Source organism: Streptomyces sp. SudanB52_2052 (genome assembly GCF_964272415.1).
Taxonomy (GTDB): domain Bacteria; phylum Actinomycetota; class Actinomycetes; order Streptomycetales; family Streptomycetaceae; genus Streptomyces; species Streptomyces olindensis.
The window spans coordinates 1-113504 of record NZ_OZ186796.1; the positions used below are offsets into that span (position 1 = coordinate 1).

Genomic DNA, 113504 nt, shown 5'->3' on the forward strand with positions numbered 1-113504 from the left:
CCGACCGCCATCGGCCCGCGCCGTGACTCGCTGGCTCCTGACCCACCCGGACGCCCTGGCCGAGAGCGATCGGATCCAGCTCAAGCCGTGCTGGCCAACTGCCCCGAGCTGGGCGTCCTCGCCAAGCACGTGCGGGCCTTCGCCCACATGGTCACCGACCTTCGAGGCGACCAATCGCCAGAGTGGATCGAATCAGCCAGAGCCTCTGCCGACTTGCCCAGTCTCAGCCGGTTCGCTCACCACCTCGAACGCGACCTTGACGCTGGTCGTCGCAGGGCTCTCCCAACCGTGGAACTCCGGCGTCGTGGAAGGTCATGTCACCGGATCAAGATGCTCAAGCGCCAGATGTTCGGCCGCGCAGGATTCGAGCTCCTCCGCAAGCGCGTCCTGCTGACGTGACCGAGGGCCATCAGAGCTCGTCTGCAGAGAGTCTGCCCTAGCCCGCGCTCGGCACATAGGGGTGCTGCCGTGAGCAGCGAAAACATGCACGCAGGCCGATTCCTTGGGAGTTCCGGGAGCTGGGGCATGGCCGCACCGACGGGCCCTCGCTGAGGGACTGCACGCAAAGAGAGGGTACGGCCTATGAAACGGATCTCGTTCGCTACTTGCGTGCTGGCTCGGTGCTGGCCGCGACCACCTCACGGGTCCATGACGTCCTCAGCGCCACGAACGAGCTGATCGGCGGCCTGCACCTCCTTACTGACGGTGAGTGGTTCTGGTACACGGATCTGGCGTACTACGTCGAGCACTACCACGTGCCCCTGGATGCACAATTCGTTGATCACGCACGCGGACGCGGGTGGACACCACCTCAGCTGAGCGACGCCGACCTCGCCCGGATTGCCGACACTTCTTCCCGGACGACGGCACTGCACCCGTCGTTGTTGACGGTGGGCAGTAGGAGGGTCGAGGACGCCCAGTACCGGGGCCGCTCGACCCTTCGGCCCCATGAGGTGTGTTCTCAGCCGAACGACTCTCGGCCGACTGCGACCGCCGTCACAGCAAAGGCAACCGTCACGCTGCGTACGCGACCACACCCGGGTTCTGGTCCGCCGCCAGCGGCTGTTCAGCAGGTCCGTTGATAAGGGATGCCACGGACGAGGTGTGCGCCATTCGTCTTGGGTCAGGCCTGCCCCGGCGCGGTCGCATGCCAGGGTGGCTGCCCGGCCTGTGGTGATGTCGTATGTCTGCAGCAGTACGTGTTCGCCTGCCCCGGAGAGGGTCTTGTTGTCAGGGCTGAAGGCGAGGTCCAGGAGGGCTGTTCCTGGGGTAGGGAGGGCGGAGCCAATGGGGCGGCTGGAGTCGGTGTCCCATAGCCGAAGGGTGCCGTCATGGCCCGCAGCGGCCAGGGTGCGCCCGTCCGGGGAGAACACCAACGCCGACACGTGCCGGGGCTTGCCCTCACGCTCTGGAGACGCGGGAAGGATGCCGAGGGGCTTCTCGGCGTCACCATCCCACACGGTGACCTGACCGGATTCCTCGCCTGCTGCGAGGTACTTGCCGTCCGGGCTGAATGCCAGTGCGGTCGTCATGCCCGTAGGTGAGTGCTCGGCGTGTGATCCGGCCGGACCGCAGGTCGAGGAACTGGCCGTGGTTAGTCGCCAGGATGCGTCCGCCGGGTTTCACCGCCAGGGTTTCACCTCCGATGCCTCGGATGTCACGGGCCATGTTCCCGCTGCGCAGGTTCCAGAACTCAAGCCGCTCGGCCTCTGGTATGCGGGAGACCATCAGCGACGTCCCATTCGGGTGGAAGACAATGCCGTTGACGGCGTTTGCGGGAGAGGGGTTTTCGGGCCGGTACGCGCTACCGTCAGTGACTTGGTGATGCGGTGGGCGGAGACGTCCCACAGGGACAGCTTCTCCGGCGGAAGGGACTCTCTCGGGTGACTGACGCCGTAGGCGAGATAGCGTCCGTCGGGACGGAAGGCCATGTGCACTGAGCAGCGCTCCGCACTGTGCCGACCTTCGGGAAAGTCGGGCAGGCTGCCGACGGCGGGCTGGCCAGGTGACGGCCGTTGCGGCTGTCGAGCAACTGAATCTGCGCCCGGCCGGTGTCGGTGTCCTGGTGGGCGATGGCGAGTGTGCGGCCGTCCGGGCTGAAGGAGCCCGATGCGGCGGGTCGGCTGTGCCAGCGGAAGTCGACGATGCCATCGAGGGAGAGGGAGCGAACCACAGTCTGGGAGCTTCCCGCGAAGTAGCGGATGCGACGTTCTTCCACGTCCAGTCTGAGGTCACTGATCGTTTCCTCGGGGAGCGGATACCGGAAGACGGGTGTCGCGGGCGCGCCGGTGCGCCACAGCAGAATCTCGTCGAGGTCTGCGGCGGCCAGGAATCTGCCGTCCGGGCTGAATTCGAGATCTTCCAGTCCCTCGTGCTCAAGTTTCGGCAGTTCGCGCCCGGAAGCGATGTCCCATCTGCGGAGTCCTGATGGGCCGCGCTGGATCAGGTGCCGACTGTCGGGGGTGAACTGGAAGTCCTCCTTGGAGCAGTTGGCGGCTGTCGCCTTGGGGGCCCATGCGGTGGGTACCTTGCGTCGCCTGGGGATGTCCCAGATCTGCAGACGGGTGCCGGGCAAGCACAGGGCCAGCAGCCGGTCGTCCGCGCTCACCTGAGCATCGGGGAGCGGGTAACTGTTCACTCGCGCTGCTGGTGGAGCCGCCGAAAGTCCCATTCCGGGACGTGGAACCGTTCCCCGGGGCGGAGTCTGGGCAGGACACTGTCCATGCGACGCTCCAGCAGCACACGTCGGGGTCCGCATGTCCCGGAGCTGGAGTACTGCCTGGGGTCCCTGGGTGCGGTACAGGACAAGCGAACGGCCGCTCGGACTGATCTCGGCTCCGTCGTCGGCCGGCAGGCGCCGCCCATCCACACGGCCCGCCCGCATGTCCCAGATCCTCACCCTGCCGTCGTCGTCACCAGAGTGAGTCTCCGCAGGTCGGGGTTCATCACACCGGCGTGGCCAAGGCTGTCGCCCAGCCCGGGTAACGATGCGATCCGCCGGTGGCCACGCACGTCCCACACCACGGCTCGCTTCGCTCCCACGCTGAGCAGAGTGCGGCCATCTCCGCTGAGGTAGCGCACGACGGTCGGATCGGTATCTGGGTCGGTGAAGACGTCCTGCATCCTTCTGAACCGCGGCGCTCATCAGCGCCGAGCGGCTCTCGGGGAGATCGGCCAGAGCCCAGGAAGCAATGCTCAGCCGCATGGCGGTGACCGGGTCCGTCGCCCGCAGGCTCTCGGCCAGGGCCGCAATCCTGCGGGCCTCGGCATGCAACCGTTCCCGTTTCTCGGACTCGCTCTGCTGCCATGCGATCACGCCCGCTACACAGGCGAGCGCCATCATGAGGGACAAACCCACTCGCAACCGGCGCAAGCGGCGTGTGGTGCGGTAGCAGAACGTTGATCCTCTTCGCGTGCGGTGATGCTGGTAGTGAGGAAATCCCGTTCTGGGCCGGTCAGGTCGTCGAGGTGCCCGGGGCTGCTGAAATGTTCCTGGGCAGTAGCGAGTCGGCTTCCCCGGTAGAGGGCCCCGGGGTCGCGGCCCAGTTCCTCCCAGGCACGGGCGGCCTCAGTCAGTTTGCGGTGGGCTCGCAGGAGTTCGCGGTCCTGTTCTATCCAGCCGCGCAGCCGGGGCCAGGCGCTGAGCAACGTTTCGTGGGCGAGGTCGACAGTGTCGCCGTCGAGCGTCAGCAGCCGCGCCCCGGGTCAGCGCCTCCACCACCTCGGCGGTCTCCTGCCTGTCGGGGACCCCGAGTTCCTCCCGGTCGACAGGTCGTCGGGTGTCGGGCGTGCCATCGCCGGGGGCGACCAGGCGCAGCAGCAGACGGCGGGCCGCATCAACCTGGGCTGCGGTGAACCGGCCGTAGACGTCCCTCGGCGGTCTTGGCGACCGAGCCCCCCAAGCCTCCGGCCGCCTCGTAACCAGTCAAGGTCATGGTTCTGCGCGGCGGCGGCGGCGCCAGGTCTCCAACAGCACGTGCGAGAGCAACGGCAGTCCACCGGGCGCGTCCGCGACCTCGTCGACGAGGCGGTCGGTCAGAGCGCGTTCCACAGTCATGCCTTCGGCTGCGGCTGGTTTGACGATGGCCTGGCGCAATTCCACTGGACTCATGGGGCCAACCAGCAAGTTGGTGTCGCGTAATACCTCCGCCAGGCAGGGTGTTCGGCGCAGCGACCGTAGAAGTCGGCGCGCACCGCCAGGACAACGCGCAGCCGGCTGTCTGCGTGTCGGGCGGTCAAGAGCAGGTCGATGAAGGCGGCGCGTTCAGCCGGATCGTGGCAGAGGGTGAAGACTTCCTCGAACTGATCAACGATCACGAACACGTCCGCTTGACTGCCCGGGTCGGTATCAAACACATGGACGTGGGTGCGCGCCGGGCGATGACCAGGGGCCAGGATCCGGATTGCGGCAGGGCGCAGTGCGACGTCCTGGATGTGCTGGAGGGCGGGGATGAGTCCGGCGCGTAGCAGGGAGGACTTGCCGCTGCCGGAGGCCCCGAACACTGCAGCAAACCGCTGCTTGCGCAGCAGGTTGAGCAGGTCGGCAATGAGCTTGTCGCGGCCGAAGAACCGCTGCTGTCGCCGGGCTCAAACCGTGCCAACCCCCGATACGGCGGCGTGCCTCCCCCCTCCTCTTCCCTCGAACTTGAGGCAGCGGCCTCGTCCACCGCCTGCTTCCAACGCGCCTCCCAATCCGCTACGTCACCCCCGCACGCCTGCACATAGGCCAGCACCACCGGCAATGTCGGCAACTGCTCACCTGCGGCTGCCTGGGACAGCGTCGTCACCGCATACCCCGCCCGCTGGGCCAGCACCCGGTAGGTCAATCCGCCCGCCTCGGCACGCAGCTTGCGCAACTCGAACGCGAACCGCTGCACCGGACCCGCCCCCGGATCCACCGGCACCTCACGACGTCCCGCCACGCCGACCCCCTCAGCCGCCCCGTATAGCCCGGTGGCAAACCTACGTATCCCTCATTTCCTCGCAAAGATCGCGTCCGGCCATTGTTTGGCTGCCGGAACTCCCCTTCCGAACAATGCGCCAGCCGCTGAACTCGACTCGTCCCCAGGGTCGCCCCACGACGGGCGTGGCCGTGATTGATCGCCACGCGCATCAGGCACAGCCCTCCCCCTGGAGGCCGCGGCGCGGACGGCTGTCCGTCCGCAGAGAAGCATGCAAACAGCCCACGAAAGGAAGAACACATGCGGTCTGCCATATCTGCTGCCGGCGACAAGCTGGTTGCACTCCTCGCGCCCCGTGCGACGGCTGCCGCCGCCTGCCGGACCGACTCCAGCTGGTGCGACAACGGGTGCCCGTTCTGGTGGTGGCGGCGCGCCTACCACGTCGTGTGCGACAACGGCGACAGCTACATCCGCTACAGCGCCTGCGGCTCCGGCAACTGCTGACCGACCGGGCCAGGGTGTTCCGCCCCCCTCGGGGGCGGAACACCCTGGCCCACCACTAAGGAACCGCCACGGTGGACCACCACGTCTTCATCGCCTCCCGGGTTCTCATCGGGATGGTTTTCGCCGCCTCTCTGACCATGAAACTTCTGCGCAAGAACGGATGGCACCGTTTCACGGCCTCAGTGCGCGGGCTGGCTCCGCATCTTCCGGCGCGGACGACCGCGGTCGCAGTGTGCGCCGCGGAGGCATCTGTCGCATTACTGATCGTTCCGGCGGGAACTGCGGTGTACGGGCTGGCCGGGGCCGTGCTGTTGCTGCTCTGTTTCACTGTGGCCCTGGTGGTGGCACTCCGGCGCCGCAAGCGAGTCTCCTGCGGGTGCTTCGGCAAGTCCGCCACTCCAGTAAGCGGATTCACCGTCGCACGGAATTCCCTGCTGACCGCAGGCGCGCTGGCCGGAATCATCACTCGCCCCGACCCGACGGGCGCCGCCACACCATGGCCCGGCACTCTCACCGCCATCGCGGTAGGCGCGGTGGCTGCCGCTCTCGCCTACCTCACGGACGAACTCGCCGACCTCTTCCAAACCCGGACCTAGCGGAAAGAGAGACCATGTCCTACGTCATCACCTTCCTCGCCCTGCTCGGCGTGCTCTCCTTGTTCAACCTCGTGCTGTCACTCGGACTCGTCCGCCGGCTCCGTGAGGACACCGCCCAGACGACTGCACAGTCCACCGGTCCGCAGGTAATGCACGCCGCCGGCACGCGCGTCGGTGCCTTCCGGACGGTCGCCACCGACGGAGCGATTCTCTCCGACGGCCTGCTCCGCGGGGCCCCCACCCTGGTCGGCGCATTCGTCCAGGGCTGTCCTGAGTGCGAGGAGCGGCTACCGCTGTTCGTCGAGTACGCCGCCGCGTTCAAGAGCGGCCCCAAACACGTCGTCGCAGTACTCGTGGGAGACCCCGAGGAGCTCCGCGACAAGATCACATTGCTGGAACCGGTGGCGCGCGTCGTACTCGAGGGCAGGGACGGCGCGGTCGGCTCAGCATTCGGAGTCCGCGGCTATCCCGCCTTCGGCGTCCTCGACGACGACGCCGTGAACAGGCGACTGGTGATGCGTAGAGTCCTGCATGCCCTGCGGCTGAGCTGGCAGGCGAGCCACCCGCTGACCACTCTGGCCGTCACCCTGACACTGATCTTTGCGGGTGTCCCCCTCGTGACCGCGTGGCTCACCAAGGTCTTCCTCGACGTCCTGGTCAGTGGTGCCGTCGGCACGAGGCCGCTTCTGGGCCTCGGCCTCGCACTCGCGTTCATGGGGCTGCTGACCGCCCTGATCCCCCGCTGGATCCTGTTCGCCCACCGGGAAACCGAGCGTCGGGTCGGCCTACTGGCCCAGGACCGTCTCTTCGCCGTGACCGAGCGCTTCGTCGGCATGGCACGCTTCGAACAGCCCCAGTTCCTGGACCGGCTGCGGCTCGCACTCCAGGCCGGCAGCTCCGCGCCCGGAGCCGTGGTCTCGGGGAGCATGTCCGTCGTCGGCTCGGCCATGACCGCCCTGGGTTTCCTCGGTTCGATGCTCGTGCTCTCGGCTTGGATGCCCGTGCTGGTCCTGGCCTCGGGAGTCTCGACGCTGATGACCGAGGTATGGCTTGCCAGGCGTCGTGCGGACGTGTTCTGGCGTATCGGTCCCACTCAACGGCGTGAGATCTTCTATCGCGACCTGCTGACCGACGTGCAAGCGGCCAAGGAGATACGTCTGTTCGGAACGGGCGCCTTCCTTCGCACCCGCATGGCCGACGAACGCAGGGCCTCCAATCGCGAGCAGTCGGTCCTCGATCGCCACGAGCTCCTTCTGCAGACGGGGGCCAGCATGGTGACCGCCGTCATAACCGGCGTCGCCCTGTTGTGGTCGGCCTTCGCAGCGGCGTCCGGCCGGATCACCGCAGGCGACGTTGCCCTGCTGATCGCGGCGGTCACAAGTGTGCAGTCCGCGATGACGTCGATCGCCCGGGACGCCGCCCTCACACACCAGCAACTGCTGCTCTTCCAGCACTACCTCGACATCGTAACTGCCGAGCCGGACCTTCCGGTCCCGGCCGACCCCAGGCCAGTGCCTGGCCTGCGCAGGGGAATCGAATTTCGCGACGTCTGGTTCCGCTACTCCAACGACCATCCCTGGGTCCTGCGCGGTGTTCACCTGACCATCCCGGCTGGAGCGGCGGTCGGCGTGGTCGGTAGAAACGGTGCGGGGAAGAGCACGCTGATCAAGCTACTGTGCCGGATGTACGATCCCGATCGCGGGCAGATCCTATGGGACGGTGTCGATCTCCGCTCACTCGACCCGGTCGAGCTCCGGCAGCGGATCGGAGCAGTGTTCCAGGACTACATGCAATACGAGCTCAGCGCCGCAGAGAACATCGGCCTGGGCAACCTCTCCCTCCTGACCCGCCCCGAGGAGATCACCTCCGCAGCGCACAAGGCGGGCGCGCACGCCTTCGTGTCCGAGCTGCCGCGCGGCTACGAGACGCTCCTGTCCCGTAGCTTCTTCGACACGGACGAGGCCGAGGGGACGAGCAACCAGGGCGTAACACTGTCCGGCGGCCAATGGCAGCGGCTTTCGCTGGCTCGCGCCTATCTTCGCGGCGACTGTGATCTCCTGATCCTGGACGAGCCGAGCTCGGGACTCGACGCCGAGGCCGAACACGCAATCCACCGAGGTCTCCAGCATCATCGGGTCGGGCGCACAAGCCTGCTGATCTCACATCGCCTCGGCTCAGTCCGTGAGGCCGAGTTCCTGATAATCCTCGAGGACGGCCGGATCGTGGAGCAGGGCACGCATGCGGAATTGATGGAGCTCGGCGGGTGCTACGCGCGGCTGTTCTCCCTGCAGGCCATGGGCTACCAGGAACATACTGAGGAGGTTGTCTAGCGTGTGCTGGATCGCGGCAGCGACCCTGAGTCTCTTGGGTCTCCTGTGGCCTGTATGGCGCCTTCGGCGCGAGGTGGCTCGGGTGAAGGTCGTCGGCTGGAGTATGGAGCCGACTCTCGCCCCCGGCTCCGAGGTCATTGCTCGACGGGTTCCTCCCCACTCTCTCGCCATCGGAGACATCGTCGTGGTCCCCGCTCCCGACTCCGGACAGCTGATCATCAAGCGAATCGCGGCTATCGGCGGTACCCCCAGCCCTGCGGCCCTGGGTGCCGCGGGCACTGTCCCTGACGGCATGGTGGTCCTCCTGGGCGACAATCCAGGCATGAGCCATGACTCACGGCACTTCGGCAGCGTCCCTGCCGACCGGGTTGTAGGGCGGGTCGTACGGCAGCTCCGCTAACACTTGAGCGTCGCAGGCGGCAACATCGCCAACGCGTCTCGAGCGTTGGCCCGCGTCGCGAACGATCGCGCTCTCACGCTCTCCTACGGCGCCGCGGTAGCGCTGGACGACGGTGGTGCCGTCCGGCGTCCGCGTCGCCGTGTCCTGTACGGCGGGGCGGCGAACAGGCTCAGAGCCAGGGGTGACTTCTCCTTCGGGAGGGTCGTTGATCAGGCGGCCAGCCGGTGGCCGGCCGGGGTCGTGGACGGCATGTAGGTGTCGGGGCTGGGCTCGTAGCCCTTGTCGCAGGAGTCGCAGCAGCCCTGGGTGCGCAGCGGGAGGCAGAAGTAGTACCGGCGCTTGCACCGGGGGCAGGTGGACCTCGCGGCCATCGCCCGGTCCAGCGCCCATTCCTGCGCGAGCGTCGGCGTGCGCTTCGGCCGGGCGAGTTCCACGCTGTAGAGCCAGGCTCTAGTGGGATGGATGCACGCCTGGTCGGGCCGGTAGGAGCACGCCTTGCAGCGCAGCACCGCCACCGGACCGTGACCGCCGGGGCTCAGCCCCTTCTCCCGTAACTGCCGCCGGGTGACCAGGCCCTCGGGACAAGCGCGCCGGTCGTACTCCGGAAGCATCGCCTCGCGGCGGCGGCGCTTCTTCGGGGAACCGACGGAATTCGCTGGTCAACGGCGACGCGTGGTCTTCTGTGCCCGTGCGAGCTACCCCGCGGGTGCGGGGGACAACTGCAGCGCTTGCCGCTTGAACACCTCGATGTGGAGCCACCCCGGCGGGTGCGGGGACGACTCCCGGACCGACAAGGGGGCGCTCGTCCCTGGGGAGCTACCCCCGCGGGCCTCCTCGTACTTCATCACCTCCTGTCCCTCGCCCTCCCCCTAGCGGCGTCCGTAATTACTCACCCCGATCGGCCCCATGCGCGGTCCGTGCGGCCGGCCCCGCCGTGGTTACGACTCATCCGGAAGCAGGCCGAACAGGTCGGCGTGGTGCCTGTTCATGTGTTCCCTCAATTCCGCGGGAAGGCGGGATACCAGGGCCTCCACGGTCGGGCGGGCGTGCGCCCCTAACCGGTCGCGGTCCCGGTCGACCAGGTCACATAGCAGGGGCAGCAGGCGCCGACCCACCGTGGCGTCCGGCCCGGCGGTGTCGAGTCCAGCGGCGACGCGCGCGTACAACTGCCTAACCTCCTCGTCCGGTAATGCCGACCCGGTGTCCAGCCACAGCCGCAGCAGGTCGTGCACGACGGAGGTCGCGGGGCGGCCCCCGCCACCGTTGAAGGTGGTCACCAGCGGCCCCAGCGACTCCAGCAACGGCTGGGCCACCTGCAGCAGCACGCCCTCGGTCGTCCCGGCGGCGAGACGAGCTTTGTGCCACATGTCATCCCAGTAGGCGACGTACCAGGCCACGGGCCCTGCCTCGCGCGGCGTGACCTGGTACATCCAGTGGGCGTCGACGACTTCGGGGCGTGCGGTGTCGTCCTCCTGCCGCAGGCGGATGTGCAGGTCCCGGCCCGCGACGTCCCTGACGTGACTGATGTTCAGGGCCAGGGCGAAGTCCGCCCACTCCACTTCCGGTAGCGAGGCACGCCACAGCAGTGTGTGGGCGTGCCAGGCCTGACCGGGGTCGTCCTCGGCAGGGAACAGGGTTGCCGCCGTCGTCTCGCCGGTCAGCAGGACGACCAGCATGACGAGGTTCGCGCTGTAGATGCCGTGCCGCGAGGAGACTGGCATGCGGCGCGGGCTGTACGTCGGGTACGACCGCTTGTCCCCGCGCTCCTCCCGGCCCCGCTCCCAGTGCACCCGCACCACCAGGTCGGCGATCCGCTCCCGCTCCTCCGCCGAGAGCCGGGCGACGCACGCGCGGGCGAATTTCAGCATCTGCCGTGAGAACAGGGGCGCGAACGACACCAGGGCGTAGAGGAGGTCGTCGTCCAGGGGCTCCGCGCTCCGCAGCAGGGCGGGCCGATGGCCGAGGAACCGTACCAGTTGCTGGACCGCCAGGCGCACGGCGAGGTATTCGCCGAACGTGGCATGCAGGAACTCGTAGCTGGACAGCCGCTCGCCGTCCCGGATGGACTGGGCTCGCTGGACGAAGAAGAATCGGCCGAGTGCGGCCTCGGCCTGGTCCAGCGGCTTGCGGAAGCTGTCCGACCGCTCTTCGGACTGTCCGTAGATGGCTCCGAGATCGTCCTCCAGTTCCTTACTGGACACCCATTGGCGCCTGCGGTTGAGCATGGAGAAGGCCACGATCGACAGCCGCTGCAACTCGCTTTCGACGCGTTCGTCGACCTGGCTGTCCCATAGGGCGTCCCTGGCGCTCTTGCGCACCTCTCGCCGCGCGAAGGAGATCAGCAGAGCCTCATAGAGTTCGGCCTCGTCAAGGGGGCGGCCGTCCTCGCCCTGGAAGTCGTTTCCGGCGCCGTGGAAGAGGGCGAGCATGGTCAGCAGCAGGGGCTGTTCGGCCAGTCTGCGGTGCGGTGCTAGCAACTCCCAGCTCAGGGTGGACAGTCCACGGGCGAGGAGGCTGCGGGCATTGCGGTTGTTCCACTGCTGGATCCACACCCTGATCTGGTCCGGCTGGAAGGGTTCGAGCCGGAGGGCGACTGTGCCGGGCGGATGCTGGGCCCGGTCCGCGACCGCGGTCCGGCTGGTCACCAAGGCCAGTACGGGCCTACCCTGTTCGCGCTCCCTCTCCTGAAAGCGGGCGACGCGTGTGAGGAAGTCGCTCTGCCGCACTCCGGTGGTCTGCAGGAGTTCGTCGAAGCCGTCCAACAGGAGGACGGGGACCGCCGTACCGGCCGAACGGACCAGTTCCGGCCAGCCGACCCGCTCCCCCGTCGCGTCGCGCACGGCCTGCTCCAGTTGGTCTTGGAGGTTGAGCTCGGCCCGCACGTCGCGCAGCGCCACCCGGACGGGCAGGAAGCCCGTGGCGGGCAGCCGGGCCGCGAGGATCATGGTGAGGACGGACTTGCCCGCGCCCGGCTGCCCGAGCACCAGCAGCGGAACGTCCCAGAGCCCCGGTGAGGTGAGGGCGCCGGCCAGGTAGTCCGTCAGGTCGCTGCGCACCGCTACCCCGGCCCACCACTCCTCGTCGGCGGGGTTGTCGTGGTCGCCGACGGCGCGCACCTTGAAGTCGGGGTCCAGGTAGACCTCGTCCAGGGTGGGCATGCGCATGCCTTCGGGAGGTAAGTCGGCGGCGAGGATGCGGCGACTGAGCGCCGCCTGGTGGGCGCGTGCCAGTGCCCGGGCCGCGTGCTCCGGGGGGTGGCTCAAAGCAGCGGAGGACGCCAGGACCTGTTCCAGGTGCGAGAGCGCCCGGCGCAGCTCAGCCCTCGTCGCCTGGTGCTCCAGCTGACCGGTCCAGTAGAGGAACTCCGGGGCCTCCTGGACGAGTCGGCGGTACAGCTCCTCGTACCGTTCCACCGCACGGCGCGGCAGGGTCCGGTGCACGGTGTCCGTGGCCGCCTGCCTTTCACGGCTCGGCAGCCGGGCCCACAGGTCGAGTCCCTTCAGGAAGCGCGTGATACGGCCGCCCAAGGACTCGTACCACTGCCCGAGCGCGACGAGGGTGTCCTCGTAGGGGAGGTGCGGGGCCGGACAGGGTGCGTCGACCTGAGCCAGGGTCTGCGCCAGCCCCTCCGGTGCGGGCGGCTGGCCAGCCACGAGCCGCATCTGTTCCCGGCGAGTGAGGCGCACGTCGTCCCACGAGAAAGGGAGTTCAGTTTCCTGGAGCACTTCGAAGAACGCCAACACGACGATGACCGTGTGGGCCGCCTCCAGCAGTCGGGTGCGCGCCGCGCGCCCGTCGGCGCCGCGCAGGCGGTCCCCCAGGCTCCGGGCCGCCGCACGACCCAGCCCCAGGATGCGTCCGCGTTCGCCCAGCATGCCGAGCACCTCGCCGCTCAGGCCGCCCGTGGCCAGGTTCAGCGCGCCACCGACCGCCCGGTCCACGGTGGCCGTCGCGGGGGGATCCTGCCCGAGGAGCACCAGCGCGTCCCCGAACGAAAGCAACCTGCGCGACACCGCCACACCCCCCGTGATCACCCGCGCACCCAAGGTCAGCATCGTGTCACGGCGGCCCCGGCGGGGTCAGCGGATCCCCAACTTCCGTGCCCGGGCGCAGGATTCGGCGAAGGCGGCTCCGGGTGGGTTGAGCGCCCGGCTTTGCTCTCAGCCCTCTCGCGCGCCCCCGCCGCAACGCCCGTGACCAGTCCGGCTTGCTCTTCGACCACAGTTCCTTCAGCAGCCCGGCGTGCAGCTGGTCCCACGCCGGCCTCGTTCCACGCGGCCAGGCGCCGCCAGCAGGTCATGCCCGAGCCGAAGCCCAGCGGGCGAGGTGCCGCAGGCGTCGGTTCCCCGTCGACGCGGGGGTGCTCCGGGGTCCAGACGGCACTGTGACCGTTGCTGCCGTACGTCTCTGGCTCCGCTCCTGATTCGCCGGACAGGCCCTCGTGCTAGTGCACGTCCTGCCACGACGTATCCACGCCGTCGCGGCTCCACGGATGCTGCCACAGCCGGATCAGCTTCCACGGAGAGTCCTGGCGGGCGGCGGTATCGCCTACGTAGTTCATCAGCGCCCGCCAGCCCGCGAGGTCGGCCCGAAAGACGTCGTCTTGGGCACCCGCTTCACGATGGTTCGGCGCGCGGAACTCAGGCACCCCGTCGGCATTCACCGTCAAGGTGAACCAGGTGCTCCCCCTCTCCTCGGGGTGATGCCCCACGTTCCAGCGGTAGCCCACCGTGCGCCACGTGAGCTCGTAGCCCTCGCCGTAGTTGTAGCCGACCTGCTCCTGATACAACCGCGGAGCCACGCGCGCCTCGTGCCGGGTCAGGCTGAGGTGGTCGGGGGCGGGCAGGGGGCCGATCCGGGCGTCCCGCAGATCGGTCCGCCAGCGGTGCCACCGCCCGCGCTCTTCCGGTGCTGTGCCGTGGTATCGCCGGTACTCGCGCTCCCAGGCCCGAGTCTGGCGCGGGTATCCGAGACGGCGTCCCAGGCGCAGTTCGCCCGCCGCTTTCACCAGGAGTTCCCTGGAGTGCTGTTTGCGGTGCCCACCAGACCGCTCTACAGGTTCCTCCAGCGTCATGCACATGCACACTAAGGCACGTGGTAGTGCTCCACAATCCCGTGGATAGCCGCCGGGTCAGCGACACCACACACCGTCCGTAAGAGCACCCCGCCGCGGGTGCGACTGGCGCTTGCTCCAGTCCCAGGTGTAGCCGATCGCCTCCCACCGGTCGTCGGTGAACTTCTGCCCGCAGTCCTCGCACACCGGCCGCCGCGCCTCCCGCTCCGTGGCCTCCCGCACCTCACGGCGCCGCTGTTCTTGGGCGGCCTGGCGGCGGGCGAGGTAGGCGTCCCGGCGGCCGGGCGGACCCGGATTTTGTCACGGAAGGCAAGCCTCCATCTGGTCCCTCCATCTGGTCACCGCTCCGAACGAGGGTGAGGGTCGCCAGCGAACTGGCGGACCCTCATACAACGTCGAGCTACGTAACAGCGAGCGCCCTTTACGGGTGGCCGGGCGGCATGCCGCAGCAGGCCACCGTGTCGGCCTAGACCGGCGCCGGCAAGCGGCGCCACGGCGAGCACGCAGCCAACGCCACGAACACACCGCAGTGGCCACTCTGGGCCCCTCTCATACCACCATGATCGCGTCGTACTGGAGCTGCGGGGACGTCCTCGCCGCGTGACCAGCCACTGAGCCGAGCTGTGTCGTTTCTCCAATACGACCATTGCACTCACACGAGGGGCGCAACCGCGGTCTTGGGCTCGTGCGCCCCAGGTGGGCCTCTACCAACAGGTACTTGCGTACCGCTCTGCTGCGCGGCCTGCCCGCCGCGCTCCTCACCGCCCTGCCGCTGGCCACCGTCACCCCCGCCCATGGCGCGGAGACCGTACCGCTCGCCGAGGCCGTCGCGAGCCTGCCGCTGGCCACCGAGTCCCGCGACGGCTATACCCGCGAGGCGTTCAAGCACTGGAACGCCGGCGACGACCCGGCCGATGGCTGCACCACCCGTAACGAGGTCCTCATCGCCGAAGCCGTCGAAGCACCGGCCGTGGGACCGAGGTGCCGACTCACCGGCGGCAGCTGGTGGTCGTACTACGACCAGACCACGGTGACCTCCGCCTCCGGCCTGGACATCGACCACATGGTGCCCCTGGCCGAAGCCTGGGACAGCGGCGCCTCCGCCTGGACCGCGCAGCGCCGCGAGGCCTACGCCAACGATCAAGGCCAGGAGGCGTCGCTCGTCGCGGTCACCGCCCGCTCGAACCGGAGCAAGGCCGACCAGGACCCGGCCCAGTGGATGCCCCGGCCGGCGACGTCCACTGCCGGTACACAGCCGAATGGACCGCCACCAAACTCCGCTGGGACCTCACCGTCGACGACACCGAACACGCCGCCCTGAACGACCTCGCCGCCTCCTGCCCCGACCAGACCGTCACCTACACACCCGTGCCCTGACAGGCCCCGCCCTGCTCCGGCCGCTCAGTGCGATGGGCCCGTGTCTGCTCAGCGGTCATGCCGACGCCGACGTGGCGCGGTCGTTGAACCGTGCGAGCGCATATGCGGGCCCGAAGACGTCAGGGCTGATTCCCGGGGGTCTGGGGGCTGTTCGGTGGTGGCAGGGTGAGCGTCACTTCGCCGGCCGTGGTCTTGAGGGTGAGGGTGGTCTCCCCACGTCCGATGGCACGGTCGATCTTCTTGATCTCCGCCCAGGTGAAGCCGAGCCGGCGGTACTTGTTCCGCTGCTTCGGCCGCATGTGCTGGATGTCCTCTTTGGAGGCTGTGGTCATCCCCGGGTGCCACGGCCTGGCCGGACCGCTCGTCATCTTGGGCATGGCGCTCCTCTCTCGCCCACCCAGGCCGGCTGCGTGCTGTCCACGCAGTGGCCCGTGGGTTCCTGGTACCTCGAGACGCTATCTGCGGGCCCGCGCTGCTGCGGCTTCTGCTTCGGTATCGAGGCGGGTGGCCTCTTCCAGGCGGTCTGACGCGGCGGACGGTCTGGAAGCGACCGTGCCCGTGGCCTTGACCAGGGCGGGCAGGTAAGGCCTGCTGCCTGCCAGGACAGGCTCACCGGCACCCGCGCGTACTCGAAGGCGGCCGCGGCGATGTGGTGTCCGTATTGAGCGCTGAAGAGGCCAAAAGCGTGCGTCGCATCCAGCAGGGCCTGCTGATCTCCCAGGCGATCGTGGACTGAAGCAGCTCATCGACGCAACGGCGTCCGGCCGTCAGATCGGTGAGCAGACGGCGGCGGAACGCGGCCGCCCGCCGCTCTGTGATTCCCACCGGGCTGGCAGCAGCCCCCGCGGCGTAGCGGCGCTTGAGCTCCGCGTCCAGGACGTGCACCGCGTCCAAGTGAATACGCAGCCGGTCCAGGGTCTTGCGGCCTCGCGGCAGCGGGTCGGGACCGAGGGCCTGCCAGACCTCGTAGCGCGAGAGCATCAGGCCGGCCTCCCGGCTGCGTTCCTTGACCAGCCACGACACGGGCCATCCCGCGGCCGTTCGCCTGAGCATGGTGCGCCGTCGGCGCCGCTGCTCCCGGGTCTGCCGGCATGCCTCGCACTGCTGGCCGCTCGTGGTGACGCGCAGCTTGCCCGACCCGCACACCGGACACGGAAGCCGGGAGGCGACGACCTGGCTCATGACACCGTTGCGGTGCTTCGGAGCGATCCGTCCGCCGATCTGCCGTACCGCACCCCCCTTGCGCCGCCGCCCAGCTGCCATCCGGAACTTCTTCGAGCACGCCGGTACCTGATGGCGGAGTGCCTCGATCGCCTGCGCCCGGGTCACAGGCCTCGCCCTCTTGCCCGGGTCCCAGCACTCACCCGTGTGTACGGAGACGATGTTGTTGCGGTCCAGGCCGCGCTCGATCAGCCACTCGGGGGCCGGAGGGCGCCGTGCTGCGCCGACGCGCCGCTCCGCCTCGCGGCGTTCCTCCTCGGCGATCCACCTGCGGGTGCGGGCCAGGTCACGCTCCTGCACACGCTCCAGAAAGCGGAGCAGCGTGAGTCGCGACGACTCTGCACCGTTCACGTGTTCGATTCTAAGATCGTGGCGCCCCGCAGCGCACTGTGACGCTCAGTTAGTTGGCCATGCGCAGCGGTAGCTGGCGTCGCGAGGGGCTTGAGGCAGCAGACGCCTGGCAGTGAGGGGTTAGCCATCCACCCTGAAACGTTATAGGTACAGCACGTCGCGAAGTCGTCCGAGACTGCTGAAGCACGCTTTCTGTAGTGCGTGCGTGCTTTTGTCCGTGAAAGACCTCAGTTGGCAGTGAACAGTGCCTAGGTCAGCCTTTGTTTCTCACCAGCGGTAGTGGGGGTAGCTCATGCAGTTTGGAGCAAAGCTCGGGGTGGCCCTGGGTGCAGCCGCGCTGTGCCTGTCCGGCTTGTCGGCCTCGTCGGCAGCGGCAGCCGAACTCGGCGCTCAGGCATACGTATGCAACGTCACGGATACCGGGAACGCGCCTGGTGACAAGTACTACGCCGGGTACTACAGCGGCAACACCGTTCAGCCCTCGTCCTCGTCGGTCTCGGCCGCGGGCAAGGAAGCCCAGTGCCTGCTTGAGTACAAGGGGTACGACGTCGGAATCGTTGACGGCATCTTCGGAAGTAAGTCGCAGGCCGCCGCGAAGAAGTTCCAAACCAGGGTCAACGAGCTCTGCGGCAGGAAGGTTCTCGACGTCGATGGCCTAGTCGGGCCAAAGACCTGGCCGTACCTACGCGACGTGTACGTCTGCTGGACGGGGTGACGCTTCCCCACAGTGGCCCGCCTTCTTACACGAGAAGGCGGGTGGCGGCGTTTCCGACTCCGCCCGGGGGGAAGGGACCGGCCGCGCCTACTTCGTGACCTGAGTGGCCAAGTATCTCTGTAAACAGGCCAGCCGTCCTTGAGTACCCCCCGCCCACCAGCGCTCTTCTCGCCGTCTCTGGCCAACTATCGGTGCGAGTCACATCCACCCCACCCCCAGGAGCAGGTATGAGGAGTGAGGAGGCCGCCCGCAAGCTGGGCGTCGAAGCGACCTCCCTCTCCCCTGCCCCCGGCCGCGCCCCGGTTCGCCCAGACCTGGGCGCTGATGCAGCAGGAGCCGCCCTGCTCCGCCTGCGGCCGGCCGTCGCGCACCAGCAGCCTGATCCACGACCCGGACCACGGGAGCCGCTGGCTGGACCGGTGCCGGGAGTGCTTCCTCGCGACGCCGCCGTGACGGCCGGGGGGGGGAAGCCGGTGATGCACGGCTGGTGGGGCAAGAAGCCGACAGCCGTGCACCAGTACCGGTCGTGGATCGGCTCGTGGGGCAGCATCGCCGGCGCCCGGATCGTTCTGACCGAGCGCGCCGACGACGGCGAGCGGCTGATCGCGAGCTGGCCTGAGGACGCGTAGGTCAGCCGCCGGCCGCGAGGTCCGGGTGGCGTGCCGCCTTCTTCACGTCCGCCTCGACCTGGTGGCGTGGTGTGCCCTGTTCCGCGGCGTGTTCCGTGACCGCGGCCTGGACGTCGCCGGCGAGGTCGCGCCAGGCCCGCCAGGCGGTCGCCCACGAGGTCTGCTGCTCGTCATTCCAGGCGGTCTGGGTCGGGGGACCGTACTGGTGCTGGAGCTGCCCGACAGCGGTGTGTGCTTCATCGGCGGCGCGCTGCATCAGCACGAGATCTTCGAAGGTATGTGCCACGTGCAGAGATCGTAAGGTGCTGCCGGCGCGGGCACGGCCCGGTTCCACGCGGGGGGGTGTGCAGGCGTCGTGCCGGGCCCTACCCGGTCGGGTGAACAGGGCGGGATCGGGAAACCCCGGCGGCCGCTCACGCGTAATGCCGGGCATGACGCCGATCAACGAAGCGCACGTGGCAGAGCCGGGCCTGGCCGTGGTGGAGGTCGCGGCCGCCGATGACGAAACCGCCTTCGCCGTCCAGGAACTGCTGGCCGTGCGTGCGCGATCGCGCTGGCGGACCGTACGGCCCGAGAGCCAGGCGAGCCCGGCGTACGGCTGCGCTGCTTCCTGGACCCTGCGCCAGGAACCCAGCTCGTAGCCCTGCGGACGGCCACGCCCCGCTGACCAGCCGTGGTCGGCGCCATGGTCCGCTTGGGGCGGATCAACGCGATGACAGTCTCGTGAGCCCGGTACCGCCTCCTCGCCGCCCGCGGCAGCCGCGCGGACGGCGAGGAGTCTGGTCACTTCTTCCTGGCCTTGCTGCGGACACCGATGGTCCACATGCCGAGCGACGCCGCTCCAAGAGCTGCCACGATGAGCGGTATGGCCTTGTTCGACCCCTCTGCCCTGAGGCCTTGCAGCAGCGCGAGCACGGTGACGACCGCGACCACGGACAGAAAGATGCTCATCTTGACTTTGTTGCTCATGGTTTATCGCGCCCTTCCGTCACGGGTCAGCCGTAACTGATGAGGTCGGCGTTGTTGTAACCGAGGAAGCCTCCGACGGCGCAACTGCCCACGACCGCGGCCGCCGTGCCCCACGGGCCAGCCATGATGCCCGCAGTGGCGATGATGCCGGTTTCACCCGCGGCGCCGATCCCGGCAAGGCAACCCGTGGCAGTGCTGAAGATGCTCTCTCCCACATCGAGAGCGTCGGAGAGGCTGAAAAGTCCTGTGGGGTCGCTGTTGTTGATGGGGTCGCCGGCCGCGTAGAGGTAGGGGTTGGTTTCCTGCCCTGAGGGGTCGGGCTGGGTGAAGCGGCCGAGGGACGGGTCGTAATACCGGTGGCCCATCTTGTACAGGCCCGTGGGGTCGGTGTACGCACCCGCGTAGCGGTACGGCTGGGAGACGGCCTCGGTCGGCGTCGTGCGTGGCAGACCGGTGGGGCCGAAGGCGTACGTGTGCGTGCGCTTGCCCGCGTCGTCGACCAAGCCGAGGACGTTGCCCGTGGCGTCGGTGAGGTAGTAGTAGGACTTCCCCCCAGTCGTCATGGAGTTCAAGGTGCCCGCCGGTTCGCGGATGAATCCGGTGTCGATGCCATTGGTCGTCGTGGACGCCAGGCCCAGCGCGGTGTGGTGGAACCAGGTCGAACCCAGCTTGGTGCGCTCGGAGTTGTCCGTGCCCGCGTGGACCAGGTCGTAGCTCTTGCCGCCCGCGGTGATACCGGAGAGCTGGCTGTAGTCCGTCCAGGCTTCGTTCGTACGGGCGGTGGTGCTCGCACCCGCGGTTTCGTTGCCGAGCTTGTCGTAGGACCAGCCGGCGGTGGAGCCGTTCTTGCCGGTCAGCTCAGAAGCGTCGTCGTAGGTGTAGGTGGTTCCGCCGGGGCAGGCGCTCTTGGTGCCGTCCTGGCTGGTGAGGTTGCCGGCCTTGTCCCAGCAGTACAGCCATGACGCCTTGCGCGTGCCCGTCGAGTCGGCTTCCAGGGCGTAGCGCAGGCGGTCCTGGGAGTCGTAGTCGTAGGTGGTTTTGTACTTGGTGAGGTTGTCGGTGCGGGTGCGGATCTTGGTGGTGTCCTTGCCCGCGGTGTTCTTGTAGCTGTACGCCAGGTCGATCAGCGTCGTTGTCCCGAAGGTAGTTTTGATGGCCTCGGGGCGGCCGTTGTCGTCGATGCCGACGGCTTGGGTGGTGCCGCCGGGGTAGACGGTCTTGGTGCGCTTGTCGTTGTTGTCGTAGTCGAAGTCGGTCTTCTTGCCGTCCGGGGCGGTCAGGTAGTCCAGGCGGCCAGCCTTGTCCCAGGTGTAGTCCGTCTTCCCGGTCGGGTCAACGTAGTAGTCGACCTCGCCGCCCGGGGTGTAGGCCAGCGCCGTCTGGGCGCCGTTCTGCAGGGTGCGGACACGTTCGCGGTTGAGCTTGTCGTAGTCCCAGACCGTGGTGCCGGAGGCGTCCGTGCGGGACCTGACGTTGCCGTCGCCGTCGTAGGAGTAGGTGACCGTGGCGTTGGTCGAGGACACCTTCGTCACGCGGTCGCGGTTGTCGTATGTGTAGACGGTCTTGATGCCGCGTCCGTCGGTGACGGTCTCCACCCGGCCGAGCGCGTCGTAGGTGTAGGTCGTCGTGCCCAGCGGCGCCGGCGGGGTGACCGCCTTGAGATTGCCCTTGGCGTCGTACGCGAACGAGGTGACCTTGCCGTTGGCGTCCTCGGCGGTGCATCGCTGGCCCTCGAAGCCGCCGCACTTCGGGGTGGCCTCGTTGTAGGTGTACTCGCGGGTGCCGCCGGCCGTGCCCGAGGTGGTCACCGACATCGTGTTGCCGTTGGTGTCGTACTTGAAGGTGTCCTTGCGGCCGTCCGCGGTGGTGAAGTCGTTCGGCAGGTCGGTGCCGGCGACCGTCTGGTAGGCCGTCACGGAGGCCGTCGCACCGAGCGGGAGCCGCTGGGAGAGGGCGTTGTTGCGGCCGTCCCAGCCGTAGGTCGTGGTGTTGCCGCCCGTTCCGTCCGCTCCCGTGCCCATCGCGTCGATCGCGCTCTGCAGGAGGTGGTTGGTGTACTTGGCGTGGCGGGAGTGGTCCAGCGGGTCGGTGACCTTGGTGACCTCGCCGTCCGCGTTGTGCAGGTACTTGGTGGCATCCCCGTCGGGGTCGGTGACCGTGGTGGTGCCCGCGTCGGAGGGGGTTGCGGCCGTGTAGTCGTAGCGCCAGGTCGGACCGATGTGGCCGCCGCTCGTCACTTCGGTGGCCCGCTGCATCGACCTGACGCGGTTGTGGGCGTCGTAGGTGAACAGGGTGACGGTGCCCTCGGGTGTGGTCACCTTGGTCAGGCGGCGTGAGGAGTCGTACGCGTAGCCGGTGGCCTTGCCGTCGGTGTCGGTGACCTTCGCCAGGTTGCCCGCAGGGTCCAGGTCGAACACGGCCGTGCGGCCGGTGTGGTCCTTGGCCTGCCACTGGCTCGGATTCGTCTTCACCAGGTCGATCCAGCGGCCCGAGCGGGTCTCGGTCAGCTTGAAGCCCTTGTGCTCGCTGCCCTCGTCGTGCTGGTCGACGGTGATCGTGCCGTCGTTCTTGTCCGTGACCTTCGTCAGCGTGCCGTGCTCGTTGTAGGTGTCCTTCGTGCCCGACTTGCGGTCGGTCAGGGTGTAGGTGCCGTCCGCGTTCTTCTTCAGGTCTTTGGAGTAGCCCGTGGGTGTGGTGTAGCCGCCGGTGGACGTCTCCTTAAACCGCAGGGCGTCACCCGTGGCGTCGTAGACGACCACCTCCCCGTCGCCGACCTGGAGGTAGCGCTCGTAGGCCTGCCACCAGCGCTGCGACACCTTCCCCCAGGGCGCCTCCAGGGAGTTGTACGTCCGCGTCAGCTGCAGCGTCCGGCCGACACCGGCGATGTCGAAGTCGGTCGCGGCGAGCATCAGGTTGCCGTTGGAGACGTTCACCCGCGCCACCAGCGCATCGTTCAGGCGCGTGTCGATGATCCGGTGCCAGGGCACCTCGCCCTGCCCCTCGGGCACGAACGGGGTGGCCTCGGCAGCGGCCGCCGCGCGCTGGGCACCGGCCTTGCCACTCGTACGGGTCTGCTGTGCCGCGCGCCACGCGGCGACCTCCGCAGACGGCTTGGCCTCCGCCTGTGATTCCGGTGCCTTGACCGACCCGGCCGGCGTCACCGGAGTCTCCACCTTGGTCGGTTTCGTCCAGGGGCTCTCCGGAGCCGGTAACTCCGGCTTCGGTGTCGCCGCCAGCCCCGGTGCCGCCGAGAGCATCAGAGCGGCGGTCGTGATCGCGGAAAGGAGAGCGGTGCTGTGTGTTCTTCGGGCGCGCCAAAGAGACGTGCTTCTCGCACGTGTATGCATGAGCTTCCCCCACGGAAGTCAGACAGACAGTCAGAACCGGTGACCCATACGGTCACCTCGGCCACACAAGCTGCCAGAGGAAACGCACAAACGTGCGGGCCGTGCCCCCCAACATCCATCCCATACGAGCCGGAATCAGCCTCGCCGCTTGGACTGGTCGAATGCGGACACGGTGGAGCAACCCACCACCACCCGAAGAAGGAGTTGTCCATTCCGTTACCAATTTGGACGCACACACTGACCGAAACGCATCGACTGCATCCGAATCAGCGCATCCTGACTGGCTACCGATTACTTTTCGGTCAGCTTCAGACCTGACCGGTGTGGATGGAGAGAGCGCTTACCAGCCTTTGACGGCAAAACCACACCGGAACAACTTGTCTCAGAGACTGCAGGCAGCTGGCGGGGCTGCTAGGGGCACAACTGCACTCCATGCACACTTACCGCGTCCGGCACCTTCCGACGCCGTCCACGCCCTGTGAAGGACTCCCCCGCGATGAGCGAACCGGGCAGAACCCTGCCCTCCTGCCGCGCCCGCTTCGCCTGCGGCCGGCTCTGGCTTTAATCACGAGTCGTGGCTCTGGCTCAAGTTGTGTGGTGCGATCACTTGCTGTGATGACGGAGCCTCGAAGAATCGAACGTGAAGTTGCCCGAAAAGAGCGGGAGTTGATGCCCGCCGGGGTGAAGGTGCGGGGCCGTGAACGAGGTGCCGCCCTGCCTGCCGGAGATGCTGTTCGCGTCGCTTGCCGACGTTGTCCTGACGTCGGTCGATACGAGCGGTGAGTCGATACGCGTCGCGGCCCGCAGTGCGGCCGAAGGCGCCGCGTGTCCCGGATGCGGTTCCTGGTCGCGCCGCGTGCACGGCTCCTACCTGCGCTTTCCTGGTGACCTGCCGGTGGTCGGCAAACCCGTGGTGGTGGCGTTGCGGGTGCGGCGGTTCACCTGTGCGACTGCGGAGTGCCCGCGGCGGACGTTCGTGGAACAGGTGCCGGGGCTGACGCGCCGGCATGGCCGCTGGACCGAGCGGCTTCGGTCGCTGCTCGGCTCGCTCGGCCTGGCCCTTGCCGGGCGAGCGGCCGGGAGGCTGGCGGAACTGATCGGGGTTCGCGTCAGCCGCAGCACCGTGCTCCGGGTGGTCCAGGCGCTGCCCGAGCCCAGCCCGCCGCCTCCCACGGCGGTCGGCGTCGACGAGTTCGCCCTGCGCAAGGGCCGCGTCTACGGAACGGTGCTGGTGGACGTGGAGAGCCGTCGGCCGGTGGAGCTGCTGCCCGACCGGGAGCCGGAGACGCTCGCCGCCTGGCTCGCCCAGCACCCGCAGATCAAGGTCGTCTGCCGTGACCGCGCCCCGTTCTACGCCGAAGGCGCCGCACTCGGCGCCCCGCAGGCCCTCCAGGTGGCCGACCGCTGGCACCTGTGGCACAACCTCGGCCAGGCCGCCGAGCGGTGCGTCTCCCAGCACCGCACCTACCTGCGCGCGGCCCCGCCGACGGCGGAACCAGCGAAGGAGCCGCCGGCCCAGGAGACCCCTGCCTCGCCGTGGCCCACCGGCCACCGCTTCGCCGACCGCATCCGTGCCCGTCATTCCCAGGTCCACGCGCTCCTGGAAGCCGGTCACAGCCGCCGCTCCATCCAGCGTCAGCTCCGCATGACCTACCGCACCGTCAAACAACTCGCGGACGCGCTCGTGCCGGAGGAACTGTTCCGCGGCCAGTGGCAGAACCGGCCGACCAGGCTCGATGCGTTCAAGCCGTACCTCCACCAGCGGTGGGAGGAAGGCTGCACCAACGCCTGGAAACTGTGGGAGGAAATCACCGAGCACGGCTACCGCGGCGGCTACGGCGCCGTCCGCGACTACCTGCGCCTCCTGCGGACGACCCCACGGCCCCCGGACCTCAGGCCACCCTCGGTCAGGACGGTCTCCGGCTGGCTGCTCACCCACCCCGACGCCCTCCGGGAGGACGACCGGCTCCGCCTGAAGGCTGCGCTCGCCGATTGCCCCGAGCTGCAAGCCCTCACCGGGCACATCCGCGCCTTCGCCCGGATGCTCACGCAGCGCGAAGGCGAGCAGATCGCGGAGTGGATCGCGGCCGTCCGTGAGGACGACCTGCCCAGCCTCCACACCTTCGCCAGCGGCCTCGAACGCGACCTGGACGCGGTCACCGCCGGCCTCTCCACACCCTGGAACTCCGGCGTCGTCGAAGGCCATGTCAACCGGATCAAGATGCTCAAGCGGCAAATGTTCGGCCGCGCCGGCTTCACTCTCCTGCGGAAACGCGTTCTCCTCGCACGCTGAGTGTCTTGCTCCTGACCCCCGGCCTGGCCGAAGTGAACGGCAAGCGGTCAGCAAGAACCTGCCGGATGCACTGGCTCCCAGCCAAAACCACATGCTGCGGTAGTCCGGGCTCTGCCAGGCTGACGAGCCATGACTGCTCACGAACTGTTGCTCATTGGTGGTGGTGCGGGCGTCGGGAAGACGACTGTCGCATGGGAGGTGTCCGCAGTGTTGCAGGAGAACGGGACAGCGCACTGTCTGATCGAGGGGGACTACATGGACCAAATCCATCCCGCCCCCGAGGACGATCCTCACCGCACAGCGATCACCGAACGGAACATCGCCGCGGTCTGGTCGAACTACGCGGCTCTTGGTCAGCACCGGTTGATCTATACCAACACGGTGAGCGTCCTGGAGGGGCCCATGGTCAGCCGGGCCATGGGCGGCGGCGAAATCAAAGTCACCCGCATTCTGCTCACGGGAGAGGAAACTACCGTGCGACAGCGGCTCGCCCAACGGGAAATCGGATCCCAGCTACACGCTCACATCGAACGGAGCCTGCGGATGGCACGGCATCTGGACGAGGAGGCTCCAGTGGGCACCGTCCGTATCCCGACGGACAGCCGGTCGGTTCAGGACATCGCCATGCGAGTACTTCAGGCTGCCGATTGGTAGCGGCGGGGCAACGAACGGGCGTTGAGAGGTCGGGGTGTCTATTACCCAGCGTGTCCGCTCCACAGAAATTGAGCCAGAGCCCGAGATTGGACAGCAGTGGCTCAGCACTTCGGACAGCACTCTGGTGGGCTCTCGCTTCGAACAGCCAGCAGTCGCAGCCGTGGTGCTGGAGCGGCTTCCGAGGACACATCCAGTGGACTTCGGCCGAGGGAGGTCAGCGATCAACCGACCTGCGCCCCGGCCGGAGCAGCCCGGCGCGAGCGGCAGGCGGGCGGCGGTCCAGCGGAGCCCCAGGCTCAGTTCATGCTCGCGGTGGAAGGGCCGAGCCTTTCGATGACCTCGCGCATCTCCTCCTCGTCAGCCTCGTAGACGATCTCGCCCATACGCGGGGCTCGGGCGTGGAGCGTGTGGATGAGTGGTCCGTGGGGCGCTCCGAGGTGGACGGGGGAGGCCGACGGGCCGTGGACGGCGCGCTCGGTGCCGGGGCGGGCGGTCAGGTCGATGCGGCTGACGACGCCAGGCGTGACCCAGACGGCCGCCTGTTCCAGGCGGCCCAGAATCTGCAGGTGGAAGTGCCCGCACAGGATGAGCTGGACGTCGGTCCCGCGGATCGTCTCGGCCAGCTCTGCGCTGTTCTGCAGGCCGAGTGCCCGCTGCACGTCAACGTCCAGGGCGACCGGCGGGTGGTGGAAGGCCAGGAAGGTGCCCGACGGCGCCGGGGTGACCAGCAGTTCGCGAAGCCAGTTGAGTTGGCCGCCGTCGAGCCGGCCGTAGCCCTTCCCCGGAACGAGCGTGTCCAGCGTGATCAGTCGCCATCCGTCGACGGTGCTCGCCCCCGCCCGCTCACCTGCGGCTCCCTCATACTCCGCCTCGGGTTGGACGTGGCCGCTGCCGAGCACGTCGGCGAATGCGGTGCGCTCGTCGTGGTTGCCGGTCGTGTAGAAGACGTTCGCACCTCGTCGGCCGGCGTAGCCGGACAGGAGTTCACGCGCCCGCGCATACGCCTTGTGGGAACCGTCGTCCGCGACATCGCCAGTGACCACCACCGCGTCGAGGTCATTTAGGTGGCTCAGTTCGGTCAGCAGGCGGCGGAGTGCCGCAGTGCCGTCAGCCCTGTCAGCATCGGGGCCGCCGGACCGGTCGAGATGGGTGTCAGAGAGATGCAAGATCCGCATCGTCTGAAGTTAGTCCCCGGCACCCGCGCCGAAGCCGCTTCCGGCGAGAGTTGCCGATCTTCTCCGGTCGACCGAGGTACTGAGAGATCGCCCCGCCGGGCCGTGCTCCTGAGGAACATTTCGTGCGCCAACTGCTAAGAGGACTCGTCAGCAGCTTCAGGGGCGCGCCCTCTCCTGCTTGCGCTGCCAGCGTTGGACGCTCCGCCGCCGACGCCAGTCGGCATACCGGTCGAAGGGGTCATCGGCCGACATGAACAGCATCGTCAGCACCGCGCCGGGGAGCCACAGCAATGACATCCCCACCCACTCCCCCCACTTCGGGTCCTGGATGAAGACGGCCATCCCACATCCCAGCCCCAGTGTCCACGCTCCGAGGAACAGCCAGCCAAACGCCCGGAGGGCCGACCGTTCCCCGAAGCGGCCGTCGCCCAGTACACACCACAGCACCAGTCCTGCCCCAACCCAGGCCATCAGCAAGGCAACCAGCAGCAAGCCCGCGGATGAGGGCATGAGCGCATCCCGCACGCCACCCGTCGTGATGGCCACCACCTCGTCATGCCAGACCTCCAGAGCTGCACGGGATCCCGGCTGGGCGGTGTTGTACAGCTCTAAGGAGACCTTGAGCTTCTCGACATCTCCCGAGCCACGCTCGATATGCAGCCAGTAATCCGTGTCGGTACTCGCGTCGTGGCCACTGCCGGTGGTGAACGTGGTTGTCCCCTTGTCCGTCACACGGCCGGTCTCCCGCCCAATGCATCCGCTCTCCGGCACTCCCCGCGGGCACTCCTCAGCGTGCCGGAACTCCACCACCTCCCGGTACGGCTCCCTCGCCAGATGCACGCCCGTCCAGATAGCTGTCACGCCCAGTAACAATGCGAACCAGCGCACAATGATGCGTCCCATTCGGTCCCCCTACCCTGCAGCGGCCCCCGCGCGGCTTGGCGTTCCCATCGTGCGAGGTGCGGTGTCCAACGGGCAATCAGATTGCGCATAGAAGCTCTGGGTCCGCCCGCGGTGGCCCGCCCGCCGCGCACCAGGGCTGAGGTGTGGCTTGGGGCATGAACCGGATGTTGCTCAGCCACCTTGTCCTAAGCTGCTCGGAGATTGCTGAGCTCCGACAAGAGGGATGTGAGGGGACCGTGGTGGACGGGGGCATGCCGCGGCCGGATGACGTCAAGAACGCTGCGCAGTTGGTGGCGGTGATGCGTCAGTTACGTAAATGGGCGGATGTGAGTTATCGGGAGTTGGAGCGCCGGGCGGGGGCGGCGGGAAACGTGCTGCCGCGGGCCACGCTCTCGGGGGCGCTGAGCCGGCAGGAACTGCCCCGTGAGGAGTTGCTGGCCGCCTTTGTCCGGGCCTGCGGCGGTGACGAGACCACAGTTGCCGCCTGGGTGGACGTCCGCAAGCGCCTGGCTGTTGAGCGTGAGCAAGACACCCGTGATGTGGTCCCTGGTGCGGGAGAGCCGTCTGCCCATCAGGGCATGCAGGCAGACGCGGCCCCGCCCAGCGGCTTGGTGGAAGACACTACGGACGGTACTGCCCCCCACGATGAGCCTGCCGAGGCGGACCCTGCTGGGGCCGTAGGCGAAGCCCGCAAGCCTGTTGCCCCAACGCAGGCTCAGGAGATCCCTGCGTCGAGTTCGCCCGCCGTTCAGGCAGTGCCGGTCGCTGACCCCGCCCCGGATTCCCCGGCCACGGGCCTGGTGCCGGAGAGCTCCTCCGCCTCGCCACAGGCAACGGAGCCCGCACCGAAACGCCCGCGGGCTGGCCTGCGCGCGGTTCGGCGACCGGGCGTGGTCCTCGCGGCCGCCGCCGCGATCGTGGTCCTGACCGCGTCGGCCACCGGGATCCTGCGCCCGGACCACGACATAGCCGAGCCGCGGAACACGCGGACGACCGCGCCGGCAACCACCATCTCCCCGACAAGCACGCCAAGCCGTTCCCCAGGCGGTGCGTCCTCCAGCGCCGCTGACACCAAGCCCATCAACGACGCGCCTGCGCCCGAGCGAACGCGGGATACCACGCGGCCGACCCCGTCCACGAAGCCGACGGGCCGAAGGGAGCCGGAGCCGGAGCGCAGCACGTGGACAGCTCAGCCGCCTCCCCATGAGCCACCACCGAGCCCCTATGAGCCTGCGCCCTCGACGTATACGCCGCCTCCCGCTGGCGGTGGCGATCCCTTCCCTGAGGAGACCTGCTGGGACGCCACCGAAGACTGTGTGTGAGCTGGGCATCGGCCGGGCTTATGCGGTGATGTGGCGGTAGGCGACGACCTGTGAGGGCGGCGGCAAGGGTGCGATGGTGACGGTGCTGCCGGAGCGGGGTGCGTGGATGACCTTGCCGTTGCCGATGTAGAGCTGGACGTGGCCGCCGCCGTAACCGAGCACCAGGTCACCCGGGACAAGCCGGGCGCGGGTGGTCGCCTCTCCGGAGCGGATCTGCTGCCATGTGGTGCGAGGCAGGTCGACGCCGGCGTTCTTCCAGGCCCGCATCACCAGGCCGGAGCAGTCGAAGCCGTGCGGGCCGGTACCGCCCCAGATGTAGGGCTTGCCGAGTTGCGCGCGGGCGTACGCGACAGCCTTCACTGCCCGTCCGGAGGCCTCGGGCAAGCGGCGCTTGCCCGGGGCGGAGGGTTGGTCCGGCTCAGACCGGACAGGCGGGTGGGAACGGGCACGATCTCGGGATCGGTTGCCGTGCTCGGGGCGGGACGGATGCGCAAGGTGTCGCCTGCGTAGATGAGGGTCGAGGTGCCCAGCCCATTGAGCCGCTGAAGTTTCTTCACGGTGGTGCCGTGGCGTTCGGCCAGTGCCGAAAGGGTGTCGCCGGGGCCCAGAACGACCTTGGTCACCGTGGCGGGCTTTCGCGGGGTGACCGGAGCCCGCTTCGGCAGGGCATCTGGCGTCTCCTCCACGACGACAGGTGCCGGTGCCGGTGCCGCCGCGGGAGAGGACCCCTGCACGCCCAGGATCGCGCCCACCACAACGGAGACGATCCCCGTCACGCACACAGCGAGGACCACTTGGACATACCGCACTGCCCTGCGCATCGCTGCCCTCCTGCGCGTGGGACGAGCGTGCCGTCCACGGGTGCGGCCTGCAGTCTGCACCTTGTGACGGGTGGAAACCGTTCGCTTGTGCATCCTCATCACAACCTCCTGCGCCCTTGAGAGTTGGGCTTGGAGGAAGCCTTCTGCGGCGGTCATCCGTCCGACAAGATCTCCTGGCCTCCCGGACAGTCCGGGACCGTCCGAGCCGCTCACACAACAGCCCTCGGGACACCTAACAGCCCGTCTGAGCTGGGCGGACACTTCCGGACTGTCCCGGCCGCCCTACGCCTTGCCGGGGGCCGGCGATGCCCGCAACGCTGTTCCTCGACCGGCCAGCACCTCGCCGATGACGCCGCATCACATCGCGTCACGGCTATCGCAAAGCCCGCACCTTGTGGTTGCAGCCGGTTTTGCCGAAAGCAACGCGGGGACGCCGACGCGCATCCCCGGCAACCCCCCGCGGTTCCGCCCCTTGACCGATCCGAAGGAGCACTGTGACCAGCGCACGCATCCCGAAGAATCGCCGCACACTCGCGATCACCGCTGTGGCGGGTGTCCTGGCCGGTGCCGTGGCCGTCCTGAGCCCGGCACACGCCACCCAGGAAGCCGCCAGCTGCAAGCCGCAGCACGTCAAGGTCTTCCCCGGCGACGGACTGACCCATGTGCGCTACGGCGAGGTCGACTTCGAAGTCACCGTCTGCCCCAAGGAAGACGCGGCCGGCTGGGACACCAACGCCACCGCCGCCACAAACAACACCGGCACGTCGGCCGGTTACCTGCTCAAGTCAGCCAGCCTGAAGACCCTCGCCGCCGGCGAGAACAACAACAACCGCAACGCCACCTACATGGGCAGCTTCGTGCTCAAGGACTGCGTTCCGTACGTCGAGTGGCCCTGCACCCGTACGTACAAGGTCGAGGTCGGCTTCGCTCTCCTCGCCAACAAGAAGAGCGGCAAGGTCCGCGTCGTCTACGGCGGACCCGTCGAAAGCACGATGCCGCGCGGCCTGGCCCTGTACCGCACGCCGTGATCCATTCAACCGATCACCCGACATCACCCCGTCATGCCCCTCAACGGAGGAAGCCCGTGAGACTCAAGCGCCTGGCCACCGCCACCGCCGCCTGCGGCCTGATCGCCGGTGCAGCGATCACCGTCACGACCGTTCAAGGCTCCGCAGCACCCGCACAGCAGACGGCAGCCTGTGAGAACACCCGCGTGACCCTGTACCCGGGCAGCTGGACATCCCCCCGCTACGGGGAATGGAACATGGACGTCCTCGTCTGCCCGACCAAGAACCCCGCCAGCTGGAAAAAGGAATCCAGCATCGAACTCAACGCCACCGCAGACAATCTCGGCCTGACCGTCGCGGAAGACTCCAAGCTGCGGATCACCGAAACCGGCCAGAACAAGTGGAACCGGTTCGCCCGCTACGAAGCGACCTTCCAGTCGCAGACCTGCATCCCCAAGGTCGGCTGGCCCTGCCGCGCTCCCGGCACCTGGAAGACCAGCTTCACCATCACGGCTGACAAGAGGACCCACCAGGTGAAGGTCTACATGCACAAGCGGAGTACGCCCGCGCACACCTACATCCTGTGGCGCACCCCGTAGCCAAGCCCCCGCCCTCAGGATGAGGAGACCGCCAGCCGATACGGTTCTGGCTCCCGGCAAGTCCTGCCTCCCGAGAGCCAGAACCACCACCTCCGCTGATTGCGGTCTCTTGTCACCTCCGAGCGGGCGCTGCGCGCGTGGGCAGTACGCCGTTGCCGGCGCTCGCTGCTGCAAGAACAGCCCGTCAGGACAATTCTGACTCCCGACGAGGCGGAGGGACCGTGCGCAGCAGTTCCCACAGCGGCCGCGATCCTGCTGCCCACCGGTACTCGGCGCAGCAAACGGCGGCACGAAACGGCCCGACCCCGGCCGCTGCAATGCCGGGGTCGGGCCGTTGTCTCGTGGTGGCTACCCGATCCAGATGACGTCGAGGACGGACAGGTGCCGGGTGAGCCGGTGCACAATGAGTTCTCCGGCCGCAGGACAGGTGATCGGGCGTGTCAGCCCATCGACTCGCTTCCTGCGGCCGGAGATGTGTGCTCAGGCGGTGAATCGCAGCTCCCCTTCTCGGGTTCCTCGGGCTCGCGTTGAGTGAGGAGCAGGACGACGGCATCGACTGGAGCGACCACCGAATGGGAGGGCAGCCCAGGAACCCCGGGCCCAAGATTTAGAGCCGTCGCACCGGAGCTCCCCGAGGTGTTCTTCGGTTGGGGCGGCACGGCCGCCCCAACCGAAGGCGCGCATGATCGCGGTCAGGAGTAGTCGCCGCGTTCAGCCCGGTGCAGGATGTCGCGTTCCCGGCCGGTCTGGGTCTCGAGTGAGTCCTCGTGGTCGATGACGATGGTGTCGTCGACCGGCTGAGTTCGTACCTGGGCCCCGTAGGCGTCGGTCGCCTTCAGCAGAAGAGCGTCCTGGTGTGCGGCGGGCCAGCTCTGGATCAGGTACGACTCCACAGCTTCGTCCACCGTCGTCTGGTCGACGGCCCTGTCCCGGCCGCGCGCGTGGACGCGCAGCCGGTACGGGCCGGGGCCCTGAGAGGCCAGCGAGGGCAGATCCGCCGGATCGTCCATAAAGGACGTCACGAGCAGTTCCCCGGAGGGGGAGTTGCATGAGATCTCAGCGATCTCTTCCCAGCCTGAGTCAGGGTCGGGCCGCTGGGAGTGCGGCTCGACCGTGACGTGGACGTCTCCGGTGTGGATCCCGGTGGTCACCTCGATGGCTCCGCCATCGGCGGACACCAGGCCAGTGTGGCTTGCGTCCAGGTCGTCGGCCGCAGGCCCTTGCGGGTCCGTGATCTGGAAGAGGTGGTATTCCGCGTGCACCAGGGCGGTGCCTGTACGGGCGGGCTCGTTCACGGTGGCCTCGTCTGGTCTCATCTGGCTGGGTCTACCTGATCCATACCAGGAACCGGTCTCCTTCCAGTACGCGGCTGTAGGTGTAGAAGCCCTTGAGGGCCTTGCCTGCATCGGTGTTCTGCTTGGCGTTGACCATGCGGCGGCTGAACTTGCCGTTGCCGTACTTGGCGCCCTGCCAGGTGCTGGCGAAGGGGTACTCGTCGCAGGACTTGCCCGGCGGGCGCTCCAGGCTCGACGGGCACGCCTTGTCCCGGTTCTCCTGGCTCTTCTTGCGGTCGGTGAGCCGTGTCAGGAAGTTCGTCGTGCCGTACTTGCCCGGCAGCCCGGTGGCCTGGGCGTCCTTAATGTGCTTGGCGACCTCGGGCCACGGGCCGGTCTGGCTGTAGCTGAGCACTGGCACAGCGGCGAGGGTGACGCAGCCGACCTGGCGGGGAGCGCCGGGCAGCGCGTTGTCACAGCGGACGTCCACGGTGGACAGCTTCGTCGGCTCGGACGGCGCCACCCACTCCCGGTTGCTGAACGTCCAGGAGGCGACGCTCCGGCCCGTTCCCCGCTGCTTGGAGGCCCCGGTGTTGATGGTGGTGTCCATGAAGAACTGCCCGTAGGGCTCGGCACTCTTGGAGATCGTCTGGCCCGGGAAGCTCTTCTTCGCGACCTTGCACTTGCCGATGCAGGAAGCGCTCCCGGACGCCTTAGTGCCGTTCACCCCGCGCCCCCACCGGTTCGTCTCAAGCAGCCTTACCTGGTAGGCCCATGTCTTGGAGTCGCGGGCGGAGAAGGAGTAGCCGATGACGATATACTTGATACCGCCGATCTTGCGGCCCGTGCGCACGTCTTCGACGTTGACCTCAGCACGCCAGATGCCGCAGCCGCGCATGCGCTCGATGTACCACGTGTTGTCCACACCTGCGTCGATGCACCACTTGGGTTCCTTCCACGGCTTGGGCCTGGCTGCCGCGGCCGCGGTGTCGGACTCGTCGGCCGGTGCAACCGACGGGGCCGTGTCGTCCGCGGCGGTCTGCGGCGTGGCTTCTGATCCGGCCAACCCAGCTTCCGGTTCGGCCGCCAGGACGGCTGACTCAGCCGCAGAGGTGTCGGCAGGACCCTCAAGTTGCGACAGCACAGCCTGTTCGTCGGAGGTCAGCTCGACCGCCGGTTCCAGGGGCGACGCGCAGGCCGCGTACGGCGCGCCGGGAGTCCCGGCAACGTCCTTCACCCGCCCGTCGCAGGTGGCCTGCCGGCCGGCGGCCAGCCCGACGCGCTCTCCATCCTCCGCGGTTTCCGGGGCCGCCTCCGGTCCCCCGGCCGTACTGTCCGCGCCCAAGGCCAGGTCTTCCGCCGACGGTGCGGCGTCCGGGTCACCGCCGGCGGCTTCCGACTCCGGTGACACCTCATCAGCGACTGGATCGGTCTCGGCCACACTCGTGGTCAGCGAGGTGTTCCCACCCGTTTCCGGTCGACTGCCGCCTGCGCGACGCCCAGATGACTGCCCAGCAGCCCCAGCGTCACAGCGCCCACCGCCAGCATCGTTCTCGGTCTCAAGTTGTAACCCCCTGTTTGGTCAGAACAGCGCGAGGCCACCCCACAGACGTGGCATGTCCGCGCCGGGTCGATCTGATCAAAGCACAGGGGACTGACAGACCGGCAACGAGTATTCCTCCTCGCGGCCCGGCAACAACCTGGCGGCTACTCCTCCGCGCACTCCGCTGCCAGACCGGCCGTATCACGCCCCTCGTCCAAGAGGGAGCGACCGTCCACCTGCTGAAGCGGTGGAACAACTCCCAAGGCCGCCTTGAACCTCGCAGGAACGGGCTGAGGAAGAACCCGGTAACCGGCGTGACCTGTGGTTCCACCAGCCGCCGTAGCGACAGGGGGAGTCCCCGGAGGCTGGTTGAGCAGTGCGACGGCGAGGTCCGAGGCCATGTGCGGTCCGGGCCTCGCCGTTCGTGCATTCGGCCGTAGGCTTTTAGTGATCGGCGGTGACGAGGTCTTCGAGTTGGTGGGCGAGGTCGGCGTTGGGCTGGGGGATGGTGCCGAACCCGTCGATGCGGTCGACGTCCAGGTCGTCCACAGCGTCCTTGACGGCGTCCTCAGGGACGGCGGCCGCGTCGTCGGGGAGGCCAAGGAAGACGGTCAGGGCGCCATCAGGGCCGGCAGCGCTGGTGGTGGTGTCGACAACCTCGTGCGGGACAGGCGCGTACTGGCACGGTTCCCCCTCCAGGGCTTCGATCTGCCTCGCCCAGTACTTCGCATCCCGCCATTCACCGCGGCGCAGGTGCATGAGGTAGAGGCAGATGGCACCGGTGGCCTGGCCGCCCCCGGCGGCGAACTGGAGCCAGAACTGGGCACCTTCCTCACGGTCGGCCAGGAGCAGGAGGCTGGCGAAGGCCAGGGCGCCGCCGGGGTCGCGGGCTGTGTCGAAGCGGGCGATGCGGCGGACGGCGTCCGTGTCGTGGAGGATGCCCTGACACAGGGCGCGCAGCTCATGCGCGGCCCGCTCGTGCAGCAGCAACGGCTGCCGCCGCTGGTGTCGGCTGGAGCCGACGGGTTCGGCGAGGAGCTGCATCCAGCGCATCTCGTGCAGCTGCTCGCTGATGCGGCGGCGGGAGGCTTCCCGGTGGACCGGGGTGTAGGTCTCCTCGTCGACGATGCGTGCGCGGGCGAGGGCTTCGTTTAGGGTGCGCGGCTGGTGCGGGCGCATCGGGGTCTCACTCCTCATCGTCGGTGTCCTCACCGAGTTCCAGGCCCAGGTCCGCGGCCAGGCGTCGTTTGGCGGCGCGGCGGGTGGAGCGCACTGTGGCCTCGCAGACGCCCATGACCAGGGCGGTTTTCCTGGTGGGAAAGCCGAGGGCGTACTGCAGGACCATGACATCAAACTGGCGCTCGGGCAGGCGGGCCATTGCCGCATACAGGCCCATGCCGTCCTCGAGTTCGGTAACCTGCGCGCGGAACTCGGCGCGGAAGCTGTCCAGGATCGGGTTGCAGGCCGCGCGTATCGCACGTTCGAATGCCATGGTCTCCATGGCTGCCGCTGGCCGGCCCCGCGCTTGGAGTTCGGCGGCCACCCGTTCCTTGAGCAGCGTCCACGCGAACGCTTCAGGGTTCTCCTGGGCGGTGACGTCGGACCAAATGACGGCCAGGAACACGAAGGTCTGGTCGACCAGCCGGTCTGCGGCGACCTGCTCGCCTAAGCGCTGTCCCGTAAATGATCTATGACGTGCTCCATGGCCTGCCTGTGCTTCGTCAGCCGGTGAGGGTGAGGTTGTGTAGGCGGGCGATGCCGAGCATGGCGTGGTGGACGCCATCACCTTTGAGGCGGCAGTCGCGGAGGATCTTCCAGGTCTTCATCCGGGCGAAGGCGTGCTCGACGCGGGCTCGGATCTTGCGGTGGGAGGCGTTGTGTTCTTCTTTCCAGGCCGCAAGTTCGGTCTGGCCGCGTTCGCGGCGGTGCGGGATGACCAGGTCGGTGCCCCGGTAGCCGCCGTCCGCGATGACCGTGGTCTTCCCAACGGCGGCCTTGGTTCCGGACAGTTCCCATGCCTTGCAGTCATTGCGGTTGCCCGGCACCGGCCGGCCAACGGCCACGACGAGCCGGCTGTCGGCGTCGATGACGACCTGGTGGTTGGTGGAGTACCGGTAATTCTTCGATTGCTCGGAGACGGTATGGTCGCGAGTGGGGACCAGGGTTCCGTCGACGATCAGCACGGTGTCCTTGCGGAACCGCTTGCGCGGCTGCAGCGCAAGCGCCGGTCCCAGGTGGTCGATGATGCGGTCGGCAGCCGACTTGGACACCCCGAACAGCGGCGCCAGTTGGCGCAAGGTCAGGTTCGTCCGCCAGTAGACGGCAACCAGAAGCACGCGGTCCTCCAGGGGCAGGCTCCACGGCCGGCCCTTGCGCACCGGGTCCGCGCCCTCGCGCCGTAGTGCGGTGATCAGCTTGCTGAACTGCCGCGGGCTTAGCCCGGTGAACGGGGCTATCCAAGACGGCTCCGACGCCGTGATCACTGCTGTCACATCAAGATCGTTTCATTTGCCCGGAGCCCCCGACTTACTGGAGCTCGCTTCCTGCCGGAATTCCGCTGGGCGGTCTCGCCATCGGCCAGTACCGTGCGAGGCAGGATCAAGGGGGGTGAGCTGGTGCGCCCAGTGCTGTTGGTGGATGTGGACGGACCTCTGAATCCGTATGCCGCGAAGCCGCACCGACGGCCTGAGGGATACGAGACACACCGGCTGCTGACGCCTCGCTGGGAGGCCGCCGAGCGGCGTCGGCTGACTGAGTGGGGGCTGCCGAACAAGCCGGTGAAACCGCTGCGCGTGTGGCTCAACCCGAATCACGGCCCGGCATTGCACGCGCTTCCCTTCGACCTGGTGTGGGCGACGACGTGGGAGGAAGAAGCCAACGCTTTCGTCGCGCCGGTCCTGGGACTGCCCGAGCTGCCCTTCATTGCCTGGTCCTCACCGCGGGCCGAGCCCGGCGGCGGTGTGTTCTGGAAGACGCCGGAGATCGTCGCGTGGGCGCAAGGCCGGGCGTTCGCCTGGATCGACGACGAGATCACAGAGGCGGATCGCACCTGGGTGAAGGAACACCACGATGGTCCCGCCCTACTGCACCGGGTCGACCCCCGATGCGGCCTTGCCGTCGACGACTTCGCCGCGCTGACGGCATGGGCGACCGGCCTGGACTGACTCCACGGCCAATCGACGGCCGCCCACCACGCCGTTCCACACGATCATTGCGGGACAGCTCTTAACTGAACGAAGGCGTACTCGAAGTAGGCCTGGTGGTAGAGCTCGTGGAAGGCCCAGAAGGCCTGGGGCATCACATCGCTGGAGTCCTGCAGTGCTCGTTCGCCCGTGTCGTCGGGAGGCTGTCCGGTCATCGACTGCCTCCCACGTCGTCCAGTCGCGCCGCGTCGGGGCGTACGGCCGGCTGGTGCTGGGCGATGAGGCTTTCCGCACCGAGGCGGACACCGGCGCGCAGAAGGCGCCGCATGCCGGCGCGGACGTCGGGCGCGAACGCCCTCGCCGCGGCGGCCGAGGCCAGCACGAGGCTGGCAACGTCGTCCAGTGTCACGGTGGATCCTTTGAATCTCGTGCAGCACCGGCGCCTCCCCGCGTTCTGAACTACCGGTACCTGGAGCCTCGTTGCTCCTGGACACCAGCAAACAACCCCGCCCCGCCGGTTCGTGCAGAGCACCCCACCACCACTTTTTAACGGAGAGTAGCTTTCCGTTTACAGCAAATCCGTACACTCATTCGCACCATCCCCCGCCGCAATACGCCACCCCGTTCGCCACCCCCACCACCTGCGCTGCTCCGGCGCACGCCAACATCCGCCATCATTTGCGCAAACACGCCATGGCCGCGCAATTGCACGAATGTGACCCAACTCACGGCGCCCACCTGAACCCGACACGCCCCTCATCCGTGCCACATCCCCCTTCCGTCACCCGGCGCGCGCCGCCGGCAGGAGAACCCCTCCAGCGCGTACGACCCGCCGCGCCGCACCGCTGATGAAGGGCGCGCGGCTGCCAACGACGTGGCTCTGGCCCGGCGAAACTTCTCGATCGCAGTCCGCACCTGCGAGGCCCGGTCCCACTCCGCGCCGTACCCACCGTGCGGCGTACGCCAGCGGTGCGCCAGCCCCTCGGTCACTGCGGCGACGTCATCCAGATCGGCGAAGACGCGGTGGAGCGGGATGACGGGAGCTTCGAGGAGCACGTCGTCGATACTGGGGCGGAGATTGGCATATGCCCAGCCGATCTCCTCATCCCAGGCGAGCCGGACCCCCACCCCGCACGCCAGTGCGGCTGACGTCCCACGCGAGGGTCACACCAAGCCGGAATCGTCCACGATCTCGCGCCGCCGGTAGCCGGAGAGTGGCAACGGCGCCCGTCTCCCCGTCGGGCTCACGCGGCATCCAAGATCAGACCGGTACGGCGCGCCAGATGGGCGAACAGCTCGCTGTTACAGGGGTTGCCCTCATCGTTGAGCAGGCTCTCGTTCTGAAGCCCGCGCACCGGTTCCAATCGTGATTGGAACTGCCCGAATGCCTGTCCAATGGTCGCTCTTGACGGCCCGCCGAGGAGGGCGCCGTCTGGAGCCAGTGCCATACTTAGAGGTCGTTTTCTCCCGATGTTTCATCCCGTAATAAGCGTTTGGTCCTGTTGTGTCGGGTCGCGCCAGGAGATGGTGGCTTCGTCGGTAAGGCGGCGGGCCATCAAATCGGTCATGGCCAGCTGGATCATGGCTTCGGAGCGGGCTGGGAGGGTTTCGTAGTCGCGGGCCAGGCGGCGGTGGAACATCAGCCAGCCGTAGGTCCGCTCGACGGTCCAGCGTTTGGGCAGCGGCGCCAATCCCTTGGTGCCGGGGGTCCGTTGGACAATTTCCATGTCGATGCCGAGGCGGGCGGCGTGCTCGACGAGGTGCTGGCGGTAACCGCCGTCGACCCACACCTTGCGGACCGAGGGGTGGGCTGCGGCCACCTGGTCGATCAGGTCAGTGCCGGCGACGGAGTCCTGCACGCTCGAGGCCGTGACCAGCACCGCAAGCAGTAGTCCGAGGGTGTCGGTGACGATGCTCCGTTTGCGGCCAACGATCTTTTTCGCCGCGTCGGTGCCCTGCCCGGCGGCCGGGACTCTGGTGGAAGTCTTCACGCTTTGCGCGTCGATCACGCACGCGGACGGCTCCGCGTCCTTGCCTTGCTTCTGTCGTAACATTCTGCGCAGCACGCCGGTGAGCTGGGCGAACACGCCATCGCGCTGCCACTTGGCGAAGTAGCCGTACACGGTTTCCCAGGGCGGGAAGTCGTGCGGGAGGTAGCGCCACTGCACGCCGGTGCGGTCCACGTAGAGGATCGCGTTCATGATCTCGCGCAGATCGTGCTCGGGCGGGCGTCCGATGTTCAGTGCATGCCGGCGCCGCTCGGCCCGCCAAGCGGACAGCAGGGACGCGTGTGGGGCCCCTCGGTGAACGCTCAAGTCGGGCTGCCTCTCGAGTTTCGTGACCCTGCTCGGGCTCCTCCAACGTGCGTCAACCTCCCCGGGGTGGCTGACTGGGTGAGGTCCCTCCCTTCTGGAGGGTGCCGTCTGCGGCGAGGAAGTGAAGGATGACCTTTACTTCTCGGACCGCCTGATGCTCAGGGAGCGGACATGACGGAGCAGCTTGGATCGATCGACGACATGACCCGTTTTCTGGCGAGTGTTCGCCCGGACAGCCAAATCCTGCTGTGGCGCCCTTGGGAGGCAGCTTCGAGTCACACCTACGGCCTGGATATTGACGTGAACGGCACGATGTACGCGTGCCTCCTCAATGACGAAACCGCCGCGTTCTGGATGCAGGGAATCCACCCGCCGACCAAGCTCAAAAATGTTGACGAAGCGATCACCTATTTCAACAACCTCAGGGTCCAGCGGGGGAACATCCCCACCCTGGCGCAATTCACGGAAGAAGACTCGACGCAGCCCATCCCCACTGTCGTTGTGAAGTCCAACGGGTCGTACGCCATGGTGCTCACCAATGAGACGGGCGCAGAGGTGCTCCGGGATCAGAACTCATGACATGAACGTGCCACACCAGGCCAATCTGGTCGCACGCTGAGATCCGCGATACAGCGGGACGTCACCCGTGGGCCGTGGTGAGTGGTGTTGCCGACGTCTAGGCCCATGGACACGCCCATGTCTCCGGTACCGAAGTGTCCAGCCTCCCTGTTTCGCTTCGAGTAAGCGGGTCTGAGCGGGGTGCAGTAGTGGGTTCGGTTGCTTGTCCCCGTGCGGGCAGGGCTATGGCCCGACGCGCGGTTCGGGTGCTCCAGAATTCCTCGGGTCGTGGGCGGGCATGGTCGCTGCCATGCTTCAGGTGGCTGGCCGGGGCAAGGCCGTGAGGCGTACGAATGCGCTGGTCAGCTCGTTCCACCAGGGCCAGGTTGCGGAGATACGCAGATGGAGGCGGCGACCGCCCCAGGTGATGCGAGCGGCTGCGTGCATCAGCCGGCAGCGGAGCTTCTTCGGCTCGGCCGTGGCCAACTCGCCTTCCAGCAGCAGCATTGAGTCCACGTGGGCAGGTCGGCGCCGGTGCAGGGTGCGTCTCTCGGGGGGATCGTGCCGCCACAGACGGCCCGGCGGCCCTTGCTGAGGCGCGCGGCGACCGGCCCGGCAGCGATCACCGCTTGCAGCTTGCGCACTCGACGCGAGGCAACTTCACGCCCGGCGAACACCGGGGCTGCGGCCCTGGGCTGTGGCCGGATCAGGCGGAGCGCCGACCATGGCGCGACACGCCTCTACGGTGAGCCCCTTGGCCGACCTCCTCGCCATCCGGGCCGCACGGCGTGCTGCAGGGCACAAAGAAGCAGGCACCCGGACGAGGGACCGCCCTGGTCCCTGCTTGAGCTATCGGTTCTGCGACTGTCCCGCCTCACCTTCACCGCAGGCGACCATGGTGGCGGGCATCATGCTGGCTTCGCATAGGCCTCCGCCAGTTTCTGCTTGTCGTCCTCGACCATGTTGGTGAGGGTGATGGCAACTTCGAGTTCGGTGCCCGAAGGCGTAGGCTGCACCTTGGTAATGGTGTAACCAGCAAATGGCTCTGGACACACTGCGTAAGAAGTAACTTCTCCGCCCTGGTAGCGGGGATCATCCTTGATCTGCGTCAATGCGGCCAGCATTTCATCAAGAGTCATGCTCGAGGGCAGTCCCACTTCGCTTCTCCCTTGCACTCATGCGGAACAAGGTGTCCCTCGCGAGTGTCCTACACATGGGAATCTGCGGCACCCTGGAACGATGCGGGTGAGCCCGCAGAGCCGCCTCCACACCACGCGCAGGTTGGTAGGGGCCATGATGTCCGAGGTACAGGGGGCCATACAGCGAACGGGTGACAGCCCGGTCGAGGGCGTACGGCCCTCGGATCACGCCGCAGTCATTCGCCTGGCTCGTGATCATTCAAGACCGCAGCGTTCCTACGGCGCTCGGTTCGCCCCATAGGGGAGAGGACCAGGCCACCTCGCCGTCGACATGGATGGCCCGCAGGTAGTACCAGGTGGGCTCGGTCACGGGGTCCGGGTCGGTCCGACGCAGTCGGCGCTTAACAGCGTCCGGACGGCAGGGGTCGCGCGATCCGCGCCGCCGAGGGCCGCGCGCTGATCATGCGGGGGTAGGGCCGCGGCGGGGCATATCCCCCTGCCGGGTCTCGTCGACGCCTCTGGTCGGCTCCGAGGTGCTCCGGTGGGCCACCCGCAACCCGGGCTGCGGCCACTCGTACGTGAGGTTCCGGACCCTCGCGTCCCCGAGCAGGTCGACCTCCACCTGGTAGCGGACCGTGCCGTCGGGCCAGTTCTGCCGCGCCCGGACCGGCGCGTGCCGCCGCTTCCCGGCCGACATCACCTGGAGCGCCGGACGGTCGGTGCTGGGCGAGGTCCACGCCTCGGGCCGCGGCCCGTCCTCCGGGCGCCACGGGCGGGCCGGCTGTGCGTCCGGGATGGTGCTCATGCCTCCGACTGTAGAGGTCGGCTGTACCGGCAGTCGGTGTCCTGGCAAGCGTGCTGCTCCCCGGCAGGCCAGTACATCAGCGGCATGCCGTGGACTGGACAGATGCAACGCTCGTCGCATTGCTAATCGCAGCCGTGCGCCCCCCTGCTGGTGGCGCTCATCGTGATGGGGGTCCTGATAGGGATGAACAACCCGCAGCCTGGCCGCCCCTGAGGGGGATCGCCGAGATAAGCGCCCCCTCGTGAGCACCGGCAGCACCCTTCCAGTGTGCTCCTGTCACTGTGCCCCTGTCGGCGTACGTCCTTTCACTCTCTCGGCCCAGCAGGCGGGTTCCCGGCCGTACCCGCGGCCCCGCAGTGGCACAAGCTGGGGCTGTCAACAGGCGGGTGGTCGTGGGACCCGAGGGCTGCGCAGGCCTCGGCTCGACGAGCCGCTGTCCATCGGTACAGGAGGTGCTGGACATGGGAATAGGAAACGTCATCGATGAACTGACGGCCGACCACCGGGAGGTGGAGGAGCTCTTCGGCCGGATCGAGGCACTGCCTTTGGGAGACAAGAACCGCAAGCTCTACGCCGACCAGGTCACCATGGAGCTCGTGCGCCACTCGGTCGCCGAGGAGACCTACCTGTACCCGGCCGTGCGCGAGATGCTGGCGAACGGTGACGCGATCGCCGACAAGGAGATCGACGACCACTCCAGGGCCGAGCAGATCATGAAGGACCTGGAGGACTGCGAGGCGGACGACCCCGAGTTCGACCGGCTGGTCGGCATGCTCATGAGCGAGATTCGCACTCATGTGACTGACGAGGAGTGGAACCTCTTCCCGGAGCTGCTCCAGGCGGCCCCCGCGGCAGCGCTCGAGGAGCTGGGCGACAAGGTCCGCCAGGCCAAGAAGATGGCACCGACCCGGCCGCACCCCTCGGCCCCGGACAAACCCCCGGCCAACAAGCTGCTCGCGCCCGGAGCCGGTCTCGTGGACCGGACGCGCGACATGCTGACGGGGCGCGGGAAGAAGGCCTGACTCCGTAGGCGGCCCCTCGGGGCCACCGCTCTCCCGTGAAACCAGCGGCGCGGGATCCCATGCATGAGCGGTTCCAGGCCAAGGCTGTCGTGCGTCTTGACGCCGGAGATACCCAGGGACAGGATCGCCGCCAGGCACTCGCGGTCACCGGCCCTCCTTGCAGAATGATCTTCTTGTGGCACGGTGGAGGTGGAAGTGATCTCGTCCTTGTGGGGGTGACCCGTGGCGCGGCGGAAGCCGTGGGAGATCAGTGATGAGCTGTGGGCGTTGATTGAGCCGCTGCTGCCGAAGCATGAACGGCGGTTCCGGCACCCGGGGGCGCAAGCGGATCGATGACCGCAAGACGCTGCAGGGTGTGCTGTTCGTCCTCTACACCGGAATCCAGTGGGAGTACCTGCCGCAGGAGTTGAGGTTCGGTTCCGGTCCTACCTGCTGGCGGCGGCTGGCCGAATGGCAGGAGGCCGGGGTGTGGGAGGAACTGTTGAGGGTTCAGCACTGGCCGACGGCCTCAGGCTCGGCCAGCAGGCGTACGGCCCTGGCCGGGGCGTCGCCGACGGCCTAGGCGATGCGCTCAGCGGCCGCAGTCCTGGCGGCCGGGTCTTTCAGCCAGCGTTCTGCCGCAGTAGCCGTATCGCAGAACCGCGCTCGGGGCAGGCGCCGACGACGGCGGGTTTGGGGAAGTGGGGACGCCCGTCGGCCCTTCCTCCCAACCGATACGGGCTCTGTCTGCTCCGCGAAAGAACGTAGGCGAGTGCTCAGCGCACGAGCTCTACCCAGCCAGCCGCAGGGCTGCCAGAAGTGCATCTGGACCAGACAGTCCCTGACCGGCCCGGACACACGTAAGGAACCACTTCGGACCCCCTGAAGCTGATCTGCCTCACCGGCGGACTTTGACGGCGACCTGGGCTCCTGACCTTCGTGGACCTTGTTCCGTACGAGGAGCAGTAGAGACTCATCCAAAGGCCCGCGGGAAATCAGGCCGTGGCGGCACGCTCGATCAGATCTGCGGCCGTACGCAGCCCGTCGCGCGCCCGAATCGTCTCACCGGCCTCGGTGAGGTTGCGCCGCAGGGTCATATCGCTGAGCAACCGGTTGATTGCTCCGTGGAGTTGGGTGTCGGTGAAGCGGTACGGGTCGAGGCGGACGCCGTAACCCAGTTCGGCCATGCACTGGGCGTTGTCGTACTGGTCCCAGAACAACGGCAGCACGATCACGGGCTTGCCGAAGTGGAGGGCCTCGGTGATCGTGTTGTTGCCACCGTGCGTGATGACGAGGTCTACCAGCGGCAGGATCCGGGTCTGCGGCAGGAACTCTGTGCCCCAAGCCTTCGCGCATCGCAGCGCTCACCGGGGCGTTCGCCCCCCGGCGCACCGCTCCGCACGTACGCTGGTGACGAGTGCCGCGCGATGGGGGACAGGCGGCCGTGGGGGGAATCGTGTCGGACGGCGAAGAGGCTTCCGGGTGCGCGTACGACGCGTTCCTTTCGTACAGCCAGGCGGCGGGGGAAAGGCTCGCTCCCGCCCTGCAGCGTGCCGTCGAGACCTTCGCGAAACCCTGGTACCGGCGACGCAACCTGCGTGTCTTCCGGGACTCTACGCACGTCCCCATGACTTCGAGTCTGTGGGGCACGATCGAGTCCGCCCTCGCGGAGTCCTCGTGTTTCATCCTCATGGCCTCGCCCAAGGCCGCGGAATCGCCATGGGTGAACCGGGAGGTCGAGTGGTGGCTGCGGCACCGCCCGGTGTCGCGGCTGTACATCGTTCTGGCCGAAGGGGAACTGAGCTGGGACACGGCTCGGGGGGAGTTCGACCGGCGTCGCAGTGACGCGCTCCCTCCGGCGCTGCTGGGCGCTTTCCCCTCGGAGCCGTGGTGGGGCGACTTGCGCCGGATACGGCCCGAGCGGCTCACGGTGCGACGTGATGCCGACTTTCTGAGTTGTGTGGCCAGTCTCGTGGCGTCCCTCACCGGACGGCCCAAGGACGATCTGATCGGCGAGGAACTGCGTCAGCACCGCCGCACGAAACGGATCGCCGCGGCCGCGGTGGCCACGGTGACCGCGCTGGCCGTGACGGCGACGATCGCGGCGGTTGTGGCCGTTCAGCAGCGTGATCAGGCCCGGCGGGCCGCCGATGTCGCCACGGCCCGGCTGCTGGCCTCCTCGGCGGGCCGGGACCTGGCGGACCGGCTCGATCTCGCCGCTCTCGAGGCCGTCGCGGGCCACGCCGTGGACGTGTCGTCCGAGACGAGGGCCGCTCTCTTCCAGGCGGCCGCGGCCAGCCCCCTGCTGGAGCGGTTCGTGCACACCGACGTACGCCTCACCGCTCTGACCGTCACACCGGACGGTTCCCACGCCGTCGTCGGGGGCGAGGACGGTTCACTGCGCCGGGTGCGCCTGGCGGACGGCTCGGTGACGCGGTTGCCGGGCATGGACTCAGAGACGACCGACCTGCGGATCAGTGCGGACGGTCATCATGTGGCCGCGTGGGCGTACGGTCAGGCGCCCCGCATCGTGGACCTCACGACCGGTCGTGCCGCCGAACCGGGGGCGGTGTCCTTCCCCCGGCGTGAGCGCCCGGCGGCGGACGGCGCCACAGGGGTTTTCTCCGCGAACGAGCGCTATTACGTTAACGTGGACGACACGGGGACGGGCCGGGTACGAGTCCACCGCACGACCGACGGCCGCAGGGTCGCCGACTTCGCACCCCCGGCCGACGACGGCGGAACCGGATGGGACCTCGCCGTCAGCGGGGACGGTGCCCGCGTGGCCGTCGGGAACCAGACCATGGTCCAGGTCTTCTCCGAGCGCCCGGGCGGCTCACCTGTCCCCGGACGCCTGACGGGAGTGCCAGGGGCGCGGCTGCTCGCGCTCGACAACGCGGGACGGCGCCTCGTGACTGCCACGGGGCAACGCCTCGCTGTGTGGGACCTCGGCCGCCGGGGGCGCATCGTCCGCTCCCTCGCGCGCCTGCCGGGACCGGACGACCCGTCCTTCTCGCGCAGCGGCGTGGCGGGCGCTTCCACCTCGCGTCCCTTCATCTGGACCGACCAGGGCACCAGTACGACCGTCGCGCGGAACGGAGGGAAGCAGGAGCTGACCGGCGGCGGACCGGTGTTCACCGCAGACGCACGGCGCGTCGTCACCCACGACTACACGAACGACACCGCGGTGTTGATCGTGTGGGTCTGGAACGGTGACCGCTACCAGCAGCGTGCGCGGCTCCCTCTCCCTTCGTACGAGACGAGCGCCCTGTCCTTCACCCGCGGCGACAGCGAAGCGCTGGCGATGGACGCGAGCCGGAAGCGGCTCGTCCGCGTCCGGCTGCGGGACGGCGAGGTACTGAGGCGTATACGGGTGCCCGAGCTGACCCCGGACTCAAGAGGGGCGGTCAGCGGCAACGGGGAGTACGTGGCCTTCGGCCACGACAACGGTTCCGTCACCCTGGTGAAGGGCGAAGACGGCGACTCGGTCACGCTGTGGCGCAAGGACCGCCGCGCGGTGGGGGCGGGGATCGCCGACATCGGCATGGACCACCGGGGCCTGACCGTCAGCGTGGTGCTGGAGGACGGGGAGGTCGTGGTGTGGGACGTGGCCTCGCGGCGCCCGGGCCGGGAACTGCACGCCGGGCGGTTCGTCAAGGTGGTCACGCTGCCCGCCGCGAACGTCATCACGGGGGTGCGCGTCGACGGGACCGTGGATCTGTGGGAGTTCGACTCCGGCCGCAAACTCGGCTCCCTGAGCGTGCCGGTGGCCGACCAGGTGGGGTGGCGCGAGCCCGGCACGTACCTGTTCGTGACCGAGGTCCCCGGCTCCCACCGGATGCTGCTCCTCGCGGCGGCCCGCATCGAGTTGCTTTCCGTCGACCTCCGGGAGGGCGTGTGGCGGCAAGCGGCGTGCGGCCTGGCCGGGCGTCGGCTCGGTGCGGCGGAACTCGAGGACATCATCGGCGCGCGGCCGGCGGAACGTGTCATGTCGAGGGCCCTGCCCTGCGCTTCCTGACACCGCCGCAGCCTGGGTGCGCTCGCTCGGCTTGCGCGCGCGGACCCGGCTCAGCTCTGTGGAGCCGACGCCAACGCCAGGACCAGTGCGGCGCTGGGGGCGCAGCGCAGGCGGCCGTCCTGGGCCGCTCGGGCGGCCTCGGCCAGGGGTACGCGGTGGACACGCAGGTCCGCCTCGCCCGGTTCAGGGGCCACCGGCCCGGGGACCAGATGCTCGGCGCGCCACAGGTGGACCCGTACCGGAGTCGTGCCGGGCAGGGGGAAGAGGTGGCCGTGGCTGGTCCAGGTGCCGTCCCGGTATCCCGTCTCCTCGGCCAGCTCGCGCCGGGCCGCGGCCTGCGGATCCTTGTCGTCCGGATCGAGCGCCCCGCCCGGCAGTTGCCACAGTCGCCCCACGAGGTAGTGGTACTGCTCGACGACCAGCAGGCAGCCGTCGACGACGGCCGCGATCCGCACCTGGTCCGGCATCTCCACCCAGTCGTAGAGGCCGCGTTCCCCGTCGGGGCGCGTCACTTCGTCACGGCGTACCCCGAAGTGCTTTACGGGTAGGAGCCGCTCCCCTCCGTGACGTGTCCATGGTCCTCGCTGTTCCACGGCTGAACCGTACGGCATCGCTGCCCCGGCGCTACTTTGCGGACACGACCTAGTCCCGCGCGCGGGGAACCAACGGTGAGGCGTGGTCGTCGGGCCCGGGTGCCACCGTGCCGAGCATGGCGGCCGCGTCCCGGACACCCGCGAGACGGGCGAACGCCAGCACGTACTCCCGGGAGTGGTCCTGTACCCGGCGCAGATCCGCACGGCATTCGGGGGCCTGCGACCACTCCGACTCCGGCCGGTCGGGATGTGCTTCCTCGAAGGCGAGCAGCCGGGGGTGCCACTTGGAGAGGAACGGACGGAGTTCGGCGTTGAGGAAGCTCACCGCCAGGGCCTCCACCGTGAGGCCGGCGCTCACCTGTGTCGAGGGACGGCTCACCTTCAGCGTCTCCCGGGTGGTCGCGAACAACCCGTACAACGAGGTCATGGCCTCCCTGAGGAGCCCCTCGTCGTCATTGAGCCGCTGTACTGACACACGCGTCACCGATTCGATGAAGAGCTGCCAGGCGACCTGCCGTGCGTCGTTGTTCACGACGAAGGTCAGCTCGCTCAGCTGTGGCACGGTGACACGGACCTCGGTCAGCCGTGCGGAGCGCCGGTAGACGTCCAGACCGAAGGCGACGAGCGCGCCGGCCAGCCCTCCGGTGATGGCGAACAGGAAGGTGCCTCCGGTGCGGCTGATCGCGTAGACGCAGACACCGACCACCGCACCGGTCATCATGGAGAGCCCGACGCGGAACGCCTGCCCGGCGCCGATTCGTCTCCCGGCCGCATTCCCCCGCACCCGTTCCTCCCGACCGGCCTGCCCGCCGCGGATCCGACCGGAGCGGGACCGCACCCACGGTCCGCTTCAGTCTCCTGACGCGCAATCAAACCGAACTGGCTGCCAACTCGACAGTGACAAAGGTAACTTGAATGAGCGCACCGTGCGGGAACTCTCATTCCGGGGCATCGCCTCCCGCACGACGTGCCGGGGGAGCGCGGCCGCATGGCGAAGACGGACAAGGCGGATGAGACACGTCATGACGTGTTCATCTCCTACAGCCAGAGAGACCACCGGGCCGCGAAGGCCTTCCAGCAGAGCCTGGAGAACTTCGGGCGTCCCTGGTACCGCCCCCGTGAACTGCGCGTCTTCCGTGACACCACCAATCTGAGCGCGAGTCCCGACCTGTGGAAGGACATCGAGGAGGCGCTCGCCCGTTCCGAGTGGCTCATCGTCCTGGCCTCACCGGAGGCGGCGGACTCCCCTTGGGTTCGTGACGAGATCAAGTGGTGGATCGCGCACGGTCGTACCGACCGCATGCTCATCGCATGGACCCGCGGCAGCCTCGAGTGGGACGCTTCCCGGAAGACCTTCGACTGGTCCCGGACCGATGCCCTGCCGGAGACGGAGCTTGCGGACGCCCTCGCCGCCGCGCCACGGGTCCCCCGATGGGTGGACCTGAGATGGCTGAGCCGGCAGTTGGAGGAGCACGATCACGTCAACGCGAACGACCCCCAGCGCCGCCCCGCCACGGCGCCCGCTCGCCAGGCATGCGGTGGCGTGCCTCTGGCCGCGAACGCGCACCGCACCCGGCTGATGGCGCTCCACAGCGCACGCCATCCCGGCGGTGCCCTGCATGCGCTGCGGCGCCGACTGGGTACGCGCTTGCCGATCGACGTGCTGACCACCCACTACCCCGACCGCCACGGCCAGGTCCTGCTCAACATCGTACTCAGCCACGCCGCCGACCAGGCACTGCGCCAGGACGCCGCCGCCATGGGCCAGCACCCCCAGGAGGTACTCCGCCAGCGGGTGAGCGCATGTGTTGCCCGGGACCAACAAGAACGCGCCCGCCGCCTGGAGGAACGGCTCGAAAGCCTGCTCGCCCGCCATACCCCTGAAGAGGTCCTGGCTTGCGCGGCTGGCCTCCTGCACGGCCGTCAGCACCGCCGCGTACCAACAGCGCCGTAACGGCCCTCCTCTCTCCCCTCGCCTGAAGCCGGCGGTTGGCAAAGATCCTTTCCCGCCGCTCTTCGATCTCTCTCCTCTCTTTCACGGAGCCCTCGTTGCGCACGCCCACCAATGAACAAGCCCACGCTGTCGAGGCCTTCCAGGCAGGCCACCATCTCGTCCTGCAGGCCGGCGCCGGGACGGGGAAGACCAGCACGCTCGGCCTGCTCGCCGCCAGCACCCGCCGCCGCGGCCGCTACCTCGCCTTCAACAAGGACATCGCCCGGGACGCCGCCACCCGCTTCCCCCGCACCGTGGTGTGCAAGACCGCCCACGCCACGGCCTACGCCGCCGTCGGCCACCGCTACACGAGCCGGCTCAACAGCCCCCGCCAGCCCGCGTGGAAGACCGGCCAGGCACTCGGCATCACCCGCCCGGTCCGCATCGGCTCCCACGAGATCAGCCCCAGAGCACTGTCCCACACCGTGCTGCGTACCGTGACCCGCTACTGCTACTCCGCCGACCGCACCCTGGCCCGCCACCACGTACCGAACCTGCGCGGCCTGGACACCGCCGACGAGCACGCCCAACTCGCACACCAGGTTCTGCCGTACGCCCGCAAGGCCTGGGCCGACCTGCACGACCCCGAGCAGGGTGTCGTCCGCTTCGAACACGACCACTACCTGAAGATGTGGGCCCTGACCGAACCGAGACTCGAAGCGGACTTCCTCCTTCTCGACGAAGCCCAGGACACCAACCCCGTCCTCGAGGAAGTCTTCGCCGCCCAGCGCACCCACGCCCAGCTCGTCATGGTCGGTGACTCCGCCCAGGCCATCTACGGCTGGCGCGGCGCCAGGGACGTGATGACCGGCTTCGACGCCACGCCCCTCACCCTGACCCGCTCCTTCCGTTTCGGCCCGATGATCGCCGAAGAAGCCAACCGATGGCTGGCGCTCGCCGACGCCCCCATCCGGCTCACCGGCACCGAGACCATCCCCGCACAAGTCGGGAATCTCGACTGCCCCGACGCAGTGCTGTGCCGCACCAACATCGGCGCCATGACCGAGGTCATGCGCCTGCTCGGCTACGGTCACCGCGTCGCACTGACCCGCGGCGGGCACACCCTGGCCGCACTGGCACTCGCGGCCCGCGACCTCAAGGACGGCCGCCGAACCTCCCACCCCGAACTCGTCCTCTTCAGCTCCTGGGGCGAACTGCAGGAGTACGCCGGACATGACCCCGCCGGCGGTGACCTGCAACCCTTCGTAGATCTCGTCGACACCCACGGACCCGACGCCATCCTCGCCGCGATCAACCAGCTCACCGACGAGAAGGTCGCCGACGTCACCGTCTCCACCGCTCACACGGCGAAGGGCCGCGAATGGCACAGCGTCAGAATCGCCCACGACTTTCCACCACCCAAGGACACCGATCAACTCGACGCGCACGGCCGCCCGATCCCAGAACCGGTCAGCGACACCGACGCCCGCCTCGCCTACGTCGCCGTCACCCGCGGCCGCCACCACCTCGACCTCGGCGGCCTGTCATGGATCGACACCCACCTCGCCCCACCTCCGGCCGCCTGAGCGATACCCGGCCACACGAGTGAAACCGGAACGCCGGTCCAAGGTTGAGGGTCCAGGCTCTGGGTGACGGGTGACGTAACGGTGCCGTGTCACTCCGGCTGGCGCTCGGGCCCTCCGAAGTCTGGGCTGGTGAAGCTCGGGCGCGGGCCGGATGATCTGACCCTACTATGACCTTCGCCCGTCACCCTCGGCGCTGAAGCTGCTGTTCGCCGAACACAATCTGATGGCACGTGGAGGTTGTGCCCATCGACGGCGGGTCACCAGGCGTCGTCGTCCACGGTGTCCTCCGTTTCTCCTCGGACGATGGCGAGGTCGGGAAAGGGCAGCGATTTGTGGCGCGGCGATCCTGGGCTGACGCTGTTCGAACGACGGCTTCGGCCTGCGTAAGCTATAGCCGATCGCATCTCAAATTGGCTCTTCTCCGAGTTCCTTATACCTGTGATCGCGTTTTCAGTTCCATAGACATCCCCGCAAATGGCGAAGTAGATGTGGCTGGCCCGCCTTGAATCGACGAGCCGCCACAAACGGTGAGCCGCCGCAATTACATACATTTGCGGAAGCTCACCACTCAAGCTCCTCTTAGGATGTCGAACCACTAGAGAGGGCCGCCGCGTTCACTAATTGAGACTATCTCAGCCCCGCTTTTCTCGACCAGCCATTCCAACGCCTGAGTTGGAAAGTGATTGTCGGCACTTGAAATCGATAGCGACATACTCCCGCCCCCGCCCCAGACTATTTCCGAGATGCGCCAAAACTGATTCTCGGATGAGAACCAGTAGAGCCAGTCCAGCAGCTCCCACCCGGACTCCCTTTCCATTTTGATTCTTTTCGACTCAGAGGACCAGCGCCACATGCGCATCCATGTCCGCGACTTCGCCTGGCTGGTTTTGTCCTCAAAGCTCGACACGAGCCAATCCGGCAAAGCTTCTTGCCAGTAGAGCTCGCTCTCTTCATCGAGCTCACCCGGACGGTCCTCTACGAGCCGCCCCAGTACCTCTGCCAGGCGGGCAAGGGAATCCTTCTCCCCCTGCACGGTTACATCGAAGCAGGTGTCCAACGCACAGCCCCCTTAATCCCATCGCCTCGGCTAATCCAGGACTTTAGCCGTCCCTGGGATTATATAGTCGAACATCATCTTTGTTTGCTCGGGCCGCAGTCCGTACTGGTCTGGGTGCTTCCTATCGACCACCAAAGGACTGTCAGGGTACTTCCTGGCCATTTTCTCGGGAACGGCGTTGTTTCTCAGATGGTTCAGAAATTCTCGGTCAACCTGGAAGGTGACCGTGTGGGAACTTCCGTACTGGCTCACCCTTCTGGAAAGATACGAGTTGGCCCTTTTAGCGTTGCCGAAGTTGAGAAATATTACCTTCTTGTCCGCCCCCTTGATAAGGGGGTATCCGTTTCTGATCTTGATGCGCGAGTTTGCTTGACCTTCAACGCGGTAAACCTTTACGACTCCCGTCTCCACGCCCGGGCGCCCTATCAGGCCAACCAGAGGACCGAAGAGGGATACTGTCTGTCCCCAACTCCTGCGCGCTTGGCACTGCCAGGCAGCGTCTCCCTTGGCACACGGAAGATTGTTCCAGAATTCCGTCGCAGCCAGCTTCTGCGCTTCTTCAGCAGCCTTGATCCCATTGGGATCCCACGCAGGGTTGGTTCCCATCGCGTAGATGTCGCTATTAGGCGTCGATCGTGAATCGTCCCCCGGGCCCACCAGCAGTGTGACCTTGACACTGCCTTTGCTGTTGGTGCTTACTGTTCCGCCGTTTCCTCCGCCTAGACCGACGCTTTCTCGTGTCCCGTCGTAGGGGCCGTCGTAAGGCGGCGGAGCCCCACGTTTGTCCGGCTTCTGATGCCCCAGTTTTCCGCCGTCATCGGGCATGCAATGACCGTTGCCAGGGTCGATGCACAGACCTGTCGGATCGCTGAATGTGACGGGCGTGTTGTTCGCGTAGGCGTAGCCGTTGAGGGACTGGTGCTGGTCGAGCGTGAGTATCGGATCGGCACTGATGAACTGGCCGATCGAGGGATCGTACTGGCGGGCACCGACGTGGGTCAGGCCAGTGGACTCGTCGGCAGGCTTGCCCATGAGGGCCTTATCGTCGGGCCAGGTGGTCGCCTTTGCGCCCCGTGTCCCGCCGAAGGGCGTGCTGTGGCGCTTGGTGACCTCGTACGTGTTCGCGTCGAGGGCAATACTCGACGTGCCGTGGTGGTCTGCTGCCAGAAACCTGAGCTTGGTGCCTGAAGTGCCGGATACCGCAGTACGTATGGCGGTGGTCTGTCCGTTGGCGGTGTAGTAGCGCGTGCCGGTAAGGGTCTTTGTCGTGCCTTTATCCGTCAGGCGAGCCTCGTTGCCGCCGGGCAGGTAGAGGACGGTGTCGCCGTCGCCCTTGGATCGTCGGATCAGCAGTTCGCCGGACGCGTCATAGAGGTATGTGGTCTCCTTCGTGCTCTCGGTGAGCTTGGTCAGTTCTCCCTCGGTGTCCCAGGCCAGGGTCTGCTGGGCCGTCGGACCGGGGCGGGAGGTGGTGTTGCCGCTGATGTCGTAGGAGAAGCTACCGGTGCGGGCGCCGGTGATCTTGTCCAGCGTGTGCGGCTTGTTGTCCTTCGTCGTGTCGTCGTACGTGTAAGTGGTGGTCTGATCCCCTGAGGAGGTGTGCTCGGTCTCGGTCTTGCGCTGTCCCGCGGGGGTGTAGGTGTATGAGGTCCAGTAGGGGGCTGGACCGTCGATGTTGGACATGACGCGGCCGGAGGTCGCACAGTCTGCAGTCTTCGGTGTCCAGGCTTCGGCTAGGCGGCGGTGACCGTCGTAGGTGAAGCACTGGTAGTCAGCCTTGGTGGTGCCGCCCTGGGTGGTGGCGTCGAAGATGGAGGTGACGTTGCCGACGTCGTCCTGGGTGAACTTCAGCTCTTGTGGCATGTAGCCGTGTACGTCGTCGGTGACGTAGGCGCGGGTCAGTCGACGCGTGCCTGGCTCGTAGTCCCAGTTGAGGTATGCCTTCTTCGACGAGGCTGCGGGGTCCATGCCCAAGGCGAGCTGGCGTAGGTCGCCCTGAGGGGAGAATGTCGCGCCTTGGAGGTAACCGGTGGTACCGCTTGAGCTGATCTGGTGGCCGGTCTGGTCGTACTTGTAGGACACCGTCTCGGCAGGCAGCCCGGCGATCGCGGGAGAGTCGTACTGGCTGACGGTACCGTCAAGGTTGTAGCTGTTGGTGAAGGAGAGGGCCTTGGGGACGCCTGCGGTCACCAGAGGATCGTTGTCAGGCAGGAGCAGTTGGCTGCCGGTCTCTCGGTACAGCGGGTCGTAAGCGGTGACCTTTTGTGTGTAAGCCTGCCCGCCCACGCCGCCGGTGTAGCGGACCGCCGTGTCCTGTTGTCCCTTGGCCAGAGTGTCGAAGGTCCAGGCGGCAAGCTTGTTGGCGTCGGTCTTGGAGACCTGCCACATGCCGGTTTTGCGGCCGAGCTCGTCGTACTCGTAGAGAAGCTTCCTGTTCGAGTCGTCGTTCGGGGTGGTGCTGAGGACCTGATCGAGGGAGTCGTACTCAGTGGTGCTCTTGCCTCGTGCCGGGTCAGTAGCCGTTACTTGGCGGCCGAACAGGTCATAGCTGTATGACCACTTGGCCTGATCTGGACCGGTGATGGTTTCCTGCTGACCTGCTCGCGTGTAGGTGTAGCTGGTCGTGGTGTAGTCGGTGCCACTGGGCTGCGGGCCGCTGTACTCGCGGCGGTGGGTGGTCTGGCCGAGAGCGTTGGTTGTCACGGAGGTGGCTTGGCCGCCGCTGGGAGCACTGTTGGCGATCGTATCGCCGGTGTAGGCGGTGTTGATCGTCCAGCGTGTGGTGCCGTGGGTCTTGGTGACTGCCTTGATCGGGCGGCCGGCGCCGTCGTAGGTGGTGTCCGTCTGGATCGGCGCCTGACCAGCGGAGATCTGTGCATCGGTGGAACTGGGGGCTGAGGCGCTGTCCCAGATGTCGGCCTGCTGGCTGACCGCGAGGCCTCTGGTGTCGTAGAGGGTCAGCGAGATGAGCCTGCCGCCCTGCGGCGTGGGGGACTGGGTCTGGCGGGGTCGCAGCAGAGAGTCGTAGAAGGTGTAGCTGGTGGTGTAGCCGGAACCGTCGCCCTTCAGTGTCTCCGTGGCGACCCAGGACATCGCGGAGCTGGTGACGCTGTAGGTGTAGACGTAGTTGGGTGTCTTGTTCAGCGCCTTGAGACGGTTGGGCAGCCACACCTTGGTGAGCCGCCCGAGGCTGTCGTATTCGCTCTCTGTGATCCTGGAGTTGGGGTCGGTCACTTTGAGCGGGGCGCCCGTGGTGAAGTCGACCTTGGTCGTCTTCTTGTACAGCTTGGCGTCCTCAACAACGGAGGCTGTTACAGGGCCGGCCGCTGCTGGTGTGTAGGTCGTTTTGGAGACCTGCAGGCCATTGGTGTTCTTGACGGTGAGTGGACGGCCGAGGGTGTCAAACGTTGCGGTGGCTACCTTCTGCCAGGCGGGGACGTTGTCACTGCCGTAGCTCTTGGCCCGTCCGGTCCAGGTCGCGTCTCCCTTGGTCGGCGTCTGTGAGGCTGACCATGTGGTGACTGTCGTGTCGTCGTAAACGGTCGCGGTGTCGGCGATGACGTCGCCCGGGCGCTTTGAGTCAGTGGGCAGGTCGAGTGCTGAGTCGGCGGTGGCACAGGGCTTGGCTACCGTGCGGATGCGGGAGGTGAGGGCGTTGATGCCCTTGCTGTCGTTGCGGGCGTACCAGGTCCGGGTGCACCTTTCATCGCCGGCGACCGCGGTGTCCCCTTGGTCCTCGACGGTGTCGGCCATGCCGTAGTCGTCGAAGGTGGTTCTCACCGTGCGCACCCTGTCGTAGGGGTTGAGCTTGCTGGTGATTTTGGTGCGAGTGTGAGTAGCGTCGGTGCGCACGTAGTACGCCTCGGTGTCCGCGTACGACTTGTGCTGGGTGGCCGTCCGCTTGGACCAGGGATCGTTGACGGTGCCGGTGACCTCGGTGGCACCGTTGTACGTGACCGTTTCACGGGTGAAACCCGCGTACTGGTCGGAGTCAGTGACCTTGGCCGCTTTGATGCCGGAGACCTCGACCGTCTTGCGGGCATCGCGATCAGGGGATTTGCCGTCCGTGCCCAGGACGCGGTCACCGTGCATGCCTCGCAGATAAACGGTGACCGTTTTACTCTGAGTCCCCGTCGAGATCCCGACAAGGTGGGTGACCTTCTCAAAGCCGCGCCAGATGGACCAGGTGCGCTCCTTGGCCGGAGTCATCGGGTCCTCGTTGTAGTGCCATGCACCACCACCGGAGTACTGGTAGGTGTGCTGCACCGCTTCCGAGCCGCCCCGCGGATCAGTGGTCTGCACGGAGCTGACCGGGTACTTCTGGAACCAGTCGAGTTTTGGCTCCTTCTCGCCGTTGGGGGACCAGTACACCGGGTAGCAGCGCTTGGTGTTCTCGTCGACCTTGGGCATGGTCTGGCCGGCGACGCAATCGGCATCCTGGTAGGTGACGATGGTCTGGGCGCCGGTCTCTGACGTGACGGTCTTCAGGCGTGGCTTGTGGAACGGCAGAATATGCTCGGCACCATCGACGCGGTTGGCCCGCATCTCGTGGGTGAATCTGACGGGGTCCAGTGACAGGTCGGTGCCGCGCTTGCCGGTGTGCTTGATCTCGTCAAGCCACAGGGACTGGTCGGTCGAGTCGCCCGTGTCTCCCGGGTCCAGGTAGTGCTGCTTGAGCGCCCACACGTCTACCGGCTCGAAGTCGGGCGTGCTGGCCGCCGCGTTCCAGGCGTAGGTGGTGATGGCGGTCGTGCGTTTGCGGGTGAAGAACGTCGGGCCGGTGTTACCGGTGCACTTGTCGCCGTCCTTGCAGATCGCGTCGAAGGGTACGTCCGGCCAGTTGTCCCGGGTGTCCTCGATGAGTGAGTCGCAGCCGGTGCCGGAGGCGTCGCAGCGCTCTATGTGGCTCAGGACGACCTTGTTCGATGCGGCTGGGGAGCCGGAGAAGAGGGCGCCGGCCCGCTGGCCGTAGCGGATTTCCTTGAGGTAGCCGCCTCGGATGTAGTCGGTTCCGGTGGTGTCGTCGCCGAGTTTGTCGTAGTTGTTGTGCTCGGCTGTGTACCAGTACGACATGGCGTTGTCGTGGGTGTCGACGACGTAGTCGAGGTTCCAGCGCCAGGCCTGGTCCTTGGCCCGGCCGGAGAACGATGATCCGCTGCTGTAGCCGGGCTCTGAGGAGTCGTCGCCGAAGACAGGCACGGTCCACACCGAGTTGGTTCGGTCACCGGTCCCGGCACCATCGAGCTTGTTGAGGCCGAAGACGTATTGCGTGCCGTCACCGGTGGTGATGGTCCAGTATTCGCCCTTGCCGTCGCCCTTTCCGTCGACGACAGGATCGCCGTCGTCGCCGTTGTCGGCGCCCGTGGAATGCGTGACCGTGGAGGCGTCGTCGTCCTTCAGCCGCCATTTGCCGGTGGTGTCGTCCTTGACCAGCTCGGTGGCCTTACCGTTGAGGACGAGAGAGGCATTGTCGTATTTCCAGCACAAGTCGAACTTGTCCGTCTGGCCGTCGTCGTCGCATGAGCCATACTTGCGCTCGACGTATGACGAGGTCAGGTCAAAGCCCTCGCCGATCTGGCTGCCCTGGTTGTTGGTGCTCGCCGTGCGTCCGTCGACGGCGCCGGAGTTGTACGAGATGGACAGCTTGGGCTGGGGGCCGGCGGCGGCCGGCGGCACACGGAGTGGGTAGGACCAGGTGAACGTGCCCGATGAGCCGCCTGCTTCCCAGGTCGAGGAGGCCGACAGCGGGGTTGCCTTGTAGTCGCCGGTCGCGGACTGTGTTCCGGCGGCCAGCGCCAGCATCATGGGTGTACCGGAGGCAGGCAGGTTGACGGGGGCAGATACCCGTCCCTTAGCGCGGTCGTTGGCCGATGGGAGGTCGAGGCGCTTGCGGCATTTCGCGGTGGCCGGATCGGTGAGAGAGCAGGCAGGCAAGCGGGTCAGTTTCAGGCGTCCGGCCCAGTCGCCGCCGTAGGCGGAGGCGAAGGCCGAGTAGTCGACGCCCAGCCTAGCCTTGCCGCCTCCCTTGGGGCCTGTGATCTTGAGGGCGACGCCCTTGATGCCGAGCCTTGTCGCCGCTTTCTGGTCGAGGACTTCCACGGTGACGGACTGAGCCCTCCGGCTCTTGCCCGGTGCATTCACGGTGATCGGGAGAGAGCCTGGGGTGGCGTTGGCCGTGCCCTTGGCCGGGAGGGTCAGATGTGCCTTGCCGGCCTTGGGCCATGTGGTCCGCTTCTGCCGGTCATGGCGTGCGCGGGCGATCGCCGCCTGGTCCGCTTCTGCGGACTTCTTCACTATCGCGGCGGTCTTCTTGTTCACTTTCGCTGTGAACGGGCTGACCTTGGCCGAGCGGGGCTCTTTCAGTCGAGGAGCGCCCAGGGGGTCAGTGTCGGCGGCGAACGCCACGGGTGTGAGCAGGCCGGGAAGCATGGCCAGTCCGGTGGCTGCGGCCAGGCGGCGGGACCAGCGTCTCGCGGTCTTGCTTCTGAGGCCTGGGTCAGGGCCGGGTATGCCGAAGGGGTTCATGTGGTGTCTTCCTGATACGGCGCCAGGCAGCAGCGCGCCGGACGCGTGCCGTTGAGACGACGGAGAGCAAGCGGGGAGCGGGGCCCGTTGTGCTGGTGTTGGACGGTCATGCGCAGGTGCAGGGCGCCGGTCACCAGCACAACGGGCTACGGGAGTGTCAGATGGCGTCGGGGGTGTCCAGCACTTGGGAGCGCACCTGGTTGGCGGTCATGGCTCCGGTCCAGAGCCGCAGGTCCTGCAGGCCGCCGGGCAGGTAGTTGCCGGTCTTGCCCGAGGCGGTTCCGCGGCCCAGGCTCAGCTGTCCGCTCCCCTGCTGGGGGGTGGAGAAGCCGGGCGTCGTTTCCGAGGGCTGGTCGAATCCGCCGACGTACAGGTGGAGCCTGCCGTAGCGGGCTTCTGTCGTGCCGTCCGCTGGGTCGGTCCACTCCCAGGTTTCCTGGGCGTCAAAGGTGCCCGTGATCTGAACCCAGGTATCGGTGGCGGCCACGTCCGCTGCCGGCACCTGCGCGCTTTGAGTGACCTTGCCGTCCGGCCCCACGGCTGTACGGGTGAACTTCCATTGATAGATGCCGTCGTCGGGCTTCATGACCCACAGAGCCCATGAGGACTCCCCGCTCAGACGCTGGGCGGCCACCTGTGCCTGGTATCCGACCGGCTTGGCGTTGAGGGCCGCTGAATCCAGTCGGACGCTCGCCGAGACCGTGAACGAGCCGGTCTCGTCGACAACCGGGCCGGTGGCGGCGGCATATCCGGCTGTACCGTCCAGGAACAGGGCATTGTCCTCCTCGTTCAGCGTGGCGCCGGAGCCGGACAAGGTCATCGCCGACAGCGGGTAGGCCGTGGTCTCGGCGACCTGGGTGCCCTTGGCGGTGGTGGCGTCCCAGTGCGCGACCAATTCGTTGGCCGGCACTCCGTTCTGCAGCACCTGGGCTTCGTCCGCGACTTCTGCCGGCTGCAGGGCCCGCTGCCACACTGCGGCTTCGTCGAGCAGGCCGAAGTGGTAGTCGCCGTACTTGCCGCCCGCCTTGGACCGGCCGAACTGCAGTCCCCCGCTCGCAGTCCATGGGGTGTAGGCGGGTGCGGCCTTGGAAAGGACCACCGGCTCGCCCTGGGGCTGGCCGTTGATGAACAGCTGGATGGTGTCGTTGGCCGGGTCCGTGTCCGGGAGGTTGTCATCGCCTTCGGTCTTGAAGACGCCCGCCACGTGTGTCCACACGTTGAGTGGTGGGTTCTGCTGGTCAGCCATCGAGCGGATATACACCGGGTCCGTCTGGTCCCTGTCTGCGCGGTTGAAGACCCACTTCTTGTAGGCGGCGGAGTAGTACACGGTGAAAGAGCTGCCGTTCGTGCCGGGCGCGGACAGCACCGCTCGGTTGGCCGAAACGTTGGACAACTGGACCCAGGCGGAGACCGTGAAGGAGTCGCGGGTGTTGACCGCTGCAGCGGAGGTTGCTGCATGGCCGGTCTGCTGTGCCGGGTCGGTGGCGTCGTCGTTCAGGCGCAGCGCGTAGTCCGCTTCGCCGCGCCGGGCCCTGGTCGACCAGCCGGTTCCGGCTTCTCCGACGAGAGTCGCGTCGTGTCGCGTGCCTACGGTGGCGGTGTCTTTAGCCGTCATGGTGCCAGAGCCCGGGACTCCGTTGAGGCGCCAGCGGCCCACCGCTCCCTCGGCGGTGGCTACCTTGAAGGTGAACTCCTGATAGGCGCCCCACCGCTTGTAGACGTCCTTTGCGCGCACCGACAGCACCTGGGTGCCTGACAGCGGCGGGGTCACGTTCGGGACGGTGACCTTGAGGGTGCCGGCGACCGATTTGGCTGGGGTGGACAGCAGCTTCCACTCATAGCCGGTGACATCAGTTTTGCCGCTGGTGTTGATGTCGGCGGTGTTGGGCTGGAAGGTGAAGGAGCCGGGCACGCCCGGGCCGCCCTTTCCTTCGCAGACGTTGGCAACACACTCGGTGTAGGGAGAGCCTGCGGTGATGCGGGGCGGCTTCGGCGCCGTCGAATCAATCTTGAAGTAGCACCACGAGCTGTAGCCGGAGAACAGGTCGCCGGACTTTCCGCTGTAGGACCAGTGGGACTGGGTGCGGGCTTTGTAGCGGTACAGGCCGCCGTCGGCCCGGTTGCTCATGCGGAGCTTTTCCAGCGTGCCGTCCGGGTGCCAGCCGGTATCAGGCGCATGGCCGGTCCACACCTGGTGCCAGGCCGCGTCGTCGCCGCGTTCCACAACGTACTCGGCCTGCAGGGATCCTTCCTGGTCGCCCTTGTTGGACTCGACCTTCGTCTGGACGCGGGCCTGCACGATGGGGTCCTTGCGGGTGACGATCAACGGGTCGCTCGAGGACTTCTTGCAGTACGCGGTGGTGCCTTCACCAGGGATGAGGCCGACGTCGGTGGGCGTGCCCGGCTTGTAGGCGAAGATGACCTGCAGTTCGGCGTTGTCGTCAAACCGCTTCCAGGCGCGCGGCTCACCCTCGTCCTTGGCCCGCAGCATCAGTGTCAGGCGGCTGATCTTGCCCTCCGCGAAGGAGCGGACGGTGTTCTTCAGGTTCTCGTCCGCCTCGTCGGGATTGTCGTTGAACTCGATCCAGGCGTCAGGCTGATCGGGCGTGCACAGGCCACCGCGCCCGGCGGAGACATACCGGTCGCCCATCTGGTCCAGCTGCTTGGGACCCGGCCACCGGGTGCCTTCGGAGATGTTGTCGGTGCGCTCCAGGTCCACCCAGTAGGGAGTGCAGTTGTACGACCAGGTCTCACGGGCCCGGAAAGTGGCGTCCAGTACGTACTTGCCGGCGAGCTTCGTCGGCGCGAACTCGAAGTACATGCGGTCGACATAGCCGGCTCCGCACGAATAGCCATCGGCAGTCCCGCACTTGCCGACGCCTTTGCCGCCGTCGAACATCCAGAACTTGTCACCGTCGGAAGAGATTTTCGTGCGCTCCTGGGCGCCCAAGCCGACGGAGGGATCGATGTACACCGGGTAGACGGTGTCCTTGCCACGAAGCAGATCCAGGTCGGGGTGCACGGCCACGGTGTCCTTGTCCACCTTGACCGGCAGTACCGCGCTGGCATCTCCCTCACCCGGTTGTGAAGGATCGTCCTCCCCGGGCTCCTTCACGACCGCCTCAGCATCGGCTGCCAGGAGTTGAGGCTGCGGACCGGACTCGGTGTCATCACCGGCCGAGTCCCACATCTGCCCGGCCGGCCCTCTGAAGAGGGCATTGCCGTCCTCATCGACGGCCCGCAGACCGCCACCGGCACCAGGAACCACGGTCAGCCCGTCGCCGGATGCGGTGAGCTTGACCTGCTCCAGCTCGGGATTGGCAGCGGCTGCAGGCGTCTTCACGACGAGTACCTCGCGGTACCCCTCGGCAGTCGCCGTCAGCTGCAGATCCACCCCGTCCAACACGTCGGCGTACGTGGCTGTTGCACCCTTCAAGGTCGGCTCGGGCAACGGGTCGCCCCAGCCGAGGGTGATGGACCGGCCGTCCTTGCCCATGCGGAGCATGTCGGAACCGGAACCACCACCTGAGAAGGACAGGTCGACCGCGGTGCCCTTGGGGACGATCCGTCCATCAGGCCGGCGCTCCAGCGTGGGATCAATGGGCTGCCAGCTGCCGTCCTCCTGCTTGACGCGCTGAGGCGTGGAGGACTGGGTGAGCAGGAAGGTGCCGTCCGGGTTGGCGTGCGTGGTGGAGTACTCGGTGCGGTCAGCTACCACCTCCACGGGCTCGCCGGAAGCCTTCGCCTGCTCCAGTGCGGTCGACTCGTCCACAACAGTGGCCGCTGCATGCGTGGTTGCCGCTGCCGCAGCTGGCAGCATCGGCAGTGCGGACAGCACCAACGAGGCGGCCACACCCCCCAGCAGCATCCCGCGCGTTCTTCGCGCACGCAGAACGAACACAGCCCCCACCCCCCGCTTCACGGAGCCCACCCTCCGTCACAAAATTCACACAGGAAGCACAGAGTTAATGCAGAGTTTCCGACCGAGTCAATCAAGCGCGATCCGCATCACGCACACTTGTCCGAATCTAGCCTGAGCTGCCTCAATACACCTCCCCCACGCCCATAGACCTGAGGAACAGGCGCGGCACTCGGGCGCGGCCCAAGACAGGCGCGCCGATGACGTTGCCGCTGCTCGCCACGCGGCTGTCGCGCCAACCAGAGGCCACTCCATCAGGCCCTGAACGCCCGTCAGGCGCATACGGGGGGTCGGTTCTGAGAATGCCGCCGCTCTGCAGATCGGCTTTTCTTGGACTCCACCGTTGAGGTGCGAGTGAACGGACGACAAGCGCCGACGCGGCGCGTCGCGCAGGCGTCGACTCACAGTGGTTGCGAATTTGCGCAAAGCATGGGTGCCCCGCAGGACCACCGACTGACTGATCGCGGCCAGAGATGTGCGATGAACTAGCGCGGAAGGGCCCGTTCCGTCAGAGCCTTGCTCAGCCTCTGCATTTATGCAGCTAGGGCGAGCCTTATCACGACCGGACACTGAGCTGTTTCCAACCTCAGCTTGAGCAGGTCAGATGCAGGGTGAGGACCGCACCCGCAGCAACCACTTCAAGCGCTGAACACTTCGCGAAGCGCTGCAGGCGGTTGCGAGCTGGCAGGTTGGCAACGACGACGAAAGGCGGATCAGGGTGCCGGCTCAGACGTGCCTCGCGCCTGGTCGCGGCTGGCGACCACCAGGTATCCATCGCTCTCGGGGTCGAAGGTGGTGGACTGCACCGTGAGCCCGACACTCCGCAACTGAGCCACGAGGTCCTCGTACCGGTAGGGCCAGATGGACAACCGCTCCGAGCAGGCTCGCACTGCCCCATCCGGCTCGATCTGGACGACCACGATCTCAAGGAAGTGTTCCTGCTCCCAGCGCTGCTCGATCTGCCAGTAGTAGCTGACGACCGCATCGCGGTCGTTGCGGCGGATGAGTCGATCGCGGACGTCTACCCGTGAGCCGGCGGAGCGCACGAGCTCCCAGTTGCGTGAGTGGAGCACAAGGCGTCCGCCCGGATTCAGCAGCCGCGACATCGCTTTCAGTGCGGTCAGGCGCCCGGCTGCGCCCTCGGCGTGCCCGAGCGAGTTGCCGACGCAGAACACCAGATCGAACGTGGAGTCCTCCAGGTGGTCGGGCAGCTCGTCCCAGCTCGCGCGGAGGGCTCGAAGCGAGACACCCTGCTCGTCGGCGGCCTTCTCGGTCCGGCGAACCATCCCATTGCTGGCGTCTGAGGCGACCACGTCAAGGCCAAGACTCGCCAGACCGACGGCGAGCTGGCCGGTTCCACACGCGCAGTCGAGGACGCGCGCGTTGGGCGGCAGAGAGCCCACGACGTCGCTGTAGTAAACCGCGGCTGCCTTGGCGGGGGTCAACCTGTCGTCCCCGATCAGCCACTCGTATACGTCGGAAAGCGCCCCATAACCAGCCACCGCGATAACCTCCATCACTCGACGACACGCGGGCTCGACCGCGCCGGCGATTCGGACCTTGCGCCTCGCACTGTGCCGGGCCGTGTCAGCGCAGCATTGAGCAGGACCCAACCACTTCCGGCCGCTGAGACTCCACCGGATTTCGTGGGAACCGCGGCACGCCGCACCGACGCAGGTCCCCACTCCACCAGCGCCCCATCGGCCACGATGGGGACCGTGGTCGGCAAGCGCGCGTTCACTGCGGAGCGCTTTAGGCACAGCCATCCAAACTGATTGCCGAAACGCCGCGTCCGGATGAAGGACCGCCAGCGACCGCCTCTACTGTGGTGAGCTGGCGGTGGCATATAAGGGTTGCGGCGATGGCGAGGAAGTGAACTGTCTCCAACCTCAGTTTGAGCAGGTGAGGTGCAGGGTCAGGACGGCCTGAACGAGCTTGGTGATGCGGGTGGTGCTGCAACGGAGCTTGCGCAGGAGGCGCCAGGTCTTGAGGGTGGCCATGGCCGGCTCGACGAGTGCGCGGATCCTGGCGTGCGAGCGGTTGACGGTTTGCTGTCCTGCGGACAGCGTCTCCCATCGGCCCCAGTAGGGCAGCCGTATCGTGCCGCCGGCACCCCGGTAGCCCTTGTCAGCGAAGCAGGCGACGCCGGCTTCGGTCAGGGCGTCGATGATGCCGTGGGTCCGCGCGGCCTTGATGTCGTGGACCGCACCGGGCAGCGCGGGTGAGGCCCACAGCAGCCGCCCCGCGGGATCGGTGATGACCTGCACGTTCATGCCGTGTTTCTTGTGTTTTCCGGAGTAGTAGGGGCGGTCGGCGGCGATCCAGTCGATCGGCAGCAGCGTGCCGTCCAGCATGACGTATGCCTTGGCGGAGGCGGTTTTGATCGCTTCGGCGAGAGTCGGGGCGAGGGCGGCCAGGACATCGATGGCCTCGGCGACGTACCGGTAGGCGGTGGTGGTGCCGACGCCGAACCCGGCGGCGAGCTGGGCGTAGGTATGACCGCAGCGCAGGTGCGCCAGGACGAGCAGGGCCTGGCGGCCCGCGCTCACGCGGCGCCAGCGAGTTCCACGTACCTGACGGCGGGCCCGCAGGCGAGCGGACAGGTAGCGCAAGGACGAGGTGGACACATCGACGCCGGACGGGTAGACAAGCACGCGGAAGCTCCTGTTGGACAGGCGATCTTGGTTGTGAACCCGTCTACCAGGAGCTTCTTCACGTCCGGACACCGCCCCACCAGCGCACCTACCCACCCACCGAGCCAGGTTGGAAAAGGTTCACTGACAGGTTCCGACGTGTTGATGATCGCGGGCAGTCGTGCAGACGACCGGCTGCCCGGGCCGCATAATCGCTCCCCACCATGTCCAGAGAACCAGACAGACAATGCATCACCGTTCTCCAGGCCATTTCCCCGGCCAGGACTCTGCAGTCCGGCAGTCCCGTCACCGGCCCGCTCGAGAATCTCCGATGCCGAGGAGGCCAAGGCTGACCCACTGCAGCCCACCCAGGTAAAGTAGGCAAACGACAGTCTGTCCACCTCCAAAACCGCAGGTGAGCACGCGTGGGGGTCTGTCCCCCAGGTACCGGGGCAAGCTCAACGGCAATACGTCTTCCGCACACGCGGGGGTCTGTCGTCGACGATCGGCGCCGGCAGCACCTGCCCGCCGCTACCCACACATGTATGGGTCGTTCCACTCGCCTCACCTGCAAGGATCCCAACGGCCCGGCTTCCCCGCGTGTGAGGGTCTGTCAGGCCGATGGACATGGTCTCGGTAACTCCCACATACCGTGGGGGTCCGTCACCACCACGAGGCTGCAGAGCCGATTCTGCCCAGCAGGGCATTGATCAAGGCGCCGTCCATGGGGACAGCGTCCGCCAGGTGACCGCAGCGTGACCAGGTGTCGGCACGCCATCGCCGTCATCCGTCCTCGCGTACATGAAGGGCGTATCGGCGTCCCGGTCTCCCTTGCCGCGTCTCAGGCCGTCGAATTGGAGACACCGAGCGAAGTCGGAGCTAGCCGATCTGTGGACCAGCATCCATGGTGCCAGCGGCATCGGATCGGCGTCGGGTGACACGATGAAGGGCTGATCTGTGACGACGGGCGTCTGGGTAGTGATCTTGCCTGGAGCGGGCTTGCCAGTACCTCTAAGGTTCAGGACGTCGACTGAATACGTCATTCCGTCGTATGTCATGGACGTAGGGACTGCGAGCTCCGCGCGCCAGGAGGTTAGAGCACGGTGGGCGAAGCAACGCAGCAGACCGTCGAGTCGCCTAGTTTACGGCACCACCACCAGCAGACGCGGCGGCCGCGCGAAGGCACGCAGCGCCACGAACCGAAACTCATCAGCCACTCCCCCACTGTGGCAAAGCAGCCCTCACCCAGGCAGCCGAAATATCCCCACGCGTGGCACGCTCCCCTCCCCCGCACTGCCCCGCTCGGCCACCGGCAGGCACACCCCGACCCGAATCTTCCGGACACCGAAGCACGCGACACCTGAGCCGGCCGCACAGCGAACGACCAGCGAAGCCGCGCCACTTGATGCCCCAAGCGAAGACGCCCCAGGGCACCGCCGGACGACCAGTCACCGAACCGACCATCCAATAAGAGTGGGATAGAAAACTGCAGGTCAGACGGCCACTCCCGTGGGCTTCTCAGTTCACTGCGCTGGAGATTCTCAAGCGATGTCACCAAGCCTTCTCATCTGATGTCACCGAATCTGCGCCGAGCCAGCAGAGATGCATGGCATCCAAGTGAGAACTTATGGTGACACCGAAATGAGAAGTCGCAGTCCCTATGGTGGCCTCTGCCGCAGGCGCGCACGGCACATTCCGGCCTCATACGCGGCGGAAGGCTGGTGGACCTGTGAGACCCAGCGGCTCCCAGCGGGGCCGGGCAGGCGGTGCGCTCCAGGGCCCGCAGCAGTTCGTGCTCCCACCTGGCGGCCGGGTGTCATCGGCGAGCAGGCCGGAGGCCGCCGGGAAGGACGTGACACGGGACAGCGTGGGAATCCCACCGCCTTCTGGGCCTGGCCGCTTGACCGACGGGCCGTACGGCTGCGGACGGGCCGTCAGCGCTTCCGTCGGGCTGCGGGGTCGCGCTCGGGTGAGCGCCCTCGTGCGAGGGTGTGTCTCGATCCTCCCGGGCGTCACCGCGCCCGCGAGGATCGTGCCTCGCGCTCGTCGGCGATCCCGTCCAGTTCGCGCATCGCCTCGGCGTGGGCGCTCGTCCGCCGGCTGACGCTGCCGCTGGTGAACAGGACCGCTCCGGCCACGGACACCGGCACGGACAGTCCCAGCACGGCCACGGCCTCCGGCCAGTCGCGCTCGTTCTGGCAGTAGTCGCCGCGGCTCAGACCCTCGTTGGCCGTGCCGCGCTCCGTCATCAGCCGCGACTCGCATTCCACGGGGTACCGGTCGTCGGGCTTGCGGTCCACCTCGTACGGGGTCAGGAGCAGCAGGGTGCACCAGCTCCACAGCAGCCCGGCCACGACCAGCAGACCGATGCCCCAGGCTCGGGTCCGGCTGGCCTGGTCACGGAAGTCGAGGTCGTACTCACTTGATCGCACGACGGGTGAATGTATCAACGGCTCCCGCTGCATGCGGCATAGCCCGAGGAAAGGCTGCCCAGCGGGCAGCGAGCAAACAGCAGAGCAGAAGGCACGCGGCGTCCCGCCGTGATCAGGTCGGCGGCCCCGGGGGCCCACCCCTCACGGCGCTTGGAACAACGAAACCGCAGTCAGCGGTAAGCGGAGAGACCAATACGCCGCAGGTGGGAGGCCCGTGGCCAGGCCGCCAGCGTAGGGGGTGTCGCCGTACGGGACGAACCCGAGCGTCGACCAGAGCTCGCGCAGACGGTCACGGGCTCGGGCCCACTCGTCCTTGCTCATGCCCGTTGTGTCGATCGGAGCGGGATGCACCATCACCGCGCGGCAGCCGGGCGCCAGGCGGCGCAACGCGTCCGGGGCGATCATCGGTCCCAGGCCGAAGCCCCGCCACCCTTCGACCAGCTCGGCCTTGTCGAGGACGAGCAGGTCCTCGCCCCAGACCTCGGTGAGCTCCTCGAACTCCTCGGTGTAGCCGTCGCGTTCGTCGTTGAAGACGGTCTCGGCGATCTCGTAGAGGTTCTGCGGTTCCTCTTCCATCGCCCAGAACGGGTTCTGCGAACCGCCCCAGCGGACCTAGACCAGCTCCATGCGCCTGTACGAGGCGGTGGCCCGGGTGACCGTCCGGGCGGACGCGGCGCTCGCGCCGGCCTTGGCGGAGCCGCTGGCTGGTGGTGCCGGAGGGCAGGCGGGTCTCGGAGCTGGAGCGGCTGCGCACGCCGCCGGTGAAGTCGACGGGCACGGCGATGGTGCGGCCGCCGGGGGGCGTTGCCGGCGCCAGACGTCCATGGGCGGGCGGCGCCCCTTGTGGTACGCGGCCAGCGGGTCGCCGCCGTCCATGCGCGGGACGGCGCGGGATGGCTGGTTCGGCGGTCCGGGTAGGAAGTGCTTGCCCGTGGAGTCGATGGTCTCAGGCGGCCACGGTGGTCGGCCGGGCCGCAGCGAGGTCCTTCGTGCGGGTGCGGACGTCGTCCACCGCACCGGTCCGGCGCGGGCCGGCGGCGTCCAGCAGCGTGTTGAGGCGGAAGGCCTCGTCCAGTGCCTGGTGGGCTGCGGCGGCGCCGTGTTCCGGCTCGCCCTCGGCGAACAGCGCGGCGGCCAGGCCGATGCGGTCCATGACCTTCACCCGGTCGAAGCCGGGCCTGCGCAACGCGAGCGCGTCGGTGAAGTGGTCACTGGCGCGGCGGTTCCGGCTGATGCCGGTGAGGTCGCGGGCGGAGACCGCGCGGGTGCCGACGTGCTCGGCGGCGTCGAAGTAGTCCACCCACGCAGGGACGTCGCCGAGGCCGTCCGTGACCAGTTCGTCCGCGGCACCAAGGTGCCGCTCGGCACCTTGCTCGTCGCCGAGGGCGGCGTGCACCCGCCCGTCTGGGAGGCGCCCAGCGCCCTGGTCGCGGGGATGCTCGCCTTCTTCGCGGCGACGCCGAGGAGACCGAGGGCGTCCTGGGGATGCCCGAGGTAGATCATTTGGTGGGACATGCGGGTGATGCTCTCTCCCCCCACCACCACACACACGGTCTGCCTGTCCGGCCTCGAGGCGGCGTAGAAGCCGTACGACCAGAACCGCGGATGTGGGCGGACGCCGACGTGTGCGAGGGGCACGCGGTGCTGGAGATCGGCACCGGCACCGGCTACTCCACCGCGCTCGCGTGCGAGCGTCTCGGCTCCGCCGACGACCAGCATCGAGGTCGACCCCCACCGCCTGGAGCAGGCCGCGAGCGCCCTCTGCGGCTGCGGGTACACGCCGACGCTGGCGGTGGCGGACGACCTGTACGGGTACTGGCCCGAGGCCAAGTTCGCCGGATCGTGGCGGCCTGCTCCTTCCGCGGTGCCGTCCGCCCTGCTGGCGCAGGCCCGGCCGGGCGGGAAGATCCTGCTCACCCTGTCGGGCTGGCTGTGCGGGTACGCCCGAGTCCTGCTCGCCGTGGCGGAGGACGGCACTTTCGAGTTGGTGGGAAAGGTCGGCGTTGGGCTGGGGGGCCGACCCGTCGATGCGGTCGACGTCCAGGTCGTCCACAGCGTCCTTGACGGCGTCTTCTGGGACGGTGGCCGCGTCATGGATCTCTTCCTCTACCGCCGCGACACCCTCAAGCTCCCCCAGCTACAGGTCACAAGGCCACCCCTCTATGGCCTGACAGTAAGAGAGAGTATGCCGGTTTGACACTGTTGCCGATCACCGCGCCCGCGTCCCTGCTGGACGTCCATCGTCTCGAGCCCGAAGCCGGGGGCTGGGGTTTCACTGTCGAGCACGCGGTCGCGACGGCGGCCGGCGACACCCACGTGCTGACCGGCCTGCGCCGCTACCGCGGGCAGGGGGCTGGCTCGGCCGACCCCAAGGAGCAGGATTTCGGCTACCAGCTGACCCGCATGATGGTCCCTTCCGCAGCGACCGCGCGCAGGGTTCAGCAACGCTGGCGAGAACGTCCATGCCCCATTTGAGGACGAGGGCGTACCCCAGGCAGCTCGAGAAGGACGACTGAGACGTGAACACCACACAGGTGAAAATCCCCATCGCTGTTGGCGCTGTAGTGGCTGTGGGCCTCCTGGGGTGCGCCGCCTATCTGTTCGAGATCTCCCCATTCGACAAGCAGGTCGTACGGCGACTCGATCCGCACCCGCGCGGGCGGTCGGCCGTCGCGCTCGTTGCGCGGCCGCAGCCTTCCGCGCCCGTCCACCAGGAAGTGCTGCACCAGGATCTGCCGGAGCACCTCGGCCTGCGCCGGAAGGGCGCCGCCGGGGAAGCATGCGTAGAGGCGCTCGAGCAGCTCGCGGGCGTCGGCGCCCACCTGCTCGAGCCGGGCAACGGGGTGGCTGGGCTGGGAGCACAGTCGCACCGGTCGCCCGTGGCGTTCGGCCCACTCGGCGCTCACCAGCTCATCCAGTACGTCCGGCGCATGGCGGGCCACGACCTCCAAGGCGGCGCGGACCGCCTCGGTAACCAGCTCCAGGCGGGTTGATTCCCGTGCGGCGGACAGGATGTGTGTGGAGTCGGTGCGCTGCTTGCCGCGGCCCTCGAGCAGGCCGGCCCGCCGGATCCGGGTGAGTGCAAGGCCCAGCAGGCGGTCGGCGCGGTCGCCCTCGGTGAGCCGGTCGCGGAAGTCGGACAGGACGCTGTGGTGGAAGCCGGGGTCGTCCAGCTCCAGCCCCAGCGAGTATTTGAAGTCGATGCGGCAGCGCACCGCCTCGGCGACCTGGCGGTCCGACAGGTTCATCACATACTGCAGTCCGCAGACGGTGGCCAGCTGCGCGGGCGAGAGCCCGGGGCGACCGTCGCGCGGGTACCAGGCGGCGAAGTCCTCATCGTTCCACAGGCCGTCGAGGCGGTCGCGGATCCACATCGCGGTGGTGCCATGAAGGTTACTGGCCCGGGCGACCCGCGCGGTCAGCGGCGGGATCTCCGATCCGGAGTGAGACGGGAGGGACATGTCGGGCTCCTGGGGAACATCGGCGGGACATCCCACGAGCCTGACGCAACGTCACGATCATTAACTGCCCGTCTTCAAGATTCCCGACAGAGTCGCTCACTGCTGGGCTGGCCACCGCCCCCACCGCCTCGGCCGGGGACTACAACGGCGCGGCTGGCCTCGCGTCTGCTTCTACCTGACCAACAGTGACTGGAACAACGGTCGGCCCACGGCCGCGTACCAGGACGTCACCAGCTCCTACCAGGACCTCGGATCCAAGAGCTACGCCGCCACCTATGTCCGGAACACCCGCAACGACGACCGGGTCTACCTGCGCGTCTACGACAAGTACAGCGTGACCTACTACTGGTGCCTGCCCCCCAACACTACCGTTCCACTTCAGCGACGACGTCAGGATGAGCGGCATCAAGATCCAGACCCAGTCCACCTGCCCCTCGACCTAAAACTCACGCTCCACAAAGCCCGGGGCTTGACACCCTCGGGCTGCCCGACTGTCAAAGAGCCCTCGGGGCTCAACCTGAATGGTTATAGGTTCCCAGTGCGCCGAAAGACCTTCAGGCTGTCCAGACACACCTGCCGCACCCGCGGCGCGCACACAATCCATGGGGGAGCACGTGAAGAAGAAGATCCTTGCCAGCCTTGCCGTCCTGGGTATTGCGCTGACCGCATCCACTGTTCCTGCCGAGGCCAAGACATCGGACGGATGGATCCGCGGATACGACGGGTACGGCGACGATCTGGACGACGAGGGGATGCTCAACACGTACACCTTCGAGAACTCCAACGCCGCCTGCTTCTGGCAGAAGATCCTGTGGGCCATGGGAGCTGAGTACGACAGGGACGGCAGCAAGTTCACGTACAGGATGGCCGACGGCATCTTCGGCCCGAAGACAGCGCAGGCGACCAAGGATCTGAACTACCGGATTCGGAAGGTGAGCAGCTCCGACGCCACCAAGGAAATCTTCTACTACATGGGAAATCGACTCGTGAAGACCGGCGGTTCGACCGCTCGTGGCAAGGACCTGTACCTGGAGTTCCGGGGCGAATCCTACACATTCAGGATCAAGCGGAACTCGGAAGGCAAGTACACCTTCGACGACCGGAACGGGAATCACGTACAGGCGGGATACCGCTACCGGACCTGCCAGTAGTCCGCCGACAGGGCTCCAGCAGATGATCGGCCCTGCCCGCCTTGATCTCCGTGATCAGGACGCGCAGGGCCTCGCTGCTGTCGGTGAGGTGCACGTCGTCCTGCTCGGGGCGGCGATGCAGCCGTCGTGATCTGACGCGACCGGGACTGCGGCCCCGCGGATGGCCCGGTGAGGGTTGGTATCCGCCCGTCCCGCTGCAGCTCGGCGCGCGACAAGCGCAGCGGAACCCGAGAACCGCCTCAGCCGACAGGGCAGACGATCTTCACCATGGACACCCGCCGCCGACCAGTACGAGCACGGCAACTCGCCCGCACACCAGCCCACCTCACCTGCACGTTTCACGATGCAGGGCCTCAGTGCGTGCCGGAGCGCTCTCAGAACCGGGGGGAGGGAGGGCGCAGGGGGATCACCTCGGCCGTGGGGAGCTGATGTGCCTGCCGCAACTGGTCGTTTTCGTCAGTGAGTTGGTTCAGGGACCGGATCAGGCCGGTGGTGTCGGTGCGGAGTTGGGCGAGTTCGCGGTTCTTGTTGGCGATGGTCTTCTTGAGCCGGGCGATCTCGGCGCGCAGCCGGAGCTCGACGTCGGGGGTGGCGCCGCGGTCCTGGACGCGGGCGTAGAACTCGTTGCGCAGGTCGGGGTGGCGCTGGGTGAGGGCGTTGCGCGGGACCTGTGCCTCGGCGGCCCGGGCGACGACGGTGAGGGCGCCGTTGGAGTGGGTGGGGGTGCCGCCCAGGATGCAGTCCATGGCGTCGCGGATGCGCTGGCGTTCGTCGGCTGGTGGGGTCACGAGGTGGGCTCCGGGGTGATGCGGGTGGCGTCGTGGGTGTCCACGTGGTGGCGCAGCCGGGCGGCGGCGGTGTGCAGGCGTTCGGCGATCGAGTCGGGCAGGTGCTCTGCCTGGTGGGTGAGGTGGTCGGCCCGGTGCCGTAGTTGGGCGGCGTGCTGGTCGGTGCGCAGCATGTTGGGGCAGCCGGCCACGCAGCGGTCGAGGGCCGGGGTGTGGGTGTGGGTGCCGCGTTCGCACAGCGCGGTGGCGCTGTCGTAGCGGCACAGCAGGAGGGCGTGGGGGTTGTCGTAGAGGACGGCTCCGTCGCGGGCGAGGAACTTGCGGGCGAAGGCGGGGGTGATGGTGGTGCCTTCGAAGCGGTGGGTGGTCGCGGCCTGGCGCAGGGCGTGGCGGGCGGCCGGTCCGGAGACGCCTTCGCCGTGGGTGTGGCGCTCGTGGAGGTCGGCGGCGGTCTCGGCCGTGGCGAGGGCGGTCTCGATGTCGATGAGGTCGTGGATGCCGCGGCGGGAGCGGGTGGCGTAGCCGCTGGCGGTGGTGGTGTCGAGGGTGAGTGGGGTGCGCAGGTGGCCGTACTGGACGGCGAGGGCGACCAGGCCTCCGGGCTGGCGGGCGATGTGCCAGGCGAGGGTACGCCGCAGGCGGGAGCAGGTGACGGGGCCGTGCGGGTCGGGCGGGACGGTTTCGTGGGGTGTGCCCCGGGTGGTGGCTTGGTGGTGGATCCAGGTGAGGAGGTCGGTGATGCGCTGGTTGAGGCCGACGGTGCCCAGGACGCGGTCGCGGCGGGTGTGGGCGTGGTGGTCGGTGGCAAGAGCGCCCGGCCGGGCGGGGTGAGGCGTTCCAGGACACGGATGGCGGTGACGGCCGGGGCGATGGCGACCCAGGGGACGGGCCGGGGTATGCCCGCGGAGGGGTGGTTGCCGTCCGGGTCGCGGGCGGACTTGAAGTGTCGGGCGTTGATGAGGTTCCAGGAGGGAGGATGGTCGGCCGTGCCGGGCTGGGGGTCTGACAGCACCCGGAGTTCAGGGCGAGAGATTCCTCGGGGCGCATGCCGGTCAGGTAGGAGATGACGACGAACGCGGCGGTGACGAGGTGGCGCAGGAGGGCGGGGGCTTCCGCGTAGTCGAGGCCGGTGCGCCAGGGCCACCCGCCGATCTGTCCGGTGACCGCCACGGGCAGGGGGCACGGTCCGGGGTTCGCGGCGGTGGCGGCGGTGAGACGGTGCTCGCGGGTCATCCGGTCGACCTGGTGGAGCGAGGCGCCGGTGATGCCGGCGACCACCAGGTGCGGGCGACGGCGGGCCGCCCGCGCCTGGTGGTCGCCGGCAGCGGGGCGCCGCTGGTGAGCAGCGGGAGCAAGAGCTGTTCCAGCGCAGCTGCTCCGCTGCCGGTGGTGGGGTTGGTGCGGGCGTCGGCCGCGAGGCGCTTGGCGGCGGAGGCGGCGCCAAGGATGTCGTCGGCGAGGTCCTCGACCAGGCGCAGTGACCAGGTCAGCAGCGACGCGATCGTGGCGGTGGCCAGGGGCTCGGTGGTGTTCTCGCCGCCGCCACCGCGCTGTTGGGGCAGGTAGTCGTCGGCGAGTTCCTCGACGTCCCAGGGAGGCCTCGCGATCCCCGTCGGGTGTGTGGTGAGCTGGTCGTAGGCGTACAGGCGGGAGATGGCGCGCAGTTTGCCGCGGGCGGTGCGGCGGTCGGTGGCGTCTGCCTTGAGATGCAGGCCGTAGGCGCGCAGGGCCGCGGTGTCGGCGTCGGCGAGGGTGCAGATGCGGCGACGGTGGAGGAAGCGGGCGAGGTCGATCCACTGTGTGACGGTGGAGGCGATGGTGGAGGCGGCCAGCCGCGAGCGCATGGCGGCTCCGCGAGAGCGCAGGTAGGTGGCGGGCAGGTCGCTGTTGATGAGCTGCCAGGCCGCCTCCTTGAGCTCGGGCAGCAGCGGGGCGGGGCAGGGGTGCCAGTGGATGGCCGTCAGGCCCCGGCTGGGGTGGGCGATCAGCGGGGCGAGCGACCAGACGGGGTCGCGGTAGCGGCTGTTGAGGTCGCGTGCTGGGGTGCTTGGATGCGTTCGGCGCTCACCACCGGGGCGCCCGGGTGCACGGTGCTCGGTGGTGGGGTGGTGTCCGGTGCGGTGCTCACGGGTTGAGGTCTCCGGCGAGGAGGTGGTCGACGATGGCGCGGTCGGTGTCGGTGACGGCGGTCAGGGCGTGGCCGCGGGCGGCCGGGCCCAGGCGCTGCCACAGGTCCTGGAGGCGTTCGTGGTGCTCGGCCCAGCGGGTGTCCCAGGTGGTCGGCGCCGTGGTGGAGCGCAGGTTGGCCAGGGCCCGGTCGAGGTGCGCGAGCCGGGGGTGGTGGCCGGGGTGGACGCGGGCGTTCGCGCACCCCAGGCACAGCAGGAAGGAGGCCGCGCAGCCCCCGTTCCCGTCGGGCCAGGCGCTCGACACGGGATCGTGGCAGTCGGCGGTGGCGGTGGTCTGGTCGGTGGGGTCGGCCGTCTCGGCGAGGCGGGCGGCCAAGGCCGCGCGGGCGTGCTGGAGGGCGGCCTCGGCGCCGGCGGCGATGACGGGCCGCGCCTCCGTGCGGGTGCGCTGATCGGCCAGGACGTAGGTGACGTCGTAGGTGCGCTGGGAGTGCTGGGCGGGCCCGCGGCCGCCGCGGACGACGACCGTGCGCCGTCCCCGCTGGAACGGCGAGCCGGACAGGCCGTGCCGCCGGTGCCACCAGCGGACGTCGTCGTAGCTGATCCCGATCACGAACGGGCCGACCCGCAGGCGCTCGCGATCTGCACTGCTGATGGTTCGCAGGGCGGTACGGGAGACGAGCAGATAGTCGGCGGCCGGATCGTGGGCGGCCACGGCGGCCCGGGCGTGGACGGTCGCGGCGAGGGCCTGGGTGATCAGGCGTCCCGGGGTGCGCAGGCCGAGGTCGGCGGCGTTCTCCGTCTCGTGCCAGCGCTCCGGGCCGCGCCGGCGCTTCTCGACGGGGATGCGGTAGACGGGCGCGCCGTCGCGGCCGGGGTCCGGCTCGGTGCGCGGGACGCGCAGGCGGTCGATGACGGCGAGGTTCCAGCCGAACTCGGCCATCAGCAGCACCCCCAGGGAGACCGCCTCCGTGCGGGACAGGAACAGCCGCGCCACGGCCTGCCCCCTGCCCCGCCGAGCGCCCACCGGATCTTCGCCGGCACGAACTCCTTGCCGGACGGCAGCATCTCCCGCGGCACGTCCCCGGTGCGGGCGATCACCTCCAGGACCTCGCCCAGGGCGTGCTCCGGGCTCCCGGGCTGCGTCCCGCCGGCCCGCCAGGCCTCAAGGGCCCGGGTGTTCGCCTCGATGCTCAGCACCGCGGCACGGAACTCATGGCGGGCCACGCGCTTGATGGCCGTGAACTCGTCATCGCCGTAGGAGGCCACCTCGCCGCGCACCGGTGTGACGCGGCGGGCCAGCGCCTCGGCGACCGGCCCGTCCTGAGGCCGGACGTCCTCGCGCAGCAGGGCGCTGATACTGCGCACATCCGAACTGCCACCGGGGGTGGACACCTTCGCCAGATGCCACCATTCCAGCTGCGCGGCCGTCAGCCTGTCCACATCCGGCGGGCAGTCGTCCAGTCCGGACAAGAAGCCGCAGAACCGGCCCACCTCCCGGAAGGCCGTCGTGGACGTGGCGTGCGAACCCCAGACACCGGCCCGGCACCGTGCGGCGAACAGCACGGCCAGGGAGCGCTGAAGGGCGGCCGGCACCGGCAGACGGGAGAAGTCGTAGACGGTGACGGCTCCGTCGTGGTTGCGGTGCTCCACCAGCAGCCCGACCGGCTCCTCCCCCAGCCGCGGGGAAGGGCACCTCCGGGCCGGGCATCGCCGCCTTGCGGCCTCGCCCGCTCACGCCGCCCCCGCCGGGGCCATCGCGACGTCGATGTCCTGGATCCCGCTCGCCTCGTGCGCGAGCCGGGCGAACACCACGTCCATGTCCGCCATCGGCCCTTCCAACGGGGCAGACGCCGACGACAGCAGCGACTCCAGCTGCAGATGCCGTACCGGCGCGAGATAGCGATCCACAGTCACCTCCCGAGTGGCGTGCCCGAGCAGCCCCTGCACCAGAAACCACGGATCGCCGTACAGCAGCCGGAAATCTTGCCGCTCGGCCGGAGTCGGCCCGTAGCGGTGGTCCATGACGTGGTTGAGGACGACCAGCATGAACAACGCGAAGGAATGCCGGGCGGAGTGCGGCGTCGCGTACGGCGCGTACACCCGGTGTGGGTCCGCGACCGACTCCGACGGGGTCAGCTCGGCGCGGCAGCGCCGGTTGGCGGTGGCGAACACGCCGTTCCGCGAGTGCGGCTTCAGCGGCAGGCCCTGCTCGTTCAGCCACAGCGGCTCTGGCCCCTGCGGCCCCTCGGTGAACAGCAGCATCCGCTCCTGCCAGGTCAACAGTTCCAGCGCCCGTTCACCGCACCCGTCCGGACCGCTCCACCGCACCTTCGGCGACCGGCCCCGCGTCACGGCGGTCACCAACCGCACCGGCAGCCGGTCGTACAGCCCCCGCCGCTGCGCGGAGCGCACCGCCCATGCCCGGGAGGAATCGACGTAGTCACCGATCCCGGCGGCCACCCGCACCGGCGTGTAGAAGGTCCGTGAGCGCTTCGCCCGCGTCGACTCCGACGCGACCGTCCCGTGGCAGTACCGCCCGCCGGCCAGCCGCTGCACGGGAACCTCGAACGTCAACAGCGACGCGGCCACCTGCCGGCGCAGACCCGACGTGGTGAGCAGCTCGACAAACACCGTGTTGCGGTCCTCCAGCCGGCCCGCCCAGCCATGCACCGGCCCGCCGTCGGCAGTGCGGCCGCGGGCCCGATGTCCGCCCACAGCTTCCAGGTCCGCGGCGTCAGCCAGTGCACGTTGCTCGGCCGCGCATCCCGGGCCCGGCCAGCAGCCTGCCGCCCCGCCGTCGGCGACACCCTCACCAGGCCCTCCCGCACGGCCCACCGGTACAGACCGGTGATGGCCGCCCGCTCCCGGTTCCACTTCGAACCGCCCACCCGCACAGGGTTCTGCGGAGCCAGCCGGCGCCAGAACTCGAAGTCGTCCAGGTCCCGCGAGGTTGCCTCCCGCCACCCTTTGCTCCGCCGCCACAGGAACTCCAGCCACAACGTCAGATCCGTCGCATAGTTGCGGCGGGTTTCGAACGGATGGGCGCGGAACGCGAATGATCTGGTGTAGCGGCTCAGGCCCGGATCGACTCGATATTCTGGCGACAGAAAAACGGCATCACCGACCACCGTGCCGGAAGCGAGTTCCTGCTCCGCCAGGCGCTCGGCCCACGGCCGAAGGCCCCTGCTCATCCTGTCGGGTGACCAGTCGTCCTGGACCCAGAGGACTCGCCATGACGTACGGATGTACCCCTTCAAAGCGCGATCAACACGCTCATTGAATAGGGAACTCGTCGCCTTGCGGAGCCTGTGATGCCCCTGCCCGACAAAGGCCCCTACCTGATGCGGTTCTCCCCCGCAGCGCCCCCGCCGGGCGACGACGTGGCCGAACGCCCCGCCGGCCGCGCCTGGCTGAGTGCACTCACACCCCGCGGGCAGACCGGAGCCACTCAGCTCACCCGCGCCCGCGACTACGCGCGCACCGCCCCCGTCACCCAGCTCGTCCTCGAACCCGGCACATTGCTTCATCGACATCCCGGAGTGGAACCGCACCGACATGCCGCCCCCCCCTGGGGCGGATCATCGACCGCACCGAGATCGTGCGCCGCGGACGGATCGTCACCACCGGCAGGTCACCCTGGAACGCGTCTACGCGATGACCGACCTGACCGCGGAGCAGGCCGACGCAACCGAGATCGCCCGCCGTGTCCGCGACCACTGGGGCATCGAGAACAAGATCCACCACGTCAGGGACACCACGTACGCAGAGGACATCTCCCGCGTACGTACCGGCACCGCTCCACGTGCCATGGCATCCCTGCGCAACCTGGCCATCGGCGCTCTCCGACTCGCCGACCAGACGCACATCGCCGCTGGACTCCGTCACAACACCCGCGACGCCAACCGTCCACTGACCACCCTCGGCATCATGTGATCAACCAGGACACGTCACCTGAACGACGCGGCCCTGGTCTGGCGGTGGCGCTCAGGGGGCCGCCGTGATCTCCCAGAGCTCCGTTTGCTTCCCGGTGCACGCAAACTGCTCGAGCAGGGCGAGTTGTTGGGGGCCAGCTTTCGGCCCCTGTTCCATGCACTTACCGCTGCCCTTGTTGACCAGTGTGGACTTGCCGGTGTTCTCGATGCCGACTTGCGCCCAGAGCTGGCCTGCAAGGTCCTGGCACGTGTCGTTGGTCACCAGCGCATTATCCTTGACATCATCGCTGGTCAGACACTTTCCCGCATTTAGGTCTTTGAGCTGGAACCAGCCACCCTTGTCAGGAATCATTTCCCACTTCTGGTTGTTTCCACCGACAAACGGGAACAGGACCACATCCGCGCCGTCTGCTGTAGAGCCGTTCCACACGTCGACGACCTGGTTCCGATCCTGGGCCGTGCGGAGAACCCACGCCTTCCCGGCGCGCTGGTCGACTGAGACGTGGGATGCAGCCGCAGTCGCCGGATTCGCCGCCAGGGGACTGGGCAGCAGGGCCAGCAGCGCCGTGCTGCTGACAGCTGCCCGAGAGGCGATGGACATGTCGTCTCCTCCCGGTGGTGATACCCCGCCGCATTGACGTGACGTGCGGAATCAGGATCAGAAACGCGTGCCTCGCTGAGCGTTCTGGTCAGGAGATAGACGCAGAATTCCGCGTCCAACTCACCTGGATCCAAAGTCTCAAGTCTCAGCTCCAAGGGCAAGTCGGCAAGCCCGTGAGCACTTTCTGTGCTCGTCGTGCAGGTGCGTGAGTGTTGGCTTACAGTGGTTTACGCGATGCCTTCTTGCACACCTGCTTGCGGCGTGGCGACGCAAGCAGCCACCGTGACGGCCCACGATCCCGAGCCCATCCCGTAGTAGGCACGGCGCCGCTCGGTAGTTCGTCGGTGTGACCTCTGGCCCTCATAACGCTCGGACGAACAGACTGAGAGTTCCGAGGAGATGGCAGTATGTCTGAGATCGCCTATTGTAAGATTCATCCAGCGATCGGGATAGCGCGGGTTGGCAACGGCGACGAGTGCTTCTACGCTCCTGAGACGCCGGATGAGAAGCCCAAGGATCCAGGCTTTTATAAGGACGCGAACAGCACGGCGAAAATCAAGCGGCAGGCGGCGCGTTTCCGCGTCTACGGATACGACGAGCACGACCAGGTCACCGGCGAGGTCCTGGACGGGCTGGACGGCGCCAGCGTCGAGTGGACGGCCCATCTGGCCAATACCAAAGCTGCGTGGTACCAGTTCACGATCGCGCTGGATGTTCCCGAGGCCCAACGCCTGGGCAAGGAGAGTTACGGCCGTCGCAACGCGAAGATTTCACGGGACGCACTGCGGATCGATCCAGGCCCACGGACGATCCAGGGGCGGAGCCAAGGCGACGCCCAGCATCAGTTCAACGGGACGATCTCGGCCAACGGCCAGAACACCCCGGTGTATCTGGGCGAGTTGCGGACCGACGAAGAGGGGCGGCTGGTCGTGCTGGGCGGCAGGGGCACCTCCGCGTCGTTCACCACACGGCCGTCCGAGCTCACCACGTTCGGGAACAACGACGGCTGGCACGACGACATCTCGGACGGCCCGGTGACCGCCACAGTCACGGTGGGGCGCAAGCAGGTCGAGGTGAGGCCGTCGTGGGTGGTGGTGGCTCCGCCCAACTACGCCCCGGACGTCAAGGGCATCGTGACGCTCCATGACCTGCTGTACGACGTGTTCGTGCAGGGCGGCGCACTGCCGTTCCCCAACCAGATCAGCTTCGCCGAACATGTCGAGCCGCTGCTGCTGCGCTTCAGCCGGCACCAGTGGGTCAACCAGGGCTTCGCCGCCGAGTTCGGCTGGAGGGGCCCCAACGACTTCAGTTCCGCCGACCTGCCCGCGGGGTTGGGCAGCAACAAATCGCAGTACCGGGAGCTGCGGCGCCGCGTGTACTACCAGATGCGCAACTACGACCGCGACGGCCTGTCGCCGCTGCCCTGGCCCTGGCTGTACGGGGACGCGATGTCCACGCCTGCGCAGTCACCCCGCCAGTACAGCAGGCTGACAGCGACCCTGGAGCAGATCCTGGAGCTGTGGGTGGCAGGCACGTTCGACGACACGACGCCGTACCCGACCTACTCGTCGTTGCAGGAAGCGCCGGTCGGCCAGCAGCCGGGCCTGCTGGACCGGGCGGCCCTGGAATACTGTCTGGCCGACGCTTTCCACCCTGGTTGCGAGGTCACCTGGCCGATCCGGCACGACACCCTCTACAGCGAGCCGTTCCGCATCCGCCACCGCGCCGACGGGCAACCCGGGCCGGACTACGGCGACTACCTCCCACCGGGGCGGGCCCTGTCGGCGACCGGCCCTCTGCACGAGCAGGGCCCGGGCGATCTGACCCGGTGGATGGGGCTGCCCTGGCAGACCGACACCGCCAGCTGCCGCGCGGGCTATGAGCTGCGCGAGCACATCGGCCCCCGCTACAGCCCCTACCTGCCGACGTTCTGGCCGGCGCGCGTGCCCAACCACGTACTCACGCAGGACGACTTCGACACCGTCACCTACGCCAGCGCCGACGACGACGAACGGCAGCAGGCCTTCGAGAACCGCGCCGTCTGGTACCGCTTCCTGGATCCCGACAAGAGGAAGGGGATGCAGGACATGATCAGCATGTGGCCGAAACTCGGCATCGTCGAGACCCACCCCTACACCGTGGGCGACGGAATGTTCCCGCAGGAGATCCTGGTGGAGTCGACCCCGGACCCCTCCCTGCCGCCGGTCCCCGACGATCAGAACCTCGTCAACGTCCATGTGCCCGAGGCCGGCGTCCCCGGGGCCGAGGACGCGCAGAACGCGCAGGTCAGCCGGACCACCGCGCGCAGGGTCGCCGAGAACACCGAGTTCGACGAGAAGCAGATCTCTGCGGGCTACGTCGCCAAGGCCGACCCGTTCGGAAACCGCCGATGACCCCGGCCCCGGCGTCCCGCCGCCGCGCCCCCATTGAAGCGGCCCAGGGTGGCTACGACGTCATTGTGGCGGGTGGCGGCCCGGCCGGGGCCGCCGCCGCCATCACCCTGGCCCGCGCGGGCCACAGCGTGCTGCTCGCCGACGCCGGCACCGGACCGCCCAAGACCGGCGAGTCCCTCGTGCCCGCCGCCCGGCTCCTTCTGTACGACCTGGGCGTCGACGTCCGGGCGCTCGACGCCGACCACCGGCCCTGCCACGCCAACCTCTCCGCCTGGGGCTCCGCACGCCTCCACCAGCTGAGCTTCCTCGACGACCCCCACGGCCACGGCTGGCACCTGCACCGGCCCGCCTTCGACAGCATGCTGCGCCGGCGCGCCCGGGACCAAGGCGCCCACGTCGCCGAAAACGTCGCCATCACCCACCCGACCGCCCGCCCGGCCGGCGGCTGGGAGGTGGCCACAATCACCGGCGCCACCTCCAGGACCGCGTGGAGCCGATGGCTGATCGACGCCACCGGCCGGCGCGCCGCGCTCGCCGCCCGCCGCGGCGCCCGCCGCATCCCCTACGACCGGCTGATCGCCATCCATCTGAGGCTGGCCCCCGCCGAGGCCGACCTGGAGGAGGCCTCGGTCGTCGAAGCCGTCCCCGACGGTTGGTGGCACACCGCGCCACACAACCCGGCCCACCGCCTCATCACCTACTTCACCGACAGTGACCTCGCCCCCGCTGCCCTTGTCACACCGCAGCCTTTGCTGAACCTCCTCGCCACCACCCGCCACACGGCCAGGCGCGCACAGGGCCGCCCACCCCTGCCCGGCGCCGCCCCGCGCCGGTGCGCCGCCTCCACCACACGGCTGCAACCCGTGGTCGGCGACCACTGGATCGCCGCCGGCGACGCCGCGATCACCTTCGATCCCCTCTCCTCCCAGGGCCTGCTCACCGCCCTGTACTCCGGCCTGAGCGCCGGGCAGGCCGTCGACGCTCACCTGCACGGCGAACCCGACGCGCTCACCACGTACACCACCCGCCTGCGCGACACCTTCCATGCCTACGCCCACGCCCACCGTGACATCCACCGCTGCGAATCCCGCTGGCCGGACCACGCCTTCTGGCAACGCCGCCACACCACGCCCCGCCCGGTCACCTCAGCCCCACACTCAAAAGCCGCACAAGCCGCAGACATCCCTCACGCGCCATGAGAGGCCAACCCCAACGGGAAAGGACAATGCGATGAACACACCCGAATCCCGACAGACGATGCCCCCGACACCCACCGGCACGCACCGCTTCACCCTGCATGGTCACGGCCGGTCCGGCAGCAGGACATTCTTCGCCTATCACGTGTCACTGTTCAACGCGCCGCCGCACGCGTACCAAATGGTGCTCCGGATCCAGCTCAGCGACTACGTGCAGAACATCTACCTGAACGAGCTCAACAACCCCCCGTGCATTCCCTGGGGATTCAGGCTCTACCACTCACTGAACACCGAACCCACCGCGGAATTCCCCCTCTCCGACCTCTTCAACGGATACCGCACCTCCTTTGTGGCCTATATCGAGCGCGTCTTCTACGATACGACCAACGGAAACCGTGACTTCCAAAAAATGTACGACGAGGGCAGGCCCCTACCGGTCCAAGTCAACATCCTGAGCGCGAGCTACCCGCACCCAATAGGCACAGATCGCTACTCGAGTGAATTCAGCGGCCTACTCTTCGGCTCCGATGAGGAAACCTTCCTCGCACACCGACTCCCAGAGGCCCCGGACTGGGACGAAGTACGCGCCATCACCCACACCCCGAACCAACTTCTGCAAGGCACCCTCGACGACTTCCCCCAGATCACCGTTCACGGCGTCCGCGACTATATGCAGGATGCCTATCCCCCCACCTCCCGCTATGAGGAACAAAGCCCATTCATTGAAGATCACCCCTACGATTCCACAGTCACACGTCGGCGCGACGGACATAAATTCCAATTGAGCTTCAGCGCATGCGAGCAACAATGGTGGAACAGCACCACTCTCAACGATAAAAATTAATCACCGGACCCGGACCTGTTTCGGGAACGGTTTATCCGGCGCTTCGGTCAGTAGACCTCGGCGCCCGACCTGCGGTCACTGAGGTTTACGTATCTGCGTGCCGTGTGGTGGCCCGGTCGCTCCGGACGTGCTCGCCCTTGGAGCTCGTAACATGATCATGACCGGGCCCTCTTGAGGCGTCCCCAGCAGATGAGGCCGCAGGCGAGGGAGACGAGGCGACGTGCAGGTCGGCCAGGCGTTGAAGTGGTGCAGGAGCGAGAAGGTCTGCTCGACGACGTAGCGGAGCTTGCCCAGGTCTTTGATGTTCGGGGCGCCCTTGCGGGAGATCACCGGCAGGATGCGGCGCTTGCGCAGCTCGCGGCGGTTGGGGTTGCTGTCGTACCCCTTGTCGCCGAGCACGGCGTCGGGCCGGTGGCGCGGGCGGCCGGGCTTGCCGGCCACGGGCGGGATGCCGTCGACCAGGGCCAGAGTCTGGGTGACGTAGTTGACGTTGGCCCCCGTGGTGATGACCTTGGACGGGGTACCCTTCCCGTCGCAGATCAGATGGTGCTTACTGCCCGTCTTCGCGCGGTCGACCGGTGACGGGCCGGCGCCTTCGCCCCCTTTCGCGCGGATGTGGGGGGCATCCACGCAGGCCCGCGACCAGTCCAGAGCATCGGCCGCGTGCAGCTCGGCGGGCAGGAGGCGGTGTAACCGGTCGAAGACACCAGCTTCATGCCACCGGCCCAGGCGGCGCCAGCAGGTCTGTCCGGAGCCGAAGCCCAGCTCCAGCGGCAGCTGTTGCCAGCTGACGTCGTTGTAGAGCACGTACAAGATGCCCTGCAGGCATAGCCGGTCGTCCACCGGCTTCGGGCCGGGCGCCTGATGCGGCCACGGCGGCAGGAACGGCTCGATCAGCGCTCACAAGTCCTCGTCCACGATCCACGGCCGGTTCCCCACAACTCACGAACGGCGGAATCGTCGTACAGGTCACGCCCGACTGGCGCACCGCAACAAGATCGTGTTACGAGTTCTTGGAGGGCACCGCTCGGTACGGGAACTGCCATCGAGGCGGGGGCGCCACGACCGGTCCGGGACGGGGAGTCCGGTTCACCGTCCGATGCTTGCGGCCCTTTCGCTTCTTGCCCACGTGCCGCCCTGTCAATCCCCTGGTCGCGTAGAGACGAAGTGGCTTGATCGCCCGATTGGCGGAGTCCCAGGTGTGACGCGCTGGATTTCCTGCTTTGCTTGATCAGTAGAAGCGCATCCAGTACTAGCGGATGCCGCTGTGCCCGCTCCAGGATCCCGCAGAGATAGGGTGAGGCAATGGCCATTCCCCCCGCTGACAAACCAGCCACCGTCTACGTTCCGGTCCCTGACGGTGCAGGGTCCGTGAGTCTCGTCATCGATTTCGGTGACAGAACATACAACTATGGAACTCCCTTGAAGAAGGGTGACCAGCTGGGAATGTATTTTTCCCAGGACAAATTCAGCCTCACACTGGGGCCTGCGGGAATCGGGGGTGGCGCGCTCCCAGCACAGGAGTGGTCCGGCAGTCAACCCGCTACTGTGTCTCTGGAGTGGGGATAATCCGTTGGATCCTATGCGCCCTAGCATCGCGCTTTCATGAGGCGAGCTAGGGTGCGTTTTGAGAGTGCTGGTCACAGCCACTCGTTGATGGCTGCGACCAGCACCGTCGCTTCGTAGCGGACGGCGAGCTTGTCGTATCTCGTGGCGACCGCACGGTGCCGTTTCAGGCGATTGATTCCGCACTCCACTGCATGGCGCTGCTTGTACTCGTCCTTGTCGAACTTCGGCGGGCGACCGCCGTGGGAACCGCGCTTCTTGCGATTGGCGACCTGGTCGTGCTTCTCCGGGATCGTGCAGCGGATACCACGTTGGGGCAGGTAGTCGCGGCTCGCGCGGGAGCCGTACGCCTTGTCGGCACGCACCTTGTCCAGCCGGGTGCGCGGGCGGCCCTGCCCGAGCCGGGGCACCCGGATACGGCCCAGGACCACCTGGAACTGCGGCGAGTCACCGCGCTGTCCAGCCGTGATGACCAGCGCCATCGGCTTCTGGGCCTGCTCGACTGCCAGGTGCAGCTTGGTGGGCAGCCCACCCCGGGAACGTCCGAGCCCGTGGTCGTCGGGCTCGATGAGCACACCACCTGGCGGCTCGATCTGCCGATCCCCTTTTTGCGGGCACCAGCCGCATGCTGGTGGGCGCGGGCGATGGTCGAGTCCACCGAGACCTCCCAGGTGATCAGTCCCTCGGCGTCGGCCCGGGACTGCAGCTGCTCGAAGATGCGGTGCCAGGTGCCGTCTCGCTGCCAGCGCCGGAACAGACCGTAGACCGTCTCCCACGGGCCGTACCGCTCGGGCACGTCCCGCCACGGAGCACCGGCGCGGGTGCGCCAGCGGATGCCGTCTATCAACTGCCGCTTGGTGTGCACCGGTGGCCGCCCAGGCTTCTTGCCGACCGGGAGCAAGGGCTCCAGCTTCGCCCACTGTGCATTCGTCAGATCATGCCGCCCCGCGAAGTGGATCTTGACACATCAAGATCCACTTCTGAAACGCACCCTAGCCGCGGCGTGCGCCAGACGCCCTCGCAGGGTCTCAGTGGCGCGTACGAGGTGCGAGTGGCCGTGACGGGCCCGGCCGGGGCAGGCGAGGCTCTGGCTCAGCTTCTGGCAGATCAGGAGGCCCTGGAGCCCGCCTCCGTCGCCGGCCCGGTCCCCAGCCGCGAGGTACCGGACGCGGTCGTGACTTACATGGCGGGCCGCCCGGACGTCTTCACCCCCACCACTGCCGTACAGGAGGGCAGCGATGCCTGAGACCGCCATCCGACCCGAGCCGCGCGGCACTGCCTTCTCGCTGATCCGGGCGACCGCACTCGATCTGGCCGCTCACCGTGACGGGGAAGGCCAGCCGCCCGCCAACTGGGAGATGTACGACTCCCTGACCGCCGCGCTGAAGTGCTGGCACGCTGCCGACTGTCTGCGGGAGGACTCACTGCTGCTGACCGAGTGGCTGGCATGCGAACTGATCGCCTACCTGTACCAGCAATTAGGCCAGGACCGGGACCGGCTCGAGGCCTGGCTGCGTGACCACGGTGACCAGGTGAGCCAGGCACAGCAGCACGCGCACCCGGCCGGCCCCACCACGGTGGAGATCATGTCGGTCGTTGCCGAGGACTTCGCCGCCCGCCCGGCCGGGCCTGGCTCACAGACGCGCCTTCTCCGGATCGCGGCGCCCTATCTGCTGTACCTGCGCGAGGGCCAGGAGGTGGAGGACGCGCGGGAAGTAGCCCTGCCCCTCGCCCTGTGGGCGGGCCAGCAACTTGGCGGTGCTGATGGGCCACGACGGCGACGGATCAAGTCCTGCACGGACACGCGCACTCGCTGAGAGCCGCAGGGCGCCTCGGACTGCTGATGCTGATGCCCCGGTCCCGCTGTCGCGGGCCGGGGCATCAGCATGTGGTGCTCGGGTCAGGGGCTGTTTCTGACCCCGGTCCTGTGTGTCGGGGCTGTCACAAGTAGCCCTGTCCCGTTTGCCCTGGCTCGTGCGGGCACTCAATGTGGAACTGCTGGGCTGGGGCCACGGGCAAGGCGCTGCTGACACCCAGGGGCGGCCTTGCCGAGCCCTCGACCGGCTCCGGAGCGACCGCCGACGCTCTGTCAAATCCGTTTCGTAGGCGCGCATTTGGTGCCGTACGATCACGCCAGCATTCGGCTTGTGCCGGCTCTCCACCACCCCTCGTGGCCCGTACGGGCAGAGGAAGCGCAATGGCCACCCAGATCAGCTCCCCGATTCTCTTCGTCGAGCGGGCTCGGTAGGTCGCGCACCACGCGGTCGGGAGACGGACGCGTGTGACAGTCACTCAGATCGTCTCCGGCGTGCGGTGACTGATACAGCGACTCCGGAATTCCTCCACCGGGGTCCGGGCCCTTGCTCTGCCCGGACCGACCGGCCCGGGCCGACTCGCCCGCTCCTGGAAGTCTGACCATGACGACCATCGACCTGGCGACCGTCTCCGAGGCGGAGCCTTCCCCCCGGGGCCAACCCGTTCCCGGGCGCCGACACCTACAGCTGGACCCGGGCCTTCTCCCAGGCGTTGGCCCTCGACACTGGCCTGCCCCAGCTGGTGACCGACGCCATCGCGGCCTACGTGATTCGCCCGAAGCGCTACCTCACCAAGGCGCGGAACGAGACGGTCCACCGCCTTCGCCCCGGGGTGATTGTGAAGGACGACCAGACGGGCCTGCACGTCCTGTCGGTGACCACGCACGGCTTCGCCGGCACCCCGACCGAATACAACGAACGTGTGCGCAGCGCCTTCGACAGCCCGGCCCAGCTCGACGCCTCCCCTGACCGGGTGCTCCCGAGACTGACCACCGGGTCCGGCCCGAACGGCACCGCGCTGCCCTTCGTGACGACAGCCGAGCCGGTCGAGCCCACCGTCCTCAACACCCTGTTGGGCATCATGGACGTCGCCCTCACCGAGGCCGACCACAAGCGCGGCTACGACCTCGCCGAGGACATGACGGTCTTCGGCCAGACCAACCGCACCATGCACGTGCCGTTCGTGCGGACGATCACCGAGAACCACCAGGGCGCCCCCGTCATCCGCAAGGTCGTCGACCTGGTGGCGATCAAGGGCAGCAACCGTTCCCAGGCCCGGCTCAAGCTCCACGGGCTGACTGCCCGCAGCATCGCCTTCGGTGTCCCCATCGGCATGCTCGACCTGCCGGAGCCGACGGCCGGCCAGCCCGCGCCGCCGGAATACATCGCCGGGAGCCGGGACAAAACAACCAAGACACCCATGACGTGGTCTATGTGCTGCGCGAGCCACAGGCCCGGCAGGCCGCAGTGCCCGTGATCGCTGCCGGTGCTGCGGCCGCGGTCGAAGCGGCCCGGGCCACGCTCGTTCAGGCCCGGCTCACCGATGCCGGCGACCCGGGCGTTCAGATGACCGTGATCGCCGACTGCGCGGACTTCACGCACAGTCCGCTGACTCCCGAGGCCGACGGCTGTGCGGCGTCGTTCATGATGTGCACCGCGTGCCCAAACGCCGCGTACACCCGGGCCATCATGCCCGGCTGGCCCATCTGCACCGCGCGATCAGCAACCTGCGCGCCGTCGCCCGAAAGCTGGGAACACGACTGGGGTCCGGCCCTCGCCCGGCTCGAAGACCTGCGCAACCGCATCGGCTCCGGTCCCTGGCAGCACGCCCTGGCCCGGGTGAGTGACGCCGACCGCGACGTCATCGCCTCACTGATGAAAGGCCACTTCGACCAGTGACCTTCGTACCGCAGCCACCAACGGCAGCTGCCGCCCCGATCTGGGCGATCGAACCGGACCGAGTGGCCGCCTCCTGGCGCGGACCGCTGCCACGCTACGGCGATCCCATCTGGCTGCTGACGCCCTTGGATGACAATCCGGCCGGTCGAGCGCACCGCATCGTCTGGGACGGCTACCCAGACGCCTTGCGCGAGGAGTTCCGCCTACTGGTCTGGCTGTTGATCAACCGGCGCCTGCCCGACGCGTTCCTCGCCCGCCGCGCCCCGTCCTGGCGCTCACGCCCCAGCTACGCCGGCATCTATCACCCCCACTTGGCTTGGCTGCGCCTGGCCAAGTGGCTCGCCCGGCGCGGTACCACCACGCTGCGGGCCTGTCAGGCGGACGTCTACGACGCCTACTTCGACGACGCGATCAGACCAAGAGGACTGGATCGCACCCAGGTACACAACGAACTGGCCGCGTTCACGCGGCTGTGGGCCCTGGACGCCACCTCGCCCCGCCCGGCCGGGGTCGGCGAACCGTCCTGGGCCCATGACGATGACGAATACGTGCCTTCGGCCCGCCCTGGCGGAGAGAACGCCAGGGAGCCGATCGCCCCGGCCACGATCGGCCCGCTGCTGGTGTGGTCCCTGCGTCTGGTCGAGGACTTCGCCGCTGACATCCTCGCCGCGACCGAGGCGCACCAGCGATTGCTCGTCCGTGCTGCCCACGCCAGCGCGACGCCGGAATCCCGGGACCGGGTGGAGTCTTACCTGGCACGCCTCGCCGCAGACGGCCAGCCGTTGCCCACCCGGGCCCGGACCGCAGGCGCGCCAACCCTGGCCACCACCTACATCAGCGCGCTCACCGACGCCACCGAGCACCAGGTCCAACGCGCATGCCAGAAGGCGCCGTGGCCTGCTTACCTGCGCAACCACCCTGGCACCAGTCCGCTGCCCGTGGAGATCACCGCGTAAGTCGACCGGCAGCCGTGGACCGACGGCATCGACTTCCACGACATCGCGGACCTGCGCCGTCACCTGGCCACGGCAGCCTTCGTCGTCATCGCCTACCTCACTGGAATGCGCCCGGCCGAGGCGCTGTCCCTGCCCCATGGCTGTTGCACACCTTCTGCCGACGGCCCAGACCTGCTGCACGCCCGCACTTCCAAGACCACCATCGGTACGGACGGCACCCACGATCCCTCAGGCCGGCGGCGCGAGACGCCCTGGGTCGCGCCAGTCACCGACGCAGTCCGGGTGCTGGAGAGCACGGCCCCGTCCGGCAGCCTGCTGTTCGATGCCGCCCACCACACCCAGCGTCGGCACCATTCCCGGCCGAAGGCGCTCACGGTAGAGGCGATGCGCGAGCGCCTCGCCGCCTACGTCGACTGGATCAACACCACCGCAACCCGCCTTGGCCGGCCCGACGAACGTGTCCCGCCCGCCCCACACGGTCCGCTCACCCCGCGCCGCCTGCGCCGTACCCTGGCCTGGCACATCGCCCGCCGCCCCGGCGGCCTGGTCGCCCTCGCCGTCCAGTACGGGCACCTGCGCACCGCCCTGTCGGCCGGATACGCCTCCCGCCGCCGCGGTGGCATCCACGACCTCCTCGACATCGAGACCGCTCGCGCCACCGCCGACACCCTCGCTCGCCCGCACGACGACCTCACCACGGGCGCCGGGATCTCCGGGCCCGCCGCAGCCCGCGCCATCCGCTCCGCCTCGCACGGACCAGCCTTCGCTGGCGTCCTGCACACTTCCCGGCAGGCCCGTGAACTCCTGGCCAATCCGTCCCTGGCCGTCCACGACAACCCGCATGCCTATCTCCTGTGCGTCTACGACAGAGACAAGGCCCTGTGCCATCGCACCGGTCCCCGCCCCGATGCACCGCGACTCGACGTCTGCGAACCGCTGTGCGCCAACATTGCCCGCACCGACCAACACGCCCGCAGCCTCATCGCACACGCCGCGACGCTGGAACACCAAGCAGATTCGCCGCTCACTCCGCCACCGCTGGCCGCACGCCTGCGCCACCGAGCACAGCGCCACCGCGACATCGCCGCCCAGCATCACCGTGACCGCACCACCCAGGAGGCGACCTCGTGACACCCGCGCTCGACGAACGTAACCGCATCCGCGCCGCTATGGAACGCATCCTGGCCGGAGTCCCCGAACACTCCAACGGCGCCCTGACCATCGTCGCCCTGGCCGCCGAAGCCCACGTCCCCCGCAATGCCCTGACCCAACGCCACCTGGATCTGAAGAACGACTTCTACGCCCAGGTGCGCGCCCGCGGGCAGACCCCCGACAGCGAGAAGCGGCTGCGCCAGCAGGTCCGGCGCCTGAGGGAGTTGCGCGCGGCGGACGCCGAAGAGATCGCCCAGCTCAAGGCCGACGTTGAAGCACTGGTCGGCGCCCTGCACCAGGTCACGATGGAAAGCAGCCACTTGCACCAGCAGCTCGCCGACCGCCATGCCACCGTCCGCAGATTGCCGACGCAGGGCACGCTCGGCCCATAGCAGGCCCTTTGCCACCGACGACCGGCTGAGACCTTGGCTTCAACCCGTCCACGTCGGTACGTACATCCGGCATTCGCGGAGAGTCCCGACACCGGTGGCCTACAATTAATTGTCTATGGAAGATAATTCTTTGGAAGATGAGTGATGGCTGACGCTGACCTGAAGCTGCTGTACCGGGAGCTGGTCTCGCTGGAGATCGAGTTGTGGGGCGGCATCGAGGAACGGTTGCGTGCGGAGTACGACCTGGCGCTGACCTCGTTCGAGGTGCTGCACCTGCTGTTGAGGCGGCCTGGGCGGCGGATCCAGGACATCGCGGAGGAGTTCTCGATCACGGTGGGCGGCACGAGCAAGGTCGTCGACCGTCTGGAGGCGGCGGGGCTGTGTGGTCGGAAGGCCAATCCGAGCGACCGCCGTTCCTCGATCGTCGAGCTCACCCCTGAGGGGCGAAAGCTGGTGGACGGGGCGCTGAAGGTCTTCGAGGAGGAGCTGGAACTGCGGATCGGGTCGGTGATTCCCGAGGAGTCGGTACGCGAGGTGACCGCGGTCCTCAGCACTCTGCGGGCGGCCGGACGTGCTCTGGACGCGGAACGGAAGGCCGCGGGTCAGACGCCGGTTCCGGCGATGCAGGCGCCGAGGCAGCCTGGCCGGTCGGCCTCGTAAGCCGGGGCGTCCCGGACGCGGCAAGGGGCGGCTGGTGCGGATCAGATGAGCATGGGCATCTGTTCCGCACCAGCCGCCCCTTGCCGTTCAGTCGGCGATGCCATTGAAAGCGATGACTGTGTCGATGTGGGCGCGGACGAGGAGGTTGCCGGGGCCGCCATTGCGGGCGGCGTACTCCTGGGTGCGCTCTTCGCCCATGTAGCGGGCGCCGAGGAGGCCGCCCCAGTGCAGCATCTCGTCGGGGTGCGTAGAGGTCTCGGCGTGGCCTTGGAGGATGACGAACGCGTATGGGGGATGGTCGTCGTCGATGCAGAGGGCGAAGCGCCCGTCGCGGGCGAGGTTGCGGCCCTTGACGCCGTCCTTCTCGGTGGTGAGCACGATGTCGTCGCCGTCGAGAAGGAACCAGACCGGTGTGACGTGCGGGCTTCCGTCGGCCCGGACGGTCGACAGCTTGCCGGTGCGGGTGCCGTGCGTGACGAATGCCCGCCACTGCTCGTCAGTCATCTTGCGCATGCGATGCCTCTCACTCTGGTAGGGGCCGTTCGTCGTGTTCTGCGGCCGGCCCGGCCGCAGAACACGACGAAGTGGGGGTCAGCGGCCCCAGAAGGCATCCTCGGCGTTCTGGTCGCCGGAGAAGAGCCACATCTCGGTGATCTTGCCGTTCTGGAGGCGCAGGAGATCCACGCCGTCCATGGCCATGGACGTGTCGCCGCGGCGGCCCGTGAAGTGGATGGCGGCGGCTACCAGGTCGCCGTTGCCCATCAGGGAGTGGATCTTGTCGATGGCAAAGGTGCCCTGGCTGGCCTCCATCATGCCGCCGAGCATCTGGAAGACGGCGCCCTGGCCCTTGTGCTCGCCGGAGAACTGGTTGGCGCCGGGCTGGTGCCAGACGATCGCCTCGTCGAGGAGCTCTCCGAGGGTGGCCATGTCGCCGGTCTGCACGGCCTGGAAGTAAGTGCGGGCGATGTCGATGTTCGTGCTGGTCATGGTGTGCTCTCCAGAGTGTTGTGTGGGGACGGCTGTTAGCGGGCGAAGTCCAGGCATCCGGCCAGGCCGGCGTCGGTGAACGCGGTTTCGATCTCTTTTCGGCCTTCGGTGAAGTGGGCCCAGCTGTCGAAGTGGGCGGGGACGACCCGGCGGGCGCCGAGCGTCTTCGCGGCCTCGGCGCCCTGGGCGCTGTCAAGGGTGAGCAGGGCGCCGTCGAAGGCGAAGGGCATGCGGGCGCCGCCGAGGAAGAGGATCGCAGTGTCTACCGGGGCGAACCGTTCGGCGATCTCCTTGACGTGCTCCAAGGCGGCGTTGTCGCCGCTGACATACACCGGAGGCAGGTCGTCGCTGGTGAGCATGAAACCGATGACGTCACCGGTGATCGGTTCACAGCCGACGGGGCCGTGCCGGGCGGGCACGCCGGTGACGGTCACGGTGCCGGCATCGGGCCGCCTGAGCTCGGCGGTCTGCCAGACGTCCAGCCCGCGGGCGTTGCCGCCCAGGCGACCGGAGCCGCTGACCGTGGTGAACACGACGGGAACCTCGGACAGATAGGTGCGGCCGGCGTGGTCGAGGTTGTCGTCGTGCTCGTCGTGGGAGAGCAGGACGGCATCGACGCGACCCAGGTCGGCGGTGGAGACGGCGGCAGGGGCTGTCTTGACGAGCCTGTGGTCGCCCGGGAGCGGCATGGGGTACTCGCCGGGCGGGTCGAAGGTGGGGTCGGTGACGAACCTGAGCCCGCCGTACTCGATCACGGTGGTCGGTCCGCCGTGGACACGGACGGGGATCTGTTCGCTGGTGGCGCTGGCGCCGGGCATCGGAAACCTCCAGGCGGAGTACGGGCGGGACGCGGAACCGGTCAGGGGGTGGGTGCGGAGAACACGCCGAAGTGGTTGCCCGCCGTGTCCCGCAGCCGGGCGAAGGTGAAGCCCGCGGAGTCGGAGACCGGCGCCATGAGCACCTCAGCGCCCAGTCGTTCGGCGTGGGCGACGGTCGCGGCGACGTCCTGGACGACGACGTAGAAGACCGCGTAGTCGGGGAAGCCGCCTTCCGAGTCCCACACTCCGCCGGCCGGCTGCTGGGCGCCCGGTGTCATCACCGAGTGGTAGGTGACGCCCGGGGTGTTGGTGTTGAGGACGTACTTCCAGTCGAAGAGTTCGCCGTAGAACTCCTTGACCTTCTCGGGCTGGTCGGTGCCGAACTCGAACCAGGCGACCGAGTTGAAGGCGGGAACGGTCATGACACTCACTCCTCACCCCATACCGGGGGGCGCACAGAAACTCTCTGAGATGGATCGGACACGATGGGTGACGGCGGCTCTGCGGCTGCGACTCGGTGAGCAGACCCGTGTGAAGCGTGACCGCGAGCCTCGATCAGCTGTCGCCCAGCCAACCATTTATATTCCATGGAATCAACTTCCTGGGATTATTGTTCCATGGGTGTGGGTCCGGCGGCGTCCCGCCGGCCGTCCCATGGACAGCTCAGGAGCCCGGCCGCCCAAGAGGTGGACGGTGAACGGCAGGAAGGAAGTCGGCCATGGAACCGGTCGAGATCGAGGCGAAGACTCTGATCCAGAAGTCGAAGACCCCGTCGAACGACTACGTCATCAACCCCTACACCGGATGCGTGCTGGGCTGCGCCTACTGCTTCGCCTCCTTCGCGGGGCGGCAGTTCGGCCGGTCCGTCAAGGAGTGGGGGGACTACCTGTACGTGAAGAAGAACGCGGTCGAGCTCGCCCGCACAGAGCTGGCGAAGATGCCGCAGGACAAGCGGCAGGGCACGATGCTGCTCAGCTCGGTCACCGACCCCTACCAGGGCCACGAGACGAAGTACCGGCTCACCCGCGGCATCCTGCGCGAACTGCATGCGGTCGGGTACCCGGGCCTGGTGCGCATCCTGACCAAGTCGCCCGTCGTCACCCGCGACATCGACCTGCTCAGCAGTCTGCCGCGCGCCGAGGTCGGCATGTCGGTGACCACCACCGACGACAAGGTCAGCCGCTGGCTGGAGGTCCGCGCCCCGCTCGCCTCCCGCCGACTGCGCACCCTGGCCGAACTCAACGAGGCCGGCATCGCCACCTACGCCTTCGTCGGCCCGCTCCTGCCGCACTTCGCCACCCAGCCCGAACTCCTCGACGACCTCTTCGGACGGCTCGTCGAGGCCGGGGTGGGTGAGGTGTTCATGGAGCACATCAACCTCAAGCGGTACATCCGCGAGCGCATGGACCAGGTCCTTGCCGACGAGCCCGAAGAGGTCCGCGAGGCGTACCTCCAGGCGCGGACCAAGGAGCACCGCGAACAGCTCGACGCGATCGTGGCCGAGCTGCTGGACAAGCACGGGCTGCGACTGCGCTTCGAGGAGGTCGTCCACCATGACGACAATGACGCCCTGCGGGCAAGGCTCGCATCCTCAGCGTGACCATGACCGTCACCAGGTCGCTGGGCCAGGCGTACGTCAGGCGGTGACGCCGGGCTCGGGATCCGGCACCGCCATGGCCCACGTCCCCATGGCCTCCAGGACCTCGAGCAGTCCCTCGCCGAGAGGGGTCAGCGCGTACTCGACGCGCGGCGGGATCTCCGCGTAGGTCGTGCGGGTGACGATGCCGTGCCGCTCGAACTGACGAAGCCGGCTGGTCAGGGTGTGCGGACTGATGCCGGGCAGCGCCTCGCGCAGTTGGTTGAACCGGTGGGAACCCTTGAGGAGTTCGCGCGATCGGGGTGGCCCACGGCCCGTTGAGGAGGGTGAGGAACCGGGAAACGCCGCACTCGGGGAGGCAAGGATCAGTCACATTCCGACCGTGTGCAGTTGATGTAACTGGTGCACCGTGTGCACTAATGGCGTCATGACCTACGTGATTCATGGCGCCACGGGCGCCCAGGGTGCCCCCGTCGTCCCCGCTCTCGCGGCCGGGGCCCAGGTTCCCGTAACGCACTCACCCATCGCCACACTGACCTGAAGAGCGAGTTCCACGAGCTGCGGGGCGCCACGCTGAGCAGATTACCCGGTTGAAGGCCGATGTCGAGGCACCGGTCGGTGCCCTGCATCAGTCGACGGTCGAGAACGCTCTGCTGCGCCAGCAGCTGGCCGACCGTGCCGATGTCGTCCGGGTACTGCCGACGCAGCCGCGGGCCCGCGACAGCGCACATCTGGGGCCGCCTGGCCTGAGGTGATCGTCCGATGCCGGGGCCAGATCCAGCAGGCATACCGCGAGCGAGCACCGGATGACGACGGCGAAGCCGATCTTTAGATGGGGGTGTTCTCGTCCGGGACGAAGGGCTCTCCATGGCCGGGGACGATCAGGGAGGGCCTGAGGGCGAGGATCTTACGGCGGGAGGCGCGCAGGCCCTCGTGGTCGTCGGAGGTGGGATCTTCGGCGGGGCCGTGGACGCTCCACCAGGCGTGGGTGAGGATGACGGTCCCTTCGGCGGTTTCCGCGACGGTGGAGATGTCCTGGGGGGTGTGGCCGGGTGTTTCGATCAGGCGGATCGAGGGGAGAGCTGGTATCCGTCGGCGGGCCGGTCGTACCAGAGGTTGTTGTGGTAGGCGGCCCAGACGTCGTGGGCGCGTGCGTGGGGGAAAAGGGCGGCGTTGAGGGTGTGGTCGGGGTGGTGGTGGCTGAAGACCACGTCGGTTACCTGCTCGGGGCTGATTCCGGCGGCGGCGAGTGGGTCGAGGATGAGTTTGCGGTCCTCGACCATGCCGGGGTCGACGACGACGATCGTGTCGCCGTCGCGCAGGAGGCAGACGGTGGAGGCGACGTGCCACGGCTTCTCGCGGCCGTCACGGTCCGCATTGCGTGTGTCGAGGCTGTCGTAGCCGGTGGTCAGCAGGGTGAATGTGGCCGTCATGAGGTCGGGCATGTGCGACTGACGGACGCCTATGACAGTGGGTCTTGGGCTTTCTGTCGTAGGCGTTCGTAGGGTGTCTGGCCGGCGAGGGCGCCGTGGGGGCGATGGTAGTTGTAGTAGTCCTCCCACTCCTGCAGTTTGCTGTTGAAGAGGTTGACGTCGTCGATGACCTGACCTTCGAGGAGGCGGTAGAACTCCTCTGAGTCGATGCGGTGCGATCGTTCGACCTTGCCGTTCAGCCGCGGGGTCCGAGGCTTGATGCGAACGTGTCCGATGCCCTTGTCGAGCAGGTGCCAGTGGAAGGCCTGACCGAACTCCTGGCCGTTGTCGGTCTGGACCTGCTCGACTGCGAAGGGGAGCTTGGACAGGACGTAGTCGATGAACTGGATGGCGGTCTTCTGATCGTTGCGCGGGTAGGCGCGCAGCACCCTCAGGCGGGTGCAGTCGTCGATGGCGGTGTACTGGTAGTAGCGCTTCTTGCGGCCGCTCTGGCCGAGTGGCTCGATGAATTTGACGTCGACCTGCAGTTGGTGGCCCGGTCGCTGCTTCTCGTAGCGCTTCCAGCGGATGGACCGGCGTTTGTAGCGCTGCGAGGCCGGCAGCCGGTTGAGGCCGACCTTCTTCAGGATCCGCCAGACGCCGGACGTGCTGATCGCCACGTCGTGGTACCGCTGCAGATACATCGCGATCTTCGCCGGGCCGAAGTGGTACTGCCTGCGAAGCCAGAGGATCTTCTCCACCACATCGGCCGTTGTTGCGCGCGGCGTGTGGTGGGGAGCGCTGGAGCGGTCCTTGAGGCCGTCCAGGCCCTCGGCTTCGTAGCGTCGGCGCCAGGTGTAGAAGCATTGGCGGCTGATGCCGTAGTAGCGGCAGGTCGCTGCAATGTTGCCGCTCACTTCCTCGGCGTGGCGCAGCACTGCGAGCCGGTGCCGGGCACGTCTTGCGAGCTCGCGTTCAGTCATGCGGGTCTCCTAGGGACGGGAGACCCACCTGTCAATAACGTCCGTCAGTTTTAGAACGACACCGTGTTCGCCGTCCAGAAGGCGATCGCCCGGACGTGGGCGACCGCGATCTCTGAGAGCACCTTCCGGGATCCTGGCCAGCCTGGCGTTCGGCTGCGTCTGTACGCCGGTCTGCGGCAGGTCGTCGCCCAGACCTCCTCACCGCACGAGGTGCTGGCCCCTGGCACGCGATGAGGCCTGGTCCGCCACCACGGGGGGAGTGACGGACCAGGCATGAAGACCACGGTGCCACACTCGCCCTCGGCGCGCGGGATCTCCGAGTGAAGTGTCTGGAACCAGAGGAAGACGACGGCTGCAAGGAGAACGCCCTGCCCGGCGTGCTGTAGACCGGTTCGCCGGAGGCCGACCTGGCGACTACGAGATCCGGCCCGAACACTCAGAAGGGATGCTCACCCTCGCCGCGATCACGCTCATGACCCGGCGCCTCACCCGCCAGATGGCCTACCCCACGCAGGCGGCCCCCCTCCCCTCCGGCCCCGCAGAGGCGGTGCGAGCTGCCTGAACAGCCCGTTCAGCGTGAGGTGTATTCGTCGGCCGGACCGGACAGGGCCGGTTCGCAGACGTCGGTGGCCGGGGTGATCAGTCGAGGTCGGTGGTGCCGGAGGCGGCGCGGGGCCGGTTGCGTGCCCAGCGCTTGAGGTCGCCGACGCGGTAGAGGAATTCGGTGCCGGGATTGCCGACCGAGCCGGGGAACGTCGGATCGTTGGCGCGGGGCGTAGCGCAGCGCGGCGCCCAGAGGGCTCGGAGTGATCAGGCAGCTTCTGCAGATGCCCTCCAACTGGCAGGGTGTCAGCCTTTGGGAGCTCGTCCGTTTTTCAGGTGAACTCACCGCTTTTCATGAGGATAGGCGTTAGACATCCTCCTACGCTCTTATCCGGCACAAGCAGTACGGACACGGTGTGCCTGCCTTCTTTGGGCTCGATGACCGTCGGGGGTTCGCATGAGGCCGGGACAGACCGGTTGGGGGGGCTCGTTGCACGCCGTTCGTATCGGCTGGTCACGGGCAGCATGTGGGTGGTGCAAGACTCTGGGGCTGGGATGCGTGCTTGCCGCCGCAATGAGCGCGAGCGGGACGGCGGTGCTGTTCCTTCCAGTCGGCGTCGGAGTGCCGGCTGCACATGGTCTGGCCGCCCTGTCGCTGCTTGGGCGTGCCAGAACGGTTACCGGAAGGGTGCGTCTTCGCCTCGTACTCTTCGCGGGTTCTGTGGCAGCGGGTGGCCTTCACCACGTCGTCGTCAGTCAGCTCCCTTCCTCTCGAGGAGGGCCCGCTGGTGGGCTCCACGTCGTCCTCCAGGTGCTGGCGGTCACCGGAATCGTCCTGTGTCTGGTGGTCGCGATCGCCGGACTGGTGATCGCGGTTACGGACCGCGGGGCGAGGCTGGTCTGGCTGCGGCGAGTTCTGGACGGATGGGTGCTCGCCGGCTCCCTGCTCACACTGGGCTGGGTGCTGCTGCTGCATCGTGCCGACCAGAGCGGCGATGCCTTCGGGTCCCTGCTGGATCTGGCACGTGTGGTGACGGACGTCCTGGTCTTTGGACTTCTGGTGGCACTGCGCTACTCCCTGAAGCGTCCTGAGCGCACAGCGACAACGGTAGCCGCCTTGGCCCTCATCGTGTTGACCGCGAGCGACATGCTGCGCATCCTCATGCCGCCCCCCGGCACCTGGTACGGCGTTCCTTGCGCGGCGGCCTGCTCGATCACTGGCCTGCTCCTCATCGCCGTTGCCCCATGGCTGGCCGGAGGCACCAGCGTCGTGGACGTCGACCAGCGCATCATGCCCGTTGTCGGGGTCGTGGCCGCTTTCGTGCCCGTGGCCATCTGCGTTCTGGCCTTGACGGCTCACGCCATGGTCGGAGGCCGCACCGACATGGTTCTGCTGGTCCTGGCGGGTTTGCTGCCTATCGCGCTCGGTATCCGGCAGGGCGTCATCCACGCCGATCACCTGCGTATCACTCGCGAAGCCACCACCCGGGAGGCGCTTTACCGCGCCTTGGTCGACGGCACCCGCGACGTGATCACCATCGTCAGCCTGGAGGGCCGCGTGCTCTACGTCAGCCCTGCCGCTCATCACGTCTTCGGTTACCGGCCTGAGGACCTGCTGGGTGCCCGTCTGCCCCTGTACTGCCACCCCGACGACCTGACGCCGCTGATGCAAGCAGTCGAGACGCTGCGGCAGGAAGCCGCATCAGGCATCCGCGGTCCGGGCCGCCGCGTGTCGTGCCGGGTCCGCCACGCCGACGGACGTTGGCGCCACGTCGAGTCGACGGTCAGCCACCACACCGAGGGAATGATCTTCAGCAGTCGCGATGTGACCGACAGGGTCACCCAGCAGAAACAACTCGAGCACCTGGCCTTCCACGACGCGCTCACCGGACTGCCCAACCGGGCCCTGTTCGCCGACCGAGTCGCGCATGCCCTGCGCAAGCGAACCACGCGCACAGCCCCGCCCGCAGTGCTCTTCATGGACCTGGACGGCTTCAAGGCTGTCAACGACTCGGCCGGACACGCGGTGGGCGACGCTCTCCTGATCCACGCCGCCCGCCGGATCCAGGCATCCGTACGGGCTGAAGACACCGTGGCACGCCTCGGCGGTGACGAGTTCGCCGCCCTCCTGGAGGGAGAGGCCGGGAGGCACCCCGCACATGCCCAAGACGTCGCCGAGCGCATCCTGACGGCCCTGACACAGCCCTACGAGATCGCAGGCAACAAGGCACTCGTCTCCGCCTCCATCGGCATGACACTGGCCCTCCCGGGCGTCACACCGGACGAACTCCTGCGCCAAGCCGATGAAGCCATGTACGAGGCCAAGAGAGCAGGCAAAGGCCGCATCCGCATGCACATCCCCCAGCCCCGCCAAACCGGTCACAGTCCATCACTCGAGGCCCATCAGACGGCCACTCCCCTCCAGGCGTCAGACGAACCGGCTGCGCACGGCTTGGGCCAGTGACCCCGTGCTGCCGGTACCCGAAACCCTGATCCGAGCCTGACCCAGCAGGGACCGGCCATTGCCACGGGCCGTGAGTCAGAGCTCCGAGGTGCACCGGGAGCCGGTCGGCAAGCGGAGCATGCCGCGATCACGCTCGCGGACTGCGGACCGCTACGGTCTTCCTGCCGCCTGCGTGCTGCGGTTGTGGACGTGCCGCAGCTCCCCCGCCCGGCAGGACGGCGGCGGTGTGAGAGCCGATGCCGACGTCGTGCTCAACGAAGCCGGGCGGGGTGTGCTCGCCGAGCTGTGCGGGGTCGAGCCTCAAGTGCTGGCCCGGGCGGCGGTGGGGGCCGGGCTGGTGGTGGGGGCCGGGCTGGTGGTGGTCGGCCACCACCGGCGGGCACGTACCGCACGGGTCGCAGGCGATGTGCATGCAGCTCACCGCCAGGAGCTGCTCTGGGCCTACGGGATGGGTCGGTTCCGGGGATAGGGTGGATCTGCCAGCGTGCCCAGTCTCGCCGGGTGTGCGCGGTCATCTCGGCGGTGGCCAGAGTGGTGGTCTTCGCCGCGGTGAGGCGCTCTGGCCACCGGCCGGTCCGAGGGCCGGTGAGGAGGGCCTCCAGTAGCGGGCCGGCGAGCACGTGGTGGTCGAAGGGAGCCCGGTGGGCCGGGCGAGCAGCGCCAGCGGGGGGCAGGTGGGCGGGACGCAGGGCGGCCAGGGCCTGGCGTACGGCGGGGTTGGCACCCCAACAGGCGTCCAGGAGGAGGGCGTTGGCGGTCAGGGGTCGGTGCAGGGTTGTCAGGTCAGTGTCGAGGAATCCTTCGGGCTGGGGTCCGGGGTAGGAGTGGGTGCAGATGTAGAGGACGTTCGCGTCGGCGCCGAGCGCGCTGTCCGCAGCCCCGGGAGGCGCGATCAGGACCGGCTGGGTCCGGGACGGCAGGGGTGTCACGCGGGCAGGTAGGTCAGGCGGGCGGCGACACGGTGGGCGTCCGCTGACAGCGCGGGGAGCGGGCGGGCGCGACCACCAGGACCCGCAGGTCGCGCACGATGCGGATGCGCGGGGCGGCGGAGCGTCGGGGGCCAGGCACTGCGGTGACCTGAGGCATCGTCAGGTCCCTTCGCGTAGCCGGGCCATGCAGGCGGGGCAGATGTCGAAGTCGTTCGTCTTTGGATCGATCAGGGAACCACAGCCCTTCTTGCACCAGGTCAGGGTCTCAAAGAGAGCAGCGCAGCCCAGGCATAGATAAAACGACCAGTCGCGATGAACATCGATGATGGTCGGGGTGTCACACCTGGGACACCAGTGGACGAGTGCTTCCTCGTTGTCTCGGGGGTCCAGTGCTGCCCGGCGCACCATATCGGCGTAAACGTAATCAGCGGTGGCCGATTCGGCGTCGGTCCACGTGCGGTAGCAGAACCGGCAAGCAACAGGGGTTCCGGCGACCAGCGCTGGCATACCGCAGTCCGGGCAGTCGACCGTTACGTCCGCGTACGGAGCCAATGCCTCCTTGATTCCGTTCATCCGAGTATTGATCAGCTCGGTGATCGTGCCCAGTCGATGCCGGATGTCGTCCATGGCCGTCTCCACCTGGGCTTGTTCGGCCGCGTCCAGGTGTGGCAGAAGGTGTTCGTGCAGGAAGGCGAGCAGGAAGTCCAGCACGGTGGCGGCTTGGGTCTCCACCGCCGGCGCGGACTGCGTCAGCCCGTAGTGCTGCAGGGCATTGCGGGTCTGACCCAGCTTCGCGACGGCGGCAAGATGCTCGCTGTCCAGGTCCAGTCCCACCACCTCACGTAGCCGCTTGAGGGTCTCGTCGATGCCGCAGCTGACGAAGTTTCCGCTGGCGAACCGCTCGCTCACCGGAGTCTTCCTGCTCTTGCGGAGCTCGGCGGACAGGTCCTGTAGGACCAGCGTCCAGTGCGCCTGCCGGAGGCGGGCCTTGAGCAGGACCTCAGTGCCGGCTTGGAGGTGCAGCACGGCGTACTTCAGGTCGCGCGGCGTCGCATCGTCGGACAGGTGCTCCACCACGCTGGCGAGGTAGTCCAGTCCGTTGAGGACGGGTGGGAAGTCGATCTGCGGCTCCGAACCGGATGTAGGCGGCCCGGGGCGCTGCCCGGGCACCTCGACGCCGGGCGAGGAGAGCTGATTGCCCCTTCACGGCTCGGTCTGTGTTCTGCCGGATCTCCCCCGTCATCCTGCTCCCACTGTGCTTCCGTCCCTAACGAAGTTGGTGAGTAAGCCGGTTACCGCGCCCGTCTGTCGTCGTTTTCCGGCGGCTTCTGAATTCGGCTTAGAGAGCCTATTGGGAAGCAGGACCGTTCGGTGAGATGTCGAGGCACAGTTTGCGGGTCTTCGTCTCCTCGCTGTTGGGGGGCGGGTCAGCCACGGCGGGAAGAACCTCGCGGGGCGTCCATGGAAGCGTCGTGGGTACAGACCCGCGTGCCGCGTCATTGCCGGGTCCTTGCTGGGGAGGGCGACGCCCTTGAGTAAGCGAGCATGCCGGTCGGGCGCCTGTGTCACAGTGAGCAACGAGAGCGAATAGGCGACAAGGGGGGCGGGCTGTCGTGCGGCGTGACCGAGGGCTTCCGGTGTTGCGGGAGAAGGAGTTGGTGGCCGCTGGCGTGGACGTCGGGCCGGTGCGGCAGATCACCGTTGTCGTCGGGCGTGCGGGCGGCGGGAAATGGCACGTTCCCGCCAAGGCCTCGGGGTGGCGGAGCCATTGCCGGTATGCGGAGCACCTGCCGGGCAGTCCGCTCGCTCTGCTGGATGTCTGTGAGCAGGTGTGTCGTCACTGCGCCCGGGTGGTGAGTGTGGAGCCGGGCGAGGAGGCGCTGTGGCGGGCGGCGGCCGAAGTCGTCGTGGCGGACGGGCGGGTGCGCAGGCTGGAGGAGCAGGAGGCGGGCCCGCGGTCCTGGGAGGGCTATGCGGGGGTGCTGTGGGAAGCGGCCCGCCATCACGATGCAGACGTGCGCGGAAGGCTTGAGCCGTAGACGGCTGACGCCTCGGTTGCAGGTGCGCGGCAGGTGCTTCAGGCGTGGTCGGGAGTACTGAAGCGTTCTGAGGCTGCGCTGGCCAGTTGGCAGGCGGCGGCGCCCGCGGCGCGCTCCGCTACGGCGGTCAGCGGGGCGTGCGATGCGGTGGCCGCCGACGGGGACCGTGCAGCAGGAGGGTCTACAACTGGCGGCCGCGGTGCTGCGGTCCCGGTGGGCGGAGCCGTTCGACGTGTGGGCGGCCGTCCGGCAGGCGTGGAGCGGTGTCCGGGACCAGGGCGGCGAGGCGACTGCGGCACGTGCGGCGGCGATGCGGGCGGTGGAAGCCGTCTGGGGCGGGGGGCGGGTGCGTGATGTGACGGCGCTGCCGGAGCCGGCCCTCGTGACGGGTACCGGGTTTGTTTCTCCCGCGCAGTGGGCGGATGCGGAGTTCCAGCACCGGTGGCAGCAGTACGTGTTGGACCGGTGCGACCGGCTGGAGGAGGCACTGGGGGCAGCCACGGGTGAAGGCGGCGAGGGGTGGCAGCTGGTGCGGGTGAGCAGCTGGCCGCTGACCCGCAAGCAGGATGCGGAACTGGCCTACCTGGCCCAGTACGAGCAGCACGGCCCCGCTGTCCCGTTCGGCGGCCGCCTGGCCGGCTACGGCATCGAACCCGACCACGCTGTCGTGCTCGCCGTCCCCCGCTTCGCCGCCCGGCACGCCGCCGACCACACCCGCGACGACCGTCAACGGGTCATCCTCGGATCGGACCTTGTCGCGGGCACCGCCGAGCCGGACAAGCTGGACATGCTGGCGCTGCTGCGCGGCGCCTACCCCTACCTGCCGGCGGACGCCGAAGGCGACGGGCCGAGCGCCAGGCCCACGGCCATGGTGACGACGGCCCGGGCGGTGCGGCGCGCTGACCAGCTCGGGCGGCGGGCCGCCTACAGCGGACCGGACTCGATGGAGGTCTATAACGATCTGGCCGTCGGCAAGTACAGCTGGGTCCCCGACGACGAGCATCCCGGCCCCGCGGCCGCTGAGATGGAGCACCTTCCCGTCCACTGGCTCAAGGACTGGCCAGACGGTCGGCAGCAGCCTTGGCGACCATGTCGAAGTCCAGGGGCCCGGGCGGCACACCGAGGTGCTCGTGCAGTCGTGTCCAGGAACGGGCCATGCACGGCACCCTACGGCGGGGCGTGGACAAGCGGCGGGGCCCTGCCTTTCCCTCGGCGAACGGCTACGGGGCGGGCGACCGCGGCTTTCGCCGCCCGGGTCGCCCCGCTCAGGGCGGCCGTGTCAGCGTGATGCCGCTGCCGAGGGCCGTCGAGGTACTGGGCTCGCCGCCGGTGCCGTCCCCTAGCGCTGCCGGCTGGTCGGCGAGACGGGCTGCCTGTCCGAACAGGTGCAGCAGGGCGTCCTGGACTTCGGTGAGCTGGTCGATGCGGCGGAGAAGTTCGGCGTATTCCTCCACCGGCATGTGGGTCTGATCGGCGCTCGCGGTTGCGGCTCGGGCGGCATCGGGGAGGGGGTTGGTGACGAAGGTGCCCAGGCCGTGGACGGCGTGGACGAGGCCTTCGTCGCGCAGGACTCGCACAGCGGCGCGGGCGGTCATGTTGGCGATCCCGTAGTCCTCTTCCAGGACGCGAGAAGGCGGCACCTGGTCGCCGGGTCCCAGTTGCCCGGTGAGGATTTGCTGGCGCAGGACATCGGCCAGGAGGCGGTAGGGCGGCCGGTCCGAGGGCTGCGGCAGCCGACGTGGCGCAGTTCCCTGTGTGCCCGGCGGGGCCTGCGGGAGGCTTGGCTGTCGCTCATGAAGCGTCCTTGCGCGGAACGGGGCTGCGGTGGAGCTGACGCTGCACCAGCGTGATCTCCGGTGTGCCGTAGGCGGTGGTCACGCCGGAGATCGTGTAGCCGGAGGCCTGGGAGAGCTCGCGCAGGGGATAGCGGCGTGCCGGCTGGAACTCCCGGGCGTATGCGAGGAGCAGGCGGATGCGGCGGTCGGCCTCTTCCTTCTGTGTCCGGGCTTGTTCCAGGGCGAGGATCAGGGGGTCTTCGTCCGTGGCCAGGGCGGCGGCTTCCAGATTGTCGGCGTACTGCGTGCGCTGGAGTTCGCTCTGCTCACAGGCGTCGGCGAAGCAGCCCTCGGGGGTGAAGCTTCCCGGCTCGGGCAACGGGCAGAGGAGGGCGGCGAGTTCACTGATCGGATGCATTTTCCGATCTTCGACGCGACGCTGCCCGGCTCCTGGCTGGTCGACCTCTCCCACGTCGACCTCGCCCGGGTGAAGGTCGGCAAGCAGTGGCGTGAGCTCGACGCCGCGCTGCTGCCCAGCCCGTTCACACCGACCGGCGAACGCCCCGAGGGCCCGGCCTGGTACGCCACCCCCACCTTGGCGTATGCCGTCGAGCTCGGCTACGACGTCGCCCCGCTGGAAGCCTGGGTGCGGCCGGAAAGCGGCCGGTTCCTGGACGGCTGGTACAAGCGGCTGCGAGGCGCCTACGTCGACACCATGGCGGATCTGGGCGTGGGCGAGAAGCTGGCCCCGGCCGAGTTCCTGGAAGCGATGGACGGCTACAAGCAGCGTGATGCGGAGCTGGGAATCGTCGTGGACGCCGTCAAGATGACCGTCAAGGGCGGCATCGGCAAGCTGCAGGAAAAGGCCCGCGGCGGCGGCTGGAAGCCGGGGGCAGGCGTGGCCCGCCCTCGCCCGTCCGACGTGGCGCCCGGACATCCGCGCGACCGTCATCTCCCGAGCCCGTACCAACATGCACCGCAAGATGCTCAACCTGGCGACGGCCACCGGTCGCTACCCGGTCGCGGTCCTCCCGGACTGCGCCGTGTACGCCGCCGACGGACCCAGCCCGCTGGATGTCCTGCCCTACGACGCCGACGGCAAGACGGTGCCGGGCAGCTTCCGGCTGGGGGTGTCACTCAGGATGGTCAAGCACGAGGGCACCCAGAGCGTGCTGTGGGGCGCCAACGTGCTCGAGCAGCTCGGCGCCGACGGCCATGTCGCCAACCTCGCCCGCTACATCAAGACCGGCGAGGTCACCGCCAAGGACACCGGAGAGTAGAGGGGGCAGGGTCGGTGGTCACGATCGGCGAAGAACTCGACAAGGCGGTGCAGGGCGCGTTCACGCGCCCGATCCCGAAGTCAGCGGGGGCGCAGATGCGTTACCTGGTCCGCCAGCACCAGGGCAGCACCCGGCGCGTGGCCGAGCTGCTCGGCATCAGCCAGCGCACCGTCGAACGCTATGTGAAGAACCAGATCAAACCCCCCGGCCGGAGCTCGCCGACCGCCTCGAGCGTGAGGTCCGCGTGCGCTGGCAGCCGCAGGTGAGAGCCAGGGCGAAGCAGGCCGCGGCCACTACCGGCGACATCATGATCGATGTCCAGGCCCGTTTCGGCTACACCGCCGCCCCCGGCAGCACCGACGACGCCCGTGTGCGTCACCTCACCCTCGCGCTGCCGCCCGGCCACGCTGCCCGTCTCTTCCAGGCCCAGGAGGCCGGTCTCACCGAGGACCAGCTCCGCCAGATCGCCGCCGAGGCCCTCGGCGAGGTCTACTTCCGCGACAGCGGCCGCCGCGCCCATGGCCTCGAAGTGGAGCTCACCGACCTCTTGGACCTCGAGTTCGAGCTGTAGCCAGGTCGGATGAACGGGGCGCCATGTGTTCGATACCGCTCCCGCGATGCCCATGGCCACCTGCGTGATCATCGCTACAGCTCGCTGCGGGGGTTCCTCCTATGCTGCCGCAATGGGTCTGGATCTCAACCTGCGCATGGTGGACTGGGAGCGGCTGCGCGCCATCTCCGTCGCGGACCGGATTCCAGTCTTGGAGGAGACGATGTGGCCGACGGATCTCGATGACGAGTACCTCTCCACGTACGGCTTAGCCAAAGGCTGGGTGTGGCCGCCGGATCAGGAGTCGGTGTGGTGCGCCGAGTACCGCTTTTACAGCACCAGCGGCTCCTACAGGCCGCATGCCCGCGCAGGCGACGCCTGGGCCGACATGCGCTCACTGGTCGACACCGCCGTGCGCGAGGCGATGGACTGCTTCCTGGGCGGCCTGATCTGGGACGCGGATCCGGCCGTTGATCCTGCGCTGACCGGCGGGGGGGTCTTCCCGCCCGCCACCGACCGCTGGCACCCGCGCATTCTTCTCGTCTGCCCGCCGGAGGTGGTACCCGGCAAGGTCCATGCCTGGCAGCGGGCGGAGCCGCGTCTGGAGGAGTTGCGCGGGCCGTTCAGCGCGGAGTGCGAGGGCTGGGCAGGACGCCCGGACACCTTCGAGGAATTTACCGCGCTGCTGTGCGAATGGGCCGAGGTGGCACGGGAGACGGCCCGTCGCGGCTGGGGCCTGGTGGGTCTGCCGTAACCCTTGCATGCGGCGGTCGCGCGTTACGGCTGCAGCGCTCGTCAGCGCCCGTGGGTGCGGATGTCTGCCCCGGCTGCGCAGGCTGGCCGCGGACCATGATGAGGCGCCATTGCCAGGCGGGAGGCTCGTGACCGTGAGGTGCACCAGGCAAGGGCATTGGGCAGCAACAGGAAACGGCATTGGGGGAGCTGTGGCAGCAGCATTCCCGTGAAACCCGCAGCCGCTTCCGCGTCCTTCTCCGGACCCTTCGCCCTTGGCGTCCTCTCCGCCCCTGACCAGGCGGCATTCCCCGGTCTCGTGACCCCCGGGGGGCGCGTTCTGGATCTTTCCACGGCCCTCGGAGAGCCGGCCCTGACGACCCGGGGGATCTTCGAGCGGTGGGACGAGGTGCTCCCTCGCCTGCACGCGCTCGCGGCCGACGAGACGGCCGACTGGCGGCCGTTGGAGCACCTGCGGGTGCACGCGCCGGTCGAGCCCCGCCAGGTCTTCCAGTCCGGCGCCAACTACCGGCAGCACGTGATCGACCTGGAGGTCGCCCACCGCTCCCCCGACGACCCCCGCACGGTCGAGGAGGCGCGCGCGGAGATCGCCGCGGTCATGGACCGGCGGGCGGCCGAGGACCTGCCGTACGTGTTCATCGGCCTGCCGAGCGCGATCACCGGCCCCTTCGACGACGTCGTACTCCCCGACTGGGCCGAACAGCCGGACTGGGAACTGGAGCTGGCGGCCGTCATCGCCCGGCCCGCCTACCGGGTGACGGTCGAGGAGGCCCTGGAGTACGTGGCCGGCTACACCATCGCCAACGACCTCACCGACCGGGCCACCGTCTTCCGCCGGGACATGAAGGCCATCGGCACCGACTGGCTGCGCTGCAAGAACGCTCCCGGCTTCACCCCGCTCGGCCCGTGGATCGTGCCCGCCGCGTCGATCGCCGACCCCGGTGACCTGCGCGTCACACTGAAGCTCAACGGCGAGACCATGCAGGACGAGTCCACCAGGGACATGCTCTTCGGCATCGCCCGGCTGGTGTCGTACATCTCCCGGACCTCCCGGCTCCTGCCCGGCGACCTGGTGCTCACCGGCAGCCCGGCCGGCAACGGCATGCACTGGGGACGGCTGCTGCGCGACGGCGACGTCATGGAGGGCTCCATCACGGGTCTGGGCGTGCAGCGCACCCGCTGTGTCGCCCAGGGGACCGCGTCGTGACGGCCCCGCCCGACCCCGCGGACGCCGAGGGCGCCATCACCGAGGCCGCCAAGCGGTACTCCAACTGGGGGCGCTGGGGCGAGGACGACGTGCTCGGCACGCTGAACTTCCTCGACGAGGCCAAGCGCCGTGAGGGTGCGGCACTCATCCGCCGGGGGGTGAGTTTCTCGCTGTCGCAGCGGTTCGACATGAACGGGCCGCAGAAGGGCTGGCGCCGCCGCACCAACCCCGTCCACACCATGCTGGACACGGGAACGGACGCGGCGCTGGGCAACCAGGGCTTTCCGCACGGCATCGGCGGCGCCGACGACGTGATCGCGATGCCCCTGCAGTGCTCCACCCAGTGGGACGGGCTCGGGCACATCTTCGACCACGGCAAGGCGTGGAACGGGCGGGCGGCCGAGAAGGTCGTCACCTCCGACGGCGATCTGGTCACCGGCATCGAGCACATGGCCCCGTACGTCGCCGGGCGCGGAGTCCTCCTCGACGTCGGCCGGGTGATCGGCGGTGAACGCGGGGAACTGCCGGACGGTTTCGCGATCACCGAGGACCACCTGACCGCGACGGCCGAGGCGCACGGCGTGGCCGTCGGCCGCGGGGACATCGTCGTCGTCCGGACCGGGCGGCTGGCGCGCGCCCGCCGCGAGGGCTGGGGCGACTACGCGGGCGGAGACTCGCCCGGCCTGTCCTTCACCACCGCCGGCTGGCTGCACGCGAGCCAGATCGCCGCGATCGCCACCGACACGTGGGGCTTCGAGGTACGGCCGAACGAGTTCGACGGCGCCTTCCAGCCGCTGCACCAGGTCGTCATCCCCAACATGGGCCTGCTGATCGGCGAGATGTGGGACCCCGACGCCCTCGCGGACGACTGCGCCCGCGACGGCGTGTACGAGTTCTGGCTCACCGCCGCGCCCCTGCCCATCACCGGAGCCGTCGGCTCCCCCGTCAATCCGGTCGCCGTCAAGTGACCTGTTCAACAAAGGAGTCGGCCATGGAAGGAAAGCGAGTCCTGGTCATCGGAGGGGGCACCTCCGGCAACGTCATGACCGTGCTGCTGCGACGGGCCGGCATCGACGTCGACCTCGTCGAGGTCAGGCCGGACTGGAACGTACGCGGCTCCGGCATCACCCTTCAGGGCAACGCCTTGCGCGTGCTGCGCGAGGTCGGCGTCTGGGACGAGGTCCGCGAGCGCTCGCGGAAGGCGAGCCACCGCTCGTTCTCCCGTCTCTCCCGGGCGAAGCCCGATCACTTTGGCGACCGCGGTCTTCAAGTTGTCGTAGCGCACCTTGCCGGTCGGCACTCCTCTAATATGCGGGTCTCGTTGTCAAGCAGTCATCGATTCGAGGGAGTGTTCGCCCGATGGGCACCGAGCCGCTTCGCAGCCTGCGCTATGTGGGCGACATCACCCGCGATGACGTCCTCGCGTTGGAAGCGTTCATCTACTCCCAGCTTCGGCCAGTCCAGGATGCGGCTGGCGAGACCGGGGACGCCTTCTGCGCGTTGCGTTCCCTGGAAATCCTGGTCTGCGACTCGGCAGGGCTTCTGCTGGCACTCCTCGACCGGGTCGGTCGTGGCCATGAGGAGCGCTCGACCATGCTCCGTGAGTGGAACCGGCTGTGGACCACCGCAAGTTGGTGGAACTACCGCGACGGATACGACACTGACCGCTGGAATCGCCTGGAGTATATGGACGCCGCAGCCGAAGCCTCACACCGTGCCGAAATTGCAAGAGCTCAGGCAGCCGCTGGGGAGGCTCAGTGAGACGGGCAGCTGCCGTAACGAACTCGGCGGGCCGAGGCGGTCAGGAGGCTTCTCCGTCGAGGCGGCTGAGGAGTCCGTCGAAGATCTGCTCGCGTGCGACCTGACCCTTGGCGGCAGCGTCGTCCCGCTGGCGCTCGAGGGTGGGCCGGAACTCGATCGTGGTGACGAAGAACGTGCACGACTCGCAGATCGACTCGAAGTGGCAGTCCATCTCGACAGGGCGAGCGCAGTAGCCGTTGCCGAGCATCCGGCGGTGCATCTCCCGGCGGAGCTTGGCCATCTCCGCTCCCTCGGCGTCGGCCGGCAGCTGGCGCGGGGCGTCGTAGAGCGCCTCGACCTTCTCCGAGATGGCGAAGTACTCGTCGGCGACGGTCCGGTCTGCGATCCGCGCGTAAACACGTGTCATGGACAACGACCTGTGTCCGAGCAATGCCGCGATGGCCTCCAGGGACATGCCTCGGTTGATCGCCTGGGTGGCCAGAGTATGTCTGAGCTGGTGCGGGGTGACCCGGCCCAGTCCGGCCCGCTCGGCGGCTTTGCGGACGGCGGCCTCGATGCGGGAGGCGTTGACCGGGCGGCCGTGGTCGGTGAACAGCAGGTTCGAGCGCAGGCCCTCGGGCCGGTGCAGCAGCCAGTCGTCCAGCAGCGTCTTCAGCTGCGGGTGCAGGGGGACGTAGCGGTCGGTGTGCATCTTGCCGACCGGGGCACTGCGGAGCCAGTAGGCGGAGCCGATCTGGACGACCGCGTCGATGGTGAGGCCGAGCATTTCGCTGCGGCGCATCCCGGTGCGGGCGAGGATCTCGATGGCCAGCCTCGCGAACGGGTCGGTGTCCTGGCGGGCGGCGGCCAGCAGTTTGGCGGCCGCCGCGTCGTCGAGGAAGCGGGGCAGTGGTTCGTCCGCGATCGGGAAGTCGCTGTCGAACACCAGCTGGCGGGGCGGCGGTCGGCGGCGTCCCACTCGTCCAGGCGGCGGAAGAAGCCGCGGAGTTTGCTCAGCCGGTCGCGGACGGTATGCCGGTGCAGCGGTCCGCCGCGGGCGGCCGGCCGCTCCAGTAGCCACTGCCGGTAGCGTTCGACGTGCCGTCGCTTGAGCTCGGCGACGCAGGTGACGTCCGTGTCTTCGACGGCGACCAGCAGGGCGAACTCGCGCAGTGTCAGTTCGGCGTTCTTCACAGTGCCGGGCCGCAGTGCTCCGGCGATCTGCTGCAGATAGTGCTGCATCGTGTCCGCGATCCCGGCGGGGACGCGGGCCCACTCCCGGGCCCGCATGTCGGCGTGGTCCGGGGAGCGTCGGCGTGGGAGCTGGTCGGTCAACTCGCAGTGGAAGAGCGTCGCTTCGAGGTTGAACAGGGCGGTCGACAGGGCCTTGACGCCCCGGTTGGGGATGCGGTGGGCGGCCTCCAGCAGCAGGCGGCGACCCTCGTCCCAGTCGCTCTGCTGTAGCTCGTGCGGCTGCATCCCGAACAGCGCCACGAAGTGGCCCAGCAGGTTGAACTGGGTCAGGGCCACCGTGTCGCGGAAGCCGAGAGCGCGGGCCGTCTCCATGAATCGCAGGTGCAGTTCCGGCGCCGTGCGGGCGAGCACGATGCCCAGTCGCGGGCGCCGGGCGACCAGATAATCCGCGCCCGGCTGCATCCGTCCTGTGACCGAAAGCCAGCTGATGAAGCGGTGGGTTTCGTGGTTGAAGTCGAGCTGGCGTTCCAGCGGCAGGCGACAGAAGTCGGTCAGGTCGGGCACAGCGGCGAGCAGAGCGCGGGCGCCCCAGCGGACCTTGTGGTCGGTGTTCATGCCCTGCGCGGCCCGGTGG

The 113504-nt window shown here is 68.2% G+C and carries 99 protein-coding genes and 12 pseudogenes (1 of these 111 running past the window's edge); 48 read left to right on the forward strand and 63 right to left on the reverse strand.

What is annotated here, in order from left to right; genetic code table 11:
• Positions 1–638: 638 nt before the first annotated feature.
• From ACSUPV_RS00005 to ACSUPV_RS00030, 6 genes and pseudogenes are all read right to left on the reverse strand, one after another.
• Positions 639–1532 carry a WD40 repeat domain-containing protein gene (locus ACSUPV_RS00005; protein ID WP_436946603.1) on the reverse strand — a complete coding sequence of 298 codons (894 nt, stop codon included), beginning with the start codon at positions 1530–1532 and terminating at the stop codon, positions 639–641.
• Between the two features lie 278 nt (positions 1533–1810).
• Entirely contained in the window at positions 1811–2608 is a 798-nt protein-coding gene (locus ACSUPV_RS00010) for a WD40 repeat domain-containing protein (RefSeq protein ID WP_436946604.1), read from the reverse strand.
• Between the two features lie 287 nt (positions 2609–2895).
• Positions 2896–3123 (reverse strand): hypothetical protein, encoded by a 228-nt coding sequence (locus ACSUPV_RS00015; protein WP_436946605.1) that lies wholly within the window; start codon positions 3121–3123, stop codon positions 2896–2898.
• Between the two features lie 216 nt (positions 3124–3339).
• Positions 3340–3648, reverse strand: a complete 309-nt coding sequence (locus ACSUPV_RS00020) for an nSTAND1 domain-containing NTPase (protein ID WP_436946606.1) — start codon at positions 3646–3648, stop codon at positions 3340–3342.
• A pseudogene (locus tag ACSUPV_RS00025) lies at positions 3569–4548 on the reverse strand (nSTAND1 domain-containing NTPase). Before ACSUPV_RS00025 ends, ACSUPV_RS00020 begins: the two are co-directional and overlap by 80 nt.
• A gap of 197 nt (positions 4549–4745) precedes the next feature.
• Positions 4746–4922: pseudogene (locus ACSUPV_RS00030) on the reverse strand (helix-turn-helix domain-containing protein); the annotation flags it as partial.
• A 279-nt stretch (positions 4923–5201) separates the two neighbouring features.
• On the opposite strand from ACSUPV_RS00030, the gene ACSUPV_RS00035 reads away from it, so the two are divergent.
• The 4 genes from ACSUPV_RS00035 to ACSUPV_RS00050 all read left to right on the forward strand — a co-directional run bounded on the left by ACSUPV_RS00035 (position 5202) and on the right by ACSUPV_RS00050 (position 8731).
• On the forward strand, positions 5202–5405 hold the full coding sequence (locus ACSUPV_RS00035; protein ID WP_436946607.1) for a hypothetical protein: 204 nt from the start codon (positions 5202–5204) through the stop codon (positions 5403–5405).
• A 71-nt stretch (positions 5406–5476) separates the two neighbouring features.
• Entirely contained in the window at positions 5477–6001 is a 525-nt protein-coding gene (locus ACSUPV_RS00040; protein ID WP_436946608.1) for a MauE/DoxX family redox-associated membrane protein, read from the forward strand.
• A 14-nt stretch (positions 6002–6015) separates the two neighbouring features.
• On the forward strand, positions 6016–8331 hold the full coding sequence (locus ACSUPV_RS00045) for an ATP-binding cassette domain-containing protein (protein WP_436946609.1): 2316 nt from the start codon (positions 6016–6018) through the stop codon (positions 8329–8331).
• 82 nt (positions 8332–8413) lie between these two features.
• Positions 8414–8731 (forward strand): S26 family signal peptidase, encoded by a 318-nt coding sequence (locus ACSUPV_RS00050; protein WP_436946610.1) that lies wholly within the window; start codon positions 8414–8416, stop codon positions 8729–8731.
• Between the two features lie 209 nt (positions 8732–8940).
• On the opposite strand, the gene ACSUPV_RS00055 is transcribed toward ACSUPV_RS00050, so the two are convergent.
• From ACSUPV_RS00055 to ACSUPV_RS00070, 4 genes and pseudogenes are all read right to left on the reverse strand, one after another.
• Complete coding sequence (locus ACSUPV_RS00055) at positions 8941–9342, reverse strand: RRQRL motif-containing zinc-binding protein (RefSeq protein WP_436946611.1); 402 nt, start codon at positions 9340–9342, stop codon at positions 8941–8943.
• 327 nt (positions 9343–9669) lie between these two features.
• Positions 9670–12786, reverse strand: coding sequence for an NACHT domain-containing protein (locus ACSUPV_RS00060; protein WP_436946612.1), 3117 nt, complete (start codon positions 12784–12786; stop codon positions 9670–9672).
• Positions 12787–12951: 165 nt separating this feature from the next.
• A pseudogene (locus tag ACSUPV_RS00065) lies at positions 12952–13058 on the reverse strand (IS5/IS1182 family transposase); the annotation flags it as partial.
• Positions 13059–13175: 117 nt separating this feature from the next.
• Positions 13176–13805, reverse strand: coding sequence for a hypothetical protein (locus ACSUPV_RS00070; RefSeq protein ID WP_436946613.1), 630 nt, complete (start codon positions 13803–13805; stop codon positions 13176–13178).
• 718 nt (positions 13806–14523) lie between these two features.
• Between ACSUPV_RS00070 and ACSUPV_RS00075 the strand changes: the two are divergent.
• Positions 14524–15182 (forward strand): annotated as a pseudogene (locus tag ACSUPV_RS00075) (HNH endonuclease family protein).
• 119 nt (positions 15183–15301) lie between these two features.
• Here the strand turns inward: ACSUPV_RS00075 and ACSUPV_RS00080 are convergent.
• Together ACSUPV_RS00080 and ACSUPV_RS00085 are read right to left on the reverse strand one after the other, a co-directional pair.
• Complete coding sequence (locus ACSUPV_RS00080) at positions 15302–15559, reverse strand: hypothetical protein (RefSeq protein WP_436946614.1); 258 nt, start codon at positions 15557–15559, stop codon at positions 15302–15304.
• A 232-nt stretch (positions 15560–15791) separates the two neighbouring features.
• Entirely contained in the window at positions 15792–16754 is a 963-nt protein-coding gene (locus ACSUPV_RS00085) for a DUF6233 domain-containing protein (protein ID WP_436946615.1), read from the reverse strand.
• A 292-nt stretch (positions 16755–17046) separates the two neighbouring features.
• Here ACSUPV_RS00085 and ACSUPV_RS00090 point away from each other — a divergent pair, with 292 nt between their 5' ends.
• The gene (locus tag ACSUPV_RS00090; protein ID WP_436946616.1) at positions 17047–17469 is read left to right on the forward strand and encodes a peptidoglycan-binding domain-containing protein; all 423 of its coding nucleotides are present in this window, start codon (positions 17047–17049) and stop codon (positions 17467–17469) included.
• A 476-nt stretch (positions 17470–17945) separates the two neighbouring features.
• Positions 17946–18098 (forward strand): hypothetical protein, encoded by a 153-nt coding sequence (locus tag ACSUPV_RS00095; RefSeq protein WP_436946617.1) that lies wholly within the window; start codon positions 17946–17948, stop codon positions 18096–18098.
• A gap of 1 nt (position 18099) precedes the next feature.
• Here ACSUPV_RS00095 and ACSUPV_RS00100 read toward each other — a convergent pair whose 3' ends face one another.
• Positions 18100–18384 (reverse strand): hypothetical protein, encoded by a 285-nt coding sequence (locus ACSUPV_RS00100; RefSeq protein ID WP_436946618.1) that lies wholly within the window; start codon positions 18382–18384, stop codon positions 18100–18102.
• A gap of 145 nt (positions 18385–18529) precedes the next feature.
• Between ACSUPV_RS00100 and ACSUPV_RS00105 the strand changes: the two are divergent.
• Positions 18530–18765 (forward strand): annotated as a pseudogene (locus tag ACSUPV_RS00105) (DUF6207 family protein).
• A gap of 116 nt (positions 18766–18881) precedes the next feature.
• Here the strand turns inward: ACSUPV_RS00105 and ACSUPV_RS00110 are convergent.
• Positions 18882–19067, reverse strand: coding sequence for a hypothetical protein (locus ACSUPV_RS00110; protein WP_436946619.1), 186 nt, complete (start codon positions 19065–19067; stop codon positions 18882–18884).
• 26 nt (positions 19068–19093) lie between these two features.
• Positions 19094–22324: an RHS repeat-associated core domain-containing protein gene (locus ACSUPV_RS00115; RefSeq protein WP_436946620.1), complete on the reverse strand. Its 3231-nt coding sequence runs from the start codon at positions 22322–22324 to the stop codon at positions 19094–19096.
• Between the two features lie 787 nt (positions 22325–23111).
• Between ACSUPV_RS00115 and ACSUPV_RS00120 the strand changes: the two genes are divergently transcribed.
• The gene (locus ACSUPV_RS00120; RefSeq protein ID WP_436946621.1) at positions 23112–24707 is read left to right on the forward strand and encodes an ISL3 family transposase; all 1596 of its coding nucleotides are present in this window, start codon (positions 23112–23114) and stop codon (positions 24705–24707) included.
• Between the two features lie 129 nt (positions 24708–24836).
• On the forward strand, positions 24837–25361 hold the full coding sequence (locus tag ACSUPV_RS00125; protein ID WP_382609050.1) for a hypothetical protein: 525 nt from the start codon (positions 24837–24839) through the stop codon (positions 25359–25361).
• Between the two features lie 296 nt (positions 25362–25657).
• Here the strand turns inward: ACSUPV_RS00125 and ACSUPV_RS00130 are convergent, their stop codons facing one another.
• The 4 genes from ACSUPV_RS00130 to ACSUPV_RS00145 all read right to left on the reverse strand — a co-directional run bounded on the left by ACSUPV_RS00130 (position 25658) and on the right by ACSUPV_RS00145 (position 29537).
• On the reverse strand, positions 25658–26536 hold the full coding sequence (locus tag ACSUPV_RS00130) for a metallophosphoesterase family protein (protein ID WP_436946622.1): 879 nt from the start codon (positions 26534–26536) through the stop codon (positions 25658–25660).
• 156 nt (positions 26537–26692) lie between these two features.
• On the reverse strand, positions 26693–27439 hold the full coding sequence (locus ACSUPV_RS00135) for a hypothetical protein (protein ID WP_037766454.1): 747 nt from the start codon (positions 27437–27439) through the stop codon (positions 26693–26695).
• 1340 nt (positions 27440–28779) lie between these two features.
• Positions 28780–29121 carry a C40 family peptidase gene (locus ACSUPV_RS00140; RefSeq protein WP_436946623.1) on the reverse strand — a complete coding sequence of 114 codons (342 nt, stop codon included), beginning with the start codon at positions 29119–29121 and terminating at the stop codon, positions 28780–28782.
• Complete coding sequence (locus ACSUPV_RS00145) at positions 29118–29537, reverse strand: LysM peptidoglycan-binding domain-containing protein (RefSeq protein ID WP_436946624.1); 420 nt, start codon at positions 29535–29537, stop codon at positions 29118–29120. The genes ACSUPV_RS00140 and ACSUPV_RS00145 overlap by 4 nt, the downstream gene beginning before the upstream one ends.
• A 539-nt stretch (positions 29538–30076) precedes the next feature.
• Between ACSUPV_RS00145 and ACSUPV_RS00150 the strand changes: the two genes are divergently transcribed.
• Together ACSUPV_RS00150 and ACSUPV_RS00155 are read left to right on the forward strand one after the other, a co-directional pair.
• The gene (locus ACSUPV_RS00150; RefSeq protein WP_436946625.1) at positions 30077–30610 is read left to right on the forward strand and encodes a hypothetical protein; all 534 of its coding nucleotides are present in this window, start codon (positions 30077–30079) and stop codon (positions 30608–30610) included.
• A 56-nt stretch (positions 30611–30666) separates the two neighbouring features.
• Positions 30667–31188, forward strand: coding sequence for a hypothetical protein (locus tag ACSUPV_RS00155; RefSeq protein ID WP_436946626.1), 522 nt, complete (start codon positions 30667–30669; stop codon positions 31186–31188).
• A gap of 692 nt (positions 31189–31880) precedes the next feature.
• Here the strand turns inward: ACSUPV_RS00155 and ACSUPV_RS00160 are convergent.
• The 5 genes from ACSUPV_RS00160 to ACSUPV_RS00180 form a co-directional block, all read right to left on the reverse strand.
• On the reverse strand, positions 31881–32504 hold the full coding sequence (locus ACSUPV_RS00160; RefSeq protein ID WP_436946627.1) for a hypothetical protein: 624 nt from the start codon (positions 32502–32504) through the stop codon (positions 31881–31883).
• Positions 32505–32514: 10 nt separating this feature from the next.
• Entirely contained in the window at positions 32515–33903 is a 1389-nt protein-coding gene (locus ACSUPV_RS00165) for a NucA/NucB deoxyribonuclease domain-containing protein (protein ID WP_436946628.1), read from the reverse strand.
• Positions 33904–34449: 546 nt separating this feature from the next.
• Entirely contained in the window at positions 34450–35202 is a 753-nt protein-coding gene (locus ACSUPV_RS00170) for a hypothetical protein (protein ID WP_436946629.1), read from the reverse strand.
• Positions 35192–35629, reverse strand: a complete 438-nt coding sequence (locus ACSUPV_RS00175; RefSeq protein ID WP_436946630.1) for a sigma factor-like helix-turn-helix DNA-binding protein — start codon at positions 35627–35629, stop codon at positions 35192–35194. Before ACSUPV_RS00175 ends, ACSUPV_RS00170 begins: the two co-directional genes overlap by 11 nt.
• Positions 35630–35726: 97 nt before the next feature.
• Positions 35727–36497, reverse strand: a complete 771-nt coding sequence (locus ACSUPV_RS00180; RefSeq protein WP_436946631.1) for a transposase — start codon at positions 36495–36497, stop codon at positions 35727–35729.
• 120 nt (positions 36498–36617) lie between these two features.
• Here ACSUPV_RS00180 and ACSUPV_RS00185 point away from each other — a divergent pair, with 120 nt between their 5' ends.
• A complete protein-coding gene (locus tag ACSUPV_RS00185) occupies positions 36618–37169 on the forward strand; it encodes a hypothetical protein (protein ID WP_436949848.1) in 552 nt (183 codons plus the stop codon).
• A gap of 190 nt (positions 37170–37359) precedes the next feature.
• Here the strand turns inward: ACSUPV_RS00185 and ACSUPV_RS00190 are convergent, their stop codons facing one another.
• Together ACSUPV_RS00190 and ACSUPV_RS00195 are read right to left on the reverse strand one after the other, a co-directional pair.
• Positions 37360–37557 carry a hypothetical protein gene (locus ACSUPV_RS00190; RefSeq protein WP_436946632.1) on the reverse strand — a complete coding sequence of 66 codons (198 nt, stop codon included), beginning with the start codon at positions 37555–37557 and terminating at the stop codon, positions 37360–37362.
• A 1066-nt stretch (positions 37558–38623) separates the two neighbouring features.
• The gene (locus ACSUPV_RS00195) at positions 38624–39463 is read right to left on the reverse strand and encodes an IS5 family transposase (RefSeq protein ID WP_436946633.1); all 840 of its coding nucleotides are present in this window, start codon (positions 39461–39463) and stop codon (positions 38624–38626) included.
• Between the two features lie 171 nt (positions 39464–39634).
• Between ACSUPV_RS00195 and ACSUPV_RS00200 the strand changes: the two genes are divergently transcribed.
• On the forward strand, positions 39635–40042 hold the full coding sequence (locus ACSUPV_RS00200; RefSeq protein ID WP_436946634.1) for a hypothetical protein: 408 nt from the start codon (positions 39635–39637) through the stop codon (positions 40040–40042).
• A 294-nt stretch (positions 40043–40336) separates the two neighbouring features.
• On the opposite strand, the pseudogene ACSUPV_RS00205 reads toward ACSUPV_RS00200, so the two are convergent.
• The 3 genes and pseudogenes from ACSUPV_RS00205 to ACSUPV_RS00215 all read right to left on the reverse strand — a co-directional run.
• Positions 40337–40548 (reverse strand): annotated as a pseudogene (locus ACSUPV_RS00205) (transposase); the annotation flags it as partial.
• A gap of 381 nt (positions 40549–40929) precedes the next feature.
• Positions 40930–41178 (reverse strand): hypothetical protein, encoded by a 249-nt coding sequence (locus tag ACSUPV_RS00210; RefSeq protein WP_436946635.1) that lies wholly within the window; start codon positions 41176–41178, stop codon positions 40930–40932.
• A 442-nt stretch (positions 41179–41620) separates the two neighbouring features.
• Positions 41621–41965 (reverse strand): hypothetical protein, encoded by a 345-nt coding sequence (locus ACSUPV_RS00215; RefSeq protein ID WP_436946636.1) that lies wholly within the window; start codon positions 41963–41965, stop codon positions 41621–41623.
• Positions 41966–42426: 461 nt separating this feature from the next.
• Between ACSUPV_RS00215 and ACSUPV_RS00220 the strand changes: the two genes are divergently transcribed.
• Together ACSUPV_RS00220 and ACSUPV_RS00225 are read left to right on the forward strand one after the other, a co-directional pair.
• On the forward strand, positions 42427–42987 hold the full coding sequence (locus tag ACSUPV_RS00220; protein ID WP_436946637.1) for a hemerythrin domain-containing protein: 561 nt from the start codon (positions 42427–42429) through the stop codon (positions 42985–42987).
• A 222-nt stretch (positions 42988–43209) separates the two neighbouring features.
• Positions 43210–43468: pseudogene (locus tag ACSUPV_RS00225) on the forward strand (transposase); the annotation flags it as partial.
• A 493-nt stretch (positions 43469–43961) separates the two neighbouring features.
• On the opposite strand, the gene ACSUPV_RS00230 reads toward ACSUPV_RS00225, so the two are convergent.
• Complete coding sequence (locus tag ACSUPV_RS00230; protein WP_436949849.1) at positions 43962–44327, reverse strand: glycosyltransferase; 366 nt, start codon at positions 44325–44327, stop codon at positions 43962–43964.
• Positions 44328–44422: 95 nt separating this feature from the next.
• On the opposite strand from ACSUPV_RS00230, the gene ACSUPV_RS00235 reads away from it, so the two are divergent.
• On the forward strand, positions 44423–46984 hold the full coding sequence (locus tag ACSUPV_RS00235; protein WP_436946638.1) for a toll/interleukin-1 receptor domain-containing protein: 2562 nt from the start codon (positions 44423–44425) through the stop codon (positions 46982–46984).
• Positions 46985–47034: 50 nt separating this feature from the next.
• On the opposite strand, the gene ACSUPV_RS00240 is transcribed toward ACSUPV_RS00235, so the two are convergent.
• Both ACSUPV_RS00240 and ACSUPV_RS00245 read right to left on the reverse strand, forming a co-directional pair.
• Positions 47035–47496 (reverse strand): NUDIX domain-containing protein, encoded by a 462-nt coding sequence (locus ACSUPV_RS00240; RefSeq protein WP_051851259.1) that lies wholly within the window; start codon positions 47494–47496, stop codon positions 47035–47037.
• Between the two features lie 130 nt (positions 47497–47626).
• Complete coding sequence (locus tag ACSUPV_RS00245; protein ID WP_031114816.1) at positions 47627–48361, reverse strand: hypothetical protein; 735 nt, start codon at positions 48359–48361, stop codon at positions 47627–47629.
• Positions 48362–48565: 204 nt separating this feature from the next.
• On the opposite strand from ACSUPV_RS00245, the gene ACSUPV_RS00250 reads away from it, so the two are divergent.
• Positions 48566–49531 carry a toll/interleukin-1 receptor domain-containing protein gene (locus ACSUPV_RS00250; protein WP_436946639.1) on the forward strand — a complete coding sequence of 322 codons (966 nt, stop codon included), beginning with the start codon at positions 48566–48568 and terminating at the stop codon, positions 49529–49531.
• 95 nt (positions 49532–49626) lie between these two features.
• Complete coding sequence (locus tag ACSUPV_RS00255) at positions 49627–51096, forward strand: UvrD-helicase domain-containing protein (protein ID WP_436946640.1); 1470 nt, start codon at positions 49627–49629, stop codon at positions 51094–51096.
• 595 nt (positions 51097–51691) lie between these two features.
• Here ACSUPV_RS00255 and ACSUPV_RS00260 read toward each other — a convergent pair.
• The 8 genes from ACSUPV_RS00260 to ACSUPV_RS00295 form a co-directional block, all read right to left on the reverse strand.
• On the reverse strand, positions 51692–52153 hold the full coding sequence (locus ACSUPV_RS00260; protein WP_436946641.1) for a hypothetical protein: 462 nt from the start codon (positions 52151–52153) through the stop codon (positions 51692–51694).
• A 30-nt stretch (positions 52154–52183) separates the two neighbouring features.
• Complete coding sequence (locus ACSUPV_RS00265) at positions 52184–58678, reverse strand: RHS repeat domain-containing protein (RefSeq protein WP_436946642.1); 6495 nt, start codon at positions 58676–58678, stop codon at positions 52184–52186.
• Positions 58679–58835: 157 nt separating this feature from the next.
• Positions 58836–62498 (reverse strand): LamG domain-containing protein, encoded by a 3663-nt coding sequence (locus ACSUPV_RS00270; RefSeq protein ID WP_436949850.1) that lies wholly within the window; start codon positions 62496–62498, stop codon positions 58836–58838.
• An 812-nt stretch (positions 62499–63310) separates the two neighbouring features.
• Entirely contained in the window at positions 63311–64114 is an 804-nt protein-coding gene (locus ACSUPV_RS00275; RefSeq protein WP_436946643.1) for a class I SAM-dependent methyltransferase, read from the reverse strand.
• Between the two features lie 372 nt (positions 64115–64486).
• Positions 64487–65251, reverse strand: coding sequence for a transposase family protein (locus tag ACSUPV_RS00280; protein WP_436946644.1), 765 nt, complete (start codon positions 65249–65251; stop codon positions 64487–64489).
• Positions 65252–67242: 1991 nt separating this feature from the next.
• The gene (locus ACSUPV_RS00285; RefSeq protein WP_436946645.1) at positions 67243–67662 is read right to left on the reverse strand and encodes a hypothetical protein; all 420 of its coding nucleotides are present in this window, start codon (positions 67660–67662) and stop codon (positions 67243–67245) included.
• Between the two features lie 141 nt (positions 67663–67803).
• Positions 67804–68238 (reverse strand): hypothetical protein, encoded by a 435-nt coding sequence (locus tag ACSUPV_RS00290; RefSeq protein WP_436946646.1) that lies wholly within the window; start codon positions 68236–68238, stop codon positions 67804–67806.
• A gap of 370 nt (positions 68239–68608) precedes the next feature.
• On the reverse strand, positions 68609–69058 hold the full coding sequence (locus ACSUPV_RS00295) for a hypothetical protein (RefSeq protein ID WP_436946647.1): 450 nt from the start codon (positions 69056–69058) through the stop codon (positions 68609–68611).
• A 206-nt stretch (positions 69059–69264) separates the two neighbouring features.
• On the opposite strand from ACSUPV_RS00295, the pseudogene ACSUPV_RS00300 reads away from it, so the two are divergent.
• Positions 69265–69646 (forward strand): annotated as a pseudogene (locus tag ACSUPV_RS00300) (ATP-grasp peptide maturase system methyltransferase); the annotation flags it as partial.
• Positions 69647–69855: 209 nt separating this feature from the next.
• Complete coding sequence (locus ACSUPV_RS00305; protein WP_436946648.1) at positions 69856–70137, forward strand: hypothetical protein; 282 nt, start codon at positions 69856–69858, stop codon at positions 70135–70137.
• Here the strand turns inward: ACSUPV_RS00305 and ACSUPV_RS00310 are convergent.
• Positions 70101–71123: a transposase gene (locus ACSUPV_RS00310; protein WP_436946649.1), complete on the reverse strand. Its 1023-nt coding sequence runs from the start codon at positions 71121–71123 to the stop codon at positions 70101–70103. The genes ACSUPV_RS00305 and ACSUPV_RS00310 overlap by 37 nt on opposite strands.
• A 614-nt stretch (positions 71124–71737) precedes the next feature.
• Between ACSUPV_RS00310 and ACSUPV_RS00315 the strand changes: the two genes are divergently transcribed.
• Positions 71738–72274, forward strand: a complete 537-nt coding sequence (locus tag ACSUPV_RS00315; RefSeq protein ID WP_436946650.1) for a peptidoglycan-binding domain-containing protein — start codon at positions 71738–71740, stop codon at positions 72272–72274.
• A 374-nt stretch (positions 72275–72648) separates the two neighbouring features.
• Here the strand turns inward: ACSUPV_RS00315 and ACSUPV_RS00320 are convergent, their stop codons facing one another.
• Both ACSUPV_RS00320 and ACSUPV_RS00325 read right to left on the reverse strand, forming a co-directional pair.
• On the reverse strand, positions 72649–73062 hold the full coding sequence (locus ACSUPV_RS00320) for a hypothetical protein (protein ID WP_037769791.1): 414 nt from the start codon (positions 73060–73062) through the stop codon (positions 72649–72651).
• The gene (locus ACSUPV_RS00325) at positions 73059–73235 is read right to left on the reverse strand and encodes a hypothetical protein (protein ID WP_436946651.1); all 177 of its coding nucleotides are present in this window, start codon (positions 73233–73235) and stop codon (positions 73059–73061) included. The genes ACSUPV_RS00320 and ACSUPV_RS00325 overlap by 4 nt, the downstream gene beginning before the upstream one ends.
• A 45-nt stretch (positions 73236–73280) precedes the next feature.
• Here ACSUPV_RS00325 and ACSUPV_RS00330 point away from each other — a divergent pair, with 45 nt between their 5' ends.
• Entirely contained in the window at positions 73281–74129 is an 849-nt protein-coding gene (locus ACSUPV_RS00330; protein WP_436946652.1) for a hypothetical protein, read from the forward strand.
• Positions 74130–74291: 162 nt separating this feature from the next.
• Here ACSUPV_RS00330 and ACSUPV_RS00335 read toward each other — a convergent pair whose 3' ends face one another.
• The 5 genes from ACSUPV_RS00335 to ACSUPV_RS00355 all read right to left on the reverse strand — a co-directional run bounded on the left by ACSUPV_RS00335 (position 74292) and on the right by ACSUPV_RS00355 (position 78751).
• The gene (locus ACSUPV_RS00335; protein WP_436946653.1) at positions 74292–74906 is read right to left on the reverse strand and encodes a hypothetical protein; all 615 of its coding nucleotides are present in this window, start codon (positions 74904–74906) and stop codon (positions 74292–74294) included.
• A gap of 280 nt (positions 74907–75186) precedes the next feature.
• Positions 75187–76188 carry a hypothetical protein gene (locus tag ACSUPV_RS00340; protein WP_436946654.1) on the reverse strand — a complete coding sequence of 334 codons (1002 nt, stop codon included), beginning with the start codon at positions 76186–76188 and terminating at the stop codon, positions 75187–75189.
• Positions 76134–76844 carry a hypothetical protein gene (locus ACSUPV_RS00345; RefSeq protein ID WP_436946655.1) on the reverse strand — a complete coding sequence of 237 codons (711 nt, stop codon included), beginning with the start codon at positions 76842–76844 and terminating at the stop codon, positions 76134–76136. Before ACSUPV_RS00345 ends, ACSUPV_RS00340 begins: the two co-directional genes overlap by 55 nt.
• An 81-nt stretch (positions 76845–76925) precedes the next feature.
• Positions 76926–77864, reverse strand: coding sequence for a hypothetical protein (locus tag ACSUPV_RS00350; RefSeq protein WP_382618080.1), 939 nt, complete (start codon positions 77862–77864; stop codon positions 76926–76928).
• Positions 77765–78751: a site-specific integrase gene (locus ACSUPV_RS00355; RefSeq protein WP_436946656.1), complete on the reverse strand. Its 987-nt coding sequence runs from the start codon at positions 78749–78751 to the stop codon at positions 77765–77767. Before ACSUPV_RS00355 ends, ACSUPV_RS00350 begins: the two co-directional genes overlap by 100 nt.
• A gap of 97 nt (positions 78752–78848) precedes the next feature.
• Here ACSUPV_RS00355 and ACSUPV_RS00360 point away from each other — a divergent pair, with 97 nt between their 5' ends.
• Entirely contained in the window at positions 78849–79127 is a 279-nt protein-coding gene (locus ACSUPV_RS00360) for a DDE transposase family protein (RefSeq protein ID WP_051649419.1), read from the forward strand.
• Between the two features lie 51 nt (positions 79128–79178).
• Here ACSUPV_RS00360 and ACSUPV_RS00365 read toward each other — a convergent pair whose 3' ends face one another.
• A complete protein-coding gene (locus ACSUPV_RS00365) occupies positions 79179–79727 on the reverse strand; it encodes an RICIN domain-containing protein (RefSeq protein WP_037769782.1) in 549 nt (182 codons plus the stop codon).
• A 407-nt stretch (positions 79728–80134) separates the two neighbouring features.
• Between ACSUPV_RS00365 and ACSUPV_RS00370 the strand changes: the two genes are divergently transcribed.
• The 3 genes from ACSUPV_RS00370 to ACSUPV_RS00380 are packed head-to-tail and all read left to right on the forward strand — an operon-like array spanning position 80135 to position 84160.
• Positions 80135–82120, forward strand: a complete 1986-nt coding sequence (locus ACSUPV_RS00370; RefSeq protein WP_031121359.1) for a LodA/GoxA family CTQ-dependent oxidase — start codon at positions 80135–80137, stop codon at positions 82118–82120.
• Positions 82117–83319: a tryptophan 7-halogenase gene (locus ACSUPV_RS00375; RefSeq protein ID WP_436946657.1), complete on the forward strand. Its 1203-nt coding sequence runs from the start codon at positions 82117–82119 to the stop codon at positions 83317–83319. The genes ACSUPV_RS00370 and ACSUPV_RS00375 overlap by 4 nt, the downstream gene beginning before the upstream one ends.
• Before the next feature lie 31 nt (positions 83320–83350).
• Positions 83351–84160: a hypothetical protein gene (locus ACSUPV_RS00380; RefSeq protein ID WP_359791083.1), complete on the forward strand. Its 810-nt coding sequence runs from the start codon at positions 83351–83353 to the stop codon at positions 84158–84160.
• Positions 84161–84315: 155 nt separating this feature from the next.
• Here ACSUPV_RS00380 and ACSUPV_RS00385 read toward each other — a convergent pair.
• Positions 84316–85057: pseudogene (locus ACSUPV_RS00385) on the reverse strand (IS5 family transposase).
• Positions 85058–85800: 743 nt separating this feature from the next.
• Positions 85801–86684 (reverse strand): IS5 family transposase gene (locus ACSUPV_RS00390; protein ID WP_436949851.1). Its coding sequence is split into 2 segments (ribosomal slippage): positions 85801–86282 and positions 86282–86684, totalling 885 coding nucleotides; the frame shifts between segments, so codons are not numbered across the junction.
• Between the two features lie 45 nt (positions 86685–86729).
• On the opposite strand from ACSUPV_RS00390, the gene ACSUPV_RS00395 reads away from it, so the two are divergent.
• The 8 genes from ACSUPV_RS00395 (at position 86730) to ACSUPV_RS00430 (ending at position 92599) form a co-directional block, all read left to right on the forward strand.
• Positions 86730–86972, forward strand: coding sequence for a hypothetical protein (locus tag ACSUPV_RS00395; protein ID WP_037769776.1), 243 nt, complete (start codon positions 86730–86732; stop codon positions 86970–86972).
• Complete coding sequence (locus ACSUPV_RS00400) at positions 86965–87543, forward strand: hypothetical protein (protein ID WP_359791079.1); 579 nt, start codon at positions 86965–86967, stop codon at positions 87541–87543. Before ACSUPV_RS00395 ends, ACSUPV_RS00400 begins: the two co-directional genes overlap by 8 nt.
• 709 nt (positions 87544–88252) lie before the next feature.
• Complete coding sequence (locus tag ACSUPV_RS00405; protein WP_436946658.1) at positions 88253–89017, forward strand: hypothetical protein; 765 nt, start codon at positions 88253–88255, stop codon at positions 89015–89017.
• Positions 88966–89439, forward strand: a complete 474-nt coding sequence (locus ACSUPV_RS00410) for a hypothetical protein (RefSeq protein WP_436946659.1) — start codon at positions 88966–88968, stop codon at positions 89437–89439. The genes ACSUPV_RS00405 and ACSUPV_RS00410 overlap by 52 nt, the downstream gene beginning before the upstream one ends.
• Positions 89436–90395 (forward strand): hypothetical protein, encoded by a 960-nt coding sequence (locus tag ACSUPV_RS00415; RefSeq protein ID WP_436946660.1) that lies wholly within the window; start codon positions 89436–89438, stop codon positions 90393–90395. Before ACSUPV_RS00410 ends, ACSUPV_RS00415 begins: the two co-directional genes overlap by 4 nt.
• A 282-nt stretch (positions 90396–90677) precedes the next feature.
• Entirely contained in the window at positions 90678–91526 is an 849-nt protein-coding gene (locus ACSUPV_RS00420) for a hypothetical protein (RefSeq protein WP_382617994.1), read from the forward strand.
• Positions 91523–91939: a hypothetical protein gene (locus tag ACSUPV_RS00425; protein ID WP_382617992.1), complete on the forward strand. Its 417-nt coding sequence runs from the start codon at positions 91523–91525 to the stop codon at positions 91937–91939. The genes ACSUPV_RS00420 and ACSUPV_RS00425 overlap by 4 nt, the downstream gene beginning before the upstream one ends.
• A 144-nt stretch (positions 91940–92083) precedes the next feature.
• Complete coding sequence (locus ACSUPV_RS00430; RefSeq protein ID WP_382617991.1) at positions 92084–92599, forward strand: MarR family winged helix-turn-helix transcriptional regulator; 516 nt, start codon at positions 92084–92086, stop codon at positions 92597–92599.
• Between the two features lie 87 nt (positions 92600–92686).
• Here ACSUPV_RS00430 and ACSUPV_RS00435 read toward each other — a convergent pair whose 3' ends face one another.
• From ACSUPV_RS00435 to ACSUPV_RS00450, 4 genes are all read right to left on the reverse strand, one after another.
• Positions 92687–93112 carry a PPOX class F420-dependent oxidoreductase gene (locus ACSUPV_RS00435; protein WP_436946661.1) on the reverse strand — a complete coding sequence of 142 codons (426 nt, stop codon included), beginning with the start codon at positions 93110–93112 and terminating at the stop codon, positions 92687–92689.
• A gap of 78 nt (positions 93113–93190) precedes the next feature.
• Positions 93191–93586 (reverse strand): nuclear transport factor 2 family protein, encoded by a 396-nt coding sequence (locus tag ACSUPV_RS00440; RefSeq protein ID WP_037758066.1) that lies wholly within the window; start codon positions 93584–93586, stop codon positions 93191–93193.
• Positions 93587–93621: 35 nt separating this feature from the next.
• Positions 93622–94404, reverse strand: a complete 783-nt coding sequence (locus ACSUPV_RS00445; protein WP_436946662.1) for an MBL fold metallo-hydrolase — start codon at positions 94402–94404, stop codon at positions 93622–93624.
• Between the two features lie 41 nt (positions 94405–94445).
• Positions 94446–94826, reverse strand: coding sequence for a VOC family protein (locus ACSUPV_RS00450; RefSeq protein ID WP_359784992.1), 381 nt, complete (start codon positions 94824–94826; stop codon positions 94446–94448).
• A gap of 296 nt (positions 94827–95122) precedes the next feature.
• On the opposite strand from ACSUPV_RS00450, the gene ACSUPV_RS00455 reads away from it, so the two are divergent.
• Positions 95123–96004: an SPL family radical SAM protein gene (locus ACSUPV_RS00455; RefSeq protein ID WP_436946663.1), complete on the forward strand. Its 882-nt coding sequence runs from the start codon at positions 95123–95125 to the stop codon at positions 96002–96004.
• A gap of 36 nt (positions 96005–96040) precedes the next feature.
• Here ACSUPV_RS00455 and ACSUPV_RS00460 read toward each other — a convergent pair whose 3' ends face one another.
• The 3 genes from ACSUPV_RS00460 to ACSUPV_RS00470 all read right to left on the reverse strand — a co-directional run bounded on the left by ACSUPV_RS00460 (position 96041) and on the right by ACSUPV_RS00470 (position 98396).
• Positions 96041–96370, reverse strand: a complete 330-nt coding sequence (locus ACSUPV_RS00460; protein ID WP_436949852.1) for a winged helix-turn-helix transcriptional regulator — start codon at positions 96368–96370, stop codon at positions 96041–96043.
• Between the two features lie 692 nt (positions 96371–97062).
• Positions 97063–97434 (reverse strand): MBL fold metallo-hydrolase, encoded by a 372-nt coding sequence (locus ACSUPV_RS00465; RefSeq protein ID WP_436946664.1) that lies wholly within the window; start codon positions 97432–97434, stop codon positions 97063–97065.
• A 29-nt stretch (positions 97435–97463) separates the two neighbouring features.
• The gene (locus ACSUPV_RS00470) at positions 97464–98396 is read right to left on the reverse strand and encodes an IS481 family transposase (protein WP_382617786.1); all 933 of its coding nucleotides are present in this window, start codon (positions 98394–98396) and stop codon (positions 97464–97466) included.
• Positions 98397–98459: 63 nt separating this feature from the next.
• Between ACSUPV_RS00470 and ACSUPV_RS00475 the strand changes: the two genes are divergently transcribed.
• From ACSUPV_RS00475 to ACSUPV_RS00485, 3 genes are all read left to right on the forward strand, one after another.
• Positions 98460–98630, forward strand: a complete 171-nt coding sequence (locus ACSUPV_RS00475) for a DUF6207 family protein (protein WP_436946665.1) — start codon at positions 98460–98462, stop codon at positions 98628–98630.
• A 1120-nt stretch (positions 98631–99750) separates the two neighbouring features.
• Positions 99751–101403, forward strand: coding sequence for a diguanylate cyclase domain-containing protein (locus ACSUPV_RS00480; RefSeq protein ID WP_436946666.1), 1653 nt, complete (start codon positions 99751–99753; stop codon positions 101401–101403).
• 226 nt (positions 101404–101629) lie between these two features.
• Positions 101630–101872 carry a hypothetical protein gene (locus ACSUPV_RS00485; protein ID WP_436949997.1) on the forward strand — a complete coding sequence of 81 codons (243 nt, stop codon included), beginning with the start codon at positions 101630–101632 and terminating at the stop codon, positions 101870–101872.
• 473 nt (positions 101873–102345) lie between these two features.
• On the opposite strand, the gene ACSUPV_RS00490 is transcribed toward ACSUPV_RS00485, so the two are convergent.
• Positions 102346–102471: a hypothetical protein gene (locus ACSUPV_RS00490; protein WP_436946667.1), complete on the reverse strand. Its 126-nt coding sequence runs from the start codon at positions 102469–102471 to the stop codon at positions 102346–102348.
• A 20-nt stretch (positions 102472–102491) separates the two neighbouring features.
• Complete coding sequence (locus tag ACSUPV_RS00495) at positions 102492–103409, reverse strand: hypothetical protein (RefSeq protein WP_436946668.1); 918 nt, start codon at positions 103407–103409, stop codon at positions 102492–102494.
• Positions 103410–103990: 581 nt separating this feature from the next.
• On the opposite strand from ACSUPV_RS00495, the gene ACSUPV_RS00500 reads away from it, so the two are divergent.
• Positions 103991–104371, forward strand: a complete 381-nt coding sequence (locus tag ACSUPV_RS00500) for a hypothetical protein (RefSeq protein WP_436946669.1) — start codon at positions 103991–103993, stop codon at positions 104369–104371.
• Positions 104372–104513: 142 nt separating this feature from the next.
• Positions 104514–105659, forward strand: a complete 1146-nt coding sequence (locus ACSUPV_RS00505; protein WP_436946670.1) for a hypothetical protein — start codon at positions 104514–104516, stop codon at positions 105657–105659.
• Here ACSUPV_RS00505 and ACSUPV_RS00510 read toward each other — a convergent pair.
• Positions 105637–106104 (reverse strand): GntR family transcriptional regulator, encoded by a 468-nt coding sequence (locus ACSUPV_RS00510; RefSeq protein WP_436949853.1) that lies wholly within the window; start codon positions 106102–106104, stop codon positions 105637–105639. The genes ACSUPV_RS00505 and ACSUPV_RS00510 overlap by 23 nt on opposite strands.
• A 58-nt stretch (positions 106105–106162) precedes the next feature.
• The gene (locus tag ACSUPV_RS00515) at positions 106163–106564 is read right to left on the reverse strand and encodes a hypothetical protein (RefSeq protein WP_436946671.1); all 402 of its coding nucleotides are present in this window, start codon (positions 106562–106564) and stop codon (positions 106163–106165) included.
• A gap of 3 nt (positions 106565–106567) precedes the next feature.
• Here ACSUPV_RS00515 and ACSUPV_RS00520 point away from each other — a divergent pair.
• From ACSUPV_RS00520 to ACSUPV_RS00550, 7 genes and pseudogenes are all read left to right on the forward strand, one after another.
• Positions 106568–107426 (forward strand): annotated as a pseudogene (locus ACSUPV_RS00520) (telomere-associated protein Tap); the annotation flags it as partial.
• A gap of 14 nt (positions 107427–107440) precedes the next feature.
• Positions 107441–107997 (forward strand): annotated as a pseudogene (tpg, locus tag ACSUPV_RS00525) (telomere-protecting terminal protein Tpg).
• 112 nt (positions 107998–108109) lie between these two features.
• Complete coding sequence (locus tag ACSUPV_RS00530; RefSeq protein ID WP_436946672.1) at positions 108110–108730, forward strand: hypothetical protein; 621 nt, start codon at positions 108110–108112, stop codon at positions 108728–108730.
• 207 nt (positions 108731–108937) lie between these two features.
• Positions 108938–109936, forward strand: a complete 999-nt coding sequence (locus tag ACSUPV_RS00535) for a fumarylacetoacetate hydrolase family protein (RefSeq protein WP_436946673.1) — start codon at positions 108938–108940, stop codon at positions 109934–109936.
• Positions 109933–110904: a cyclase family protein gene (locus tag ACSUPV_RS00540; RefSeq protein WP_382613630.1), complete on the forward strand. Its 972-nt coding sequence runs from the start codon at positions 109933–109935 to the stop codon at positions 110902–110904. Before ACSUPV_RS00535 ends, ACSUPV_RS00540 begins: the two co-directional genes overlap by 4 nt.
• A 23-nt stretch (positions 110905–110927) precedes the next feature.
• A pseudogene (locus ACSUPV_RS00545) lies at positions 110928–111215 on the forward strand (FAD-dependent monooxygenase); the annotation flags it as partial.
• Positions 111216–111295: 80 nt separating this feature from the next.
• Positions 111296–111697, forward strand: a complete 402-nt coding sequence (locus tag ACSUPV_RS00550) for a hypothetical protein (protein WP_436946674.1) — start codon at positions 111296–111298, stop codon at positions 111695–111697.
• Between the two features lie 40 nt (positions 111698–111737).
• On the opposite strand, the gene ACSUPV_RS00555 is transcribed toward ACSUPV_RS00550, so the two are convergent.
• Positions 111738–113504: the 3' portion of a tyrosine-type recombinase/integrase gene (locus ACSUPV_RS00555; protein WP_436949854.1), read on the reverse strand. It continues 99 nt past the right edge of the window; the window shows 1767 of its 1866 coding nt (coding positions 100–1866); the start codon falls outside the window, past its right edge; it ends in the stop codon at positions 111738–111740.

What these genes read in the sequence shown, in the direction of transcription:
- ACSUPV_RS00005 (WP_436946603.1), bottom strand. Translation starts at nt 1,532, where the DNA reads ATGACGACCGCACTGGCATTCAGCCCGGACGGCAAGTACCTCGCAGCA.
- ACSUPV_RS00015 (WP_436946605.1), bottom strand. Translation starts at nt 3,123, where the DNA reads ATGCAGGACGTCTTCACCGACCCAGATACCGATCCGACCGTCGTGCGC.
- ACSUPV_RS00035 (WP_436946607.1), top strand. Translation starts at nt 5,202, where the DNA reads ATGCGGTCTGCCATATCTGCTGCCGGCGACAAGCTGGTTGCACTCCTC.
- ACSUPV_RS00045 (WP_436946609.1), top strand. Translation starts at nt 6,016, where the DNA reads ATGTCCTACGTCATCACCTTCCTCGCCCTGCTCGGCGTGCTCTCCTTG.
- ACSUPV_RS00055 (WP_436946611.1), bottom strand. Translation starts at nt 9,342, where the DNA reads ATGCTTCCGGAGTACGACCGGCGCGCTTGTCCCGAGGGCCTGGTCACC.
- ACSUPV_RS00060 (WP_436946612.1), bottom strand. Translation starts at nt 12,786, where the DNA reads ATGCTGACCTTGGGTGCGCGGGTGATCACGGGGGGTGTGGCGGTGTCG.
- ACSUPV_RS00070 (WP_436946613.1), bottom strand. Translation starts at nt 13,805, where the DNA reads ATGACGCTGGAGGAACCTGTAGAGCGGTCTGGTGGGCACCGCAAACAG.
- ACSUPV_RS00080 (WP_436946614.1), bottom strand. Translation starts at nt 15,559, where the DNA reads ATGCCCAAGATGACGAGCGGTCCGGCCAGGCCGTGGCACCCGGGGATG.
- ACSUPV_RS00090 (WP_436946616.1), top strand. Translation starts at nt 17,047, where the DNA reads ATGCAGTTTGGAGCAAAGCTCGGGGTGGCCCTGGGTGCAGCCGCGCTG.
- ACSUPV_RS00095 (WP_436946617.1), top strand. Translation starts at nt 17,946, where the DNA reads ATGCACGGCTGGTGGGGCAAGAAGCCGACAGCCGTGCACCAGTACCGG.
- ACSUPV_RS00110 (WP_436946619.1), bottom strand. Translation starts at nt 19,067, where the DNA reads ATGAGCAACAAAGTCAAGATGAGCATCTTTCTGTCCGTGGTCGCGGTC.
- ACSUPV_RS00115 (WP_436946620.1), bottom strand. Translation starts at nt 22,324, where the DNA reads ATGCTCTCGGCGGCACCGGGGCTGGCGGCGACACCGAAGCCGGAGTTA.
- ACSUPV_RS00125 (WP_382609050.1), top strand. Translation starts at nt 24,837, where the DNA reads ATGACTGCTCACGAACTGTTGCTCATTGGTGGTGGTGCGGGCGTCGGG.
- ACSUPV_RS00130 (WP_436946622.1), bottom strand. Translation starts at nt 26,536, where the DNA reads ATGCGGATCTTGCATCTCTCTGACACCCATCTCGACCGGTCCGGCGGC.
- ACSUPV_RS00135 (WP_037766454.1), bottom strand. Translation starts at nt 27,439, where the DNA reads ATGGGACGCATCATTGTGCGCTGGTTCGCATTGTTACTGGGCGTGACA.
- ACSUPV_RS00160 (WP_436946627.1), bottom strand. Translation starts at nt 32,504, where the DNA reads ATGAGACCAGACGAGGCCACCGTGAACGAGCCCGCCCGTACAGGCACC.
- ACSUPV_RS00170 (WP_436946629.1), bottom strand. Translation starts at nt 35,202, where the DNA reads ATGAGGAGTGAGACCCCGATGCGCCCGCACCAGCCGCGCACCCTAAAC.
- ACSUPV_RS00200 (WP_436946634.1), top strand. Translation starts at nt 39,635, where the DNA reads ATGACGGAGCAGCTTGGATCGATCGACGACATGACCCGTTTTCTGGCG.
- ACSUPV_RS00215 (WP_436946636.1), bottom strand. Translation starts at nt 41,965, where the DNA reads ATGAGCACCATCCCGGACGCACAGCCGGCCCGCCCGTGGCGCCCGGAG.
- ACSUPV_RS00220 (WP_436946637.1), top strand. Translation starts at nt 42,427, where the DNA reads ATGGGAATAGGAAACGTCATCGATGAACTGACGGCCGACCACCGGGAG.
- ACSUPV_RS00250 (WP_436946639.1), top strand. Translation starts at nt 48,566, where the DNA reads ATGGCGAAGACGGACAAGGCGGATGAGACACGTCATGACGTGTTCATC.
- ACSUPV_RS00265 (WP_436946642.1), bottom strand. Translation starts at nt 58,678, where the DNA reads ATGAACCCCTTCGGCATACCCGGCCCTGACCCAGGCCTCAGAAGCAAG.
- ACSUPV_RS00270 (WP_436949850.1), bottom strand. Translation starts at nt 62,498, where the DNA reads ATGCTGCCAGCTGCGGCAGCGGCAACCACGCATGCAGCGGCCACTGTT.
- ACSUPV_RS00275 (WP_436946643.1), bottom strand. Translation starts at nt 64,114, where the DNA reads ATGGAGGTTATCGCGGTGGCTGGTTATGGGGCGCTTTCCGACGTATAC.
- ACSUPV_RS00290 (WP_436946646.1), bottom strand. Translation starts at nt 68,238, where the DNA reads ATGGAAGAGGAACCGCAGAACCTCTACGAGATCGCCGAGACCGTCTTC.
- ACSUPV_RS00310 (WP_436946649.1), bottom strand. Translation starts at nt 71,123, where the DNA reads ATGTCCCTCCCGTCTCACTCCGGATCGGAGATCCCGCCGCTGACCGCG.
- ACSUPV_RS00325 (WP_436946651.1), bottom strand. Translation starts at nt 73,235, where the DNA reads ATGCTGCGCACCGACCAGCACGCCGCCCAACTACGGCACCGGGCCGAC.
- ACSUPV_RS00335 (WP_436946653.1), bottom strand. Translation starts at nt 74,906, where the DNA reads ATGCGCTCGCGGCTGGCCGCCTCCACCATCGCCTCCACCGTCACACAG.
- ACSUPV_RS00355 (WP_436946656.1), bottom strand. Translation starts at nt 78,751, where the DNA reads ATGTCGGTGCGGTTCCACTCCGGGATGTCGATGAAGCAATGTGCCGGG.
- ACSUPV_RS00360 (WP_051649419.1), top strand. Translation starts at nt 78,849, where the DNA reads ATGACCGACCTGACCGCGGAGCAGGCCGACGCAACCGAGATCGCCCGC.
- ACSUPV_RS00365 (WP_037769782.1), bottom strand. Translation starts at nt 79,727, where the DNA reads ATGTCCATCGCCTCTCGGGCAGCTGTCAGCAGCACGGCGCTGCTGGCC.
- ACSUPV_RS00370 (WP_031121359.1), top strand. Translation starts at nt 80,135, where the DNA reads ATGTCTGAGATCGCCTATTGTAAGATTCATCCAGCGATCGGGATAGCG.
- ACSUPV_RS00375 (WP_436946657.1), top strand. Translation starts at nt 82,117, where the DNA reads ATGACCCCGGCCCCGGCGTCCCGCCGCCGCGCCCCCATTGAAGCGGCC.
- ACSUPV_RS00380 (WP_359791083.1), top strand. Translation starts at nt 83,351, where the DNA reads ATGAACACACCCGAATCCCGACAGACGATGCCCCCGACACCCACCGGC.
- ACSUPV_RS00400 (WP_359791079.1), top strand. Translation starts at nt 86,965, where the DNA reads ATGCCTGAGACCGCCATCCGACCCGAGCCGCGCGGCACTGCCTTCTCG.
- ACSUPV_RS00430 (WP_382617991.1), top strand. Translation starts at nt 92,084, where the DNA reads ATGGCTGACGCTGACCTGAAGCTGCTGTACCGGGAGCTGGTCTCGCTG.
- ACSUPV_RS00435 (WP_436946661.1), bottom strand. Translation starts at nt 93,112, where the DNA reads ATGCGCAAGATGACTGACGAGCAGTGGCGGGCATTCGTCACGCACGGC.
- ACSUPV_RS00440 (WP_037758066.1), bottom strand. Translation starts at nt 93,586, where the DNA reads ATGACCAGCACGAACATCGACATCGCCCGCACTTACTTCCAGGCCGTG.
- ACSUPV_RS00445 (WP_436946662.1), bottom strand. Translation starts at nt 94,404, where the DNA reads ATGCCCGGCGCCAGCGCCACCAGCGAACAGATCCCCGTCCGTGTCCAC.
- ACSUPV_RS00450 (WP_359784992.1), bottom strand. Translation starts at nt 94,826, where the DNA reads ATGACCGTTCCCGCCTTCAACTCGGTCGCCTGGTTCGAGTTCGGCACC.
- ACSUPV_RS00455 (WP_436946663.1), top strand. Translation starts at nt 95,123, where the DNA reads ATGGAACCGGTCGAGATCGAGGCGAAGACTCTGATCCAGAAGTCGAAG.
- ACSUPV_RS00465 (WP_436946664.1), bottom strand. Translation starts at nt 97,434, where the DNA reads ATGACGGCCACATTCACCCTGCTGACCACCGGCTACGACAGCCTCGAC.
- ACSUPV_RS00470 (WP_382617786.1), bottom strand. Translation starts at nt 98,396, where the DNA reads ATGACTGAACGCGAGCTCGCAAGACGTGCCCGGCACCGGCTCGCAGTG.
- ACSUPV_RS00505 (WP_436946670.1), top strand. Translation starts at nt 104,514, where the DNA reads ATGCGGTGGCCGCCGACGGGGACCGTGCAGCAGGAGGGTCTACAACTG.
- ACSUPV_RS00515 (WP_436946671.1), bottom strand. Translation starts at nt 106,564, where the DNA reads ATGCATCCGATCAGTGAACTCGCCGCCCTCCTCTGCCCGTTGCCCGAG.
- ACSUPV_RS00530 (WP_436946672.1), top strand. Translation starts at nt 108,110, where the DNA reads ATGGGTCTGGATCTCAACCTGCGCATGGTGGACTGGGAGCGGCTGCGC.
- ACSUPV_RS00550 (WP_436946674.1), top strand. Translation starts at nt 111,296, where the DNA reads ATGGGCACCGAGCCGCTTCGCAGCCTGCGCTATGTGGGCGACATCACC.